This window comes from Polynucleobacter sp. es-MAR-4, assembly GCF_018882055.1.
In the GTDB taxonomy this organism is placed as follows: Bacteria; Pseudomonadota; Gammaproteobacteria; order Burkholderiales; family Burkholderiaceae; genus Polynucleobacter.
This window is the reverse complement of the sequence record NZ_JACVPF010000001.1, coordinates 689,831-802,810: the sequence shown is the minus strand read 5'-3', so window position 1 is coordinate 802,810 and position 112,980 is coordinate 689,831. Positions and strand designations below refer to the sequence as shown.

At 47.1% G+C, this 112,980-nt stretch carries 119 protein-coding genes, 2 tRNA genes, 1 other RNA gene and 1 pseudogene (2 of these 123 only partly in view); 74 read left to right on the top strand and 49 right to left on the bottom strand.

Annotated features, from left to right (window positions below; all coding sequences use genetic code 11):
• Positions 1-168 carry the 3' end of a mandelate racemase/muconate lactonizing enzyme family protein gene (locus ICN16_RS04060; RefSeq protein WP_216134384.1) on the top strand. Its footprint begins 966 nt before the window's first position, so only the last 168 of its 1,134 coding nucleotides appear in the window; its start codon lies beyond the left edge, outside the window; the stop codon is at positions 166-168.
• Between the two features lie 77 nt (positions 169-245).
• On the opposite strand, the gene ICN16_RS04055 is transcribed toward ICN16_RS04060, so the two are convergent.
• From ICN16_RS04055 to ICN16_RS04040, 4 genes are all read right to left on the bottom strand, one after another.
• The gene (locus tag ICN16_RS04055; RefSeq protein ID WP_216134382.1) at positions 246-2,258 is read right to left on the bottom strand and encodes a TRAP transporter permease; all 2,013 of its coding nucleotides are present in this window, start codon (positions 2,256-2,258) and stop codon (positions 246-248) included.
• Between the two features lie 106 nt (positions 2,259-2,364).
• The gene (locus ICN16_RS04050) at positions 2,365-3,315 is read right to left on the bottom strand and encodes a TAXI family TRAP transporter solute-binding subunit (RefSeq protein WP_216134379.1); all 951 of its coding nucleotides are present in this window, start codon (positions 3,313-3,315) and stop codon (positions 2,365-2,367) included.
• A 28-nt stretch (positions 3,316-3,343) separates the two neighbouring features.
• Positions 3,344-4,270, bottom strand: coding sequence for a dihydrodipicolinate synthase family protein (locus tag ICN16_RS04045; protein ID WP_216134377.1), 927 nt, complete (start codon positions 4,268-4,270; stop codon positions 3,344-3,346).
• Positions 4,271-4,282: 12 nt separating this feature from the next.
• A complete protein-coding gene (locus tag ICN16_RS04040) occupies positions 4,283-5,212 on the bottom strand; it encodes a 2-hydroxyacid dehydrogenase (RefSeq protein ID WP_216134375.1) in 930 nt (309 codons plus the stop codon).
• An 84-nt stretch (positions 5,213-5,296) separates the two neighbouring features.
• Here ICN16_RS04040 and ICN16_RS04035 point away from each other — a divergent pair, with 84 nt between their 5' ends.
• Together ICN16_RS04035 and ICN16_RS04030 are read left to right on the top strand one after the other, a co-directional pair.
• On the top strand, positions 5,297-6,238 hold the full coding sequence (locus ICN16_RS04035; protein ID WP_216134374.1) for a 3-hydroxyacyl-CoA dehydrogenase family protein: 942 nt from the start codon (positions 5,297-5,299) through the stop codon (positions 6,236-6,238).
• A gap of 39 nt (positions 6,239-6,277) precedes the next feature.
• Positions 6,278-6,958 carry a cytochrome b/b6 domain-containing protein gene (locus tag ICN16_RS04030; protein WP_216134372.1) on the top strand — a complete coding sequence of 227 codons (681 nt, stop codon included), beginning with the start codon at positions 6,278-6,280 and terminating at the stop codon, positions 6,956-6,958.
• On the opposite strand, the gene ICN16_RS04025 is transcribed toward ICN16_RS04030, so the two are convergent.
• Positions 6,959-7,411, bottom strand: coding sequence for a cytochrome c (locus ICN16_RS04025; protein ID WP_216134370.1), 453 nt, complete (start codon positions 7,409-7,411; stop codon positions 6,959-6,961).
• 88 nt (positions 7,412-7,499) lie between these two features.
• Entirely contained in the window at positions 7,500-8,162 is a 663-nt protein-coding gene (locus tag ICN16_RS04020; protein WP_216134367.1) for a site-2 protease family protein, read from the bottom strand.
• 28 nt (positions 8,163-8,190) lie between these two features.
• On the opposite strand from ICN16_RS04020, the gene ICN16_RS04015 reads away from it, so the two are divergent.
• The 4 genes from ICN16_RS04015 to crcB are packed head-to-tail and all read left to right on the top strand — an operon-like array spanning position 8,191 to position 9,716.
• A complete protein-coding gene (locus ICN16_RS04015; RefSeq protein ID WP_015421675.1) occupies positions 8,191-8,358 on the top strand; it encodes a hypothetical protein in 168 nt (55 codons plus the stop codon).
• A 44-nt stretch (positions 8,359-8,402) separates the two neighbouring features.
• On the top strand, positions 8,403-8,540 hold the full coding sequence (locus ICN16_RS04010) for a hypothetical protein (protein ID WP_174221123.1): 138 nt from the start codon (positions 8,403-8,405) through the stop codon (positions 8,538-8,540).
• A gap of 9 nt (positions 8,541-8,549) precedes the next feature.
• Positions 8,550-9,329 carry a 4,5-DOPA dioxygenase extradiol gene (gene ygiD / locus ICN16_RS04005; protein ID WP_216134364.1) on the top strand — a complete coding sequence of 260 codons (780 nt, stop codon included), beginning with the start codon at positions 8,550-8,552 and terminating at the stop codon, positions 9,327-9,329.
• A 9-nt stretch (positions 9,330-9,338) separates the two neighbouring features.
• The gene (gene crcB, locus ICN16_RS04000; RefSeq protein WP_216134361.1) at positions 9,339-9,716 is read left to right on the top strand and encodes a fluoride efflux transporter CrcB; all 378 of its coding nucleotides are present in this window, start codon (positions 9,339-9,341) and stop codon (positions 9,714-9,716) included.
• 15 nt (positions 9,717-9,731) lie between these two features.
• Here crcB and ICN16_RS03995 read toward each other — a convergent pair whose 3' ends face one another.
• Genes ICN16_RS03995 through ICN16_RS03980 form a run of 4 tightly spaced genes read right to left on the bottom strand, consistent with a single transcriptional unit; the run spans position 9,732 to position 12,743 of the window.
• Positions 9,732-10,709, bottom strand: coding sequence for a tripartite tricarboxylate transporter substrate binding protein (locus ICN16_RS03995; RefSeq protein WP_216134359.1), 978 nt, complete (start codon positions 10,707-10,709; stop codon positions 9,732-9,734).
• Positions 10,706-11,227 carry a chromate transporter gene (locus tag ICN16_RS03990; protein ID WP_216134357.1) on the bottom strand — a complete coding sequence of 174 codons (522 nt, stop codon included), beginning with the start codon at positions 11,225-11,227 and terminating at the stop codon, positions 10,706-10,708. Before ICN16_RS03990 ends, ICN16_RS03995 begins: the two co-directional genes overlap by 4 nt.
• Positions 11,224-11,763, bottom strand: a complete 540-nt coding sequence (locus ICN16_RS03985) for a chromate transporter (RefSeq protein ID WP_216134355.1) — start codon at positions 11,761-11,763, stop codon at positions 11,224-11,226. Before ICN16_RS03985 ends, ICN16_RS03990 begins: the two co-directional genes overlap by 4 nt.
• Positions 11,760-12,743 carry a D-2-hydroxyacid dehydrogenase family protein gene (locus ICN16_RS03980; protein WP_216134353.1) on the bottom strand — a complete coding sequence of 328 codons (984 nt, stop codon included), beginning with the start codon at positions 12,741-12,743 and terminating at the stop codon, positions 11,760-11,762. Before ICN16_RS03980 ends, ICN16_RS03985 begins: the two co-directional genes overlap by 4 nt.
• A gap of 74 nt (positions 12,744-12,817) precedes the next feature.
• On the opposite strand from ICN16_RS03980, the gene ICN16_RS03975 reads away from it, so the two are divergent.
• The gene (locus ICN16_RS03975) at positions 12,818-13,120 is read left to right on the top strand and encodes an antibiotic biosynthesis monooxygenase (RefSeq protein WP_216134351.1); all 303 of its coding nucleotides are present in this window, start codon (positions 12,818-12,820) and stop codon (positions 13,118-13,120) included.
• A 10-nt stretch (positions 13,121-13,130) separates the two neighbouring features.
• On the opposite strand, the gene ICN16_RS03970 is transcribed toward ICN16_RS03975, so the two are convergent.
• Positions 13,131-13,907, bottom strand: a complete 777-nt coding sequence (locus ICN16_RS03970; RefSeq protein ID WP_216134349.1) for a sulfurtransferase — start codon at positions 13,905-13,907, stop codon at positions 13,131-13,133.
• Positions 13,908-14,014: 107 nt separating this feature from the next.
• Here ICN16_RS03970 and ICN16_RS03965 point away from each other — a divergent pair, with 107 nt between their 5' ends.
• The gene (locus ICN16_RS03965; RefSeq protein WP_216134345.1) at positions 14,015-14,566 is read left to right on the top strand and encodes a carboxymuconolactone decarboxylase family protein; all 552 of its coding nucleotides are present in this window, start codon (positions 14,015-14,017) and stop codon (positions 14,564-14,566) included.
• Between the two features lie 3 nt (positions 14,567-14,569).
• On the top strand, positions 14,570-15,760 hold the full coding sequence (locus ICN16_RS03960; protein WP_216134343.1) for a class I SAM-dependent methyltransferase: 1,191 nt from the start codon (positions 14,570-14,572) through the stop codon (positions 15,758-15,760).
• A gap of 20 nt (positions 15,761-15,780) precedes the next feature.
• On the opposite strand, the gene ICN16_RS03955 is transcribed toward ICN16_RS03960, so the two are convergent.
• A complete protein-coding gene (locus ICN16_RS03955; RefSeq protein WP_216134341.1) occupies positions 15,781-16,203 on the bottom strand; it encodes a VOC family protein in 423 nt (140 codons plus the stop codon).
• Between the two features lie 113 nt (positions 16,204-16,316).
• Here ICN16_RS03955 and ICN16_RS03950 point away from each other — a divergent pair, with 113 nt between their 5' ends.
• Positions 16,317-18,068: an IlvD/Edd family dehydratase gene (locus ICN16_RS03950; RefSeq protein WP_216134338.1), complete on the top strand. Its 1,752-nt coding sequence runs from the start codon at positions 16,317-16,319 to the stop codon at positions 18,066-18,068.
• A gap of 92 nt (positions 18,069-18,160) precedes the next feature.
• Here ICN16_RS03950 and ssrA read toward each other — a convergent pair.
• The 4 genes from ssrA to ompA form a co-directional block, all read right to left on the bottom strand.
• Positions 18,161-18,519, bottom strand: a transfer-messenger RNA (tmRNA) gene (gene ssrA / locus ICN16_RS03945).
• 69 nt (positions 18,520-18,588) lie between these two features.
• Positions 18,589-19,266 (bottom strand): HAD family hydrolase, encoded by a 678-nt coding sequence (locus ICN16_RS03940; protein WP_216134336.1) that lies wholly within the window; start codon positions 19,264-19,266, stop codon positions 18,589-18,591.
• Complete coding sequence (ubiG, locus tag ICN16_RS03935; RefSeq protein ID WP_216134335.1) at positions 19,263-19,952, bottom strand: bifunctional 2-polyprenyl-6-hydroxyphenol methylase/3-demethylubiquinol 3-O-methyltransferase UbiG; 690 nt, start codon at positions 19,950-19,952, stop codon at positions 19,263-19,265. The genes ICN16_RS03940 and ubiG overlap by 4 nt, the downstream gene beginning before the upstream one ends.
• A 100-nt stretch (positions 19,953-20,052) precedes the next feature.
• Positions 20,053-20,622, bottom strand: a complete 570-nt coding sequence (ompA, locus tag ICN16_RS03930) for an outer membrane protein OmpA (protein WP_216134333.1) — start codon at positions 20,620-20,622, stop codon at positions 20,053-20,055.
• A 160-nt stretch (positions 20,623-20,782) separates the two neighbouring features.
• Here ompA and gyrA point away from each other — a divergent pair, with 160 nt between their 5' ends.
• From gyrA to cysM, 15 genes and pseudogenes are all read left to right on the top strand, one after another.
• Entirely contained in the window at positions 20,783-23,506 is a 2,724-nt protein-coding gene (gene gyrA, locus ICN16_RS03925; protein WP_216134331.1) for a DNA gyrase subunit A, read from the top strand.
• A 31-nt stretch (positions 23,507-23,537) separates the two neighbouring features.
• A complete protein-coding gene (gene serC / locus ICN16_RS03920) occupies positions 23,538-24,635 on the top strand; it encodes a 3-phosphoserine/phosphohydroxythreonine transaminase (protein ID WP_216134329.1) in 1,098 nt (365 codons plus the stop codon).
• Complete coding sequence (gene pheA / locus ICN16_RS03915; RefSeq protein WP_216134326.1) at positions 24,635-25,729, top strand: prephenate dehydratase; 1,095 nt, start codon at positions 24,635-24,637, stop codon at positions 25,727-25,729. Before serC ends, pheA begins: the two co-directional genes overlap by 1 nt.
• Positions 25,726-26,853, top strand: a complete 1,128-nt coding sequence (gene hisC, locus ICN16_RS03910; protein ID WP_216134324.1) for a histidinol-phosphate transaminase — start codon at positions 25,726-25,728, stop codon at positions 26,851-26,853. The genes pheA and hisC overlap by 4 nt, the downstream gene beginning before the upstream one ends.
• 33 nt (positions 26,854-26,886) lie before the next feature.
• Positions 26,887-27,768 (top strand): prephenate dehydrogenase/arogenate dehydrogenase family protein, encoded by an 882-nt coding sequence (locus ICN16_RS03905; RefSeq protein ID WP_216134321.1) that lies wholly within the window; start codon positions 26,887-26,889, stop codon positions 27,766-27,768.
• An 8-nt stretch (positions 27,769-27,776) separates the two neighbouring features.
• A complete protein-coding gene (gene aroA, locus ICN16_RS03900) occupies positions 27,777-29,096 on the top strand; it encodes a 3-phosphoshikimate 1-carboxyvinyltransferase (protein WP_216135646.1) in 1,320 nt (439 codons plus the stop codon).
• A gap of 12 nt (positions 29,097-29,108) precedes the next feature.
• Positions 29,109-29,771: a (d)CMP kinase gene (cmk, locus tag ICN16_RS03895; RefSeq protein ID WP_216134318.1), complete on the top strand. Its 663-nt coding sequence runs from the start codon at positions 29,109-29,111 to the stop codon at positions 29,769-29,771.
• A gap of 143 nt (positions 29,772-29,914) precedes the next feature.
• On the top strand, positions 29,915-31,588 hold the full coding sequence (gene rpsA, locus ICN16_RS03890) for a 30S ribosomal protein S1 (protein ID WP_215301598.1): 1,674 nt from the start codon (positions 29,915-29,917) through the stop codon (positions 31,586-31,588).
• Between the two features lie 52 nt (positions 31,589-31,640).
• A pseudogene (locus ICN16_RS03885) lies at positions 31,641-31,937 on the top strand (integration host factor subunit beta); the annotation flags it as partial.
• Positions 31,938-32,045: 108 nt separating this feature from the next.
• On the top strand, positions 32,046-33,257 hold the full coding sequence (lapB, locus tag ICN16_RS03880; RefSeq protein ID WP_216134315.1) for a lipopolysaccharide assembly protein LapB: 1,212 nt from the start codon (positions 32,046-32,048) through the stop codon (positions 33,255-33,257).
• 46 nt (positions 33,258-33,303) lie between these two features.
• Positions 33,304-34,668 carry a UDP-glucose/GDP-mannose dehydrogenase family protein gene (locus ICN16_RS03875; RefSeq protein ID WP_216134312.1) on the top strand — a complete coding sequence of 455 codons (1,365 nt, stop codon included), beginning with the start codon at positions 33,304-33,306 and terminating at the stop codon, positions 34,666-34,668.
• Between the two features lie 41 nt (positions 34,669-34,709).
• Entirely contained in the window at positions 34,710-35,639 is a 930-nt protein-coding gene (rfaE1, locus tag ICN16_RS03870; protein ID WP_216134309.1) for a D-glycero-beta-D-manno-heptose-7-phosphate kinase, read from the top strand.
• The gene (gene rfaD / locus ICN16_RS03865) at positions 35,636-36,655 is read left to right on the top strand and encodes an ADP-glyceromanno-heptose 6-epimerase (RefSeq protein WP_216134306.1); all 1,020 of its coding nucleotides are present in this window, start codon (positions 35,636-35,638) and stop codon (positions 36,653-36,655) included. Before rfaE1 ends, rfaD begins: the two co-directional genes overlap by 4 nt.
• Before the next feature lie 97 nt (positions 36,656-36,752).
• Positions 36,753-37,148: a helix-hairpin-helix domain-containing protein gene (locus ICN16_RS03860; protein WP_216134303.1), complete on the top strand. Its 396-nt coding sequence runs from the start codon at positions 36,753-36,755 to the stop codon at positions 37,146-37,148.
• A gap of 41 nt (positions 37,149-37,189) precedes the next feature.
• On the top strand, positions 37,190-38,101 hold the full coding sequence (gene cysM, locus ICN16_RS03855) for a cysteine synthase CysM (protein ID WP_216134300.1): 912 nt from the start codon (positions 37,190-37,192) through the stop codon (positions 38,099-38,101).
• A gap of 10 nt (positions 38,102-38,111) precedes the next feature.
• Here the strand turns inward: cysM and ICN16_RS03850 are convergent, their stop codons facing one another.
• The gene (locus tag ICN16_RS03850; protein ID WP_216134283.1) at positions 38,112-39,368 is read right to left on the bottom strand and encodes a lytic transglycosylase domain-containing protein; all 1,257 of its coding nucleotides are present in this window, start codon (positions 39,366-39,368) and stop codon (positions 38,112-38,114) included.
• Between the two features lie 83 nt (positions 39,369-39,451).
• On the opposite strand from ICN16_RS03850, the gene ICN16_RS03845 reads away from it, so the two are divergent.
• From ICN16_RS03845 to ICN16_RS03825, 5 genes are read left to right on the top strand one after another with little or no spacing between them, the layout of a single operon-like run.
• Entirely contained in the window at positions 39,452-40,372 is a 921-nt protein-coding gene (locus ICN16_RS03845) for a histone deacetylase family protein (protein WP_216134280.1), read from the top strand.
• Positions 40,373-40,420: 48 nt separating this feature from the next.
• Positions 40,421-42,073 carry an acyl-CoA synthetase gene (locus tag ICN16_RS03840; protein WP_216134278.1) on the top strand — a complete coding sequence of 551 codons (1,653 nt, stop codon included), beginning with the start codon at positions 40,421-40,423 and terminating at the stop codon, positions 42,071-42,073.
• A 58-nt stretch (positions 42,074-42,131) separates the two neighbouring features.
• A complete protein-coding gene (locus tag ICN16_RS03835; RefSeq protein WP_216134275.1) occupies positions 42,132-42,881 on the top strand; it encodes an electron transfer flavoprotein subunit beta/FixA family protein in 750 nt (249 codons plus the stop codon).
• Positions 42,882-43,817 (top strand): electron transfer flavoprotein subunit alpha/FixB family protein, encoded by a 936-nt coding sequence (locus tag ICN16_RS03830; RefSeq protein WP_216134272.1) that lies wholly within the window; start codon positions 42,882-42,884, stop codon positions 43,815-43,817.
• Positions 43,818-43,871: 54 nt separating this feature from the next.
• Complete coding sequence (locus ICN16_RS03825) at positions 43,872-45,659, top strand: acyl-CoA dehydrogenase (RefSeq protein ID WP_216134269.1); 1,788 nt, start codon at positions 43,872-43,874, stop codon at positions 45,657-45,659.
• 41 nt (positions 45,660-45,700) lie between these two features.
• Here ICN16_RS03825 and ICN16_RS03820 read toward each other — a convergent pair whose 3' ends face one another.
• Both ICN16_RS03820 and ICN16_RS03815 read right to left on the bottom strand, forming a co-directional pair.
• Positions 45,701-46,147, bottom strand: a complete 447-nt coding sequence (locus ICN16_RS03820) for a hypothetical protein (RefSeq protein WP_216134267.1) — start codon at positions 46,145-46,147, stop codon at positions 45,701-45,703.
• 36 nt (positions 46,148-46,183) lie between these two features.
• On the bottom strand, positions 46,184-46,708 hold the full coding sequence (locus tag ICN16_RS03815; RefSeq protein ID WP_216861864.1) for an META domain-containing protein: 525 nt from the start codon (positions 46,706-46,708) through the stop codon (positions 46,184-46,186).
• A gap of 253 nt (positions 46,709-46,961) precedes the next feature.
• Between ICN16_RS03815 and rpsP the strand changes: the two genes are divergently transcribed.
• The 6 genes from rpsP (at position 46,962) to ICN16_RS03785 (ending at position 50,936) form a co-directional block, all read left to right on the top strand.
• On the top strand, positions 46,962-47,207 hold the full coding sequence (gene rpsP / locus ICN16_RS03810; protein WP_011902362.1) for a 30S ribosomal protein S16: 246 nt from the start codon (positions 46,962-46,964) through the stop codon (positions 47,205-47,207).
• A gap of 93 nt (positions 47,208-47,300) precedes the next feature.
• Complete coding sequence (gene rimM, locus ICN16_RS03805; RefSeq protein ID WP_216134264.1) at positions 47,301-47,864, top strand: ribosome maturation factor RimM; 564 nt, start codon at positions 47,301-47,303, stop codon at positions 47,862-47,864.
• Between the two features lie 42 nt (positions 47,865-47,906).
• Complete coding sequence (gene trmD / locus ICN16_RS03800; RefSeq protein WP_216134245.1) at positions 47,907-48,653, top strand: tRNA (guanosine(37)-N1)-methyltransferase TrmD; 747 nt, start codon at positions 47,907-47,909, stop codon at positions 48,651-48,653.
• Positions 48,654-48,779: 126 nt separating this feature from the next.
• Positions 48,780-49,178, top strand: coding sequence for a 50S ribosomal protein L19 (gene rplS / locus ICN16_RS03795; protein WP_215375214.1), 399 nt, complete (start codon positions 48,780-48,782; stop codon positions 49,176-49,178).
• Positions 49,179-49,242: 64 nt separating this feature from the next.
• Positions 49,243-49,980: a CoA pyrophosphatase gene (locus ICN16_RS03790; protein WP_216134243.1), complete on the top strand. Its 738-nt coding sequence runs from the start codon at positions 49,243-49,245 to the stop codon at positions 49,978-49,980.
• Positions 49,977-50,936, top strand: a complete 960-nt coding sequence (locus ICN16_RS03785) for a CobD/CbiB family protein (RefSeq protein WP_216134241.1) — start codon at positions 49,977-49,979, stop codon at positions 50,934-50,936. The genes ICN16_RS03790 and ICN16_RS03785 overlap by 4 nt, the downstream gene beginning before the upstream one ends.
• On the opposite strand, the gene rsgA is transcribed toward ICN16_RS03785, so the two are convergent.
• Positions 50,881-51,894 carry a ribosome small subunit-dependent GTPase A gene (gene rsgA, locus ICN16_RS03780; protein ID WP_216134239.1) on the bottom strand — a complete coding sequence of 338 codons (1,014 nt, stop codon included), beginning with the start codon at positions 51,892-51,894 and terminating at the stop codon, positions 50,881-50,883. The two genes, ICN16_RS03785 and rsgA, sit on opposite strands and share 56 nt — an antisense overlap.
• A 21-nt stretch (positions 51,895-51,915) precedes the next feature.
• On the bottom strand, positions 51,916-53,166 hold the full coding sequence (locus tag ICN16_RS03775) for a M48 family metallopeptidase (RefSeq protein ID WP_216134237.1): 1,251 nt from the start codon (positions 53,164-53,166) through the stop codon (positions 51,916-51,918).
• 15 nt (positions 53,167-53,181) lie between these two features.
• Here ICN16_RS03775 and orn point away from each other — a divergent pair, with 15 nt between their 5' ends.
• A complete protein-coding gene (gene orn, locus ICN16_RS03770) occupies positions 53,182-53,769 on the top strand; it encodes an oligoribonuclease (RefSeq protein ID WP_216134235.1) in 588 nt (195 codons plus the stop codon).
• Positions 53,770-53,841: 72 nt separating this feature from the next.
• Here the strand turns inward: orn and mog are convergent, their stop codons facing one another.
• Positions 53,842-54,465, bottom strand: a complete 624-nt coding sequence (gene mog, locus ICN16_RS03765) for a molybdopterin adenylyltransferase (protein ID WP_216134233.1) — start codon at positions 54,463-54,465, stop codon at positions 53,842-53,844.
• Between the two features lie 26 nt (positions 54,466-54,491).
• Between mog and pmbA the strand changes: the two genes are divergently transcribed.
• Positions 54,492-55,838 carry a metalloprotease PmbA gene (pmbA, locus tag ICN16_RS03760; RefSeq protein WP_216134230.1) on the top strand — a complete coding sequence of 449 codons (1,347 nt, stop codon included), beginning with the start codon at positions 54,492-54,494 and terminating at the stop codon, positions 55,836-55,838.
• A gap of 54 nt (positions 55,839-55,892) precedes the next feature.
• Positions 55,893-56,975: a TRAP transporter substrate-binding protein gene (locus ICN16_RS03755; RefSeq protein ID WP_216134227.1), complete on the top strand. Its 1,083-nt coding sequence runs from the start codon at positions 55,893-55,895 to the stop codon at positions 56,973-56,975.
• Positions 56,976-57,030: 55 nt separating this feature from the next.
• Here the strand turns inward: ICN16_RS03755 and ICN16_RS03750 are convergent, their stop codons facing one another.
• The 5 genes from ICN16_RS03750 to fdxA are packed head-to-tail and all read right to left on the bottom strand — an operon-like array spanning position 57,031 to position 60,597.
• The gene (locus ICN16_RS03750) at positions 57,031-57,825 is read right to left on the bottom strand and encodes a DUF4239 domain-containing protein (RefSeq protein WP_216134224.1); all 795 of its coding nucleotides are present in this window, start codon (positions 57,823-57,825) and stop codon (positions 57,031-57,033) included.
• 57 nt (positions 57,826-57,882) lie between these two features.
• Entirely contained in the window at positions 57,883-58,380 is a 498-nt protein-coding gene (locus tag ICN16_RS03745; protein WP_216134221.1) for a dihydrofolate reductase, read from the bottom strand.
• A gap of 15 nt (positions 58,381-58,395) precedes the next feature.
• The gene (locus ICN16_RS03740) at positions 58,396-59,190 is read right to left on the bottom strand and encodes a thymidylate synthase (protein WP_216134218.1); all 795 of its coding nucleotides are present in this window, start codon (positions 59,188-59,190) and stop codon (positions 58,396-58,398) included.
• A 38-nt stretch (positions 59,191-59,228) separates the two neighbouring features.
• A complete protein-coding gene (locus ICN16_RS03735; RefSeq protein WP_216134205.1) occupies positions 59,229-60,272 on the bottom strand; it encodes an NAD(P)/FAD-dependent oxidoreductase in 1,044 nt (347 codons plus the stop codon).
• Position 60,273: 1 nt separating this feature from the next.
• Positions 60,274-60,597, bottom strand: a complete 324-nt coding sequence (gene fdxA, locus ICN16_RS03730; RefSeq protein ID WP_216134200.1) for a ferredoxin FdxA — start codon at positions 60,595-60,597, stop codon at positions 60,274-60,276.
• Positions 60,598-60,716: 119 nt separating this feature from the next.
• On the opposite strand from fdxA, the gene ICN16_RS03725 reads away from it, so the two are divergent.
• The gene (locus ICN16_RS03725) at positions 60,717-61,730 is read left to right on the top strand and encodes a D-glycerate dehydrogenase (protein ID WP_216134198.1); all 1,014 of its coding nucleotides are present in this window, start codon (positions 60,717-60,719) and stop codon (positions 61,728-61,730) included.
• 48 nt (positions 61,731-61,778) lie between these two features.
• Here ICN16_RS03725 and ICN16_RS03720 read toward each other — a convergent pair whose 3' ends face one another.
• From ICN16_RS03720 to ICN16_RS03700, 5 genes are all read right to left on the bottom strand, one after another.
• Positions 61,779-62,072 (bottom strand): hypothetical protein, encoded by a 294-nt coding sequence (locus tag ICN16_RS03720; protein ID WP_015421612.1) that lies wholly within the window; start codon positions 62,070-62,072, stop codon positions 61,779-61,781.
• Positions 62,073-62,083: 11 nt separating this feature from the next.
• Positions 62,084-63,415, bottom strand: a complete 1,332-nt coding sequence (glp, locus tag ICN16_RS03715; protein WP_216134195.1) for a gephyrin-like molybdotransferase Glp — start codon at positions 63,413-63,415, stop codon at positions 62,084-62,086.
• The gene (mobA, locus tag ICN16_RS03710) at positions 63,403-64,017 is read right to left on the bottom strand and encodes a molybdenum cofactor guanylyltransferase MobA (protein ID WP_216134188.1); all 615 of its coding nucleotides are present in this window, start codon (positions 64,015-64,017) and stop codon (positions 63,403-63,405) included. The genes glp and mobA overlap by 13 nt, the downstream gene beginning before the upstream one ends.
• Positions 64,017-65,129, bottom strand: coding sequence for a GTP 3',8-cyclase MoaA (moaA, locus tag ICN16_RS03705; RefSeq protein WP_216134185.1), 1,113 nt, complete (start codon positions 65,127-65,129; stop codon positions 64,017-64,019). Before moaA ends, mobA begins: the two co-directional genes overlap by 1 nt.
• Positions 65,130-65,211: 82 nt before the next feature.
• Entirely contained in the window at positions 65,212-67,872 is a 2,661-nt protein-coding gene (locus ICN16_RS03700; RefSeq protein ID WP_216134181.1) for an Rne/Rng family ribonuclease, read from the bottom strand.
• Between the two features lie 452 nt (positions 67,873-68,324).
• Between ICN16_RS03700 and ICN16_RS03695 the strand changes: the two genes are divergently transcribed.
• Genes ICN16_RS03695 through ICN16_RS03685 form a run of 3 tightly spaced genes read left to right on the top strand, consistent with a single transcriptional unit; the run spans position 68,325 to position 71,035 of the window.
• Positions 68,325-69,347 carry an RluA family pseudouridine synthase gene (locus ICN16_RS03695; protein WP_216134179.1) on the top strand — a complete coding sequence of 341 codons (1,023 nt, stop codon included), beginning with the start codon at positions 68,325-68,327 and terminating at the stop codon, positions 69,345-69,347.
• 19 nt (positions 69,348-69,366) lie between these two features.
• Positions 69,367-70,053, top strand: a complete 687-nt coding sequence (locus tag ICN16_RS03690; RefSeq protein ID WP_216134177.1) for an HAD-IIIA family hydrolase — start codon at positions 69,367-69,369, stop codon at positions 70,051-70,053.
• Between the two features lie 22 nt (positions 70,054-70,075).
• Positions 70,076-71,035 (top strand): S49 family peptidase, encoded by a 960-nt coding sequence (locus tag ICN16_RS03685; RefSeq protein WP_216134175.1) that lies wholly within the window; start codon positions 70,076-70,078, stop codon positions 71,033-71,035.
• A 31-nt stretch (positions 71,036-71,066) separates the two neighbouring features.
• Here ICN16_RS03685 and ICN16_RS03680 read toward each other — a convergent pair whose 3' ends face one another.
• Complete coding sequence (locus ICN16_RS03680) at positions 71,067-71,840, bottom strand: SAM-dependent methyltransferase (RefSeq protein ID WP_216134173.1); 774 nt, start codon at positions 71,838-71,840, stop codon at positions 71,067-71,069.
• Positions 71,841-71,865: 25 nt separating this feature from the next.
• On the bottom strand, positions 71,866-72,459 hold the full coding sequence (locus tag ICN16_RS03675) for a Maf family nucleotide pyrophosphatase (RefSeq protein ID WP_216134171.1): 594 nt from the start codon (positions 72,457-72,459) through the stop codon (positions 71,866-71,868).
• A 43-nt stretch (positions 72,460-72,502) separates the two neighbouring features.
• Between ICN16_RS03675 and ICN16_RS03670 the strand changes: the two genes are divergently transcribed.
• From ICN16_RS03670 to nagZ, 17 genes are all read left to right on the top strand, one after another.
• Complete coding sequence (locus ICN16_RS03670; RefSeq protein ID WP_216134169.1) at positions 72,503-73,081, top strand: YceD family protein; 579 nt, start codon at positions 72,503-72,505, stop codon at positions 73,079-73,081.
• 105 nt (positions 73,082-73,186) lie between these two features.
• Positions 73,187-73,366 carry a 50S ribosomal protein L32 gene (gene rpmF, locus ICN16_RS03665; protein WP_011902241.1) on the top strand — a complete coding sequence of 60 codons (180 nt, stop codon included), beginning with the start codon at positions 73,187-73,189 and terminating at the stop codon, positions 73,364-73,366.
• An 84-nt stretch (positions 73,367-73,450) separates the two neighbouring features.
• On the top strand, positions 73,451-74,461 hold the full coding sequence (gene plsX / locus ICN16_RS03660; RefSeq protein WP_216134167.1) for a phosphate acyltransferase PlsX: 1,011 nt from the start codon (positions 73,451-73,453) through the stop codon (positions 74,459-74,461).
• Positions 74,462-74,463: 2 nt separating this feature from the next.
• Positions 74,464-75,450: a beta-ketoacyl-ACP synthase III gene (locus ICN16_RS03655; protein ID WP_216134154.1), complete on the top strand. Its 987-nt coding sequence runs from the start codon at positions 74,464-74,466 to the stop codon at positions 75,448-75,450.
• A 42-nt stretch (positions 75,451-75,492) separates the two neighbouring features.
• Positions 75,493-76,428, top strand: coding sequence for an ACP S-malonyltransferase (fabD, locus tag ICN16_RS03650; RefSeq protein WP_216134152.1), 936 nt, complete (start codon positions 75,493-75,495; stop codon positions 76,426-76,428).
• A gap of 42 nt (positions 76,429-76,470) precedes the next feature.
• On the top strand, positions 76,471-77,214 hold the full coding sequence (gene fabG, locus ICN16_RS03645; RefSeq protein ID WP_015421598.1) for a 3-oxoacyl-ACP reductase FabG: 744 nt from the start codon (positions 76,471-76,473) through the stop codon (positions 77,212-77,214).
• A 103-nt stretch (positions 77,215-77,317) separates the two neighbouring features.
• Positions 77,318-77,557: an acyl carrier protein gene (gene acpP / locus ICN16_RS03640; RefSeq protein WP_015421596.1), complete on the top strand. Its 240-nt coding sequence runs from the start codon at positions 77,318-77,320 to the stop codon at positions 77,555-77,557.
• Positions 77,558-77,585: 28 nt separating this feature from the next.
• Positions 77,586-78,833: a beta-ketoacyl-ACP synthase II gene (fabF, locus tag ICN16_RS03635; RefSeq protein WP_015421595.1), complete on the top strand. Its 1,248-nt coding sequence runs from the start codon at positions 77,586-77,588 to the stop codon at positions 78,831-78,833.
• Between the two features lie 71 nt (positions 78,834-78,904).
• The gene (locus ICN16_RS03630) at positions 78,905-80,353 is read left to right on the top strand and encodes a DegQ family serine endoprotease (RefSeq protein WP_216134144.1); all 1,449 of its coding nucleotides are present in this window, start codon (positions 78,905-78,907) and stop codon (positions 80,351-80,353) included.
• Between the two features lie 144 nt (positions 80,354-80,497).
• Positions 80,498-82,303, top strand: a complete 1,806-nt coding sequence (gene lepA, locus ICN16_RS03625; RefSeq protein ID WP_216134142.1) for a translation elongation factor 4 — start codon at positions 80,498-80,500, stop codon at positions 82,301-82,303.
• Positions 82,303-83,109 carry a signal peptidase I gene (lepB, locus tag ICN16_RS03620; protein ID WP_216134138.1) on the top strand — a complete coding sequence of 269 codons (807 nt, stop codon included), beginning with the start codon at positions 82,303-82,305 and terminating at the stop codon, positions 83,107-83,109. The genes lepA and lepB overlap by 1 nt, the downstream gene beginning before the upstream one ends.
• A gap of 4 nt (positions 83,110-83,113) precedes the next feature.
• A complete protein-coding gene (gene rnc, locus ICN16_RS03615; protein WP_216134128.1) occupies positions 83,114-83,905 on the top strand; it encodes a ribonuclease III in 792 nt (263 codons plus the stop codon).
• Positions 83,906-83,907: 2 nt separating this feature from the next.
• Complete coding sequence (gene era, locus ICN16_RS03610; protein ID WP_216134125.1) at positions 83,908-84,843, top strand: GTPase Era; 936 nt, start codon at positions 83,908-83,910, stop codon at positions 84,841-84,843.
• 6 nt (positions 84,844-84,849) lie between these two features.
• Positions 84,850-85,584, top strand: coding sequence for a DNA repair protein RecO (gene recO / locus ICN16_RS03605; RefSeq protein ID WP_216134122.1), 735 nt, complete (start codon positions 84,850-84,852; stop codon positions 85,582-85,584).
• 12 nt (positions 85,585-85,596) lie between these two features.
• Complete coding sequence (gene pdxJ / locus ICN16_RS03600) at positions 85,597-86,352, top strand: pyridoxine 5'-phosphate synthase (protein WP_216134120.1); 756 nt, start codon at positions 85,597-85,599, stop codon at positions 86,350-86,352.
• Between the two features lie 16 nt (positions 86,353-86,368).
• Positions 86,369-86,761: a holo-ACP synthase gene (gene acpS, locus ICN16_RS03595; protein ID WP_216134118.1), complete on the top strand. Its 393-nt coding sequence runs from the start codon at positions 86,369-86,371 to the stop codon at positions 86,759-86,761.
• A gap of 45 nt (positions 86,762-86,806) precedes the next feature.
• Positions 86,807-87,883: a beta-N-acetylhexosaminidase gene (gene nagZ / locus ICN16_RS03590; RefSeq protein WP_216134116.1), complete on the top strand. Its 1,077-nt coding sequence runs from the start codon at positions 86,807-86,809 to the stop codon at positions 87,881-87,883.
• A gap of 5 nt (positions 87,884-87,888) precedes the next feature.
• Here nagZ and ICN16_RS03585 read toward each other — a convergent pair whose 3' ends face one another.
• The 3 genes from ICN16_RS03585 to earP all read right to left on the bottom strand — a co-directional run bounded on the left by ICN16_RS03585 (position 87,889) and on the right by earP (position 90,694).
• The gene (locus tag ICN16_RS03585; protein WP_216134114.1) at positions 87,889-88,890 is read right to left on the bottom strand and encodes a GNAT family N-acetyltransferase; all 1,002 of its coding nucleotides are present in this window, start codon (positions 88,888-88,890) and stop codon (positions 87,889-87,891) included.
• 76 nt (positions 88,891-88,966) lie between these two features.
• Positions 88,967-89,527, bottom strand: coding sequence for an elongation factor P (efp, locus tag ICN16_RS03580; protein ID WP_015421585.1), 561 nt, complete (start codon positions 89,525-89,527; stop codon positions 88,967-88,969).
• A gap of 87 nt (positions 89,528-89,614) precedes the next feature.
• Positions 89,615-90,694 carry an elongation factor P maturation arginine rhamnosyltransferase EarP gene (gene earP, locus ICN16_RS03575; RefSeq protein WP_216134111.1) on the bottom strand — a complete coding sequence of 360 codons (1,080 nt, stop codon included), beginning with the start codon at positions 90,692-90,694 and terminating at the stop codon, positions 89,615-89,617.
• Between earP and uvrC the strand changes: the two genes are divergently transcribed.
• The 5 genes from uvrC to ICN16_RS03550 all read left to right on the top strand — a co-directional run bounded on the left by uvrC (position 90,693) and on the right by ICN16_RS03550 (position 94,115).
• Positions 90,693-92,633, top strand: coding sequence for an excinuclease ABC subunit UvrC (uvrC, locus tag ICN16_RS03570; protein ID WP_216134109.1), 1,941 nt, complete (start codon positions 90,693-90,695; stop codon positions 92,631-92,633). The two genes, earP and uvrC, sit on opposite strands and share 2 nt — an antisense overlap.
• Positions 92,634-92,669: 36 nt before the next feature.
• Positions 92,670-93,245 (top strand): CDP-diacylglycerol--glycerol-3-phosphate 3-phosphatidyltransferase, encoded by a 576-nt coding sequence (gene pgsA, locus ICN16_RS03565; RefSeq protein WP_216134107.1) that lies wholly within the window; start codon positions 92,670-92,672, stop codon positions 93,243-93,245.
• A gap of 117 nt (positions 93,246-93,362) precedes the next feature.
• Positions 93,363-93,438: transfer RNA gene (locus ICN16_RS03560), tRNA-Gly, on the top strand.
• A 49-nt stretch (positions 93,439-93,487) separates the two neighbouring features.
• Positions 93,488-93,561, top strand: a tRNA-Cys gene (locus ICN16_RS03555).
• A 95-nt stretch (positions 93,562-93,656) separates the two neighbouring features.
• A complete protein-coding gene (locus ICN16_RS03550; protein WP_216134105.1) occupies positions 93,657-94,115 on the top strand; it encodes a hypothetical protein in 459 nt (152 codons plus the stop codon).
• 83 nt (positions 94,116-94,198) lie between these two features.
• Here the strand turns inward: ICN16_RS03550 and lexA are convergent, their stop codons facing one another.
• The gene (gene lexA, locus ICN16_RS03545) at positions 94,199-94,918 is read right to left on the bottom strand and encodes a transcriptional repressor LexA (RefSeq protein ID WP_216134096.1); all 720 of its coding nucleotides are present in this window, start codon (positions 94,916-94,918) and stop codon (positions 94,199-94,201) included.
• Between the two features lie 61 nt (positions 94,919-94,979).
• Between lexA and ICN16_RS03540 the strand changes: the two genes are divergently transcribed.
• The 6 genes from ICN16_RS03540 (at position 94,980) to dnaB (ending at position 99,133) form a co-directional block, all read left to right on the top strand.
• Positions 94,980-96,056 carry an asparaginase gene (locus ICN16_RS03540; RefSeq protein ID WP_216134094.1) on the top strand — a complete coding sequence of 359 codons (1,077 nt, stop codon included), beginning with the start codon at positions 94,980-94,982 and terminating at the stop codon, positions 96,054-96,056.
• Positions 96,057-96,189: 133 nt separating this feature from the next.
• Positions 96,190-96,564: a 30S ribosomal protein S6 gene (gene rpsF / locus ICN16_RS03535; RefSeq protein WP_015421573.1), complete on the top strand. Its 375-nt coding sequence runs from the start codon at positions 96,190-96,192 to the stop codon at positions 96,562-96,564.
• 59 nt (positions 96,565-96,623) lie between these two features.
• On the top strand, positions 96,624-96,917 hold the full coding sequence (gene priB, locus ICN16_RS03530) for a primosomal replication protein N (protein ID WP_216134092.1): 294 nt from the start codon (positions 96,624-96,626) through the stop codon (positions 96,915-96,917).
• A 13-nt stretch (positions 96,918-96,930) separates the two neighbouring features.
• The gene (gene rpsR / locus ICN16_RS03525) at positions 96,931-97,203 is read left to right on the top strand and encodes a 30S ribosomal protein S18 (protein ID WP_011902267.1); all 273 of its coding nucleotides are present in this window, start codon (positions 96,931-96,933) and stop codon (positions 97,201-97,203) included.
• A 13-nt stretch (positions 97,204-97,216) separates the two neighbouring features.
• Positions 97,217-97,669: a 50S ribosomal protein L9 gene (gene rplI / locus ICN16_RS03520; protein WP_015421571.1), complete on the top strand. Its 453-nt coding sequence runs from the start codon at positions 97,217-97,219 to the stop codon at positions 97,667-97,669.
• A gap of 24 nt (positions 97,670-97,693) precedes the next feature.
• On the top strand, positions 97,694-99,133 hold the full coding sequence (gene dnaB, locus ICN16_RS03515) for a replicative DNA helicase (protein WP_370625601.1): 1,440 nt from the start codon (positions 97,694-97,696) through the stop codon (positions 99,131-99,133).
• An 84-nt stretch (positions 99,134-99,217) separates the two neighbouring features.
• Here dnaB and ICN16_RS03510 read toward each other — a convergent pair whose 3' ends face one another.
• Positions 99,218-99,487 carry a hypothetical protein gene (locus ICN16_RS03510; protein WP_216134090.1) on the bottom strand — a complete coding sequence of 90 codons (270 nt, stop codon included), beginning with the start codon at positions 99,485-99,487 and terminating at the stop codon, positions 99,218-99,220.
• 139 nt (positions 99,488-99,626) lie between these two features.
• Between ICN16_RS03510 and ICN16_RS03505 the strand changes: the two genes are divergently transcribed.
• Positions 99,627-101,687, top strand: a complete 2,061-nt coding sequence (locus ICN16_RS03505) for an autotransporter domain-containing protein (protein WP_216134088.1) — start codon at positions 99,627-99,629, stop codon at positions 101,685-101,687.
• A gap of 9 nt (positions 101,688-101,696) precedes the next feature.
• On the opposite strand, the gene ICN16_RS03500 is transcribed toward ICN16_RS03505, so the two are convergent.
• The 10 genes from ICN16_RS03500 to ICN16_RS03455 form a co-directional block, all read right to left on the bottom strand.
• Positions 101,697-102,233 (bottom strand): C40 family peptidase, encoded by a 537-nt coding sequence (locus ICN16_RS03500; RefSeq protein WP_216134079.1) that lies wholly within the window; start codon positions 102,231-102,233, stop codon positions 101,697-101,699.
• Positions 102,214-103,887: a PhoH family protein gene (locus ICN16_RS03495; protein WP_216134077.1), complete on the bottom strand. Its 1,674-nt coding sequence runs from the start codon at positions 103,885-103,887 to the stop codon at positions 102,214-102,216. The genes ICN16_RS03500 and ICN16_RS03495 overlap by 20 nt, the downstream gene beginning before the upstream one ends.
• A 235-nt stretch (positions 103,888-104,122) precedes the next feature.
• Positions 104,123-104,590, bottom strand: a complete 468-nt coding sequence (locus tag ICN16_RS03490) for a peroxiredoxin (protein ID WP_216134075.1) — start codon at positions 104,588-104,590, stop codon at positions 104,123-104,125.
• Between the two features lie 32 nt (positions 104,591-104,622).
• Positions 104,623-105,540 carry a polysaccharide deacetylase family protein gene (locus ICN16_RS03485; RefSeq protein WP_216134073.1) on the bottom strand — a complete coding sequence of 306 codons (918 nt, stop codon included), beginning with the start codon at positions 105,538-105,540 and terminating at the stop codon, positions 104,623-104,625.
• Positions 105,541-105,552: 12 nt separating this feature from the next.
• Positions 105,553-106,599, bottom strand: a complete 1,047-nt coding sequence (locus ICN16_RS03480) for a bifunctional UDP-4-keto-pentose/UDP-xylose synthase (protein ID WP_216134071.1) — start codon at positions 106,597-106,599, stop codon at positions 105,553-105,555.
• Positions 106,600-106,644: 45 nt separating this feature from the next.
• Positions 106,645-107,514, bottom strand: a complete 870-nt coding sequence (locus ICN16_RS03475) for a formyltransferase (protein ID WP_216134069.1) — start codon at positions 107,512-107,514, stop codon at positions 106,645-106,647.
• Positions 107,515-108,486 (bottom strand): glycosyltransferase, encoded by a 972-nt coding sequence (locus ICN16_RS03470; RefSeq protein ID WP_216134067.1) that lies wholly within the window; start codon positions 108,484-108,486, stop codon positions 107,515-107,517. It lies immediately after the preceding gene.
• A 31-nt stretch (positions 108,487-108,517) separates the two neighbouring features.
• Complete coding sequence (locus tag ICN16_RS03465; RefSeq protein WP_216134065.1) at positions 108,518-109,690, bottom strand: DegT/DnrJ/EryC1/StrS aminotransferase family protein; 1,173 nt, start codon at positions 109,688-109,690, stop codon at positions 108,518-108,520.
• Positions 109,691-109,705: 15 nt separating this feature from the next.
• Complete coding sequence (locus tag ICN16_RS03460) at positions 109,706-111,400, bottom strand: glycosyltransferase family 39 protein (RefSeq protein WP_216134063.1); 1,695 nt, start codon at positions 111,398-111,400, stop codon at positions 109,706-109,708.
• Entirely contained in the window at positions 111,400-111,777 is a 378-nt protein-coding gene (locus ICN16_RS03455) for an MTH938/NDUFAF3 family protein (protein WP_216134061.1), read from the bottom strand. Before ICN16_RS03455 ends, ICN16_RS03460 begins: the two co-directional genes overlap by 1 nt.
• A 79-nt stretch (positions 111,778-111,856) precedes the next feature.
• On the opposite strand from ICN16_RS03455, the gene ICN16_RS03450 reads away from it, so the two are divergent.
• Positions 111,857-112,980 carry the 5' portion of an aminotransferase class I/II-fold pyridoxal phosphate-dependent enzyme gene (locus ICN16_RS03450; RefSeq protein WP_216134059.1) on the top strand. The gene runs 136 nt beyond the window's last position, so the window shows 1,124 of its 1,260 coding nt (coding positions 1-1,124); it begins with the start codon at positions 111,857-111,859; its stop codon lies beyond the right edge, outside the window.

The following is a 112,980-nucleotide window of genomic DNA, read 5'->3' as shown; positions in this document are numbered from 1 at the left end:
TTCTTCTTGGATGATCAGGTTTTAAACTTCCGCAGATTAATTAACAAGCAATTAACCTTTAAGAATGGCGATTTGATTTTGCATAAAACTCCAGGATTAGGTTTTGAGTTTGATGAAGCTGCTATCAAAAAGTATGCCGGTAAAACTGCCTGGACCAAGATTGTGTAATTGATTTAAATTCCCGGTAATAAAAAATCCCGCACATGAGGCGGGATTTTTTATTGTCTTGCACTACTTCGGCATGCTTAAGTAGATCGCGGATGCAGCTTGAAGTGGGTGATCGATTGGGTGATCAACACCAAGCCAAATCCTACAAATCCAATAATGTCAGCTTCGGTTGATGGGTAGGAAAGTGCTACACCAGCAACAACCATGATGACGCGTTCAAAGATCTTAGTCTTTTCGATAAACCAGCCTTGTAGTCCACCAGCTAAGCAGATGATTCCCACCACGGCGGTGAAGGAGATCCAAGCAATTTGCGACCAATCTGCCTGCTCTAAAGCAGTGGTGGAACCCATCAACAGCAAGCTCACGCCTGACTTGTCGAGAACAAACATGAACGGCACCAAGATTGCTGGAGCGACATACTTCCAAGTTTGTAATGTCGTCTTATAGGGATTGCCTTTACAAATCGCTGCTGCTGCGAAAGGTGAAAGCGCTGTAGGAGGAGATACTTCAGAAAGTACAGCGTAATAAAAGATGAACATGTGCGCTGCAAATTCTGGAACGCCAAGATTAATTAGGGCAGGTGCTGCGATCACTGCACAAATAATGTAGGACGCTGTAACTGGAACAGCGAGGCCTACAACCCAAACTACGAGACCTGTGAAGATCGCTGTGAGCAAGAGTGATCCGCCTGCGTACTGAATCACAATTGAGCTGAACTTCAAACCTAAGCCAGTGAGGGTAACGGTACCAACAATCAATCCAGCGCCAGCACAGGTCACAGCGATAGCTAGAACGCCAGTAGAGCCTGATGCCAATGCTTTAGTGAGGTTGGAGTTGTATAGACCAGAGAAAATCTTCTCTTTGCCTTTGAACCAATCCCAAGGGATGATGGCTGTGTCACGGCGTAGCATGCTTGAAGCTGCTGACACTACTGTCGCCCAGAATACTGACATAACCGGTGAAAAGCCAAACATCATGAAGACCACAATGGAAATCAATGAGAAAAAGTGGAACCAATATTTTTTGGTTAACTGCCAGGCTGATTCTGCGGCTTTGAACTGAATGCTCTTCATTCCATACTTGCGTACGTCAATTTCTACCATGACTAAGAGGCCAAGATAGAACAAGATGGTTGGAATGGTTGCCATCAGCAACACATCTAAATAAGAGATCTTTAAAAAGTCGGCAATCAAGAATGCTGCTGCGCCAAGTACTGGCGGAGAAATAATTGCGCCCAAGCCGCCAGCAGCCAGTAGGCCACCAGCCGCATTTTTTTCGTAACCTACTTTGTCTAGCATTGGAGCAGCTACGGAACCAACGGTAACGGTAGTGGCTACGCCAGAGCCGGATGGGCCGCCAAGCAAGAATGAGGAGAGAACAATGGTTCTGCCAACACCGGAGGATTTGCCGCCCATAGCAGCAAAAGAGAAGTCGATAAAGAACTTGCCTGCACCTGTAAATTGGAGGAATGCGCCAAAAATAGTGAACAGAATAATGAGGGTTGCTGAAACATCTACTGCAGTGCCATAAATGCCCTCAAGCGTCATGAACATATAACCAACTAGACGATCAAGGTCATAACCTTTGTGTGTCCAAGGGGCTGGCAAGTAGTTACCAAAGAGGGCATACGCCAAGAAGAGGGAGGTTACAACTACCAAGACCATGCCATTGGTTCTTCTGACGCTCTCCAGAATGAGAGCAATCAGGAAGACACCAAACATGACATCAGTTGAATTCGGGGCGGTATTGCGATCAAACAGATCATCTCCACCACTGAGGATGTAATAGGCAATAGCCACTGATCCTAGAGCAAACAAGATATCCCACCACATCAGGCGGTTTTTAAAGCGGGCTGCGATTGGGAAGCTCAGGAATACTAAAAATAGAACTAAGGCAACGTGGATGACGCGCAGTTGCTGGGTTGGAACAATCGAATAAGCAGCATATAGGTGAAAGAGTGACATGCCAACAGCCACCAGAGTGATGAACTTGGCTAAGAGGCCTTTGTAGTCATTGGAATCACCTTCTTCTTGCTTGATAAAGGCGTCTAATTTTTCTTGGGTTTCGTTATCGATTACAGCTTGTGTCATGTCTCTACCTATTTTTTTATATACAGCTTTTTTGTCTTGCTAATACGGAACTATCAAAAAATTCAGGAGTGCCTGAAGACACTCCTGAGCTCAAAATGAATTTGATTTAATTTACTTTGATATTTTTTTCTTTGTAGTACTTCAATGCACCTGGGTGATATGTGATTGGAGTAGAAGCTTGTTTTTGATTCTCAAGGGTTACGTTGATATATTCCTTGTGGGTACGAACCAACTCAAGTTTGTTATCAAAAACAGCTTTCACAATTTTGTAAGCTTCGTCATCAGGCATATTGGCATTAACTACCAAAATATTGGCGACACCAGCTACTTTATTGTTTTTGCCCATACCGCTATAGGTTTCTTTTGGGATATCAGCAGCAAAGTACAGATTGCCATATTTCTTATTCATGGCAGCTACTTCCGCAGCGTTATCAATCATGACAATTTTCATGCCAGGGCTGTTAGCAAGGTCGGTTACAGCAGCAGTTGGCAAACCACCAACCCAGAAGAAGGCATCAATTTTGCGGTCTTTTACTGCGTTAACAGATTCGGCTACGCTCAAACGCTCGCGCTTGACGTCCTTGTCTTTATCTAAGCCGGCTGCCTCGAGGAGGCGGAAAGCCATTACTTCAGTTGCACTGCCTGGCGCGCCAGTACTAACACGCTTGCCTTTGAGGTCCTTCATGGACTTGATGCCAGTGGAGTCCACTGTCACAACGTGCATGAGATTTGGATAGAGAACCATCAGAGTGCGTAAATCTACTTTCTTGTTAGCAAATTTACCTTCACCATCTTTAGCATCTTTGGCAGCATCAGCCATGGAGAAGCCAACGTAAGGTTTGCCTGTACCAATGAGGTTAAGGTTGTCTACAGATCCACCAGTCACTTCGGCAGTTGCGGACATGCCCGGTACTTTGCTAGAAAGTACTGAGGCTAAGCCACCACCCATAGGGTAGTAAACGCCGCCAGTACCGCCGGTTGCAATAGAAAGGTTTTGTGCTTGCGCTGCACCGAACAACATGGTGATAGTCACAGCAATGATTTTAATAAGCTTCATTTTTGTCTCCTGTTTTGCGTCTATTTAATTAAAGGCCTGGCATGCTGAAATTAATCTTTTGTAGCTCACTCAATAGCTTTGCTTGCTGGTCTGCGCTGAGCTGCATGAGTGGTGGGCGTACGCGCAACCACTCAGGATCTTTGCTGAAGTGTGCAACCGCAGTCTTCATACCGGCAATCATTTGATATTGAGCAAATACGGAGCGTACTTGATCTAAGGCGGCTTGACGTTGATCTGCGTCAGATTCTCTCCAATGGGCTGCTAATTCAGCGATAGCCCTAGGGTTAACGTTAGCAGTAGCTGAGATGCAGCCAACTCCGCCTGCGCGCAGGGCACGCATTAAGAAGACTTCGCTACCGGCATATACGCGGAATCCAGATGGTGCCAATAGCTTGATGACGGATTCTGTGTAAGCCCAGTCACCAGAGCTATCTTTCATGCCAACAACAGTTTTTGGATATTCCTTAGCTAAGCGCTCTAGCAAAGAAAGGCTCAGATTGATTTTGGTGACTGGTGGAATGTTGTAAATATAAATTTGCAATGCTGCATTGCCAACTTTTTGAATCACTTCCGAGAAGTAGGCAAAAAGGCCATCATCAGTAATATCTTTGTAGTAGAACGGTGGCAGCATCAATACACCGGCGCACTTGTGATCCAGGGCATGGCAAGTCATGCTAACTGTGGCGTCAATGGACGTGGCACCCGTACCAGGCATCATGTGCGCTGGGTTTAAGCCGCCTTCAACCAAGGTTGTTAAGGTGGCCATCTTTTGACGGGCGGACATGGAATTGGCTTCCGAGTTTGTACCGAAGATTGCTTGGCCAACACCATTAGCTCCGAGCCATTGGCATTGCTTTAGTAATTTTTGTGCATCGGGACTGCCGTCTGCTTTAAAGGGAGTGAGTACAGGCGAAAGCACCGCAGGTAGCGTGGAAGGGTGTAGTGAAATTGTCATACTTACTCCGTTTTAATTTTTTACTTCAGTCAGAAGTGGTTTTTTATTATAGAAAGCTTCTAAATTATCTATTGCTAGGTTTGTCATTAATTGTCGCGTTTCGGAAGTTGCGCTTCCAATATGCGGCGTTAGTAAGACATTATCAATATTTAGGAAGCCGACGTTTGGATTTGGCTCATTTTCAAATACATCAAGTGCTGCGCCAGCAATGGTTTTTTGCTGCAGTGCAACTAAAAGTGCCGCCTCATCTACTACATTGCCACGAGAAATATTAATGAGATAACCCCGGGGGCCCAGGGCTTGCAGGACTTCGCTATTAACCATTTTTTCTGTTTCTGGGTTAGCGGGGCAGGCAAGGAAAAGGACGTCAGAAGCCTTTGCTAAAGATTTGATATCGGGAAAGTACTGATAAGGGAGTTCTTTTTGACTTGGGCCGGTATAGGCCAATTTGACCTTAAAAGGCTCTAAGCGTTTTGCAAGATCTTGCCCAATGCGACCCATTCCTGCAATGCCAACACACTTGCCGGCTAAGGTAGTGGTGATGGTGAATGGTGCTTTAGCCCAAGCTGTGCTTTTGACAAACTCCTGCGCCTCGGGAATGCGGCGCAATAAACCAAATAGCATGCCAATCGCTAGCTCGCAAACTGCGTCATTCAGAACGCCTGGAGTATTGCTGGCTTTGATTCCATTAACCCTAAGATAGTCCAGGGGGAGGTTGTCGTAACCCACTCCGCAGGTAGCAACCATGCGAACGGTGGGTATTTGCTCTAACAACTTTTGTGGAAGCGTGGTGTTAGAGCGGGTCAAGATGGCCGTGAAGTTGCCATCAGGAACTGCACCCTGAGGATCTAGCAGTTTAGTTGTGCTGAGTCGCTTATCAATTTCCATTTGCATTATTTCTGGAAATTGCCCGACCTGCAGTACCGAATTGACTGGGATCATGTCTCACTTACTTTTTTATTGGAATAATGAAATCATTGTAAGAGGATTTGTAATCCTTATCTTGCCCCCGAAGGAGAAATGGAAATGTTGTTTACCCCGTCTGAAACAAAAGTCGTCGTTGTTGGTGGCGGCACCATGGGTGCTGATGTGGCGGCTGTATGCGCGCGAGGGGGTTGCGCTGTTCAGGTTCTGGAGCCCACTACGGAGCGTCGTGCACTTTTACCGGATTACTTTGCCAACACCATGATTGATCTGGGTTATGAGCATCGCTTGCACTTACTCTCAACGGCCGGCTCCCTCGAGGAGGTGGACTGGTCCGAGGTGGATTTGGTAATTGAGTGCGTGCCCGAGCGTTTGGATATTAAGCAGGAGCTCTTTGCTAAGTTGGAGCAGTACGCAAAGCCAGAAGCGGTCCTAGCAAGCAATAGCACGAGCTTTCCGATTAGCGATATTTCAAAAGGCTTAAAGACGTCTGCAAGAATGATTGGTTTGCATTTCTTTATGCCTGCTCACTTGGTGCCTTGTGTCGAGGTGGTTTATGGAGAGAAGACTTCCCCTATGGTGGGAGAAATCCTTTCTCGTTTGATGACGGCATGTGGCATGGTGCCAGTGACCGTGAAAAAAGATTTACCTGGTTTTTTAGCGAATCGCTTGCAGCACGCTTTGTCGCGGGAAGCCTTCGCTATGGTTGATGCTGGGATTGCTAGCTTAGAGGATATTGATAAGGCTGTTCGATTTGGTTTTGGTTTTCGTTATATCGCCGCAGGACCTGCAATGCAGAGAGATCATGCTGGTTTAGATGTGCATGGTGCTGGTGGTGCGACGATATACCCGACCCTGAACAATTCCCCTGATATTGCGAAGTGTCTAAGCGATCGCATTGCTAGTGGCAAGTTGGGCATGAAAACCGGTGAAGGTTTTTATTCCTGGACTGCAGAAACTATGAAAGCTGAGCGAGAGCGCTATCAGGAAGCCTTGCGTGAAGGTTTAAAGATCATTCAAAAGGATTTGCCTGAGATTAAATAAATCAGGGGGCAGGGCTTCGCATTGATTTATTCTCCTTAGATGAAAAAAATCATTCGTGTCTGGGATTTACCGATCCGCCTGTTTCACTGGCTCTTGGTCGTTTGCATTGTTCTGAGCTTCATTACTGTCAAGATTGGCGGTAATGCCATGGATTTCCATGCTCGAATTGGTTACTGCGTTCTAAGCTTAATTATTTTCAGGATCTGCTGGGGCTTGATTGGCTCCCACCATGCACGCTTTATTCATTTCGTACCAAGCCCTAAAGGCTTGCTGAACTATTTATCCGGAAAAGCTAAAGCTGGTCTTGGGCATAACCCCTTAGGTGCTTTATCTGTTCTGGGACTACTCTTTTCCGTTGGACTTCAAGCGGTAACTGGTTTGTTTGCAAATGACGATATTGCTTTTAAAGGACCATTTGCAAAATATGTTTCCAGTGGGACGGTTGAGTTTCTAACTTCAATTCACCGCCAGAACGAAAAGATTCTGATTGCTCTAATCGTCATCCACCTCTGTGCAATTTTCTATTATCAAAAATTCAAAGGTGAGAATTTAATTAAACCGATGTTGTTGGGTGATAAAGAAATTGACCCAAGTGAAGAGGCAAAATATCTGCCTGCTGACTTGGGTCAAGCCTCCAAGGACGGAGGTTTGCAACGCGGCCTTGCTTTATTGCTGCTGAGCCTGATTGCTATAACTCTGGGTTACTTCATTACTCGCTGATCACTTTTTCTTAAAGTCATCATGACAACCTTTGCAGGTGGCGCCAGCGGCACCAAAAGCCTTCTTGATTGCCTCTTGATCGCCTGACTGTGCAGCAGTATTGAGGTTGGCTACAGCCAGCTGCATTTTTTCTCCAGCCGCTTTAAATTTTGCGTTGTCTGACCAAACGCCTGGAAGTGCATTGCCGCCTTCGGTACCGGGGCCAAAAGCTTGCCATGGCAAAGTAGAGAGCATTGCAACAACGGCTGCATTTTTGGCTACTTCCTCTTTATTGAATGGCGCTTCACCTTTGACCACTGCGCCGATTTTTCCAAAAGAAGTGGCCATCACGTTAAATACGTTCTGACGATATTTAATGGCATCTTCTGGCTTCTTAAATTGCGCATAAGCAAAACCTGCACTTGCGAGCAGTGTTGGTAGAAGGGTGGCCAAGACAAGGTGTTTGAGTTTCATAAGGTGCTCCAATCATTTCAATAAAGATGAGGGTAAGAAAGCATGCATTAAGCATACTCCCGAATAATGCTTTTTGCCGATTGGACGCCTAGAAAAGCATCTGCAAAGGTAAAGTCATAAAGTAGATGATGGATTTGAAAAAAGCTATCAAAGGCTCCATCCAAAAACTACCGATTATTCCGGTGAACACCAACCCGAGAACGATGAAGAAACCCCAGGGCTCCAGCTTCCCAAAAGCAATAGATTGGCGCGCTGGCAATAGGCTAGATAAGATGCGACCCCCATCAAGGGGTGGCAGAGGGAATAGATTGAACACCAAGAGGACTAAATTCCAAGTAATGCCAGCTTGTGACATCGCTAATAAGAACCGTTCATCAACCCCAAATCCAATTAGGGCAATCAAGAGAACGGCCCAAATCAGTGCCTGAGCGAAGTTTGAGCCTGGCCCTGCTAAGGCCACCCAAATTGAGTCAATGCGTGGGTTGCGCAAGCGCCCAAAGTTCACCGGCACTGGCTTGGCATAACCAATTAAAAATGGTGAACTAGCCAAAATCAGCATAAGTGGGATCAGGATTGTCCCCACTGGATCTATATGTTTAATGGGGTTGAGGCTGACTCTACCTAGCATATAGGCAGTATTGTCACCAAAATGACGGGCCGCATAGCCGTGGGCTGCCTCATGGATAGTGATGGCAAAAATCAAGGGAATCGCGTTAATGGCAATAGCTTGGATAGAATAGTCAGTAATCATGGCAATATGATATCCATAGGAGCAAAAAGTGACTGACGATAAAAAACCTGAATCAAAAACCCCAGCTAAGCCCGTAGCAGCAAAGCCGGTAGCCCGTCCACCAGCCCCAAAAGGCCCATCTGGTCCTGGCGGTAGGCCTCAAGCAGGCTTTGGAGGCGGAAAAGCCATGATGCGCAAGGCCGGCCGCGGCCGATAGTGGATAATTGCAGCACCAATTAATGTGTTTAATGAGGATTTAGCATGAATGAATGGCATAAAGAGTCGAAAGACGAAGTCAACAAGAAAATCATCACTTTGATCGTGATGTTGGCGGCCGCTACTAGCTTGGCTATTTTGTTTGCATTGGTTGCAGCCCATACTGGTTACGTATTCGGTTAATCCGCATTAATGACTAGCCATCGCCAACCTGCAGTATTTGCTGGCCATGGCAGTCCGATGTATGCCATTGAGCCCAACCGCTATACAGCTGCTTGGGCCAGTCTTGGTAAATCACTCAAGCGCCCAGATGCAATCTTAGTCATCTCAGCACATTGGGTAACCCGTGGAGTCTGGGTTACTGCAATGCTCAAACCTAAAACGATTCATGACTTTGGTGGGTTTCCGCAAGCCTTGTTTGATATTCAATATCCGGCACCAGGCAGTCCTGCCCTCGCAGATCGCGTCAAAGAATTGCTGGATATTCCGGTTGTGCTTGAAGAGAATGAATGGGGCATTGATCATGGTGCCTGGTCTGTCCTTAAATATCTCTATCCCGATGCTGATGTTCCCGTGGTTCAGTTGAGCTTAGACGGCTCCTTATCTTCAGATGAACATTACGAGCTCGCTAAAAAATTACGCCCTTTACGTGACGAGAATATTTTGATTCTGGCTAGTGGCAATGTGGTGCATAACCTGCGAACCATTCATTGGGAGCAGGGTGCAGAACCTTACCTGTGGGCTAAAGAGTTCAATCATTTCTTTGTTTCGGAGATGAAGGCAAATCACCATGAAACTTTGATTCAATGGGAGCAATTTGGTGATGCCGCTCATTTATCCATTCCAACCCCCGAGCATTATTGGCCAGCTTTGTATGTGCTTGCCCAGCAGGAAGGCGGGGAGGATTCGCGAGTATTGGTGGATGGAATAGAAATGGGTTCCATCAGCATGCTTACTTTTTTAATTCAATAAATATTTATTATGTGGCTATCTATTCTTGCAATTTTCTGTGGCGCTGGTCTTGGAGCTTTACTGAGAGCGGGATTTAATCTTGCGACCGTCAGCCTTGCCGTCACGCTTCCTTTGGGAACCTTTATTTCTAATATGGTTGGCGGCTACTTGATTGGAATCGCTATAGCCTTTTTTGGTAACAACCCAAGCCTTTCCCCCGAGTGGAAGTTACTCATCGTTACGGGTTTCTTGGGTGGTCTCACGACTTTCTCTAGCTTTTCTGCTGATGTAGTGACTTTCATGCAGCGTGGAGAGCTTGCCTGGGCGTTTGGGACAGTAATGCTGAATGTAGTTGGCTCACTATCCTTAACGTTTTTGGGGATCTTGACTTACCAGGCGCTGAAGTAAGTCTCCCTAGAAGACCTACTCAGGCTTGATGTTCCCTGCCTTGACTACTGCACTCCATTTTGCCGCTTCCGATTTAATGAGAGCCGCAAAATCAGCCGGACTGCCGCCGCCAATTTCGTTGCCTTGAGCCAGCATTAACTCTCGTAGTTGCGGGTCTTTTAGTGCTTCGTTGGCCGCTTTATTTAATGTGTCAATAATTGCTTTAGGCGTTCCTGCGGGTGCAATAAACCCTTGCCAATTGAGCACCTCGACTTTAGGGTAACCAAGCTCAGCAAAGCTGGGAACATTTGGAAAGAGTGGGGACCGCTTTTTGCTTGTGATGGCAATGGGTCGCAATTTATCTGCTTTGATACTCGGCACTGCTGAGTACATCTGGTCGAACATCATATCGACATTGCCTGCCATTAAATCAGTTAGAGCGGCAGAACCACTCTTGTATGGCACATGAATCATTTGAATGCCGGCATTTTGCATAAATAACTCTGCTGAGAGCTGATGGCTCCCACCGATTCCTCCGGACGAGAATGTCAGCACCCCGGGTTTTGCTTTAGCCGCAGCAACAATATCTTGGATGGACTTGTATTGTGAATTTGGATTTACCACCAAAATGAGTGGGCCCTTTTCAATCAGAATAATGGGACTCAGATCCGTTTCCGGGTCATAGCGCAATGTGCCAAAGAGGGTTTTATTCACCGCTAGTGGCGCAAAGTTTCCCATGCCGATGGTGTAGCCATCGGCTGCTGCCCTTGCAACAAACTCAGTACCTATATTGCCGCCAGCGCCCGGTTTGTTGTCGATTACAAATGGTTGCTTGAGAATCACACTCATTTTCTGGGCGAGTTGTCTGCTACGAGAATCTGCACTTCCGCCAGCGCCATAAGGTACGACGACGGTAATGGGCTTATTAGGGTATTGGGTTTGCGCTCGAGGGGCTGAAACGCATAGCAACACTGCGCAAGAGGTGATGATTTTTAAGAAGGCAATTTTTTTCATATGATCCCCATGACTCCGAGTGCTGCGCCTAAGATGATTAAATATAAAGGATGCCAGCGGGTGAATACCGCAATCACAATCGTGGCAATTGTTAGGAGGTATGCAGCATATCCTTGGTTAATTTGCAAAGCAATTTGCCAGGCAGATGCTAGCACTAGACCTACTGCTAGTGCACCCGCAGCATATTGAATTGCTTTTTGCTTTTGTGGGTTTTGCATGCCCCTAATGTAGCGTTGTAAAAAGAAAATCATGATTGAAGAGGGCCAGGCAATTGCGAATGTGGCAACGACTGCGCCGATGACGCCGCTAACATGCCATCCAATGAGGGTCACTGTCATTAAGTTGGGGCCGGGCGCGGCTTGTGCAATGGCAAAGTAATCTGAAAATGTTTGTGAATTCAGCCACTGCTCTTGAGTTACTGAGAGCTTAAATAGTTCAGGTAGCAAGGCATTGATACCGCCAAATGCCACCAACGAGAATGCGGATAGCTTTAGAAAGAGGCTTAGTAGCAAGCTCATAACTTATCTGCTTTCTTCCAGGCCAAATAGAGCGCTACAGGCGAAGCCATCAGTACTACCCATCCCAGGCCCAAATGAAAATAGCTTGCTGCTAAAACAGTAAAGACCACCACAATAAGCATTGGCGGATAGCTGAATTCACTGCGCATCATCTTGAAGCCAGTGCTCGCAATTAGCCCCACGCCAACAGCTGAAACGCCACGGAGCATGCCCTGAACAATCGGCATATAGCTATAGTGCTCGTATAAGATACCAAGAAGAATCACTATCGCGATAGGGCCGAGCATCAGCCCTAGGGTTGCAGCAAGTGCGCCACGAACACCTGCAAATCGCGAGCCAACGCAGACAGCGAGATTCACAATATTGGGTCCGGGAACAATTTGACAGATGCCGAGCATGGCATTGAATTCTTCCGAGCTCAACCATTTTTCCCGCTCAACAATAGTGCGCCTTGCCCAAGGCAGCACTCCACCAAAGCCGGACATGCCGATTTTGCTAAAACCAATGAAGAGTTGTTTGGGGGTGAGTGTCTTCAAATCGACTCAGGTTCAAATGGGTGTGGCAAAGGACGTAGTTCTAGCCATGCCTCTAAGGTGTCGACAATCCCTTTTGAAAACTCTGCAAAAACAGGTTCAGCAACAAATCCCAAATGGGGTGTGGTCAGTAAATTGGGTGTGTTTCTCAAGGCGTCGTCTGCAGGAAGCGGCTCAGTATCGAAGACGTCAATTGCAGCCTGACCTGGTCTCCCAGCAGCAAGAGCATCTTGCAAAGCCTGCATATTGATCAGTGCGGAGCGAGAGGTATTCACCAGAAGCGCATCAGGCCGCATCATGGCTAACTCTGCTGCGCCAATCAAGCCCTTGGTATTGGCTCCAGCTACAAGGTGGAGACTGACAACCTTGGATGTTTTCAGTAGCTCTTCGAGGCTGACTGATTTTGCGTGCTCTACGGCGGCACGCTCCGCTGTCATATTAGGGCTCCAAGTGACCAATTCCATTCCAAAGGCTTTGCCCACGCGGGCAACGGAGCTGCCAATCGATCCCAAGCCAATGATTCCAAGCCGCTCACCAGCAAGTATGGGCAATACGGAGAGTTCGTCACGCCAGCTAGCAGAGCTTACTAATTTGTTTTGACGAAGTAATTGTTTTGAAGCACCCAAAATCAGGGCCCAAGTTAACTCAGTGGTGGTTTCTTTAGAGGGGCCTCCTGGTGTACAGGCAATTGGAATATTTCTCGATTTCAGAGCTGCGGCATCTAGGGTGCCATTGCGCTTGCCAGTAAACATCAATAGCTTGAGCTTTGGGAGGCGTGCGATGAGAGCTTCGTTAAAAGGGGTGCGGTCCCTCACAATCACAACTACATCAGCGTCTTTTACTGCCTCATATAAAGCCTCTCCAAGAAGGGGCTCGTGATAAGTGGTGATATGACATCCTTGATCCACTCTGTCCCAATTGGAAAAGCGACGGAGGGCTTGTTCATAGTCACCAAGAATGACAACGCTAGCTAAATTGGCCATGTCTCTAAAATTGTTATTTATTATTCTGCTTGAGTTTACTATCGATCCCTAAGAATTTAGATAAAGGAAATACCATGATTTTGGAGCACTGCGATATAGAAATTGACCCTAGCAAGTCTGCTGAGTTTGAGGAAGCTATTGTGCGCGGGGTGAATACAGTGATTGCTAAAGCTAAGGGGTTCCGAGGTTTTAAGGTTAACCACAGCATCGAGAGTCCAGCTCGCTACTTGTTATTGATCTACTGGGATAGCTTAGAAAATCATACGGTCGATTTTCGGGGGTCTGAAGCTTTTGCTGATTGGCGCGCTATTGTTGGGCCATTCTTCGCAAAACCCCCATTTGTTGAGCATATGACCTTGGTGGGCAAGTCAGATTAAAAGAAGTGACTTAAGTTTTGAGCTCCTTCTGCTTTTTTCGGATGGAGTTTTCCACGGGGATTTCATCTAAGCTGGGCTCCAGTGCCTCGCGCTCATCAAAGACAAAACAGCTGCCGGTGTAGTGGGCGGATCCAACTTCCTCGAAGTACTTCAGGATTCCCCCTTCTAGCTGGTAGCTGTGCTCCATTCCTATTTCTCGCATATAGAGACCAGACTTCTCACAGCGAATGCCACCGGTACAAAAACTGACTAAGGTTTTATCTATCAGTTGTTCTTTGTGGGCTGAAATAGCATCTGGAAACTCAGTGAATTTATTGATATTGAAATGTAAGGCATTTTCGAAGGTGCCATAGTCCACTTCAAAGGCATTGCGGGTATCCACCATGACCACGGGGCGTCCCAGGTCATCAGTTCCACGGTCAAGCCACTCCTGCAATTTCCTGGGGGTAATGAATTTTGCGCGACCCTCTTCTGGGCGAATCGCGGGGTGATTCATCCGAATAATCTCATTCTTTATTTTGACCAGCATTTTTTTAAATGGCTGTGAATCAGACCAACTATCTTTAGATTCGAGTGATTGAAAGCGGGGATCTAATCGGAGCCAATCTAGGAAGCCGCGCAGCTCAGGCTCATCGCCAGCCAAGAACATATTAATGCCTTCTCCAGTCAACAAGATCGTTCCCTTGAGATGTCGACTGTTGCATTCTTCTAGAATTTTGGCGCGCAACTCAATTAGCTTGTCTAGGCTGACAAATAGGTAGGCGGCTATGTTCAGAATGGGTTTCATGGCTAATCTTTTGTGGCGATATACGCATTATCGAATAAGAAAGCATTAGAGTGATAATCTAAGCTCTTTGCCTACCCAACTTTATAAAAATACCTTTTAAAGCGCCCATGTCTGAACGTTTAATTCCTTACCAGCCTATGGATTTAGCAGAGCCGGCTGATCTTGTGGCTGCAATTCGCCAGCGCCGAGGCGGCCAGTTCATCAATTTAGACCGCATGCTACTGCATAGCACCCCGATTGCTGAGGGTTGGAACCATTTTGTGGGTGAGATCCGCAATAATCTTTCATTGGATCCAAAGCTACGCGAACTTGCAATGTGTGGGGTAGCCGTTCTTAATGGTGCTGAATATGAATTCTTTCATCATGCCCCTCCTTTTATCAAGGCAGGTGGCACCGAAGAGCAGGTCCAGGCACTACGCTTAATTGGTCAAGCGAGTTTTCCAAGGGGTCTATTCTCTGCCGTTGAAAATGATGCGGCGGAATTGACGTTTCAGATGACACGCAATATTCAGGTCGATAGCGCTTTGATGAAACGCTTGCAGACAGCTCTTGGCAATACCAATACTGTTGAGCTTGTCACTGTGGTTGCGGCTTACAACATGGTTTCCCGTTTTTTAATTGCCTTGGATGTCAATCCAGAGGAGCATCCTCCTGAGTAATTCATGATCCAAGACGTTTCTATTCGCTGGGAAGAGGACGGTCAGCCTTGTTCGGCAGTTTGGCATTCCGAAAATGGCATAGCGCCACATAAAAAAGTAGTGACCGCTGATGACACCTTAACAGCGGATGATGCTTATCGTTTGGCATGCGAAGGAACGGCAATTTTATGGAAGGGCGACTTCCAAAACGCTCGTCAGCTTTTGCAGGCATTGATTCGGCGTATTGATAAACCTTCAAAAAAATCTAAAAGATCTAGCAAAAGAGTTGGTAAATCTGAAGAGATCCTCACTCAGAAAACAGCTAAAGATATTTTCAATCAGCATCGCCTCATTCAGTCGCAGAGAGCGAGAACGCTGGGGATGTTGTTAATTCCATGTAATGCTGATCACACCATTCCATTGCGCCGTGCGCCGGATCTATCGCAAGCATGCATGGAGGCATATGGAGCTGTCACTCATCCTTATGTTGTTTCCTTGCGCGAACTCTTAGGTGTGGTGAGTGCTCATGAGTGGCGTAAGAATGGATTGCCGATTTTGGCTGATGAAAACGGGGAGCCGGTCTATGTGCACCCTCATTACGGTGTCTTTTCCCCCGTTCGCGGTGAATATATTGAGCTAGTCTGCAATGCCCCATTGCCCAAGTCTTTGGATGTTGAATCAACTGCTTTTGATATTGGTGTTGGTACTGGCGTGCTCTCTATTATTTTGGCAATGCGCGATGTGCAAAAAATTGTCGCAACCGATCAAGATGATCGAGCAATCAAGTGCGCCAAAGAGAATATTGCCCTTTTAGGTTTAGGTTCTCAAATCGAGCTTGTCAAAGCCAATTTATTCCCATCGGGAAAGGCATCATTAATTGTCTGTAACCCGCCATGGGTGCCCGCAAGACCTAGCTCCAGTCTGGAGCATGCGGTGTATGACCCTGACAGTCAGATGCTCAAAGGTTTTTTGGCTGAACTAAAGAATCATTTGTTGCCTCAGGGCGAGGGCTGGTTAATTCTGTCTGATTTGGCGGAGCATCTTGATCTGAGAACTCGCCAAGAGCTGCTCTCTTGGATAGAGGATGCGGGCTTGCTTGTTCTGGGCCGCATTGATACAAAACCAAAACATCCAAAAGCGTTCGATGATTCTGATTTACTTTATTTCGCAAGAGCGGCTGAAGTCACTTCGCTCTGGCGATTAGGCATCAAGTAAGTGGAGTGAAAAATCAGCAGTTATTTGGCGAATAGCTGACTTGGATCTTCGAATGCTTTGAATTCCAAAGCATTGCCAGCAGGATCAAGAAAGAACATCGTAGCTTGCTCACCCACTTTCCCCTTAAAACGAATTTGGGGTTCGATGATGAATTTAATTCCACTGCGGCTTAATTTTTCAGCCAATGCATGCCAATCTGGCATTGTTAAAACAACCCCAAAATGTTTTACAGGAACTTGATGCCCGTCAACCTCATTTGAGGCTGCATGGCCGCATTCTTCAGGTGCTAGGTGGGCAACCAATTGGTGTCCAAAGAAGTCAAAGTCAATCCATTCATCGGAGCTACGACCCTCTGCGCAACCCAAGGTGCTGCCGTAAAAGTTGCGAGCTGCCTCTAAGTTATCTACTGGAAAGGCAAGATGGAATGGTTGAATGTTAGACATGGATACCCTTGTATTTGTTTTGGCGTTAGTTTTAATGCTTAAAAGATCAATTAAGGCAAAGTTTAGTATATTTGCGATATAAAAATATTGCGCTAAATAAGAGACATTCACCTATGACAAGCAACAACAATAAAGACAAAAATCAAGCTCCTGAAAGTGGGTTGCGAAAAGGCTTAACTAGCTATGGTGACAAAGGCTTTTCACTATTTTTGCGTAAGGCATTTATTAAGGGCGCTGGCTACACTAACAGCGCTTTAGATCGCCCTGTCATTGGCATCATTAATACGGGAAGCTCCTACAATCCATGTCACGGCAATATGCCGCAATTGATTGAGGCGGTCAAACGGGGCGTGATGTTGGCTGGTGGTTTACCGATGGATTTTCCAACGATCTCCATCCATGAAAGTTTTGCTGCCCCAACTAGTATGTATTTGCGTAATCTGATGTCGATGGATACCGAAGAAATGTTGCGTGCTCAACCGATGGATGCAGTAGTCATGATTGGTGGATGCGATAAAACGGTACCGGCGCAAATGATGGGCGCGGCCTCTGCAGGCTTGCCGGCTATTCAGTTGATTACCGGTTCAATGTTGACGGGGTCTCATCGTAGTGAGCGTGTGGGCGCCTGTACAGACTGTCGCCGCTACTGGGGTAAATTCCGTGCCGGTGAAATTGATGAGGCTGAAAAAGATGAGGTCAACGACCAATTGGTAGCGAGTGTAGGTACCTGCTCTGTGATGGGCACTGCCAGCACTATGGCCTGCATTTCTGAAGCATTGGGGATGACTGTGCCAGGTGGCGCTACTCCCCCAGCAGTCACTGCTGACCGTATTCGGGTTGCTGAAGAGACAGGTACGCGGGCTGTGCAAATGGCAAAAGATGGTCTAACAATTGACAAGGTGCTCACTGCAGATGCTTTTGAAAATGCGATGCGTGTGTTGTTGGCAATTGGCGGGTCGACCAACGGCATCGTTCACTTAGCTGCAATTGCTGGTCGGATGGGGCTGGAGATTGATTTAGATGCGCTCGATAAGATGGGAGATGAGACTCCTGTGCTAGTGGATTTAAAACCTTCGGGTGATCACTACATGGAAAATTTCCATGATGCTGGTGGCATGACAACACTGCTACGCGAGTTAAAGCCATTACTGAAGCTCAATGCAATGACGGTAACAGGCCGCACCTTGGGTGAAGAAATCGATGCAGCACCACCCAGCTTTAAGCAAGACGTGGTTCGTCGGTTCGATAATCCAATTTATCCACGCGGTAGTATTGCTGTCTTACACGGCAACCTAGCTCCTGGTGGTGCCATCATTAAGCAATCTGCTGCCAATGAAAAACTCATGGAGCATGAGGGCCGAGCTGTGGTCTTTGAAAATAGCGAGGACCTCGCAAATCGTATTGATAGTCCTGACCTGGATGTCACTGCAGATGATATCTTGGTGCTTAAAAATATTGGCCCTAAGGGAGCTCCCGGCATGCCCGAAGCGGGATATATTCCGATACCGATGAAGCTTGCACGCGCTGGCGTAAAAGACATTGTGCGAATTTCTGATGGTCGTATGAGTGGCACAGCATTTGGAACCATCGTCTTGCATGTGACTCCAGAAGCTGCAGTTGGCGGGCCACTAGCGTATGTCAAGAGTGGGGACCGCATTCGTTTGAGCGTGAAGAATCGTGAGATTAGTTTGCTGATCTCTAATGAAGAGCTGGTTACACGTGCAAAAGAAAATCCAGTTGTCGAGCCGACTGCAGAGCGCGGCTATCTAAAGCTATTCTTGGATACAGTCACGCAGGCTGACAAAGGCGTAGACTTTGATTTCTTGAGGGCGGTGAAGATAGTTGGCAAAACACCAAAGCGTTGATGAAGTTAACGTGAAGTAAAAAATAGAATCAAAGAAAAACGCCACCTTCGTAGGTGGCGTTTGACTGTTGAGTAAATCAATTTACTTCAAAATGGTGGAGTCGGCGGGAATCGAACCCGCGTCCGCAAATCCTCTACAACAAGTTCTACATACTTAGTCATATCATTTAATTTAGCTAGCTAGTCACAGACTGACATGTTCCACGCTGGCGATTCACTAAGTTTTCGAACCATTCCCCGTGACATGAAATGATCTTATCTCTTGTAAATGACCCTGATCTAGCTTGCGCTAGCTGACCCAAGAGAGAATCAGTTCAGGGGCAACCGCAATTAAGCGGCTAGTGCGAAACGTTCGTCGTTTGCAGTTATTACATTCCCATTGATTTACGAGATAACGGGTCCTCGGTATGCCCTTGATGCTTTGTAATCCACGTCGAAACCATGTCGACCCCGGAGTTCATGCATTGGAAACTTTATTTTAAGGCTCTTGACCCTAAATTGCTTGTTATCTTTACTTCACCCTACTGCGGGAAGATGATTTCTAGTAATTCTTTGGGGTGATGTACGAGATAATCCGCTCCCCAGGCCTCTGGGGGCTCTTCACAGCCGCAATAACCGTAGGCTGCTGCGATCGTTCTCATGCCCGCTGCTTTGCCTGCCACGATGTCTCTAATGTCGTCACCTACATATAGCGATCTACTCGGGTCGACATTGGCAACTCTAGCGGCGTGCAAGATGGGTTCAGGATGCGGTTTTGAGTAAGGGGTTGTATCGCCGGAAACAGTAGAAATTGCTCTTTGGCGTAAACCCATCAGCTCGGTTAAAGGATGTGTGAATCGCTCACTTTTATTGGTGACGATGCCCCAGGGAAGGTTGGCGCCATCCAATCGATCTAATAAATGGTCTATACCCTCAAAAAGTACGCTATTTACTAATAAAGCCTTTTCATAGTTTGCAAAAAATTCATCTCGAAGGGGGATGAAGTCTGGGTGATCAGTGCCGATGCCAAAGGCGCCACCAATTAGTCCACGGGCTCCAGCAGAGGCGCAGGGGCGCAAGACTTCATATGGCTTGGGGGCTAGATTACGGGCCACGAGAAGCTGATTGGCAGCTGCAACTAGATCAGGCGCGGTATCCGCTAATGTGCCATCGAGGTCAAAAAAGACACCCTTGTAAGGGCTTGCTAACCCGCTACTCATTTACGTACGGCAATCATGTAGTTCACATCAACATCATCACCTAAGCTATAGACTTGAGTGAGGGGGTTGTAGCTCATTCCCTTCACCCCAATCATTTCGAGTCCCGCTGCTCGAGTAAATGCGACCAATTCAGAGGGTTTAATGAATTTTGCGTATTCATGCGTGCCTTTTGGCAGCAGTCGGAGGATATATTCAGCGCCAATAATGGCAAATAAGTAGGACTTAGGGCTGCGATTGAGGGTGCTGAAAAAAAGCGTGCCGCCTGGTTTACAAAGCTTTGCGCACGCTCGAACTACTGAGGCCGGATCAGGGACGTGCTCCAGCATTTCCATACAAGTCACAACATCGTATTGACCTGGCTCTTCCTCAGCCAGCGCTTCAGCTGAAATTGAGCGGTATTTCAGGGAGGCGCCCACTTCTAGAGCGTGCAACTCAGCCACTTTCAGGGCTTTTTCAGATAAATCGATGCCGCAGGTATCAGCTCCTGATTGGGCAATCGATTCCGCCAAAATGCCGCCTCCACAGCCTACATCAAGCACTTTCTTGCCGCCAAGATCCACATAGGATTTAATCCAATTAAGGCGCAGTGGATTGATAGCATGTAATGGCTTGAATTCACTATGGGGGTCCCACCAGCGATGGGCTAGGGCGCTAAATTTAGCGATTTCAGATTGATCGACGTTCATAGAGATAAAGGCGCAGGAAGCGCGCTGGGATTAATGAATTACGAATATAGCGGAAATAAAAAAGCCCGGCAGAACCGGGCTTTTTTACAAGTAAAAAGAATTACTTAACTGCAGCTGTACCAACAACTTCGATGTCAGTGCGGCGGTTCTTAGCGCGGCCTTCAGCAGTTGCATTTGATGCAACTGGATTGCTCTTGCCTTTTGATTCTGTGTAAATACGGCTACCGTCAACACCTTTGCTTACCAAGTAAGCTTTAACGGACTGAGCACGACGTTGGCCGAGAGCCATGTTGTAAGCATCAGTACCAACGCTATCAGTGTTACCAACAGCAATAATTACTTCCAATTTGATCTTGCTTAAGTCTTTAGCGATCTTGTCTAAAGTAGCTTTACCTTCTGGCTTCAAGTCAGACTTGTTGAAGTCATAAAGTGTGTCAGCTTGCAAAGTGATCTTGCTTTGGCTTACACCAGAAGCTGATTTAGCTGTTAAGTAGCCATCGCAACCAGGAGCTGCAGTTGCAGGAGTCCAGTTGTTATCACGCCAGCACAATGTGCCGTCGCCGTTTTTCCAATTCAAGCCAGCGCTGTTTTCCCAGTTATCAGAAGCCATTGCTGCAGATGCAGAAACAGTAACAACAGAAGCTAACAACACTTTTAGGGTTTTGTTCATTTTTAGTCCTCAAAAATCTCTTTTTTAATTAAAGTCAAACTTAAATGTAATTCGCCCTACTTTGAAGCAAAAAACCGCAAAGCGACACATCTCAATTTCGTACAAACTGACAGAATATTAGCATAGGGGCTATCAGTCATCAAAATGATATTATTTCTAAATGGAACAAGCCGCTAAAGAAACACTACCAATATCCCTAGAAGACGAAATGCGGCGGTCCTATTTGGACTACGCAATGAGCGTCATTGTCGGCAGAGCCCTGCCAGACGTGCGTGACGGCCTCAAACCGGTTCATCGCCGGGTCTTATTCGCGATGTATGAATTAAACAACGATTGGAACCGTGCTTACAAAAAATCTGCCCGTATAGTTGGCGATGTGATCGGTAAATACCATCCACATGGCGATTCTGCGGTGTATGACACGATTGTTCGCATGGCTCAGGACTTCTCTCTGCGCTATATGCTGGTTGACGGACAAGGTAACTTTGGCTCCGTAGACGGCGATAACGCTGCTGCGATGCGATATACCGAGATCCGCCTTCGTAAGATCGCCCACGAGCTTTTGGCCGATTTGGACAAGGAAACCGTTGATTTCGGGCCAAATTACGACGGTAGCGAGAAAGAACCCTTAATTCTTCCTGCAAAAGTACCTAATCTGCTGATTAACGGCAGTTCAGGCATTGCGGTGGGTATGGCGACCAATATCCCCCCTCATAACCTAGATGAGGTGGTTACTGCCTGCTTACATGTCCTCCACAACCCAGAATGCACGATTGATGAGCTGATTGAGATCATCCCAGCACCAGATTTCCCGACCGCCGGCATTATTTATGGCGTTCAAGGGGTTCGTGAGGGCTATCGCACTGGTCGTGGCCGAGTGGTGATGCGTGCCAAAACTCACTTTGAAGATTTGGATAAGGGCGCGCGTCAAGCCATCATCGTTGATGAGTTGCCATACCAAGTAAATAAAAAGAACTTACTCGAGCGTATTGCTGAGTTGGTGAACGAGAAAAAAGTAGAGGGCATCTCCGATCTTCGTGACGAGTCCGATAAGTCAGGCATGCGCGTTGTGATTGAGCTTAAGCGTGGTGAGGTGCCTGAAGTCGTTCTCAATAATTTGTATAAGAGCACTCAACTGCAAGACAACTTCGGTATGAATATGGTCGCTCTGGTGGATAACCAGCCGCGCCTATTGAATCTGAAGCAAATGCTCGAGTACTTCTTGCAGCATCGTCGTGAAGTGGTTACTCGTCGTACGATTTTTGAATTACGCAAAGCACGTGAGCGTGGCCATGTCTTAGAAGGTTTGGCAGTTGCATTGGCAAACATTGATGAATTTATTGCCATCATTAAAGCTGCTGCAAACCCAGTTATTGCTAAGTCAGAATTGATGAGCAAGGCATGGGATTCTTCTATGGTGCGTGAGATGTTGGCGCGTGCAGAGACCGATACTCCTGGTGGCCGTAATGCTTATCGTCCTGAAGGTTTATTGCCTGAGTACGGCATGCAATCTACTGGCCTCTATCGTTTGTCTGATAGTCAAGCGCAAGAAATTTTGCAGATGCGTTTGCAACGCTTGACTGGCCTTGAGCAAGACAAGATTGTGAATGAGTACAAAGATGTGATGGCAGAGATTTCTGATTTGCTCGACTTACTTGCTAAGCCAGAGCGTGTCACTCAAGTCATCGAGTCCGAATTGAAAGAAGTGCAGGCCGAGTTTGGCATTGCTGGTGGTGATACTGGTCGCCGTTCATTCATTGAAATGAATGCAACCGAGTTGTTCACAGAAGATTTGATCACTCCGCAAGATATGGTGGTCACACTTTCTAACACTGGTTATATGAAGAGTCAGCCTCTGAGTGAATACCGTGCGCAAAAACGTGGTGGCCGTGGCAAACAAGCTGCCGCTACCAAAAATGAGGATTGGATTGAAACCCTCTTCGTTGCAAATACGCATGACATCATTTTGTGCTTCTCAGATCGTGGACGCATGTATTGGCTCAAAGTGTGGGAGGTTCCGCAAGGTAGCCGCAACTCACGTGGCAAGCCGATCGTCAATATGTTCCCGCTGATTGAGGGCGAGAAGATTACCGTGATTCTCCCAATTAAGGGATATCAAGATGATCATTACGTCTTTATGGCAACAAGCCTGGGTACAGTGAAGAAGACGCGTTTGTCTGACTTCTCTAATCCACGTAAGGCCGGAATTATTGCCGTTGATTTAAATGAAAACGACTTCCTAGTTGGTGCAGCCATTACTGATGGTCAGCATGATGTGATGCTGTTCTCTGATGCTGGTAAAGCGGTGCGCTTTGATGAGAATGATGTTCGTCCAATGGGTCGTACGGCGCGCGGTGTGCGCGGTATGAATTTGGGTGAGGGTCATCAAGTCATCGCCATGTTGGTTGCTCCGGCTGAAGCTGCTGAAGGTGCAGAAGCAGTTGTGGTTGATGCAAATGGCCTTGCTATTCCAAACAGTGTATTGACTGCAACAGAAAATGGTTTCGGTAAGCGCACTCCGATTGGCGAGTACACCCGTCATGGTCGCGGCACTAAAGGCATGATCGCTATTCAGACAACCGAGCGTAACGGTAAAGTAGTTGCTGCTGCTTTGGTATCTCCTGAAGATCAAATTATGTTGATCACTACTGGCGGTATCCTGGTGCGCACCCGTGTTTCAGAGATTCGTGAGATGGGGCGCGCAACACAAGGCGTCACTTTAATCAACGTTGATGAAGGCACACGTTTGTCTGGCTTGCAGCGTATTGCTGAAAGTGATTCCGACGATGAGAATGATTTGGATGATGGCGAAGACGGTGAAGGTGGAGATGTTTCCGCTGATCCAGCAGTTGACTCCAATTCTGATGAAGCTGGTGATGCCTAATTGGCATTCATACAAGGTTAATTAATTCATCATGACGTTTGACCGCCGCATTTTCAATTTCGCTGCGGGGCCTGCTACCGTACCTGAAGAGGTATTGCAGCAGGCTGCTGCAGAGATGTTGAATTGGCAGGGGCTTGGCACTAGTGTGATGGAAATTAGTCACCGCAGTAAAGAGTTCATGGCGGTTTATGAAGAGGTGTTGCACGATTTGCGCACCTTGATGAATATTCCTGACGCTTACGAGATCTTGTTGCTACAAGGCGGTGGCCTTGGTCAGAATGCGGCGATCCCCATGAATCTCATGGGTCTTGCCAAGAATGGTCCTAAAGCAGACTTCTTGGTAACTGGTATTTGGTCAGAAAAGTCTTTTAAAGAAGCTGATAAATATGGTGTTGCACATCTAGCAGCGTCTTCTGCTTCAGAAAAATTTAATACGATTCCAGCTCGTTCTACATGGCAGCTCTCAGATGATGCTGCCTATGTGCACTACTGTGCCAATGAAACCATTGGCGGCGTTGAGTTTCCAGATGTGCCGGATGTGAATGGCAAAACTTTAGTTGCAGATATCTCTAGCAATATTCTTTCTAAAGAGATGGATGTCAGCAAGTGCGGCGTCTGGTTTGGTGGGGCTCAGAAAAATATTGGCCCGTCTGGCGTAACGATTGTGATTGTTCGTAAAGATCTGATGGGCCACAGTATGAAGATCACCCCATCAATTTGGGATTGGTCAAAGCAAGCTGCGAATCAATCGATGCTGAATACGCCGCCGACATTCGCTATTTACATGGCTGGCCTCGGGTTTAAGTGGTTACTCAAACAGGGTGGTGTGAAGGCGATTGAAAAGCGCAATCAAGAAAAAGCGGATTTGCTCTACAACTTCTTGGATCAAAGTAGCTTGTATGAGAATCGCGTTACCAAAGAATATCGCTCTCGCATGAATGTCACCTTCTTCCTGAAGGATGAGCGTTTGAATGCTCAGTTCTTAGAGCAATCGAATGCAGCAGGCTTAGTCGCTCTGCGTGGTCACAAGGCTGCTGGCGGTATGCGTGCCAGTATTTACAACGCAATGCCGATAGAGGGCGTTAAGGCCTTAGTCGAATTTATGCGTGACTTTGAAAGGCGTGCCTAATGAATTCTAAAGATCAGAGCACCGAAGAACAGCGCCTTGCGCCAATCCGCGACAAGATCGATGCGTTAGACGCGCAGATTTTGGATTTGTTGTCGCAGCGTGCAAAAGCAGCTCAAGAGGTGGGTCATATCAAAGGTGGTTTTTCATCGCCGGTATTTAGACCAGAGCGTGAGCGTCAAGTCGTTGCGCGCTTACAAGAGCTCAGCAAGGGCCCACTCTTACCTGATGGAATTGCGGCAATTTGGCGTGAAGTAATGTCTGCTTGTCGTGCCTTAGAGGCTCGTCAGACGATTGCCTATCTCGGACCAGTTGGAACATTTTCAGAGCAGGCTGCTCAAACCTATTTTGGCCACTCGATTGCTGGCTTACCTTGCAATAGTCTTGACGAAGTATTCAAGGCGGTAGAGAAGGGTGCGGCGCAGTTTGGCGTTGTCCCAGTAGAAAATTCTAGTGAAGGCGCCATCTCCCGTACTTTGGATTTACTCTTGGATTCTTCAATGCGTATTAGTGGCGAAGTGGTGCTGCCTATTCGTCATCATCTCTTAACTAAGAGTGGCAATTTAGACGGCGTCACAACCGTTTGCGCGCATGCTCAAGCTTTGGCCCAATGCCAACAGTGGTTGAGTGTGCATGCTCCTCAGTTAAAGCGTCAGGCAGTCAGCAGCAATGCTGAGGCAGCTCGCATGGCCTCGATTGATCCTACCTTAGCAGCTATCGCTGGTGATCCTGCGCAAGAGGCTTATGGATTGCAGGCAGTTGCTGCGCAGATTCAAGATGACCCTCACAATCGCACGCGCTTTGTGGTGGTCGGCACTTATGAATGCCAACCAACTGGCAAGGATCAAACTTCTTTAGTGTTGTCAGTTGATAACCAGCCTGGTGCCGTGCATCGCCTGCTGGAGCCTTTGGCCAAGCATGGTGTATCCATGAATCGTTTTGAATCTCGTCCTGCTCGTAAAGGCACTTGGGAGTATCACTTCTATATCGATGTTGCTGGTCACGCTGAAGATGCAAAAGTGGCCAAAGCATTGGATGAATTGAAAACAACAGCTGCCTTTTATAAAAATCTTGGCTCATATCCCCATTCAGCATGACATCTAAATCCAATATTGGTTTAAAGCACATTCATGCGATAGCGCCCTATGTCGGTGGGCGACCTATCAGTGAAGTTGCGCGCGAATACGGTCTTGATGAAAGCAAGATTGTGAAGTTGGCATCCAATGAAAATCCATTGGGCATGCCAAAGTCAGCACAAGATGCGATGCTTAGGGCTGCGAGTGACTTGGGTCGCTACCCAGACTCCAATGGTTTTGAGCTAAAAAATGTTTTATCAGCGCGCTTGGGTGTACCAACGGATTGGATTACCTTAGGCAATGGCAGTAACGACATTTTGGAGTTGGCTGCACGAGCAGTCGCTCAAGCCGGTGATGAAGTCATTTTCTCTAAACATGCTTTTGCTGTTTATCCACTAGCAACACAAGCTGTTGGCGCCAAGGCAGTAGAAGTGGCCGCTACTAAAATGTATGGTCATGATTTGCCTGCGATGCTGCAAGCGGTAAAAGCTGCTGGCGATAAAGCCAAGTTGGTATTTGTGGCCAACCCAAATAATCCGACTGGTAGTTATTTAAGCGCCAAAGAGATTGAGGATTTCCTCATTGCGGTTCCAGCACATGTGGTGGTGGTTTTAGATGAAGCCTATAACGAATATCTCGCTGCTGATCAACGCTATGATGCGATTGCTTGGGTGAAACGTTTCCCTAATATGATTTTGTCGCGCAGCTTCTCTAAGGCATATGGTTTGGCAGGTTTACGCATTGGCTACGGGGTAGCTCAACCCGCTTTGACCGATTTGCTCAATCGCATTCGTCAGCCATTTAATGTGAATAGTCTTGCGCAAGCAGCAGCAATAGCCGCATTTCAGGATTCTGCTTTCCTGCAGCAAGGTTTCGAATTGAATCGCGCTGGTTTTGCTCAACTCACTCAAGCTTTTGATGCTCTTGGCTTAACTTATCTCCCATCGGCCGGCAACTTTGTGTTGGTCAAGGTGGGTGAGGATAATGACGCTGGCGCTCGCATTAACTTAGAGTTACTCAAGCGCGGCATTATTGTTCGCCCAGTTGGTAATTATGGTTTGCCACAATGGCTGCGTATTTCCATTGGCTTACCAGAAGAAAATGCCGCTTTTATCGCCGCGCTCAAAGATATTTTGGCGAAGTAGCCATTCAAGAAAATAGACAAACTGAATTAGTCAATGGCCATCATTAATCCATCCAGTAATTACGGCACCGTCACTATTGTTGGTGTTGGCTTGATTGGCGCCTCCTTGGGTTTAGCTCTTAAAAAAGCGGGTGTCGTTAATAAAGTCTTGGGTGTTGGACGCAGTACGCAGAATCTAGATCAAGCCCTCAAGATGGGGGCAATTGATGCTGTAGTCGATTTAGTGGAAGCAGCAAAACAATCTGATGTGATTGTGTTGTGTGTACCCGTGGCGCAGATGCGTGCTGCTTTTGAAGTGATTGAGCCACACCTTGAGTCTCGGACCATGTTGACAGATGCTGGCAGCACTAAAGGTGATGTGATTTTGGCTGCCAAGGAAGTCCTAGGTAAAAAAGCCTGTCAGTTTGTGCCGGCTCATCCAATAGCAGGTGGCGCACAGCATGGCGCGAGTGCAGCAAAAGCTGATCTCTTTGTAGGCAAGCAAACGATTCTTTGCCCGTTACAAGAAAATTCTCCTCAGGATACGGATTTAATCGAAGGCTTTTGGCAGTCGGTTGGCTCTGTCGTGAAAAAGATTTCTTGCGTCCAGCATGATGCGATCTACGCAGCTGTTTCTCATTTGCCACATATTCTGTCCTACGCCTTAATGGCTAGCGTTGTGAATTCTGAAGATGCTGATCAGAAGCTGAGTCATGTTGGTGCAGGTTTTAAGGATTTCACGCGTATTGCTGCCTCGAGTCCAGAGATGTGGCGCGATATTTGTTTGGGTAATCGCACGGCAGTGCTGAAAGAGCTCGATCAATATCTGCTTATCGTCAATCACATGCGTAAGTTGATTGCTGAAAATGATGGTGCTGGTTTAGAGAAGTTATTCAATAAGGCAAGTAAGGCGCGTCAAGATTTGGATGTACTTTGATGAGCAACTTGCCGGAAATCAACATTGGCCCATTCAAAAGAGCGCAAGGCTCGATTGTGTTGCCTGGATCAAAAAGCATTTCCAATCGAGTTTTGTTGTTGGCAGCGCTTTCTAAAGGTACGACAACTCTTAAAAATTTATTAGATGCTGACGATACTCAGGTAATGCGCAATGCTTTGCGTCAGCTGGGATTAACAGTAGTCGATCAAGAGAATCAAGTTTGCATAGTCGAGGGCTGCGGCGGTAAGTTTCCCGTCCAGGATGCAGACCTCTTCATGGGTAATGCGGGTACGGCTATGCGCCCACTGACTGCAGCGCTAGCTATGCAGGGTGGTAACTACCGTTTGTCTGGTGTGCCCCGTATGCATGAACGTCCTATTCGGGATCTAGTGGATGGATTGCGACAAGTAGGCGCAACGATTGATTACGAATTGCAAGAAGGCTATCCACCCATCAAGATTGTTGCAGCTGATATTGAAATCAAAGATGTCGTGAAGGTTCGTGGCGATGTTTCTAGCCAGTTCTTAACGGCCTTATTGATGGCATTGCCTTTGGTGGCAAAAGAGCCCGTCAAGATCGAAGTGATTGGTGAATTGATTTCTCGCCCTTATATCGATATCACACTCAAACTGATGGCGCGCTTTGGTATCAAAGTTGCTTGTCCGGATATGCAAACTTTTGTGATCCCTGCAAAAACTTCCGATGTTGTCTATCAAAGCCCTGGCACTTTATCGGTTGAGGGCGACGCATCTTCTGCTTCTTACTTCTTGGCGCTTGGTGCGATTGGTGGTGGACCAGTTCGTGTCTTAGGTGTTGGAAGCGAGAGCATTCAGGGTGATGTGGCTTTTGCTGATGCGCTAGCTTTAATGGGCGCCAAAATTTCTTCTGGTGAAGATTGGATTGAAGTTTCTGGTGTCAAGAATGCCAATGGCAAACTCAATGGCATCACGATTGATTGCACAGAAATTCCAGATGCAGCGATGACGCTTGCGATTGCTGCATTGTTTGCTGAGGGTCCGACCCGCTTAAATAATATTGCTAGTTGGCGCGTAAAAGAAACTGATCGTATTGCAGCGATGGCGAAAGAACTGAAGAAGGTCGGAGCTATCGTTGAGGAGGGCGCAGACTACATCGTGGTTCAGGCGCCCGCATCACTGGCTGATTGGAGGTCTCCTGCAGAAGGCATTGATACTTATGATGACCATCGCATGGCGATGTGTTTCTCATTAGCCGCTTTTGGCCCTAATGCGCTGCAGATCAATGATCCCAATTGCGTTGCAAAAACCTTCCCAACTTACTTTGCAGAATTTGCAAAGATTGTTTCTTAGAAATCACTTTTGATGAATTTGCCCCCAGTTATTGCCATTGATGGGCCTACCGCCTCTGGCAAAGGGACGGTTGCCTCTTTGGTAGCGGAAAAATTAGGCTTTCATTACCTAGATAGCGGTGCGCTTTATCGCCTCGTGGCTCTGGGAAGTCAAAAGGCATCGATTGATGTCAAAAATGGCCCAGAACTGGGTATTTTGGCCAAAAAACTGGTGATTTCATTCAAAAATGGCCAAATTCTGCTCAATTCTGAAGATGTGACAGAAGCCATTCGCACCGAAAGTATTGGTTTGCGCGCCTCTGCGATTGCGGTGCATCCAGAGGTTAGACAGGCTTTAGTTGGTGTTCAGCATGGTTTTAGGCTCACTCCCGGCTTAGTTGCTGATGGTCGTGACATGGCGAGCGTGATATTCCCAGACGCAGTTTTGAAGGTTTTTCTGACGGCAACGGCTGAGGCTAGAGCCGAACGTCGGTATAAGCAATTGATAGCTAAGGGAATTTCTGCTAAACTCGATGACTTGCTGCAAGATTTGCAAGAGCGCGATGCCAGAGACAGTAGTCGAGGTGCCGCACCTTTGTTAGTTGCAGACGGCGCTAAAGTGCTTGAAACATCAGAATTATCGATAGATCAAGCGGTTAAGACGGTTTTGGATTGGTATCAATCAAAAATAGCTTAGTTTTTGGTGGGTAGTAAACAGCAGTAGAAGTTGTTTTGGCGTCTTAAGAAACTCTACAACGCGATTTTCTAATTTAGCGTGTTTCTTGGGGCTTTTTTAACCTAACCCGTCAGGCCTTCTGGCGGCACAAAGTGAATATATAAATGTCTGAATCATTTGCAGAACTATTTGAAGAATCATTAACCCGATCGAATATGAAGACCGGCCAAGTTATTTCGGCTGAAGTACTTCGCATCGACCATAACTTCGTCGTTGTTAACGCTGGATTGAAATCTGAAGCGTTTATTCCTGTTGAAGAATTCCATAACGACGCTGGCGAGATTGAAGTAGCTCCTGGCGATTTCGTTTCTGTTGCTATTGACGCTCTTGAGAACGGCTATGGCGACACAATCCTTTCCCGTGACAAAGCTAAGCGCTTGGCATCATGGATGAACTTGGAAAAAGCTCTCGAGCAAGCTGAGATCGTTACCGGTACTGTTACTGGTAAGGTTAAAGGTGGCTTGACAGTTATGGTTAACGGTATCCGTGCATTCTTGCCTGGATCACTCGTTGATACACGCCCAATCAAGGACACCAGCCCTTACGAAGGTAAGACGATGGAGTTCAAGGTTATCAAGCTTGACCGCAAGCGTAACAACGTAGTGTTGTCACGTCGTGCAGTTGTTGAAGCTAGCCAAGGTGAAGAGCGCGCTAAGTTGATGTCTAACCTCAAAGAAGGTAGCGTTGTTCAAGGTATCGTTAAGAACATCACTGACTACGGCGCATTCGTGGACCTCGGTGGTATCGATGGCCTCTTGCACATTACCGATTTGGCATGGCGTCGTGTGCGTCACCCAAGCGAGATGTTGACTGTAGGTCAAGAAGTTACCGCTAAGATTTTGAAGTTCGATCAAGAGAAGAACCGTGTTTCACTCGGCGTGAAACAACTTGGTGATGATCCATGGGTTGGTATCGCTCGTCGTTACCCACCAAACACCCGTTTATTCGGTAAGGTAACTAACCTGACTGACTACGGCGCGTTCGTTGAAATCGAATCTGGTATCGAAGGTTTGGTACACGTTTCTGAAATGGACTGGACTAACAAGAACGTTGCTCCAAGCAAAGCTACTGCATTAGGAACCGAAGTTGAAGTAATGGTTCTGGATATTGATGAAGACAAGCGTCGTATTAGCTTGGGCATCAAGCAGTGCAAAGCAAATCCATGGGAAGAGTTCTCACGTGGCCAACAAAAAGGCGACAAGTTGACTGGCGCAATCAAGTCTATTACTGACTTTGGTGTGTTCATTGGTTTGCCTGGCGGTATCGACGGTTTAGTTCACCTCTCAGACCTCTCATGGAATGAGCCAGGAGAAGAAGCTGTTAAGAAATACAAAAAAGGCGATGAAGTTGAAGCTACTGTATTGGCCATTGATGTTGAGAAAGAGCGCATCTCTCTCGGTATCAAGCAATTGTCTGGTGACCCATTCAATAACTACACATCCGTAAGCGACAAGGGTAGCCTTGTAACTGGTACTGTGAAGGCTGTTGATGCTAAGGGTGCAACTATTCACTTGGCTGATGAAGTTGAAGCTTACTTACGTGCTTCTGAGATCTCAACAGATCGCGTTGAAGATGCACGCAATGTATTGAAAGAAGGTGACACTGTTACTGCAATGATCATTAATATTGATCGCAAGTCCCGTGCAATCAATCTTTCAATCAAAGCTAAAGACAGCTCTGACCAACAAGACGCTATGAGCAAGCTCCAAGGTGATGCGCAGTCCGGCACAACCAACTTGGGTGCTTTGTTGAAAGCGAAGTTGGACAATCAAGGCTAAATCAATATCGCCGCTTTCCATTAGGAGAGCGGCGGTTTTTTATTGATAGATCATGTCAGATCAAGAGCAACAAGCAATTACTCGCTCCGAACTCGTGGAGAGCTTGGCGGAACAGTTTCCCCAGCTGCTACCAAGAGATGTGGAGTTAGCGGTAAAAACATTGTTAGACACGATGACTCACGCTTTAGCCGAAGGCAAGCGGATTGAGTTACGCGGTGTTGGGAGCTTTGTTTTGCATCACCGTCCTGCGCGAACTGGCCGCAACCCTAAATCTGGTGAGAAAGTATTGATCCCAGAAAAACGAGTGCCTCATTTCAAGCCTGGCAAAGAATTGCGTGAGCGCGTTGATTACAAGCCCCTGAAGCAAGTGAGCCCTAAAGAGGGTTCTGGTGCCTAGTCACATAGCGCATATCCAGTGGTCCATTCGGACCATTTTTTTATTGATGTTCTGCACAGCATGATTCAGATCGCAACCTCTTGGCTACTCTTGTTACCAGTGATGTTTGGTATTGGTTGGCTAGCTTCGCGCTGGGATTTGCGTCTTGAGAATCGCATGGATGAGCGCGAGCGCATGCGTCAGCAGCGCTCTACATTCAAAGGCTTAAGCCTTTTATTAAATGAGCAGCCAGACCAGGCAATCGAAACCTTGGTCAAGATCGCTCAACTCGATCCCGAAACAATTGAACTTCATTTTGCTTTGGGGAATTTATTCCGTCGCCGTGGTGAGACTGAGCGTGCAATTCGAGTTCACCAGCATCTGGCCAATCGCGATGACTTAAAGCCGCGCGATCGAGATCATGCTGCTTATGAATTGGGCCGTGATTTCCTTCGCGCAGGTTTATTAGACCGCGCCGAAGCTTCATTAAATCGCGTAGGGGAAGGTAAGTTTGCCGCCCCTGCGAAAGAGAGCTTGCTTGAGATGTATCAAATTGAGCGAGACTGGAAGAAGGCCATCATTGCCGCTAGCGAACTCGAAGGCTTGCAAGGAAAATCGCATCATACGGAGATTGCACAATTTCATTGTGAGTTGGGTCAAGAGGCTTTACGCCGTAAGGATTTGCCGGAGGTCGCGCAATCCATTCAATTGGCGTTACAGGCAGTTCCGCATCATGCTCGTGCACTGATTTTGCAAGGCGATTATTTGATTGCGATGGATCGTCCAGCTCAAGCAATTGAGGTGTGGGCAGTGATTGCGAAGACGCATCCTGCTTATATGCATTTACTAGCAGATCGTTGGATGGCGGCTCATGCCGCATTAAACAAAGCAGATGAAGGCTTAAGTGCGCTTTGTGAATTGCTAAAGACTCAAGCTTCTGGTGAGCTGCTGGATATTGTCCAAAAGCATATGACTCAGATTCGTGGAGCGCAAGCTGCTGAAGTCATGCTGGTTGAGGTGATGCAGCATTCGCCTAGCTTGAGCGCGCTTTCAAAGTTGGCAGAGACTCGTCTGGCATTAGCCGAGAGTAATGGCACACCAGAGAGAGTTTCCGATTTGCAGGCAACACTGAATTTATTAAAACAAAGAACCACAAGCTTGGCCCGCTATACCTGCGGTAATTGTGGTTTCCGTGCGCGTCGTTTCTATTGGCAGTGCCCGGGTTGCAATCATTGGGAGGCTTACTCCCCAAGACGCAGTGAGGGAGCTGTTCCTAGCGGCCCTTCAATGTAATCTGAATCGTAATGACTAATTTAGTACTGAATTACTTGGAGATATTTTGAAAGTCACCATCATTGGAAGCGGTTACGTCGGTCTAGTCACTGGGGCTTGCTTGGCAGAGCAGGGCAATAACGTCTTTTGTGTAGACGTCGACCCTAAAAAGATTGAGATTCTCAATTCTGGCGGCGTACCTATTTATGAGCCAGGCTTAAAAGAGATGATTGAGCGCAATCGTGCTGCTGGCCGCTTGCAGTTCTCCACTGATATTGCTGCTTCTGTTGCCCATGGCGATATTCAGTTTATTGCTGTTGGCACTCCTCCTGATGAGGATGGCTCAGCCGATCTGCAGTACGTTGTGGCAGCTGCTCGCAATATTGGTCGCCATATGACCACCCCTAAAGTAATCGTGGATAAATCGACTGTGCCAGTGGGTACTGCTGACAAGGTCCAAGCTGCTATTACCGAAGAGCTTCAAAAGAGAGCTCTCTCACCAGAGTTGTGCTCCGTAGTTTCTAACCCGGAGTTCCTCAAAGAGGGAGCCGCAGTGGAAGACTTTATGCGCCCCGATCGGATTGTGATTGGTACGCAAAATACCCCAGCAGGTCTGCGCGCTAAAGAGCAGATGCGCAAACTATATGCCCCCTTTAATCGTCACCATGAGCGTACCTACTACATGGATGTCAAAAGTGCTGAGCTGACTAAATACGCCGCGAATGCGATGTTGGCCACCCGCATTTCTTTTATGAACGAGTTGGCCAATTTGGCAGACTTAGTAGGTGCTGATATTGAAGCGGTGCGCCAAGGCATTGGTTCGGACTCTCGCATTGGTTACGGCTTTTTGTATTCCGGCACTGGCTATGGTGGTTCTTGCTTTCCGAAAGACGTCTCCGCCTTATCTAAGACTGCAATTGAGCATGGCCGTGATCTCAAGATCCTCGATGCCGTAGAGGCAGTAAACGAAGCACAAAAATATATCCTGGTTGAGAAGATTGAAAAACGTTTCGGTAAGGATCTATCTGGCAAGAAGTTCGCCTTATGGGGTTTAGCCTTCAAACCAAACACGGACGATATGCGCGAAGCGCCTAGTCGCGTCATCATCCAGGAGTTGGTCAAGCGTGGTGCACAGATCGTAGCCCACGACCCAGTAGCTATGCCAGAAACTAAGCATTGCCTCGATATGGACTTTAAAGGCAACCCAGAAGGCCTCAAGCAAGTCACTTTGGTAGATGATCCGATGACAGCCACCCAAGGAGCTGATGCCCTGGTAATCGTGACAGAGTGGAAAGCTTTCCGTAGCCCTGATTTTGATCTCCTCAAAGCCAATTTGAAGAACCCCATTATCTTTGATGGCCGTAACCTATATGAGCCTCAAGCTATGCAAGAATTAGGCATTGAGTACCAAGGTATTGGTCGTCATAATTAATCATTAGTAAAAAAGAATCTATTAGAGAGATTAGTTACATCGTGGAAAAAGCTAACCGAGAACAATTTTCTAAAGCCCGTTTATTGGTAGTGGGCGATGTCATGCTGGATCGCTATTGGTTTGGTGATACAAATCGGATTTCTCCTGAGGCGCCAGTTCCGGTGGTCCAGGTAGGCAAGATTGATGAGCGTTTAGGTGGCGCTGCTAACGTAGCTCGTAACGTTGCAGCTCTTGGCGCTAAGACGACGATTTTGGGTGTGATTGGCGATGATGAGCCAGGACGTCGCGTCACTGACTTACTGAAATCGAGTGGTGTTGATAGTCAATTAGAAGTTGATGGCAAAGTACCAACAACTGTGAAGCTACGTGTCATCGCAAGACAACAGCAATTGATTCGTTTGGATTTTGAAGAGGCTCCTAGTGAGTCAGCCCTCGCACATAAGTTGGAGCGTTACGAGAAGCTTGTGGGCGATGCTGATGTGGTGATTTTGTCTGACTACGGCAAAGGCGCATTAGGCCAAGTTGCTTTAATGATTGAGCAGGCTCGCGCTCAAAAGAAAATGATCTTGGTTGACCCTAAGGGGGATGACTATGCTAAATATCGTGGTGCCACGGTACTTACTCCAAATCGTAGCGAATTGCGTCAGGTAGTTGGTCAATGGACTGGCGAAGAAGATCTCACTAAAAGAGCGCAAGACCTCAGGAAATCTTTAAATCTTGAGGCTTTGCTACTCACCCGCTCTGAAGAGGGTATGAGTTTATTCACTGAAGCTGGCGTCAGCCATGTGAAGGCGCAGGCACGTGAAGTATTTGATGTGTCTGGTGCAGGTGATACTGTTATTGGCACACTCGCCGTAGCATTAGCGGCAGGTTGGCCACTTGAAAGGGCGATGGCCTTGGCTAATCGGGCTGGTGGTATTGTGGTTGGCAAGCTAGGAACCGCCACCGTTACTTCAGAGGAATTGCAATGACAATTATCGTAACTGGCGCTGCTGGATTTATTGGCGCCAATATTGTTCAAGCGCTTAATGCGCGTGGCGAAAAAAATATTATTGCGGTTGATGATTTACGTCCCGCCGATAAGTATCGCAATCTTGCAGACTTAGACATCATCGACTATCTCGATAAAGATGAGTTTCTAGAGGCATTTAGAAGTGGTCGTTTTGGTAAGGTCAAGGCAGTGTTTCATGAGGGTGCTTGCTCCGATACGATGGAAACTGACGGCATCTTCATGATGGCTAATAATTTCCGTTACACCATGGACTTGCTTGATATCTGTACAGAGCAAAAAGTGCAATTGCTCTATGCCTCTTCGGCAGCAACTTATGGTGGCTCTGATGTGTTTGTAGAGAGTCGCGAGCATGAGAAGCCGTTAAATATTTATGGCTACTCCAAGTTTTTATTTGATCAAGTGATGCGTAAGCGTTTTGCTGAAAAATCTAACACTGCACAGGTAGTTGGATTCAGATACTTCAATGTCTACGGACCACGTGAATCCCACAAAGGTCGTATGGCCTCAGTAGCCTTTCATCAATACCATCAGTACAAGGCCAATGGCAAAGTTAAACTCTTTGGCGAATATGGCGGCTATGGTGCTGGCGAGCAAAGTCGTGACTTTGTCTCAGTGGAAGACGTGGTTAAAGTAAATCTTTATTTCTTGGATCATCCAGAAATCAGCGGCATCTTCAATCTTGGTAGTGGCCGCGCGCAACCATTTAATGATGTTGCTCACGCGGTAGCTAATGCCATGCGCAAAATCGACAATGCCAATCCTGCTAGCCTAGAAGAGTTGGTAAAAGAAAAGGCGATTGAATACATTCCCTTCCCAGATGCGCTCAAAGGCAAGTACCAGTGCTTTACGCAAGCGGATTTAACCAAGCTACGCGCCGCTGGATACTCAGAACCTTTCCTGAATGTGGAGCAGGGTGTCAGTCGTTATATTGCCTGGCTATCAGCCAATGCAGATTTCTTAGCAAGCCCGCTATAAGTAGTTAAAAAAAGTAAACCGACTGAATCTTCATTCGTTGTAACTGATCCACTTGCACTTCGTGTGAGTGGATTTTTTATTAACTGATGGAGATTAAATGAATCAATTATTAAAGTCCTTAGTATTTTCAGTATTTGTAGCCGTTTCAGGATTGGCCGCTGCCTCACCGGTAAACGTCAATACCGCAACTCAGTCTGAGTTAGAGAGTATTAAAGGTATCGGGCCATCTAAAGCGAAAACTATTATTGCTGAACGTTTGGATGGGGGTCATTTTCAGGATGCTAATGATTTGCAAAAACGCGTGCGTGGCATTGGTATGAAATCGGTTGAAAAGATGGTGGATAACGGCTTGACCATTGAGGCACCAAGTTCCTTTCGCGAGCCCCACGGTAGGACCAACAAAGAGGGCTCCAAGGCTAGCAGACGTGGCTCGCGCGGTCAAAGTAGCTCTCGCCATAATCCGGATCGTGCGGAACCAGGTCGCCGAAATTAAACCCTTTTACGTCTAGCCTAGCTTATGGCTAAAATGGTTTCATGAGCACACCTTCTTACTTAACTATTTCACAGACCGTGGGTAATACACCCTTGGTTCGTTTACAACGTATTCCTGGCGCTGAAAACGATTCCAAAAATAATCTGATCTTAGGGAAGTTGGAAGGTAACAATCCGGCGGGGTCGGTTAAGGATCGGCCTGCGCTGTCGATGATCTTGCGCGCACAAGAGCGTGGCGAAATTAAACCGGGTGACACTCTCATTGAGGCTACCAGCGGCAATACCGGCATTGCTTTGGCGATGACTGCTGCAATGTTGGGCTATAAGATGGTTTTGGTGATGCCCGAGAACCAGAGTATTGAGCGTCGACAGAGCATGGCTGCTTATGGTGCCGAGTTAATTCTGACGGCAGCCTCTGGTGGTATGGAGTTTGCTCGTGACTATGCATTGCAATTACAGAAAGAGGGCCGCGGCAGATTGCTTGATCAATTCGCTAATCCGGATAACCCACGCGCTCATATCGAGACCACTGGCCCAGAAATCTGGCGTGATACCGATGGTCAGATTACCCACTTTATTTCAGCAATGGGGACTACCGGAACAATTACCGGAGTTTCTACATACCTGAAGTCCATGAACCCTGATATTCAGATTATTGGTGCGCAGCCAGAAGAGGGCTCGCAGATTCCCGGAATTCGTAAATGGGCTCCAGAATATCTGCCGAAGATTTATCAAGGCGATAAGGTTGATCGCATTGAGTATGTGAGCCAAGCGGATGCTGAAGAGATGGCTCGCCGCCTTGCGGCTGAAGAGGGTATCTTCTGCGGCATTTCAGCTGGCGGTGCTTTAGTGGTTGCCTTGCGAATTGCTCGCCAGGTGGAAAACGCTACGATTGTCTTTATCGTGTGTGACCGTGGTGATCGCTACCTTTCGACTGGCGTTTTCCCAGCGTAAGCGATTTCGTCTACTTCTGCTTTTTCTTGCTAGCAGTCTTCTTGGGTTTGACTGCTTCGCCTGACTTTACTTCTGGCTTTGCTTTACTTGTGACGGCGGGTACCACGCTTTGATTCTTATATCCCAAGGCTTCTGCAAACTCGGCAACACTTTGTGCGTAAAAGTAGCTGCGGTTGTACTGCACGATTGTCAGGAAATTATTTAAACCCACTACATAACGAACCTGATCATTGCCATCCTTGTCGGGGTAGGGGAGATCGACAATGAGCGCTTTGCTTTGTGGCTCAACACCACCTGCCTGAAGATCCCCTTGCTCTTTAGTCAAAATGCCTTTTGTGATCAGATCTTGGACGGAATATTTCAATTGAGGTTCGCCATCAGCTAATGCTCTCGCCTCACTGACCGCTCCTTCCTGTACGGGGAAGTAAATCGGCATGCCAGACTGCCAGCCATGCTTCTTCATAAAATTAGCCACACTGGCAATAGCATCTTTAGGGCTTTGCTTGAGATCAATACGCCCGTCTCCATCACCATCTACTGCGAAGCTGCGAATACTGCTTGGCATGAACTGTGGCAGACCAATCGCACCAGCATAGGAGCTGTTTTGATTTAGACATGCATTAAATCGTACTGGGTTCAAGCCCTGGCTGCTATTTTTTGCAGGAAGGGTTCCGCCGCCCTCAGTCCAGCACATAAGAATGAGTTCTTGAAGCTGGTCTTTAAATAGCTGTTCTCGACGGGCTTTATTGGGTGTGTCCGGATAACTAAAGGCTAAGGTGGAGAGCACATCTTTTACTCTAAAGTTGCCCGTTTGACGGCCATAGATAGTTTCAATCCCAATAATGGAGACGATGACTTCAGCCGGGACGCCTGATTCTTGCTCAACCTTAGTTAGGAATGCCTGGTTTTGCTCCCAAAAGGCCTTACCAGCCTTAAGGCGAACTGGCTCAATAAAGCGCTTTCGATAGGCTACCCAATTCTTTTTAAAGGTGCCCGATGGGGGTAACACCAATTTGCGTATGGATGGAATAGTTTTAGCATCTGAGAACCCTGATTCAAGGCTTGCCTGAGGGATTCCTTGGGTCTGGGCAATTTGGGCAATTAACTGGTTGAGGTTTTGGCTAAAACGGGCTTCTGTCGCCGCATCCTCAGACTGGTTTACGATAGTCTCTGTAGGGCTAACTTGCTGAGTAGGGGTGCTAGAGCAGGCGCTAAGCAGTAGCGCTATGAATATTGTTGCAGTAAGGTGGGAGACGCGAAAATTCATAGACAGGTAAGTGAGTTTTTGAGGGCTTGGCAGGTTTTATTACATTATAAAAACTACAGTTTTGCTATTGAGGATTACTAGTAATGACAACAGGATACATAACTCATCCAGATTTTCTAAAACATGAGATGGGTAGCCACCATCCCGAGTGCCCAGAGCGCATTCAGGCAATTAATGATCAACTCATTCGCAGTGGCATAGATCGCTTTCTGCACCATCTTGATGCGCCGCTGGCAACTGAAGATCAACTAGAGTTAGTGCACAGCCCAGATCATATTGCTTTTGTTAAAGAGCGTTCACCGGCTAGTGGTTACTTCATGCTTGATGGTGACACCATTATGAACCCTCATACCTGGAGCGCTGCGCTGCGTGCAGCAGGCGCTGCCATTGCTGGTGTTGATGCGGTTATGAAGGGTGAAGTTGAAAATGTATTTTGTGCAGTTCGCCCCCCAGGCCACCATGCAGAGCCAACTCGCTCCATGGGATTTTGTGTCTTTGATAACGTTGCTGTAGCGGCACGATATGCGATGGAGACCTATGGCATCGAACGTGTGGCCATTATTGATTTTGATGTGCATCATGGCAACGGGACTGAAGCAGCTTTTTTTAATGACCCCAATGTACTGATGTGCAGTTTCTTCCAACACCCGTTTTACCCGTACAGTGGTTTAGATGGGGCAAATAATATGGTGAATGTCCCGCTTCCTGCGTCGACTCGTGGGGATGTGGTGCGCTCGATAGTGGAAGAGCAGTGGTTACCCCGCTTAAGAGACTTTGAACCAGAGCTCATTATTATTTCCGCAGGCTTTGATGCTCATCGTGAGGATGATCTAGGGCAGATGGGTTTGGTAGAGGATGACTACGCCTGGATTACTAAGCAGCTTAAAGGGATTGCAAATCAATATGCTCAGGGTCGTATCGTTAGTTGCCTAGAGGGTGGTTACAACCTCTCCGCCTTGGGGCGTAGCGTGGTGGCGCATGTCAAAGCGCTTGCGGATATTTAAGCGCCATTAGATTTCTAGAATTTAAGAAGACCAATATTCAAGGAACGCATGTCTAATATTTTTGAGCAGGGTTTGGAACGTAACCCAGCAAACTTTACTCCGATCACTCCACTGTTATTTCTTGAGCGATCAGCTGAAGTGTATCCAGATCGTTTGGCAATTATTCATGGCAAATTACGTCAGACTTGGAGTCAGACTTATGAGCGTTGCCGTCGCCTAGCAAGCGCTCTGCAAAAGCATGGAATTGGCTTGGGTGATACCGTTGCCGTGATGTTGCCCAATACGCCGTCAATGGTAGAGGCACATTTTGGAATTCCGATGGCTGGAGCGGTATTAAATGCCTTGAATACCCGCCTGGATCCAGAGTCAGTCGCCTTTATGCTTAATCACGGTGAGGCAAAAGTTGTGATCGTAGATCCAGAATTTTCTGGAGTAATGAAAAAAGCTCTCGAGATTGCTAAGAAAGAAAGTGGTCGTGAATTTTTAGTGATTGATGTCGAGGAAAAAGAGTTTGATGTTCCTGGCGAAAAGCTCGGCAAACTCACTTACGAAAAATTTCTGTCTGAGGGTGATCCTCAATTTGCATGGCAAGTCCCTGCGGATGAGTGGCAAGCAATTTGCTTGAATTACACCTCGGGGACAACCGGTAATCCAAAGGGCGTGGTCTATCACCATCGTGGTGCGGCAATCAATGCCGTATCGAATATTTTGGATTGGGATATCAACAAGCATCCCACCTATCTTTGGACGCTTCCGATGTTCCATTGCAATGGTTGGTGCTTCCCATGGACGATAGCAGCCCGTGCGGGTATTAATGTCTGCCTACGTCGTGTTGATGCACAACATATTTTTGCCGCCATTAAGGAGCATGGTGTTACGCATTACTGCGCCGCCCCGATTGTGCACAACCTATTAGTGAATGCCCCTGATGAATTAAAAGAAGGTGTGCCTGCTGGCGTGAAGGGTCTAATCGCTGGTGCCGCACCTCCTGCCTCCATCATCGAGGGCATGGAAAAGCTCGGCTTTGATTTAACCCACGTATATGGGTTAACCGAAGTCTATGGTCCCGCAGCAGTTTGTGTGAAGCAGGATGAGTGGAATGAGCTTGATATTGGAGAGAGGGCTCGCCTGAATGCTCGTCAAGGTGTTCGCTATCACATGCAGCAAGCAATCGCCGTTCTTAATCCGGAAACCCTCGAACCCGTTCCCGCTGACGGCGAGACGATGGGGGAGATTATGTTCAAGGGCAATATCGCCATGAAGGGTTATCTGAAGAATGAGAAGGCAACCAAAGAGGCTTTTGAGGGCGGCTGGTTCCATTCGGGAGATTTGGCGGTAATGAATCCCGATGGTTACGTGAAGATGAAAGATCGCAGTAAGGACATCATCATCTCTGGTGGGGAAAATATTTCCTCTGTAGAGGTTGAGGATGTTCTCTATCGTCACCCGGCAGTCATTGCTGCTGCAGTAGTTGCCAAGCCCGACGATAAGTGGGGTGAGACACCTTGCGCCTTCTTAGAAATTAAGCCTGGCATGGAAGTGACGCCCGCTGACATCATTGCTCATTGCAAACAGCATCTGGCTGGTTTTAAGGTGCCAAGAGCCATTGTGTTTTGTGAGCTACCCAAGACCTCTACCGGGAAGATCCAGAAGTTTGAATTGCGCAAGCAGGCCGGATCCGCTTCAGCAATCGACGTCTAGCCTTACTTGGTGCTAGACGGATAAAATAGAAAAGTTACTCAAAAATAGAGAATTCAGCATGAAAATCTTAGTAGCAGTAAAGCGTGTCGTTGATTACAACGTCAAAATTCGGGTGAAATCAGATAACTCTGGTGTCGATCTAGCAAACGTCAAAATGAGCATGAATCCTTTTGATGAGATTGCAGTTGAAGAGGCTGTTCGATTAAAAGAGGCTGGAGTTGCTACTGAGGTACTTGTAGTTTCTGCTGGCCCTACTCAATGTCAAGAAACTCTCCGTACTGCTTTAGCGATTGGCGCTGATCGCGCTATCTTAGTTGAGACTGATGCTGAGTTACAGCCATTGGCAGTGGCGAAAATTCTTAAGGCGCTATCTGAAAAAGAGCAGGCACAGATCGTCATTCTGGGTAAACAAGCAATTGATGACGATAGCAATCAGACAGGTCAGATGCTGGCTAGCTTAATGGATATTCCGCAAGCAACTTTTGCCTCCAAAGTCGTTGTTGCCGACGGCAAAGCAAATGTGACTCGTGAAGTTGATGGTGGTTTAGAAACGATTGCAATTACTTTGCCGGCAGTCATTACAACTGACTTGCGTTTGAATGAGCCGCGCTATGTGACTTTGCCAAACATCATGAAAGCCAAGAAGAAGACCTTGGAAATTGTGAAGCCTGAGGAGCTGGGAGTTGACATTGCTCCACGCCTTAAAACCCTCAAAGTGGAAGAGCCGCCAAAGCGCTCTGCTGGTGTGATGGTGGCTGATGTAGCAGCTTTGGTAGATAAACTTAAAAATGAAGCGAAGGTGATTTAAATGGCCGCACTCGTTATTGCTGAACACGACAATCAATCTTTGAGGGCAGCTACGCTTAATGCGGTAGCGGCCGCCTTGCAGTGCTCCCCTGAGGTGGATGTATTGGTTGCTGGTAGTGGTGCCGATACCGCTGCTTCCGCTGCCGCTCAAATCGCTGGAGTGCGCAAAGTGATTCAAGTGGATGCTACATCTTTGGCTGACCAACTCGCTGAACCTTTAGCTGCGCAGATTCTCTCCATTGCTAATGACTATAGCCATATCCTGGCGCCCGCAACTGCCAACGGCAAGAACGTATTGCCACGCGTTGCTGCTAAGTTGGATGTAGCGCAGTTATCGGATATCACCAAAGTTATCTCGCCTGATACCTTTGAGCGTCCGATTTATGCAGGTAATGCTATTGCTACTGTCCAGTCTAGCGATCCAGTCAAGGTCATTACGGTTCGTACTACCGGGTTTGATCCGGTCGCTGCAAGTGGTGGATCTGCCGTAGTAGAAAAAGCATCAGCTGCTGACAGCAAATCTCAATCCTCTTTTGTTGGTCGTGAGTTGACGAAGTCGGATCGTCCCGAGCTTACTGCTGCCAAGATCATCGTATCCGGTGGTCGTGGTTTAGGTTCCGGAGAGAAATATCAAGAGATTGTTGTACCTTTAGCGGACAAGCTGGGTGCAGCTCTTGGGGCATCACGTGCCGCAGTGGACGCGGGCTATGTTCCAAATGACTACCAAGTGGGTCAGACCGGCAAGATTGTTGCTCCGCAGCTGTATATCGCAGTAGGCATCTCTGGTGCAATTCAGCATCTAGCCGGTATGAAAGACTCTAAAGTAATCGTAGCGATTAATAAGGATCCTGAAGCACCAATCTTTAGTGTTGCAGATTACGGCTTAGTTGCGGATTTAAATACTGCCGTTCCTGAATTGACTAACTTACTCGGTTAAGGCGACTCAGGATATCTTTTTAACCATCTTTACCCCCGATCCATAGGAATACTTATGCCGTATGTAGCCCCAGTTAAAGACATGCTGTTTGTGATGAACGAACTAGCGGGGCTATCTGAGGTTGTTTCCTATCCCTCCTATGTTGAGGCAGGTGCTGATGTCGATTTAGCCCCAGCGATTCTGGAAGAGTCTGCCAAATTTAATCAAGACGTTGTAGCACCTCTCAATTGGCCAGGAGATCAACACCCTAGTTCATTAAAGGACGGGGTCGTCACTACTTCTCCTGGTTTCAAAGAGGCTTTTGAACAATTTGCTGCAGCAGGTTGGCAGGGTGTTGTTCACCCTGCAGAGTTTGGCGGTCAAGGCTTGCCTAAGCTGATTGCCACCGCCTGCTTTGAGATGGTGCATTCAGCTAGTTTGTCGTTCGCCTTATGTCCGATGTTGACTGATGGTGCGATTGAGGCTTTATTGACTGCAGCAAGCCCTGAGTTACAAGAGCGCTATGTACCTAAGATGATCTCTGGGGAGTGGACTGGATCCATGTGCCTCACTGAGCCTCAAGCAGGCTCCGATTTATCGATGGTTCGTTCTCGTGCCGTGCCTGATGCTGACGGCACATACAAAATTTTCGGTACCAAGATCTACATCACCTATGGTGAACACGATATGGCAAAGAATATTGTCCATCTCGTATTAGCTAGAACACCAGATGCACCAGAAGGCGTGAAGGGCATCTCTTTATTTGTGGTGCCGAAGTTCTTGGTGAATGCGAATGGTTCGCTAGGCGAGCGTAATGATGTTCATTGTGTCTCGATAGAGCACAAGCTTGGCATCAAGGCCAGTCCAACAGCAGTCTTGCAGTTCGGCGATCATGGCGGTGCAATCGGCTACTTAGTTGGCGAAGAAAATCGTGGCCTGGAATACATGTTTGTCATGATGAACGCCGCTCGCTTTGCAGTTGGTATGCAAGGTATTGCAGTCGCAGAGCGCGCATATCAAAAGGCAGTGCAGTACGCCAAGGACCGAGTTCAGAGTCGCGATCTAGCTGGCTCCCCAGGTCCTGTGGCAATTATTCATCAGCCCGATGTGAAGCGGATGCTGATGACTATGCGTGGCTACATTGAGGCATCTAGAGCCTTGGCGTATTACGCCGCAGCTGCATACGATGCGCAGCATGCATCCCCAGATGAAGTGGCTCGCAAGCAGAATCAAGCGATATATGAATTCCTGGTTCCAATTGTGAAGGGTTTCTCCACCGAGATGTCAATTGAGGTTGCCAGTTTAGGTGTGCAGGTGCATGGCGGCATGGGTTTCATTGAGGAGACTGGCGCAGCACAACACTATCGTGATGCTCGTATTCTGACGATCTATGAAGGCACTACAGCTATTCAGGCAAATGATCTGATCGGTAGAAAAACAGTGCGTGATGGTGGCGCAACTGCAAAGCTGTTCTCTGAAAAAATCCAGCAAACTGAAAAAGATCTCGCAAGCAGCGGCACCGCAGATGCAAAGGCTGTTTTAAAGCAATTAACTGCAGCACGAGAAGTATTTGAATCCTCGGTGGCTTACATTGTGTCGAATGCAAAAACAGATATCAAAGCAGTGTATGCAGGTAGCTTTGCTTATTTACGTTTATGTGGCTTGGTATTGGGCGCATGGCAGATGGCACGTGCTTTATTGGCTGCGCAAGAGTTACGGGCGGGCGATCCCAATTTCTATGATGCCAAGATTGCCACGGCACGCTTTTTTGCAGAAAATCTATTGCCGCAATCTCAAGCTCTCGCAACATCGATTCTTGAGAGTGGGCAATCTACTAATGCGCTGACAGCGGAGCAGTTTTAAGGCTTAAATAACTTTCATTGCCAGTCAAAAAGCTATCCGCGTTACTGGGATAGCTTTCTTGCTTCCTGAAGCTGGGAGATGAAGAATTGCTCAAATGCAATTGCTAAGAAGGTCATCATCACACCGGCACCAAATACCAAAGAAAAAATCACAGTCAGCACAACTGGCCAGCCCGACCTAGTTGCTCTACTGGGCTCTAGGTTCGGGTTAAATTGTGCGTCCCACTTTTCATCTGCACGTAAGCCATAAGCGATTGTCGTTAGCCAGCTTGCCTCAAAAGTAATAAAACCAAAAGTGATTAACACCCAGCCCGGCGCAGAGTGGAAGTGTGTATCTTTTAGGATCAACCAACCAGCAATTCCGCCAATAAATGAAAATAGTTGTGCCCAACCCCAAAAGGATTTCAATCCTTGCAAATAAAAACAGTTAAAGCCGGTACCGGGAAAAAATAATCCGAGTGAGCAGAATAGGAGTTTGTATTTTTTCATGCTGACTTTCAGTAATGGGTCTATATCAATATTGATTTATTTTGCAGAATTATTTTTTTGCATGAAGCTTAAAACTTCACGATCCGCGCCAATCATCAAGAGCTGATCGCCGTTGCGCACAATGGAGCGGTAATCATTCAATTCATAGAGAAAGTCATTCTCTAGCTCCATGCGTTGTGGTGTACAGGCCATCTTTGTGGCGGCTATTTGATCCAGCGTAAATCCTCTGGCATCTTCAGTAATGCGAGCGGTAAAGCGATTGCAGCCTGTAGATCCACTCACACGCTCAGCATTGGCATCAAAGATGATTTGGATTGGGTTGCTATTGTCGCCCTGAGGGATTTGTCGGGCACGAACCTCACCTTTGGCATTGGGTGCGAGATTCCAGCGGACTAGCTCCCATTTGGTATTTCGGAATTCACTGCTTGGAGGGCTGGTTTTAGCGTTGCAGGACGGAATGACATTGGCGCAGGCAGTCAAAAAACCTAAGCCGAGGCAAGAAAGAATGAGAAAAAAGCGCTTTATAGGACCTCTGGAGGGGCTAAAAATGGCAGTTTTCATGGTGATATTTTTGTAAGTTATTGTTTTTAATAATTATTTTTTAATTAACTATCATCTATTCTACTGTTGAAGCTAAAAGAGTGCCCACTTAAATAGGTGGATCAAGTAGGGGTTTTCGTCTAGAATATGAGGTTTTCCGCTATACCGTGCATTTGTTTTATTAATTTGCTCAGTTAGTTGGAGCCCAAGATTTTGTAGTAATTTCATTGGGTTGTAATCAACCTGTTTTCATTTTAGATTTTAAGGAATAAGTATGGTCGTCATTCGACTGGCACGCGGCGGTTCAAAGAAGCGCCCTTTTTATAGCATCGTGGCTACAGACAAGCGCAATCGTCGCGACTCGAACTTTATCGAGCGTATTGGTTACTTCAATCCACAGGCAGCAGCGACTGAGCAAGCAATGCGTATTGCTCAAGATCGTTTGACCTATTGGACTGGTGTTGGCGCGCAGATTTCTCCAACAGTAGTTCGTTTGATCAAAAATAATCCTGCTGTCTAAAGACTTTATATCCAAAGGCTTTCTCTTAGTGACAAAGTCTTTGGTAGCAGAATTGACTTGTAGTGTTATTTGGGGAGTTGAGGTGGCTTCAATATGAATACACCTTCCCTAGATGATTTGATTGAGCTCGGTGCAGTTCAAGACGCTCAAGGCTTACAGGGTCAGATTAAGGTTCGCCCTCATTCTTCCGATCCCGTAGCACTCTTATCTAGCAAAGAACTTTGGTTATCTCTCATTCCTCGACGGAGTGCTGGAGTTGCTCCATCTCATGAGCAGGCTTCATTAAAGCCATACAAGGTGAAGCAAGCCAAGATGCATAGTGGCAATGTAGTGATTGCCTTGGACGGTATTACAGATCGTGATCAAGCTGAAGCCTTAAAAGGTGCTCGCATCTTAGTTGCGCGTGAAGTGTTTCCAAAGGCGGAGAGCGATAGTTATTACTGGGTTGATCTCATTGGCTGCAAAGCAATCAATCTCGAAGGTGAGAGCCTAGGTGAGGTGATTGACGTCAACGATAACGGCGCCCATGGAATCATCGCTCTTGGTGATTCAGAAACCAAAACAGTAAAACAGCTAGTGCCTTTCGTAAAAGAGGTGGTACAAAACGTAGATCTGCCAAACAAGCTCATTACTCTGGATTGGCAGCCCGACTGGTAATCTGCACTAAATGCAATTAGTCATTGATCTTCCATTTCCAATATGCGATTTGATGTAGTCACCTTATTTCCTGAAATGTTCTCTGCATTAACGCAGTGGGGCATCACTGGGCGCGCCTGTGAACAAGGTCTTGCCAGCGTCAATCTCTGGAATCCAAGGGATTATTGTCTCGATCCTCGCAAAACTGTTGATGATCGCGCCTATGGTGGCGGTCCAGGTATGGTCATGATGGTCAAACCATTGGAAGATGCGATATCTGCTGTTAAAGCAGCCCATCAAGCTCAAAATGTCGCTTCTGGGCCAATTTGCCTCTTGGCACCCCAAGGCGAGGTCTTTTCCCAGAAGATAGCGGCAGATATTCTTAATTACGGCAATTTAACCTTTATTTGCGGTCGATATGAGGCTGTAGACCAGCGTTTTATCGATCGCAACGTTGATTTACAGCTTTCTATGGGGGATTTTGTGGTTTCTGGCGGAGAATTACCCGCTATGACCATGATGGATGCTGTCATGCGCCTCATTCCTGGCGCCTTGGGTGATGTCGAATCTACTATCCAGGACAGCTTTATTAATGGTCTTTTGGACTATCCGCACTACACCCGCCCTGAAATATATGAAAATTTATCTGTCCCGGACGTGCTTTTAGGCGGACATCACGCTAAAATAGCGGATTGGCGTCGGCAGAAGTCTTTGGAGCTGACGCTAAGGCTTAGACCTGATTTAATTAAATCAGCAAGAGCTAATGGGTTGCTAAGTAAAGAAGATGAGCAATTTCTTCGAACGCTGTAAGTAATTATGGTTTTGAATGAAGTGTTTGTGTTTTGATTTAGTGAAATGGTTTTAACTGCATCCTCTGTCTGGTCCGTTGATGAAAGTCTCGGGATTAAACGCTGACAAGATGTTTAAGGATTAATAATGAATTTGATCGAAAAAATTGAGCAAGAAGAAATTGCTCGCTTAAGTGCTAACAAAGTACTTCCTACTTTCGCTCCTGGCGACACAGTAGTTGTTGGCGTAAACGTAGTTGAAGGTACACGTAAGCGTACCCAGGCCTTTGAAGGCGTTGTGATTGCTAAGCGCAATCGCGGACTGAATTCAAGCTTTATCGTTCGCAAGATTTCATCTGGCGAAGGTGTAGAGCGTACATTCCAAACTTACTCACCATTGATCGCTAGCATTGAAGTGAAGCGTCGCGGTGATGTACGTCGTGCCAAGTTGTACTACTTGCGCGATCGTTCAGGTAAGTCTGCACGTATTAAAGAAAAACTTCCTGCACGCAAAGTTAAAGCAGTTGCTGAGACTGTAGCGGAATAAGGTTTGCTTTAATCCAAAGAGAAGGCGGCCTAGGTCGCCTTTTTTATTGCCCTAAAATAAGCTAATGACTCAGAATCAGAAACCCCAAGAGCAAAAATTGAGTGCAGCCACTCCATTGAGCTTTGATGCGCAGGCGATTCCGATTCATGAGGTATGCGCAGATCAACCCAGGGTAGCTGACCATCATTTGCATCCAGTGAATCTGAAAAATCGTTTTCAGATTCCACCTGCTTGGCAGCCAGAGATCACCGATGAAAATCGACAGGTCATTGCGGCAGGCATTATTCAAAATCGCCAAGCTGCTGGAAAAATAACCCAGGCAGCGGTGCTCATCCCTTTGCTGTTGAAGGCTGATGGACTGTCGGTGCTGCTAACCCAAAGGACCGATCATTTACACGACCATGCTGGTCAAATTAGCTTTCCAGGTGGACGGATGGATCCGGGTGATTCCAGCCCTAATGACACCGCTTTACGAGAAAGTGAAGAGGAAATCGGCTTGGATAGGCAGGGGGTGGAAATCATTGGCCATTTGCCTCAGTATTTAACGGTTTCGGGCTATAGTGTGACGCCAGTTGTGGGATTGGTAAAACCTCAGGCAGAATATGCCTTAGATGCTTTTGAAGTTGCAGATGTTTTTGAAGTGCCTTTACATTTTTTAATGGACCCTGCAAATCATCAAGTGCGAGTCTGGGAGAGTGATCAGGGTAGTCGTCGGTTTTATTCAATGCCCTATGAAAATCGTTTTATCTGGGGTGCTACTGCTGGTATGTTGCGTAACCTTTATCATTTATTAAAAGTATGACTTTCTTTTCTATTCTCTTTGCCCTCATTGCTGAGCAATATCGCCCAGTAACTTCGACCCATTGGATCGCGCGCATGAGCGCTCGCTGGTTAGATTGGGTCGCCGGTGAATTCGGTGGCAAGACCGAAGAAGGCGCGAGCCCAGTAGGTGCTCGTATGGCATGCTTGGTCGCATTTATTCTGCCAACGTTTTTAGTATTTGTTCTCTACGTTGTCTTCATGGTGACCTTTCCAATTTTAGGTTTCATATGGAATGTATTAATCGCCTACTTATTTTTTGGTTTTCGCCAATTTAGCCACTCCTTCACGCTAGTACATGAAGCAATTGCTAATCATGATTTGCCAGCAGCACGCGCAGCCTTGGGTGAGTGGTATGGCCCTGAATTAGATGCCTCCAATCTCACAGAGACTGAAGTCATTTCACTTGCACTAGAGCGTGCCATTATTGGTTCGCATCACCATGTTTTTGGTGTGCTGTTCTGGTTCCTAATGCCAATGGGCCCAGCAGGCGTGGTCTTGTACCGCTTAGCTGATACAGCTGCTCAGCGCTGGTCAGAAAAAGGTGACTTCAATTTAAGTGAAGCGGCGCGTCATTTCTTCTACGTTTTAGATTGGGTGCCTGCTCGCATCACAGCGATGGGCTTTGCGATTGTCGGTAACTTTGAGGGCGCAGTCTATGCATGGCGTCATTTGACTGGCAAATGGTCCGACTCTTTATCAGCAGTGATCTTGGCATCTGGTAGTGGTGCTCTGGGTGTTCGTTTGGGTGAGCCTATGAGCGAGCCTGATAGCGATGAAGCTTTGCGTATGGCTGAAGCTGGTGAGCCCGTTGTTTACGAAGTAGGCCTTGAGCCGAATGAGCGCACGATGCGCTCTGCAATTGGTTTGGTGTGGCGCTTAGTTATCGCTTGGATGGCTTTATTGCTAATGCTGACCATCGCTCTTTGGCTTGGCTAATTCCCTGAATCTGCGTATCGGCCGTTTTTGAGTCGGACCGCAATTGCCTAAATAGCGCCAGTCTTTCTGGCGCTATTTCATTTCTGTCCACAGCTTCTCGTATTGCACAGTCCGGCTCAGATTGGTGAGCGCAGTTATGAAAGCGACACTTGCCCAGCAGATCATGAAACTCCCTAAAGGCATGTTCTAACTCGCTGACAGACATATGCGCCAAGCCAAACTCCTGAAAGCCAGGGGAGTCAATTAGGGCGCCCAATTTGCCGCTAGCATCACGCCCCCAAGCCTCGGGTAGCTCAAAGTAGCGACAGGCAGTTGTAGTGTGTTTACCGGTATCCAAGCGAACTGAGTACTCTTGAGTAATCGCTGCTGCATTCGGAACCCAGGCATTCAGTAGGCTGGATTTGCCCATACCAGATTGACCAACAAACACAGATACCTTGCCGCAAATAGCGGGGCGCAATGCTTCGATGGAGGCCTCATCAAACTTAGCGGATACCTCTGTTACGGGGTAGCCCATGCATGCATAGGGTGCAATGATCTTGCGCGCGTGCTCTAAGTTATCTTTGAGGTCGCATTTGTTGAGGAGAATGTGCAAACCAATTTGGTTTGTCTCTGCAGCAACAACTGCTCTTCCCAAAAGGTCAGGGGAGAAAGCGGGTTGCGTAGCCAGCACGACTAATATTTGATCGACATTTGAGGCGATGAGCTTGCTTTTAAAGGCATCAGATCGATAGAGTAAATTTTCTCGTGGTTCGATGCGAATAATGCGTGCTTGATCTACTGAGGTCATCTCCAGGAGCATGCGATCACCTACTGCACCAATGTGTTGCTTGGCTGGCGTACTTACCTGAATTAATTCACCGAGAGGGGATTCATTTCCACGCTCATCCTTGACCAATCGCTGCGCTAAATAATGCCTTCCATAGGAGGCTGTGAGTAGCGCATGAAATTGTTCCATCAACTAAATATTCCGGGTTACTCAGTTGAAACGTTTGAGATTGGCAATGCGTAATGGAGCAGGGGGGTGCGAACTATAAAAAGCGGTATAGATCGGATCTGGCGTTAAGGTCGATGCGTTGCCTTGATAGAGCTTGACTAAGGCGGAGATCAAATCTGCTGCAGAGGATTTATCTGCAGCAAAACCATCTGCTTCATATTCATGTTTACGTGATGCCAAGCTCGATAGCGGAGTCAGGAAGAAGCTAAAGACGGGCGATACCAACATGAAGAGTGCTAAGGCTAGGCCGCCGTTATAGCCATTGGGGTTGGGCATCACACCAAGATCGCTATAGAACCAAGGCTGAGTGCTGATCCAGCCTAGGAGTGCGAATGTCACAAAGCTCAAAGCAAAGGAAACTAGCAAGCGCTTGCGAATATGGTTGCACTTGTAGTGGCCAAGTTCATGAGCTAGTACGGCTTCCACTTCACCAGGGTTTAGCTTTTCAATCAAGGTATCAAAAAATACGATGCGCTTAGCTTTACCCATGCCGGCAAAAAATGCATTACCGTGCGCACTGCGTTTGCTGCCATCCATCACAAACAGGCCCTGACTGGCAAAATCACAACGTGTTAGCAGAGCTTCGATTTGGGTCTTTAGTGCACCTTCTTCTAGTGCTTCAAACTTATTAAAGATAGGCGCGATAAAGGTTGGAAATATCCACTGCATCAATAGGCTGAAAACAGTAAGAACGCCCCACGCCCATAGCCACCAAAAGTCACCTGCTTGAGCCATCAAGCTGAGAATGACCCAGAGCAGTGGAACGCCAATTGCGCCACCAACACCTAAACCCTTGAACATGTCGCTAAAAAAGAGCTTGGCATTCATGCGATTGAATCCAAAGCGCTCTTCTAGGTAAAACTGTTTGTACCAAGAGAAGGGTAGGTCAATAACTCCGGAGATCAGGACGATGGATATCAAGAGAGCCATTTGCTGTGCAATGCCCTCTCCCAATAATTGCAGAAGAGAGAAGTTCAAGATCTGTAAGCCGCCCAAGAGCGTGAAGCCCATCAAAACAATTGCACTGAAGCCATTCTCTAAAATACCGAGGCGTAGTTTGGCAATCGTATAGTCGGCAGCTTTTTGGTGTTCGGCCAGAGAGATCTGTGAGGCGAACTCAGCGGGCACCACATCACGGTTGAGTGCAACGTGACGAATTTGGCGTTGGGATAACCAGTGGCGTAGACCAAAGCTGGCGATGAAGGCGATTAGAAAAACAATTGTGAATGTCATGAGATGATTATAGATATGAGTGAAAAAACAAGTACCCCTGCACCAAAGGCGGCGCCAGCCAATGAACACCTGATTTGGGTGGATATGGAGATGTCGGGTCTAGACCCTGAAAAAGAGCGCATTTTGGAAATTGCTGTCATCGTGACCGATGCACACCTCAATACCATTGCTACTGCCCCAGTTTGGGTGGTTCATCAGGATGACGCCTTATTAGATGCGATGGATGCTTGGAATAAGGGCACTCATGGACGCTCCGGCCTGATTGAGAAGGTTAGGGCCTCAACTACAGACGAAGCTACTGCTGAAGCTGAATGCATCGCTTTTTTAAAGAAATACATCAAACCTGGAATTGCGCCAATGTGTGGCAATACGATTGGTCAGGATCGTCGTTTTATGGCGAAGTACATGCCAAAACTAGAGGCGTTCTTTCATTATCGAAATATCGACGTTTCTACCCTCAAGGAGCTTTGTAAGCGTTGGCACCCTGAGTTAGTAAAGGGCTTCACTAAAAAGCAGGCTCATACCGCCTTGGCAGACATTGAAGAGTCCATCGAGGAGCTTAAGTACTATCGAGAAAAATTTATCGTGCCCTTACCGGAATAATTCAGCATCTATTAGCGTGCAATATAAAAAGGGTCCATTACTGGACCCTTTTTATCTACCCTTTAGGATGCCTTACTTCTTGATGGCGCTTTTGGGTCTATAGACTTTAATAACGGATTCATGGGTTTGGATAATGGGGCCGCCAAAAAGTTCAATGCAGTAAGGCACTGAGGCAAAAATACCCTGCACGATGGATTTACCCTCAGCATCTTTGAGGCCTTCAAGGGTTTCTTTGATGGATTTAGGTTGACCTGGCAAATTAATGACAAGGGCGGTGTGCCCTTCGATTTCTCGTAAAACGGCAGTTTGACGCGACAAAATAGCAGTTGGTACAAAGCGTAGGCTAATTTGACGCATTTGCTCGCCAAATCCGGGCATTTCCCGGGTTCCCGCATCGATTGTGGCCTCAGGGGTTACATCTCTTCGGGAGGGGCCTGTGCCGCCTGTGGTGAGGACTAAATCGCAACCTAATTCATCTGCCAGTTCTACGATGGTTTCGGTGATTACTTCCCGCTCATCCGCGATCAGGCGCTCATGAAAGACATAGGGTGTGCTGAGGGCGCTTTCCAGCCATGTTCGGAGGGCAGGAACCCCTTCATCGGTGTATACGCCTTTACTCGCTCGATCGGAGATCGAGATTAAGCCAATTTTGATTTCGTCAGGGGTGGATCTTTTCCAAGCTTCGGTATGCTTCATGTTTCTATTCTAGCTATTATTAGGGCATGTTTACATACTCATCAAATCAGTTTCAAGAAATCATTGATTTCATGCTCACGGAAGCCAAAAGACGGGGCGCCTCAGATGCGGTGGCAGAGGTTTCTGAGGGACAAGGTCTTTCGGTTACTGTTCGCAAGGGCGAGGTGGAGACCATTGAGCAAAGCCTGGATAAGCAGGTTGGTGTCACGGTCTTTTTGGGTCATCGCCGCGGTAATGCCAGTACAAGCGACTTCTCCAAAGGTTCCCTGAAGGCAACGGTTGAAGCTGCGTACCATATTGCCCAACATACAGCCGAAGATCTTTGTGCTGGCCCAGCTGAAAAAGAGCTCCTCGAAAAACATCCCCTCGATCTCGATCTATTTCACCCGTGGAATTTAGATTCGGCAACAGCGATTGATATTGCACGCACTGCTGAGGGTGCCGCCTTTGCGGTTAGCAAGCAAATTCAAAATAGCGATGGTGCATCGGTATCCGCACATCACGCGCATTTCATGATGGGGACTAGTCACGGATTTATGGGTGGCTATCCATTCTCTCGCCACTACATTTCGTGCGCGCCGATTGCAAATGAGGGCGGCAAAAAGTCACTCATGCAAAGAGATGACTGGTATTCAAGCTCACGCATCCCTGAAGAGTTGGCCAATCCAGCTGCGATTGGGAAATACGCGGCAGAGCGTGCACTCTCACGTCTTAAGGCGAGGTCATTAACTACTCGACGCTGCCCAGTGATCTTTGAAGCGCCCTTAGCGGCTGGCCTACTTGGTGGATTGGTACAGGCTGTTTCTGGTGGTGCTCTTTATCGTCGCTCCAGTTTTTTATTGGATAGCCTAGGCAAACAAGTCTTGCCAAAGCACGTTAGCCTTTTTGAAAACCCTCACCTGAAGTCGATGACAGGAAGCGCACCGTTTGATGAAGAGGGTGTGAAAACTAAAGCTAGAACTGTGGTGGATAAGGGTGTGTTGCAGGGCTATTTCTTATCTACTTACTCCGCCAGAAAACTGGGTATGAAAACCACCGGCAATGCTGGTGGCTCCCATCATCTCAGCTTACAAAGTCGCAAGACGCCTAAAGGTGGATTGCCTGCGCTCTTAAAAGAAATGGGGACTGGCCTACTGGTGACCGAGCTCATGGGGCAAGGCGTCAACTACGTTACCGGAGATTACTCTCGTGGCGCTTTTGGTTATTGGGTAGAGAACGGCGAGATTCAGTATCCGGTGGAAGGAATTACGATTGCTAGCAACTTGCGCGATATGCTGATGGATATTCAGATGATTGGTAGCGATTCATTGATCCGCGGAACCAAGGAGACTGGCTCCATCTTGATTGGGTCAATGACTGTTGGTGGTAAATAAAACATCAATTAAAGAATATAAATAAAAAAGTAAATTATTTTGGAGGAGAAAAAGATGCAAAGACGTTCCTTTTTAAAGAAGGCCACCATTGGCGCAGGCGCGGCAGCACTAGCGGCCCCATCTATTGCACAGAGTTTGCCAACGCTCAATTGGCGTTTGGTCTCGAGTTTTCCTAAATCCTTAGATACCTTATTTGGAACGCCGGAAGTATTTGCCAATGCCTTGCGTAAAGCAACAGACGGTAAATTCAATGTCAAAGTATTTGCAGCTGGCGAAGTAGTGCCTGCCTTACAAGTATTGGATGCGGTACAGAATGGCACCGTGGAGTGTGGGCACACGGCTAGTTATTACTATTTAGGTAAGAACAGTGCATTTATTTTTGATACTGCTGCCCCCTTTGGTATGACAGCGCGTCAGCAAGCAGCTTGGATGCTGCATGGTAATGGCATGAAGTTAATGCGTGAGCTTTACGCTAGTTACAACATTGTGAACTTCTTGGGCGGGCAAACTGGTACTCAAATGGGTGGTTGGTTCCGCAAAGAAATTAAATCTCCAGAAGATCTCAAAGGGCTTAAATTCCGTATCGCCGGCTTTGCTGGACAAGTGCTTGCAAAGCTAGGGGTAGTGCCTCAACAGCTCCCTGCGGGCGAAATTTATTCAGCTCTAGAAAAAGGCACGATTGATGCTGCAGAATTTGTTGGTCCTTACGATGATGAGAAATTGGGTTTAGCTAAGGTAGCAAAGAATTACTACTACCCCGCATTCTGGGAGGGCGCGGCTGGCCTTTCATTCTTAGTCAACAAGAAACAGTGGGATTCATTGCCACCTGCATACCAGGCTGCATGGCAGGCAGCATGTTTTGAGGCTCACACTGATATGTGTGCGAAGTACGATGCTTTGAACCCGCCCGCATTGCAGCGCTTGGTTCAAGGTGGGGCAGTATTGCGAAAATTCAATACCTCAGTAATGGATGCCTGCTTTAAAGCTAGCCAGGAAACCTATGCTGAAGAATCAGCTAAGAATCCTCAGTTCAAGAAAATCTTTGAAGACTATCGTGCCTTCAGGAACATGGAGGCACAGTGGTTCGGTGTCGCTGAGCAGGCATTTGCACAGTACAGCTTCACCAAGAAGCTTTGAGATGCCAAGAAATAAGGGGGCGTTTCGCCCCCTTATCTGTATTTGTGGAGTCACCCTAAAACTTCCAGTTGAAATCCAATAAATTCTGTAGCGGAGCAGAAGAAATTGCCATTGGCCCTAGGAATGGGTGGATGTATAGAATCAAAAAGTACACGGCACCAGCAATGGTGAGGCCTAAAAAAATGGTCATCACAATGTGCGTACGCTTTGATTGCATCTTAAATAAGCAGGAAAAAAATAGAAATACAAAAGAGCTGCTGATGAGCCCAAACCATGCCGGATACGCTAGAGCGAACTGAGCGTTATAAATTCGACTGCGTCGTAGTTCTGCGTATTCTATGGCGAGCTGAAGTAATTTTTGATGTGCATTAATTTGGCCGGGATTCTGAGGTTGGTATTTAATGAGATCAAGCTCTAGTTCTAATAATTGTTTAAATGCCTTCACACTGAATTTATCTTGACTTAAAAGAGGCCACTCCTCATCTATGACAGTTTTTGTGTAAGCTCTCAGAGCTTGCTTTCCAGATTGATCAAACTCTGGTGGGAATGCTGAGTAAAGTCGATACATATTATTGAGGTGGTTGGCTTCCTTCGCCACTGAATCGCTTACATTGTTATAGCTTTGCCAAACCAGCACGGTAATAAAGGCAAATAAGATGCTGTATATGACACCCATCGCGTTATAGATATAACCAGCGTAGGGACCATCATCACCAAATAAATATTTCGGCGAAATTTTTTGAAAGAAATAAAATACGACGAAGCAAAGCGTTAAGACAATTGCAATGAGTTCCACCCGTAGCATGACATCCGAAGACTCAAGCATCATTCTTAAAACGGGAAAACTCATGGCTTAGCTCCTTGGATCGAATATTCGATGCTTTAGGTGGATGTGACGCTGGGCGGACTACTTTCGCTCAAGTGCAAGGAAATTAAAGTGAATATCACCTTCGGATGAGGGCGTTCTTTCAACCTCTTTCCATTGCTCAGGATTGGGAACCTCAAAGAAGGTATCTCCGCCATCAACATCGATCTCTATTTCGGTGATGAAGAGGCGATCAGCCTTGGGGAAAGCTTGTGTAAATAACTGCTCTCCACCAATCACAAATACCCTCGGAAACTCACTCAAATTACTCAGTGCTGCATCCAGTGAGTTCACTACTTCTGCGCCAGTTAGTTGTAAGTCAGGATTCCGACTGACTACGATGTTACGGCGCCCCGGCAATGGGCGGCCAATAGATTCCCAAGTCTTGCGCCCCATGATGACGGGGTGACCCATAGTCACTTTTTTGAAGAACTGCAGGTCAGCGGAGATCTTCCAAGGCATTTGATTATCACGACCAATCACGTGGTTGCGCGAGCGGGCAACAATCATCGAGATGGCGGGGTGCTTAGATGCAGTCATGGGTAATTTAATTTCTTAAACAGCTACAGGAGCTTTAATGGCGGGGTGGGATTCATAGCCAGCAATTTCAAAATCTTCGAATTCATAGTCAAAAATAGAATCTGGCTTGCGCAAAATATTGAGCTTAGGTAGCGGGAAGAAATCTCTCGAAAGCTGCAGATCCACTTGCTCTAAATGGTTGCTATAGAGATGGCAGTCGCCACCAGTCCATACAAAATCGCCCACCTCTAAGTCGCACTGCTGCGCCATCATGTGGGTGAGAAGGGCGTAGCTAGCAATATTAAAAGGTACGCCTAAGAAAATATCGGCACTGCGTTGATAGAGTTGGCAGGAAAGCTTGCCATCAGCAACATAGAACTGAAAGAAGGCATGGCACGGTGCTAAAGCCATACGAGGAATATCAGCTACGTTCCACGCAGAAACAATAATGCGACGAGAATCAGGATTCTTTTTAAGGGTCTCTACGACTTCGGCAATCTGATCGATATGCTGACCATTCGGCGCAGGCCATGAGCGCCATTGATAGCCATAAATCGGACCTAGGTCACCGTCAGGTGCTGCCCATTCATTCCAAATAGAAACACCGCGTTCTTTAAGCCAGTTGTTATCAGTGCTGCCCTTAAGAAACCAGAGTAATTCCAGGATGATGGATTTGAGATGCAGCTTCTTGGTAGTGACCATCGGAAAACCTTCGGCCAAATTAAAGCGCATCTGGTGTCCGAAGATGGAGATCGTTCCTGTTCCGGTTCTATCGGATTTTTGGACGCCTTTTTCGAGGACTTCCTTCATGAGATTGTGATATTGACGCATAGGTTTATTCGGCTAAATGATTCAGTGATATTAAGAGCTTACTCGAATGTCGGCGGGCTTACCCCAAGGGCTTTATGAAGCTTTGGGGAGGTGGTGGTGTACTGGAGTTGAATCTGCTTTTCAGGGGCTAGATAGGCTGCTGCAGCAAAGGCTGCCAAGGCTGCCTCATGAAAGCCCGACAAAATTAGCTTTTTCTTACCGGGATAGATATTGATATCTCCAACGGCGTAAATACCGGGGGTGCTAGTCTGAAAGCAGGCCGTATCCACAGCAATTTGCTTACGATCGATATCGAGACCCCAGTCAGCAATAGGGCCTAGTTTGGGGGAGAGACCGTAAAACAATAAGAGTGCATCTAAGTCAATGTTTTGAACTTCACCATCAATATTGGTGACGGCAATTTCTGTGAGTTTGTCGTCAGAGGTTTCAAGACCGGTAATTTGTCCAATGATGAGTTGCATCTTGCCGGTGGCGCAAAGCGCGCGCATCTTGGCGACTGATTGAGGTGCCGCCTTGAATTCATCTCTGCGGTGAATTAATGTCACATTGGCTGCTTGATCGGAAAAATGCAATGCCCAGTCCAAAGCAGAATCTCCACCACCACAAATCACCACACGCTTACCTACAAATTGCTCAGGATTTCTGACTCGATAGAAGACTTGTTTATCTACAAATGCCTCAATGCCATCCAGATTGAGCGTACGCGGTTGAAATGCGCCGACACCAGCAGCAATAAAAACAGCTTTTGTTAAAAACTGCTGATCTTGAGAAGTCTTTATTAGAAAGCGTCCATCAGCCTGCTTCTCAAGTGTAGAGACCTCTTGATTTAAGTGAAACTGAGGTGCGAATGGCTCGATTTGTTTTAGTAGATTACTCACCAGCTCACGCCCAGTGCAAACGGGGATTGCTGGAATATCGTAGATTGGTTTATCTGGATAGAGCTCGATACATTGACCGCCTACTTCGGGTAGGGAGTCAATGACATGCGCTTTAATTTCTAGAAGCCCAAGTTCGAAGACTTGGAAGAGCCCCACCGGACCGGCGCCAATAATGACTGCATCGGTTTCAATGGGGGAGTGCAATTTACTTTACCAGTTGGTCAAGTTTATTTTTAACGTCTTTCCACTCTTCTGCCTCAGGGAGGGCAGCTTTGGATTTAGTAATCGATGTCCATGAGGGTGACAACTCAGCATTTAACTTGATGAATGCCTGCTGATCTCCTGGAACATCATCTTCTGCATAAATTGCACTCACTGGACACTCAGGTACGCATACTGCGCAATCGATACATTCATCTGGATCGATCACTAAAAAGTTAGGGCCTTCACGAAAACAATCGACTGGGCAGACATCAACGCAATCGGTGTATTTGCAACGGATACAGGCTTCGGTAACGACATAAGTCATGATGTTTTACGGGTGAGGAGCCTAGATCAATAGGCCGACAAGTTATAAAAACTCAATTTTAGCCGAATCGAGCTATTTTTCAGTCAAAAGCCTCAATTTACTTGAGGTAAAGTCACGCTATGAACACTCCAGCAAGCAACTCAACAAACACTTCCAAACCAAAGATTTTGGTCGCAAGGGCGATTTTCCCTGAAGCGCTAGCCAAATTAGAGGAATCCTATGAGGTCCGCTCCAACCAGTCAGACAAAATATTTACCCCGGACGAGCTTCAAAAGGCGCTTTCAGAGGTTGAGGGGGCTTTGGTTGCAGGTAGCGAGCGTATTGATGCTGCAGCCCTATCTCAGTCAAAAAATTTGAAGGTGGTGGCCAATATTTCCGTTGGCTATAACAACTTTGATGTTCCAGCGATTACTGCTGCTGGCGTGATGGCTACCAATACCCCTGATGTCCTTACGGATACAACAGCAGATTTTGGCTTTGCCTTGTTAATGGCAACTGCAAGGCGGATTACCGAATCTGAACATTGGGTGCGAGCCGGTAAGTGGGATCAATGGTCAATTGTGAATAACCCATTGGGCATGGATTTACATCACAGCACCGTTGGCATTATTGGTATGGGTCGCATTGGACGAGGAATTGCGAAACGCGCTTTGGGTTTTGGTATGAAAGTGATTTATCACAACCGCAGTCATCTCTCCGATGCTGATGAAAAAGCTTGTGGTGCCAGTTATGTTTCAAAAGAAGAATTACTCCGCACTGCTGATCATGTGGTGTTGGTGCTGCCTTACACCGCGCAAAATCACCATACGATTGGTGCCGCAGAAATTGCGATGATGAAACCCTCTGCAACCCTGATCAATATTGCCCGTGGCGGTATTGTGGATGATGTGGCTCTAGCGCATGCACTGCAAAGTGGAAAGATTTTTGCAGCAGGCTTAGATGTTTTTGAGGGTGAGCCTTCGGTGCATCCGGAGTTACTCAAGTGCAGCAATATTGTGCTAGCTCCGCACATTGCGAGCGCTACAGAAAAAACACGTAGAGCGATGGTGGATCTTGCAATAGAAAATTTACGAGCAGCCCTTGATGGAAAAAAACCACCAAGCTTAATTAATTCTGAAGTATTGAGCGCTTAAGTAAGAGAAGGTCAAATAAGCTGTAAAAAAACGAAGGCGACTGAGAAATTAGTCGGCTTCGATTTCTTCTGGAAGTTCGCGGAGAGCCAGTTCAATCCCACCAAATTTCCCTGCTACCCAGTTGTAGACCTTGCAAGCAATCCACAGTAAAGCAAAGCCCAGCAATGCATTCAGAATCAATGCGGACAGTACGGTAAATCCGGGAATGGCGCCGTCACGAATGAAGGCCACAAATAGGGCTAACAACACAATCGGTACAGAGAAGCAGAGGTAGACCAAAACCAGGGTTTTAGCAGTGTGCATTGGATCTACGAAGGCGATTTCTTTTTTGGTGAGTTTCATGAGGTGCAATCTTAAAGCAGTCCGTCGAAAAGCGCCACATCTACCCAGTCACCAGCGGCGACATTGCCTTGGTCGTGGGACAGAATGACAAAGCAATTAGCCTCGCTCATTGACCGTAAAATTCCTGCGCCTTGGCTGCCAGTCAGTTTGACTGTGGGCTTGCCGTCTGGGCCACGCACCAAGATGGCGCGTTGATATTCCGTCCGGCCTGGTCGCTTCCGAATGGGGGCCTCGGCAATCGCCTGCATCAGCGGCGGCTCAGTCTGGCTTGCGCCATTGAGTTGCAATAATGCAGAGCGAACAAACTGATAGAAGGTCACCATTACTGCTACTGGGTTACCGGGTAAACCAAAGAAGAGGGTCTTGTGCTTGGATCCTTGAACTGGCTTTAAAACTCCAAAGGCCATAGGGCGTCCTGGACGCATGGCAATCTTCCAGAATCCTACATCACCCAATTCCTGCATGATTTGTTTGGTGAAGTCTGCTTCGCCTGCGGAGACGCCTCCGGAAGAGATGAGTACATCCGCTTTGCTTGCTGCCTCTATAAATGCGGCCTTGAGTGATGCCGGGTCATCTCGCACAATTCCGCAATCAATGATTTCTAGATCAAGGCGCTTGAGTAGTCCGATCAGGCTATAGCGATTGCTATCGTAAATATTGCCAGCCTCTAAGGCCTCTCCCAGTGGGCGTAATTCATCGCCTGAAGACAAAATAGCGACTCGCAATTTGCGATGAACGTGTAATTCAGAAATACCGAGGGAAGCTGCTAGGCCGAGATCAGAAGGGCGCAATAAACGTCCTGCAGTAATTGCTGGCTTACCTCGCTGTAAGTCTTCTCCACGCAAGCGTCGGTTTTCACCGGGTTTCACTTGGTTTGCTTTGAATGACACGATCGAGCTATCACTAGGACTTTGGGTTTCTGTAAATTCTTGGGGAATCACGGTATCGCAGTCGTTTGGCATCAAAGCGCCAGTCATGATTTTGAGGCATTCCCCGGAATGAACGCTACCTTCATAAGGCTTGCCAGCATAAGCTGTACCTACAACTTTAAGGGTAACGAGGTCTTCACTGTTACCTAAGCAATCACCATGAAATGCAAAGCCATCCATTGCTGAGTTATCTGCGACTGGAACATCGATTGGCGAGAGTAGATCTTTTGCCAAAATACGATTGATTGCTTTGTCCAATGTAACGCATTGGATGGCATCAGAATCAACCTTCTCATGGGATTCAGCGATCAAGTCTTTCACTAGATCAGAGACCGCTATACGAGCTTGGTCAACATGTAGTGAGCCGCTGATATAAATCGGATCGCTCGGAGGAAGATGTTTTAAGTCGGACATGGTGACAATTTTTCTAAGGCCGTCAACTCATCGGGTGTGTTGACGTTAGCAAATGCTTGCGGGTTATCAAAAACCACAGTGCCAGATCGCAACTCTTTAAACCAGCGATCAATCTTTAAATCGCCTTTACTTAAAAAGGAGTCTAGGGAGTCTTTCAAGCTACTTTTCATTAAGCAGAAAACGGGTTGAGCCCATATCTTTCCATCAGCCTCTTTTGAGGATGCAAAGACGAGTTCTAAATTATTTTCTTCCAGTTCAATTGCCATATTTTTGGCGAGATCGCTTGGCAATAAAGGGGAGTCGCAAGGCGAGGTCAGTAGGTAGGGTGTTTTGCAATGCTTAAGGCCGACCGAGAATCCAGCTAATGGGCCAGAGAAATCAGGGGTTTCATCCATGAGAACTGGATATCCATAGTGCGAATACTTCGTAATGCTGCGGTTGGCATTAATCAGAATAGTGCTGACTTGAGGTTTGAGTCGACTAATGGCAGATTCAATCAGGGGTTTACCGTGAAACGGGATTAAACCCTTATCAATACCACCCATTCTTTGGGCTCGACCCCCCGCCAAAATGAGTCCAGTCATGTTTTCTGAAGTAATCATTAGCCGCCGATGTAAGACATCTCTACTTTTCGAGAGGAATTTGATCCGGCGGTATTTGAGCCTCGAATCTCTGAATAGTGGTCATTGCGAGCAGACCATGTAGACATAATGGCATTAGCAATTTCTAAATCACTTCTATCGGAACGCAATAGCGTTTTGAAATCAAAACCTTCATTTGCAAATAAGCAAAGATAGAGTTGACCATCTGTAGAGATACGCGCGCGCGTGCACTCATGGCAGAAAGTTTGCGTGACGCTAGAGATGAAGCCAATTTCGCCGGAGCCATCAACATAGCGCCAGCGCTGAGCTACTTCACCAGGATAGTTGGCTTCGATAGGTTCTATCGGAAAGATGGCGTTAATGCGATTGGCAACTTCTTGTGAGGGTAGTACTTGAGACATGTCCCAGCCGTTAGAGCTCCCTACATCCATGAATTCAATAAAGCGCAGGGTCACACCGCTTCCTTTGAAGTGTTTCGCCATGCCAATAATCTCTTGGTCGTTAGTACCCTTCTTAACCACCATATTGACTTTGAGATTAGTAAAGCCGGCTTCTTGTGCTGCGGCAATACCGTCGAGTACATCGGTGACTGGAAAATCGACATCATTCATTTTTTTGAAGATGTCATCATTCAGGCCATCAAGACTAATAGTCAGCCGATGTAAGCCTGCCGCTTTTAATGCGGCCGCTTTTTTGCGCAAAATACTGCCATTGGTGGTGAGTGTTAAATCCAGTGGCTTACCTGCCACGGTACGAATCTTGGAGAGCATCTCAACAAGCACCTCCAGATTTTTGCGTAGCAAGGGTTCCCCACCAGTCAGACGAATTTTTTCTACACCAAGCGTAGCGAAGATGGTTGTTAAGCGAGTGATTTCCTCGAAGCTCAACAAGTCGCTATGGGAGAGGTAGGGGTAGTCTTTGTCGAAGATTTCTTTCGGCATGCAGTACGTGCAGCGGAAATTGCAGCGATCAGTTACGGAGATTCGCAAATCACGTAGGGGACGTCCCCGCGTATCTTTGGTTGAAGTATTAGCGGCAATAAGCTGTCCAGGAATGGACGGCGTAAGGCCTTTGCCTTCATCTAAACGTATGGGGATTACTTTTTCAACCATGTCTAATTATGGCTGTGAAACGGTGTTTCTGCCAAACTGCCAAATATCCTTGTGGGATAAATAGCAGTCTGGAGAAATTGGATTAAACCGTTTTTTCTTGGCCGCCGGTTTCAACTAAAACCATTGGACCGTTTTGCAGGCTAACAGGTGCCTTAGGTGCGCGACCCAAGGACACAACTTCTGGCTCAGCCTGAATTTGAGATTGCGCTTGCGCATGCTTGCTGGAGTCTGTTGCAACCCAGACCATGCCAGCAGACTGAACTACGCTATGCAACGGCGTCTCTTCGAGTGCCTGGAAGGCAACCTTTGGGAGCTCGGGCACTGGCTTAGCAATTACCTCAATCGCAGAAGCACTTACTGTTGCAAGCGCTACCTGTGGGGCAGGTGCAGCAGCAGCGTTATCGGAACGATTGCTTTGACGTGGCGCACGTTGCTCTCTTGGCTCTCTAGGAGTACGTGGCGCACGCTCTTTCACTTCATTCGAAGCTGCTGGCGCAACTGTATTTCCAAAGCTTTGAGCAAGGTTCTGAATCGGCATGGAAGCAGATGCTCCAGCCATTCCTACTGGTGGGCCTGAGAATGAGGTTGCTATTGCAACAACAGAAGCAATCGCTGCATCACCGCTGGATTCAGTGCGCTCACCACGTTGACCACGACCACGACCGCGACGGTTACGACCACGACCACGACGCTCTTCACCATCCGCACTTGGTGCTGTATCAGTGCCGGGAGCAGCCTCAGTCGCTGGAGTTACCGCAGCTGGGTTTTCTGTCTTTGGATTTTGATTGTTCTGGTTGCGATTGCCGTTATTACCGTTGCGGTTGCGACCATCTTGACGACCTCTGCCTGAACCAGCTTCGCGTGGAGCATTTGTACCTTCGGCACTTGCTGCACCTTCAGCTGAGCGCTCGCCACGATCATTTCGTTCGCCACGACGACCGCGATTGCGGTTGTTGCCGTTACGATTGTTTTGATTGCGGCCACGTGGCGCACTTGGAGCGGGCTTTACTTCTGGTGCAGGTGATGAAGAGAATAAGCTCTTAATGAATCCGAAGAATCCACCGGAGCTAGCAGTTTCAGTATTCGCTTTTTCAGTACGCGCAGGACGCGGCTGACTTACTGGTGCTGGTGCATTTGGTGTAATGCCTTTTACAGCAGCTTCAGGACGAACTTTAACGTCAGCATCTTTGCGACTTACTGCAGTATCGGTCTCGAGCTCAGCAGCAGCTTCTTCAGCCATCACATAACTCGCTTTTTGATCATCAAGACGTGGATCATCATGACGCAAACGCTCAAGCTTGTAATGCGGGGTTTCTAAATGCTTATTTGGAATCATCAAGACGTTAACTTTGAAACGTGTCTCAATCTTGATAACTTCAGCGCGCTTCTCATTGAGCAAGAATGCAGCCACTTCGACTGGAACTTGTGAATGAATGGCGGCAGTATTTTCTTTCATTGCCTCTTCTTGGATGATGCGCAAGACTTGCAATGCAGAAGATTCGGTATCGCGGATATGGCCTGTGCCGTTACAACGCGGGCAGGTTACGTGGCTGCCTTCAGAGAGGGCAGGGCGTAAACGCTGGCGTGACATTTCCATTAAACCAAACTTGGAGATCTTACCCATTTGAACGCGAGCACGGTCATGGCGTAGAGCATCGCGTAAGCGATTCTCAACATCCTTTTGAGCCTTGCTCGATTCCATATCAATGAAGTCGATCACGATCAAGCCACCCAAGTCACGTAAACGTGCTTGACGGGCGATTTCATCGGCAGCCTCTAAGTTGGTGCGGGTTGCGGTCTCTTCAATATCGGAGCCGCGGGTTGCGCGTGCAGAGTTAACGTCAACTGAAACCAAGGCTTCAGTGTGGTCAATCACAATCGCGCCGCCTGAAGGCAATGGCACGGTGCGTGAGTAAGCAGTTTCAATTTGATGCTCAATTTGGAAGCGTGAGAACAATGGAACATCGTCTTGGTAGCGCTTCACTCTCGGAAGGTTATCTGGCATTACTACAGACATAAAGGCTGCAGCTTGCTCGTAGATGTCATCCGTATCGATGAGAATCTCGCCGATATCTGGTTGGAAGTAATCGCGGATTGCACGAATGACTAGACTTGACTCGAGGTAGATCAATAGCGGTGCTGAATTGCCTTTAGCGGCTTCATCAATCGCTGTCCACAATTGCATGAGGTAACTTAAGTCCCATTGCAGTTCTGTGGCGTCACGGCCAATACCAGCTGTGCGAGCAATGATGCTCATGCCATCCGGTACGTGTAATTGAGACATAGCTTCGCGGAGTTCTTGACGGTCTTCGCCTTCAATACGACGAGAAACGCCGCCTCCACGTGGGTTATTAGGCATTAATACCAAATAACGACCTGCTAAAGAGATGAAAGAGGTGAGAGCGGCGCCTTTTTGGCCGCGCTCTTCTTTTTCTACTTGAACAATGATTTCTTGGCCTTCGCGTAAAGCATCTTTAATAGAGGCATTGCGAACATCGATACCCTCCTTAAAGTAGGTGCGGGCAACTTCTTTAAATGGCAGGAAGCCATGGCGCTCTTCGCCGTAATTTACAAAGCAAGCTTCGAGCGAAGGCTCAATGCGGGTAATAACACCTTTGTAAATGTTGCCTTTGCGTTGTTCACGACCGGCAGCTTCGATATCGATATCGATGAGTTTTTGACCATCGACGATGGCAACTCGCAACTCTTCTTGTTGAGTTGCATTAAATAACATGCGTTTCATAACACTCTCCTATTGGGAGTGTGTCGCTGCGCGCTGCGTTAGGGACAAGTTAGATACCGCTTGGGCATAGCCCATTGGCGGCTTTGGAGTGTGGATCAAGCAAATCCAGGCACTTACTGCCTAGTACACCAAGTTCAATGTTGTTAAACCGGTGCCACACTTGACGATCGCCGCAGAGACCTCCTTTAGGTCATCAATGCAGGCGCGCGCCTGAAAACTGTCTTCTAATCGCGGGTCGCGGCATACGGCACACCAACCCTGCGCCTCATTACAACGGGGGAGGGGCAACCCCGGGAGTCTATTAAGGGCGACTCCAAGCTCCAAACCTGAATCAGGTTAATCTCGGGCCAATAAATTGGCTAGAGCGTTGATTATACGGCACAAGTTGAAGGACAATGGGGTATTGTTGAGTCCCTTGTCGACCCCTGTCGAGGTGACAAGAGAGATAAATCATGAAATCCGAACCCATTTCCAAGCCTTTACAGGCAAAAACCGCCGCTCCAGCTGCCGTTCATCTCCAGACCATTGGTCCAGAAGAGGCTGGCCAGCGTCTGGATAACTACCTGTTGCGTTGGGCTAAAGGGGTTCCCAAAAGTCACGTTTATCGAATTATTCGTTCTGGCGAAGTTCGAGTAAACAAGAAACGAGCTGAGCCGACTACACGCTTGGTTGAGGGCGACGTGGTCAGGGTCCCCCCAGTTCGGATTGCGGAACCCGCTCAAATGGCAGCAGTGAATACCGCCCAAACCAAGTCTCGGGCGCAGGGTTATTCCGACAAAATGCCGATTTTGTTTGAAGATGACGCCTTATTAATAGTGAATAAGCCTGCAGGTCTAGCAGTTCATGGAGGTTCAGGCATTGCTCTAGGCGTTATTGAGACTTTACGAATCACACGCCCGGAGCTCAAATTCTTGGAATTGGTCCATCGCTTAGATCGTGATACTTCTGGCGTATTGCTCTTGGCTAAAAAGCGCAGTGCTTTGGTGGAGTTACATCGTCAGATCCGCGAAGGGCAAACAGATAAGCGTTATTACTTGTTGGCCCATGGGGAGATTGCTCAAGGCGCGGGGACGATGCAGTTGAAGTTTGCGCTACATAAATACCTATTGGCTAATGGCGAGCGTCGCGTTCGGGTTGACCCAGATGGTTTGCCAAGCCATACCGCCTTGCGTGTCACTAAATTGATGAAGCGTGGAGAGGTAGCTATCACCCTGGCTGAAGCCCAGTTAAAAACAGGACGCACCCATCAAATCCGGGTACATCTCCAAAAATTGGGTCACTCGATTTTGGGTGACGATAAATATGGCTTTGAGGATCAGGACAAGATCGTGAAATCTAAGCGCCTATATTTGCATGCCCATTTAGCTGGATTTACTCATCCACGTACTGGCGAGAAAATGCGCATTGAATCACCGCTGCCCGCTGAATTTACGGCAATGATGAAAACTTTTGAAGTGCCTGCAGAAAAAAGCTAAGTGGTTCACACTGCTGAGAATGATTAAAGAAGAAAAACCCGATAGACGTTACGACCTGATTGTGTGGGATTGGGATGGAACCATCATGGACTCCACGCCGACGATCGTAAATTGCATTCAGCAGGCTTGCCGTGATTTAGGCTTTAAAGAGCCGGATGACACTTTGGCAAGCTCGGTTATTGGCTTGGGGATTCAGGACTCGCTCAGAAGGGCAGTGCCATGGATTGAGCCGGCACATTTCCCAAAACTGACTGAGCGCTTTCGTTATCACTACCTTGCTAAAGATCACGAGCTAGATTTATTTCCAGGTATTCGTGAGTTACTACACAGCTTGCGTGAGGATGGTTACCTATTGGGTGTTGCCACAGGTAAATCTCGCGTTGGATTGGATCGATCTTTAAAACATCATCAGCTTGAGCAGATGTTCCATGAGACACGCACTGCGGACGAATCCTTTTCCAAACCTCATCCTGGGATGCTCTTAGAGCTTTCGGATGTCATGCAAGTACCCATGCGTCGTATGCTCATGATTGGGGACACCACCCATGATTTAGATATGGCGGCAAATGCTGGTGTTGATGCGGTGGCGGTAACGTATGGCGCACATCCTCCGAGCACTTTAAAAGAAGCGCCATCACTGATTCATGTCGATGATGTTTCACAGCTAAGTCAATGGCTTAGCGACAATCTCACTGTTAAAAACTAGCCAGTAACTAAGGATTAAAAAGATGGATCACAATCAATCCGAGAACGCCACTCAAAATTGGGAGCGTCAAGCCCTTGAGCATTTATTGCTAGAGAATTTAAAAGAGACTCGCAAGGCGCGTCGCTGGAAAGCGGTATTTCGTATCCTCACTCTGATCGTCTTTATTGGCATAGTGTTGGCAGTATTTGATTTTCATCTGCCAGGGCGCGGCATGGGCATGGAGAAGCACACTGCCTTAGTCACAATAGAGGGGGAAATTTCTTCAAGCTCAATGGCCAATGCTTTGGATATTAATTCATCGTTAAACGCAGCATTTGAAAATGAAAATAGTGCTGGTGTGGTCTTGCGCATCAATAGTCCTGGTGGCTCCCCAGTTCAGGCTGGGATGATGAATGATGAAATCCATCGTCTACGTAAACTCTATCCAAGCAAGCCGTTTTATGTTGTTGTGGAAGATATCTGCGCTTCAGGTGGTTACTACGTTGCTGTTGCTGGTGATCAGATTTTGGTTGATAAGGCTAGCTTAGTGGGATCTATTGGCGTGATCATGGAGGGCTTTGGTTTCACTGGCTTGATGGACAAGTTAGGTGTAACTCGTCGCATGATTACTGCTGGCTCGAATAAGGGAATGATGGATCCGTTCTCCAAAGAAAATCCACAACAAGTGGAAATGATTAAAACCATGATCGATGAGATTCACCAGCAATTTATAGCAGTGGTGAAGGCAGGTCGTGGCGATCGCCTAAAAGAAACTCCAGAGATGTTCTCAGGCCGTGTTTGGAATGGCGAACAAGCAATCAAAATTGGTTTGGTGGATGGCTATGGAACGGTGGAGACTGTAGCGCGCGATATCTTTAAAGCACCAGATATTTTGGACTACACCATGAGAGAGAATTTTGCTGAACGTGTTGCTAAACGTTTTGGTGCAGAGGTTGGCGCTGCAGCCGGCAAGACTTTAATTAAGACTCCCGATCTAAAGTAAAAAAACGATAGATCAACAAGTTAGTAAAAACCTAGGCCAGCAATAGAAATACTGCTGGCCTGTTTTGTAGTGAGGCGCAGGCAGTTTCATTTGGGAAGCGCTTACGCCAGTCTGCAATCGAGAGTGTGGTGATGGTTTCGCTTGGGAGGCTGAGGTCCATACCAAGACACAGGAGTGATTGTGGTGATAGTGCATTAAGGCAGGCCATTAGCATTGCAGTATTGCGATATGGCGTCTCAATCCAAATTTGCGTCTGCTGTAATTTTCTAGATTCGGCTTCCAGCTGCTTAAGTCGTGCGATGCGGTCTTGCGCATCATGTGGAACATAACCCTGAAACGCAAAGCGCTGGCCATTTAAACCACTGGCCATCAGACCTAATAAAATAGAGCTTGGACCAACCATTGGTTTTACTTTAGCGCCTAGCTTATGCGCTGCTAGCACGAGCTCCGCACCGGGATCTGCAACACCAGGAACGCCTGCCTCTGACATGAGGCCCATATCTTTCCCTGCAATGAGTGGTTTGAGTAAATCCATTGGTTTAACGGCATCGCCATACTTGGCATTACGAGCAACACCGCGCCACTCACTCATTTGCATTTCTTGAATAGTGCAGGCTAAAGGTGAAACGCTATCGACCGCTTTTAAAAAAGCACGAGCTGTTTTTGCATCCTCAACAATCCAATGAACCAGCCTGGCAGTTCGAGCAATAGTTTCACTTGGCAATACCCAAGGTAACTGTTCAGCACGAGAATCATCGCCCAAAGTATTGGGAATTAGAAAGAGGGTGCCTAAGGTTGAGCTCATTTATTTAGTTTCGTTTTTTGTTTTTTCATTTCTTGGCTGGAATAACAAAGCCAGCTTCGCGCAAGAGGCCGCTCAGCACTATCAATGGCAGGCCAATTAATGCAGTGGGATCATTGCTCTTAATGGATTCCAAGAGTGAGATTCCTAAGCCTTCAGATTTGGCGCTACCAGCGCAGTCGTAGGGCTCTTCGGCATGGAGGTATGCCTCTAGAACATCATCCGATAGCATGCGAAAGGTAACTTCAGTAGGAACATTGACAGTTGTTTCTGCATCACCTTTCATGAGGCACAGAGCAGATTGAAAAATCACTGTCGCACCGCGCATGAGTTGTAGTTGCGCCATTGCGCGCTCAAAGTTCCCTGGCTTACCAATAGCTGCACCATGGAGGTCTGCCACTTGATCAGAGCCAATAACCCAGGCTTCGGGATGATCTTTTGCAACTGCCGCGGCCTTAGCTTTTGCTAGGCGCAAGGCTAACTCTAAGGTGCTTTCGCCGGGAAGAGGAGTTTCATCAACCTTTGGTGAGATGACATCAAAAGGGATGCGTAGGCGCTCTAAGAGCTCTCGACGATAGATCGAGGTGGATGCCAAAATTAGTTTTTTTGCAGAATTACTCATTGCTACTTGCACTTTCGCTGAAGCCTTCATTTAGACTGATGTCATGAATCGTAATCAAGTTTTACCTCAAGTTGAGCTATCCACCGATCCTAAAGCTTTGAGCCGGATCGATTTTTGCGCCCCCCAATCCTATCAAGGCGCTGGTTTTTTGGAGATTGCGGCCTTGCCAAGATTGGCTCAAGAGGCCTCCAGTATTGAGCCGGGGGATGGCTTTCATTGGCAAATTAAGACCCATTTTGCAGATTCTCCGGGTTCTGAGCCCCGGCAAATTCTAGAATTGGCGGTAAAAGGACGAATTCACGTGGTCTGTCAGAGCTGTTTGAAGGATTGCGGCCTAGATTTGGCTCAGGAGAGTCAATTCGTCATGGTGGCCACGGAGGAGGAGGCGGATGCGTTTCCTATAGAGGACGACCAGCAAGAGCCTTTGGTGGCAAGTCAGCACTTTGATCTGTTGGGCTTGATTGAGGATGAAATTCTCTTGTCTATGCCATTGATTCCAAAGCACCCTGAGGGGGCTTGCCAACCGCATGCCTCCTCATTTGGAGAGGCGGGGGAGGCTCCGGATGCCTCTGAAAACCCCCAAAATCCCTTTAACATATTGAAAAATATGAAGAAAAATTGATTGGACCACTCGCATTGGGAGTGGCTTTTCAAATCTGTTTTATCAATTAATCAAGCATTTAGCTCAATTTACATGCTAGAATGTCGCCTTGCTTAGGAGTTCAATATGGCCGTCCAACAGAATAAAAAATCCCCATCCAAACGTGGCATGCACCGTGCGCACGACTTTTTGACCGCACCTGCTACGGCTGTTGAAGCCACAACTGGTGAGGCTCATTTGCGCCACCACATTTCACCAAACGGCTACTACCGTGGTCGTAAAGTTGTTAAAACCAAAAACGACTAATTCTTTAGTCTAAAAGATAGAAGCGGCTCCAATAAAAGCCGCTTTTTTCTTTGAAAAAAACCACTTGCAGCAATACGTAATTTTATGAGCGTCACTCTTGCTATCGATGCCATGGGCGGAGATCACGGAGCAGTTGTTACAGTTCCCGCTTGTTGCGATTTCCTCGAAAAACATGCTGATGTGAAGATTGCCTTAGTTGGCAATCCGGAAGTTCTCAAGCAAGCCTTGAGTAAATTTCCAAAAGCGCCAATGGAGCGCATTCAAATTATTCCCGCCAGTGAAGTTGTCTTGATGGATGACCCCATTGAGGTGGCACTACGTCGTAAAAAAGATTCCTCCATGCGCGTTGCTATTGAGCAAGTTAAGGAAGGCGTAGCTGACGCAATTATTTCCTCTGGTAACACGGGTGCCTTAATGGCTATATCTCGATACATTCTCAAAACCCTTGAGGGTGTTGATCGCCCTGCGATTGCTACTGCGATCCCCAATGAAAAGGGCCGCGGTACCACCATGCTGGATCTCGGTGCGAATGCGGATTGCGAGCCTATGCATTTGGTGCAGTTTGCGCAAATGGCTAACGTAATGGTTCAAGTGGTGGATGGTACGCAAAACCCTTCAATCGGTCTTCTCAATATTGGTGAAGAAGTGATTAAGGGAAATGAAGTGGTGAAGCAGACGAGTGAGTTGCTGCGTCAAACAAATTTAAACTTTTACGGCAACGTCGAAGGCAATGATATTTTTAAGGGCACTACGGATATCGTGGTGTGCGATGGTTTTGTTGGTAACGTTGTTCTCAAAGCAAGCGAAGGCTTGGCGAAGATGATGAGCGGCTTAATCAAAGAAGAATTTAATCGATCGTGGCTTACCAAGTTAATGGCGGTCTGTGCCATGGTGCCATTGTTGCGTGTACGCAAGCGCGTGGATCATCGTCGTTATAACGGTGCTGTACTCTTAGGTTTGCGTGGTTGCGTGATTAAGAGTCATGGCTCAGCAGATCGCTTTGCATTTGGTTTTGCGCTTGACCGCGCATATGAGGCAGCAAAAAATCGCATGGTAGAGCGTATTGCTCAAGCTTTTGTGGCGGAGACAAAATAATCATGAGTACCTATTCACGGATAGCGGGAACTGGAAGCTATCTTCCAGAGCAGCGTTTAACTAATCAGGATCTCGTTGAGCGTTTAGCGAAGATTGGTCTTGAGACTAGTGATGAATGGATTGTGACTCGTAGCGGAATTTCTGCTCGTCACTTTGCTGCAGATAATCAACTCACCAGTGATTTAGCAGTCAAAGCTGCTGAAGCAGCATTGGAAGCTGCTGGCTGTACTTCAGAAGATCTTGATCTCATTATTTTGGCAACATCTACACCAGATCATTTGGGTGGCTTTCCAAGTACTGCTTGCGTAGTGCAAGATAAGTTAGGCGCCCACACCAATTGCGCGGCATTTGATGTCCAGGCAGTATGTGCCGGCTTTACTTATGCTCTCGCCATTGCAGATGCCTTTATTCGCACAGGCACTTACAAAAAAGTTTTAGTTCTCGGCGCAGAAACCTTCTCCCGTATTTTGGATTTCCAAGATCGCACGACTTCTGTTTTATTTGGTGATGGTGCTGGGGCAGTGGTTCTCGAAGCCTCGAAAGAGCCCGGGATTTTGGCAACAGCCTTACATGCTGACGGTAGTCAACGCGACATCCTCTGCGTTCCGGGTCGTGCAAAGCAGGGTGGTGTAGAAGGCTCCGCTTACTTAACTATGGATGGTCCTGCGGTATTTAAGTTGGCAGTCAAAGTGCTTGAGCAAGTTGCGCATGAGGCTTTAGAAAAAGCCAATCTCAAACCAGAACAAATTGATTGGTTGGTGCCACACCAAGCCAATATTCGTATCATGGAGAGCACGGCTCGTAAGATGGGTATGGCGATGGATAAAGTGATTGTGACTGTGCATGAGCACGGCAACACTTCTGCTGCATCTATTCCTCTTGCTTTGGATGCTGGCGTGCGATCCGGTCAAATTCAACGCGGTCAGCACCTCTTATTAGAGGGTGTGGGCGGCGGCTTTGCTTGGGGTGCAGTAGCAATTAAGTACTAAAGCAAAAAATACATTAATAACCATTCTTCAGCGATTATTCCTATGACATTTGCATTTGTATTTCCTGGCCAAGGTTCCCAATCAGTTGGGATGCTCAACACCATTGCTGATCGCCCTGAAGTTCGCGCGACTTTGCAAGAAGCCTCAGAAGCTTTGGGTGAAGATGTTGCAAAACTAATTGCTGAAGGTCCTGCCGAAGCGTTGTCACTAACCACCAACACGCAGCCTGTGATGTTGACTGCGGCAATTGCGTTTTATCGCGCTTGGTTAGCTTCTGGGGGCGCCGTTCCTCAAATGATGGCTGGCCATAGCTTGGGTGAATACTCTGCTTTAGTTGCTGCAGGCGTAATCTCTTTCAAGGATGCCGTGCCTTTGGTGCGCTTTCGTGCAGAAGCCATGCAGACAGCTGTACCAGTTGGCACAGGTGGCATGGCTGCGATCTTGGGTTTGGACGATGCGATTGTGAAGACGGTTTGTGCTGAAGCGGCTGCAGCCTCTGGTGGAGTAGTAGAGGCAGTGAACTTCAATGCTCCCGGACAAGTAGTAATAGCCGGTGGTAGCGATGCGGTGACTAAGGCCTGCGAGTTGCTCAAGGCAGCTGGCGCGAAACGCGCTTTGCCATTGCCAGTCTCTGCACCATTCCATTCATCGCTGCTACAGCCCGCCTCTGAAAAACTCAAAGGTTACTTAGCTGATATTGAATTTAAGGTTCCCACTATTTCTGTAGTTAATAACGTTGATGTGAATGTCCTCAATGATCCAGCGGCGATTAAAGATGCTTTAGTGCGTCAAGCCGCTAAGCCTGTGCGTTGGCAAGAGACTATCAATGCCATGGCACAGCAGGGCATTACCCAGGTGGTGGAATGTGGTCCTGGGAAGGTCTTGGCCGGGTTAACTAAGCGTATTAATGAGAATGTTGTTGGCATTCCTATTTTTGATGAAGCTAGCCTCACCGAAGCCTTGGCTACAGTAAAGTAAAAATTCAAATAAGAAACAATCAAGAAACAACGGAAGACAAATATGAATCTCGACTTAAGCGGACAAATTGCATTGGTAACCGGCGCATCTCGCGGTATTGGTCAAGCCATTGCGGATGAGTTGGTGAAATGTGGTGCCAAGGTAATTGGTACCGCTACTTCTGAAGATGGTGCCAAGGCTATCAATGCCCGTTTACAGGCGAGCGGTGGTCGTGGTGAAGTATTGAATGTGACTGACCCAAAGGCTTGTGAGGACATCATTGATTTGATCGTCAAGGATTTTGGCGGCATCAATATTTTGGTGAATAACGCAGGCATCACTCGCGATAACCTCGCTATGCGTATGAAGACAGATGAGTGGACTGATGTCATCGACACTAATTTAAGTGCAGTTTTTCGCTTGTCACAGGCGGTAATGCGCCCAATGATGAAGGCGCGTGCTGGTCGCATTATCAATATCACCTCGATTGTTGGTCATATGGGTAATCCTGGGCAGGCCAATTACGCCGCTGCTAAATCTGGTGTTTCAGGGATGACTCGCGCCTTGGCTCGTGAAATCGGTAGTCGCAATATCACCGTGAACTGTGTGGCACCTGGCTTTATTGATACCGATATGACGCGTGCTTTGAGCGAAGAGCAGCAAAATAGCCTAAAAGCGAATATTCCTTTGGCTCGCCTAGGCAGCCCGGAGGATGTAGCTCAGGCGGTGGCGTTTTTGGCCTCTCCAGCCGCTGGATACATCACTGGGAACACCTTGCATGTCAATGGCGGCCTCTATTTAGCCTAAAAATACAGCAGAAATTTGATCATTTTTTGGCGGATTTACTAATTTAGCCCGCCAAGCTGATAAAATCCTTTTCATCGTTTTTTTACAACCCTTGGGGGAATTAATGGATAACATCGAACAACGCGTTAAGAAGATCGTCGCTGAGCAATTGGGCGTCGCAGAAGCAGATATCAAAAATGAATCTTCTTTTGTGAACGACTTAGGCGCAGACTCTCTTGACACTGTTGAATTAGTAATGGCTTTGGAAGACGAATTCGGAATTGAAATTCCGGATGAGGAAGCTGAAAAAATCACTACTGTTCAGCTCGCTATCGATTTTGCTCAGTCAAAAGCTCAGGGTTAATTCCCTAGCTTAGTTAAAAGCTATTACTGTGTCAGCATCAAATGGCCGTCGCCGGGTTGTTGTTACCGGCTTGGGCCTAATTTCACCAGTTGGTAACTCGGTTGATGTAGCTTGGTCTAATTTGCTCGCGGGTAAATCAGGCATCGCTACCATCACTAAGTTTGACCACACTCCGCTCAGCGTGCACTTCGCTGGCGAGGTGAAAGATTTCAATGTCGAAGAATATGTTTCTGCCAAAGAGGCACGCCACATGGATACCTTTATCCATTACGGCATTGCTGCTGGCACGCAAGCGATTCGCGATAGCGGTTTACAGGTAACGGAAGAGAACGCTGAGCGCGTTGGTGTCATGGTTGGTTCAGGCATCGGTGGTTTGCCGATGATTGAAGAGACTGGCGCTGAATTATTAGCTCGCGGACCTCGCCGCATCTCCCCATTCTTTGTGCCAGGCTCAATCATCAATATGATCTCTGGTCACCTCAGCATCTTGTTTGGCCTCAAAGGTCCAAACGTTGCTGCAGTGACGGCTTGCACTACTGGCTTACACAGTATTGGATTGGCCGCACGCTTAATCCAGTATGGCGATGCTGATGTGATGGTTGCGGGTGGCGCTGAATCTACGATTTCCGCATTAGGTGTTGGCGGCTTTGCTTCAGCTCGTGCGCTATCTACTCGTAATGATGACCCTGCAACAGCTTCACGCCCATGGGATAGAGATCGTGATGGTTTTGTTCTAGGCGAGGGCGCTGGTGTTGTGGTGCTTGAAGAGTATGAGCACGCAAAAGCGCGTGGCGCAAAAATCTACTGCGAACTCTTGGGCTTCGGTATGAGTGGCGATGCGTATCACATGACTGCCCCCAATATGGATGGCCCACGTCGTTGCATGGTGAATGCAATGCGCGATGCGGGTTTGAATGCCGATCAGATTCAATACATTAATGCGCACGGTACTTCGACACCTTTGGGTGATAAGAACGAAACCGGCGCCATCAAGGCTGCTCTTGGCGATCATGCTAAGAAGACGCTGATTAACTCTACTAAGTCGATGACTGGCCACCTTTTGGGCGGTGCGGGCGGCTTGGAATCTGTATTTACTATTCTGGCTCTACATAACCAGAAGTCTCCACCAACAATCAACATCTTCAATCAAGATCCAGAGTGCGATTTGGACTACTGCGCCAATACTGCTCGTGACGTGAAGATCGACCATGCCGTCAAAAACAACTTTGGCTTTGGGGGTACTAACGGTACCTTGATTTTTGGCAAACTGACCTAATATTCTTACTGGGTTATTTCTTTTCTTCGTTTCTTCAATTATTGGTTTTTACCAAGCAGGTCTATAGCATTATGAAAAAGTACCTTATTGCGCTCTTGGCTATCTTCAGCTTGGGGCAATTCGCATTTATTCCTCAGGCCTCTGCTCAGAGCCCACGTGTTTCTATTCCAGATTTTGCTGATCTGGTTGAGCGCGCCAGTCCGGCTGTAGTGAATATTCGTACTACTGAAAAAGTGATGCAGCAACAAGCTCAGGGTGGCTTTCCCGGGATGCCTGAGGAGCAAGCAGAGTTCTTCCGCCGCTTCTTTGGTGTACCTATTCCAGGCTTGCCTAGCGGGCCTAAGCAAGCCCAACCAAATTCCGGTAAGCCGCAAGAAGCAGATCGCGGTGTAGGTTCCGGCTTCATTATTGAATCCAATGGTTTGATTTTGACGAATGCCCACGTAGTTGAGGGTGCGAATACCATTTACGTTACCTTGACTGACAAGCGTGAGTACAAGGCAAAGTTGCTAGGTATGGATAAGCGTACTGATGTGGCAGTCGTCAAAATCGATGCGCGTGATTTGCCTAAGCTGCCACTGGGTGACTCTTCTCGTGTGAGGGTAGGTGAGTGGGTATTGGCTATTGGCTCGCCATTTGGCTTGGAAAATACCGTGACTGCAGGCATCGTGTCCGCCAAGAGTCGTGACACTGGTGATTATTTGCCCTTCATTCAGACGGACGTAGCGGTTAACCCCGGTAACTCTGGTGGCCCCTTGTTAAATACAGCAGGACAGGTGATTGGCATTAACTCACAAATTTTTAGTCGCTCTGGTGGATACATGGGTATCTCATTTGCGATTCCGATTGATGAGGCGATGCGGGTTGCAGATCAACTGCGTACCAATGGAAAAATGACTCGTGGCCGTATTGGCGTTGCTTTAGGCGAGATGACGAAAGAAATTGCGGAAAGCTTGGGCTTGGGTAAACCCCGTGGAGCCTATGTGCGTAACGTTGAGCCGGGCGGCCCAGCAGCTGCAGGTGGGATTGAGTCTGGGGATGTGATCCTCAGCTTCAATGGTCGTGATATTGGTAAATCTACAGATCTTCCTAGGGTAGTTGGCGAAACTAAGCCAGGCTCTAGCGCCTCAGTACAGGTTTGGCGCAAAGGGACTACCAAGGATTTAATGGTGACTGTTGCGGACACCGAGGCAGGGCAGGCCGCCGTGAAGAAGTCCGATAACTCGGGCTCATCGGGCGGGAATGCGAATTCTCTTGGGGTCATAGTTTCTGAGCTCTCAGACAGCAAGAAGAAGGAGCTCAATATCCGTGGTGGCGTAGAGGTTACCGGCCTAGGAGAGGGTCCTTTGGTACGTGCAGGGGTACGTCCTGGGGATGTGATTATCCGGATTGCAGATGCCGACATTACCGGGGTAAAGCAGTTTGAGAGCCTGGTGAAGGGTTTGGACTCCACTAAGGCTGTCCCAGTTTTTGTGCGGCGGGCCGATAGCACCATGATTATTCCGGTAAGGCCAAAATAAGCCAAAACCTGGGGTTTTGGATGAAATAAACGGGTTTGGCGCTATTTTGGCGCCACCCATTACAATCACTTTAAGACGGCTTTTTGCAGCGCATCATCGTGGTGCGTTCTGACAAGGCGTTTTTTGAAGACCACATAAGACGCTATGGATTTAATCCGCAATTTTTCTATCATCGCCCACATTGATCACGGCAAATCAACGCTTGCTGATCGCATCATTCAACTCTGTGGCGGTCTCTCCGATCGTGAAATGGAAGCTCAGGTTCTAGATTCGATGGATATCGAACGTGAGCGTGGCATCACTATTAAGGCGCAAACAGCCGCGCTGACTTATAAATCTAAAGACGGTAAAACCTACAACATCAATTTAATTGATACGCCAGGGCACGTCGACTTCTCCTATGAAGTGAGTCGCTCTCTATCAGCATGCGAAGGCGCGCTTTTGGTAGTGGATGCCAGTCAAGGCGTTGAGGCGCAAACGGTTGCTAACTGCTACATGGCGCTGGAACTGGGTGTGGAAGTAGTCCCAGTTCTCAATAAAATTGATTTGCCGCAGGCTGATCCCGAGCGCGCTAAAAAAGAAATTGAAGATGTCATTGGTATCGATGCATCGGAAGCGGTGACCTGTTCGGCCAAGACGGGATTAGGTGTGGAGGATGTCATTGAAGAAATGATTGCTCGCGTACCTCCACCAAAAGGTAATGCAGCAGATCCTCTACAAGCTTTAATCATCGACTCTTGGTTTGATAATTATGTTGGTGTGGTGATGCTGGTGCGCGTTGTCAATGGCACCCTTAAGCCAAAAGAAAAAATAACCCTGATGTCCAATGGTTCAAGCCACTTAGTCGAGCACGTTGGCGTATTTAGTCCAAAGTCTGTGGATCGCCCAGAGCTGTCAGCTGGTCAGGTGGGTTTTGTAATTGCCGGTATTAAAGAGTTAAAAGCTGCCAAGGTGGGCGATACAGTTACCCATACTCCTGGGCAGCAAGGTCGAGTTCCTGCGAGCGAGCCTCTGCCTGGTTTTAAAGAGGTGAAGCCCCAGGTCTTTGCTGGCCTATACCCAGTAGAGTCGAGTGAATACGACCAACTGCGCGAATCTTTAGAGAAGCTCCAGTTAAATGATGCTTCACTCTTGTATGAGCCTGAGGTTTCTCAAGCGCTAGGTTTTGGATTCCGTTGCGGCTTCTTGGGGCTGCTGCACATGGAGATTGTGCAAGAACGCTTAGAGCGTCAGTACGGTATGAATCTCATTACTACCGCACCAACGGTGGTGTATCAGGTAGAGCAGTCTGATGGCACGATCCTGTCGGTAGACAACCCATCCAAGATGCCAGAGGCCAGCAAGATCAATACGATTCTTGAGCCAATCGTGACAGTTAATCTGTATATGCCACAAGAGTATGTGGGCGCGATCATTACCCTGTGCGTTGGCAAGCGCGGCATTCAGATGGATATGAATTACCTTGGCCGTCAAGTGAAGCTCACGTATGAGTTGCCAATGGCTGAGATCGTTTTAGACTTCTTTGACAAAATGAAATCCATTTCTCGTGGCTATGCCTCCATGGATTACGAGTTCAAAGAATATCGTCCGGCCGATGTGGTTAAGGTCGACATTCTGATTAATAGCGAGCGAGTAGATGCGCTGTCGGTGATTGTTCACCGTAGTAATAGCCAACATCGTGGGCGCGAAGTGGTTGCTAAGATGCGTGGCATTATTCCGCGTCAAATGTTTGATGTGGCTATTCAGGCGGCAATTGGTAGCAACATCGTTGCCCGTGAAAACGTAAAGGCCTTACGCAAAAACGTATTGGCTAAGTGTTACGGTGGCGATATTTCTCGTAAACGCAAATTGTTAGAGAAGCAAAAAGAAGGTAAGAAGCGCATGAAGCAGGTAGGCAACGTGGAGATTCCACAGGAAGCCTTCTTAGCTATTTTGCAGGTAGACGATTAATGAATTTTGCTCTCATCCTATTTGTATTGGTGGTGGTCTCAGGCATTGCCTGGATTGCTGACCGCTATTACTTCGCTCCGCAAAGACGCATTGCTGGAATCGATCGCATGCCATTGTGGTTGGAATACACGGCTGGTTTCTTCCCAGTCATTTGTGCAGTATTTGTCTTACGCTCATTTCTTGTAGAGCCATTCAAAATTCCATCGGGCTCCATGATCCCGACACTGCAGATTGGTGACTTCATTCTGGTGAATAAATTTACTTACGGCATTCGTTTACCAGTAATCAATCAGAAGGTGGTTGATCTAGGCACTCCGCAACGTGGAGATGTCGTGGTATTTCGTTATCCTCGTGATGAATCAATTGACTACATCAAGCGTGTTGTAGCTTTGCCTGGTGACACCATTACCTATCAAGATAAGCGTTTAACGGTGAATGGTCAGCCGCTTCAATATAGCGGTGGTGAACCTTATTTGGACCCAGAAAACATGCGTTACGCCAAACGATTTGCAGAATCCTTCCCTGCAGATTTGGGTGGCAATAAGCATGAGATTCTGAATGATCCTGATCGACCTGCCGGCATGTTCCCTGCAGAACGTTTCCCTGGATTTGAAAACTGCCAATATATCAATGCTGGTCTCACTTGTAAGGTGCCGGCTGGACACTACTTCGCCATGGGTGATAACCGCGATAACAGTGCTGATTCTCGTTACTGGGGATTTGTGCCGGATAAAAATATTGTCGGTAAGGCATTCTTTGTTTGGTTGAACCTCGGAAATCTTGGCCGTATTGGCGGCTTCGAATAAAGCTATGAATGCCCGCGCTGCCATCGAGACTGCACCGCTACAAGCGCAAATAGGCTATACCTTTAAAAAACTAGAGCTGCTGAACCAAGCTCTCACTCATCGCAGTCACAGCAAGAAGAATAACGAGCGCTTAGAGTTTTTAGGTGACTCCATTCTGAATTGTGTCGTCGCTGAAATGCTCTATGAGCGTTATTCGGATTTAGATGAGGGCGATCTTTCCCGCGTGCGAGCTAACTTAGTCAAGCAACAAGCGCTCTATGAAATCGCTCAGACATTATCGCTATCGGACTATCTTCGCTTAGGTGAGGGGGAGTTAAAGAGTGGTGGCTTCCGTCGTCCATCTATTTTGGCTGACACACTTGAGGCAGTGACTGGTGCCATATTTTTAGACGGTGGATTTGATGCTGCTAAGACCTGTTTGCGGAAACTCTATTCCATCATTCTGGCTAATGTGGATCCGAAGACTTTAGGTAAAGACGACAAAACTTTATTGCAAGAGTGTTTGCAAAGTTATCAATTGCCATTGCCAACTTATAACGTGACTGGTACCAGTGGCGCAGCCCATAATCAGCAATTCGAGGTGGAGTGCTTAATACCCAACCTCAAGGTATCCGTTAAGGGTGAGGGCGCATCTAGACGCGCAGCAGAGCAGGCGGCTGCGAAGATAGCTTTAATTGCTGCATTAAAAGCTTTGCCACAAGAGTTGGGTAAACCTAAAAAGACTCGGTCAGCGAAAAAGAAAGCAGCAAAAAAAGTAGCAACCGAAGAACAGTTAAATCTTAAGCTGAAGGGCTAATCGTGTTTAGATGCGGCACTATCGCCATTGTTGGCCGTCCCAATATGGGCAAATCAACCCTCTTGAATGCATTGGTTGGTCAGAAAATCAGTATCACCTCCCGTAAAGCGCAAACCACGCGCCACCGCATTTTGGGAATCCAGAATCGCGAAGAGGCGCAGTTCATCTTTATCGATACACCAGGCTTTCAGACACGCTTAATGAATACCCTGAACAAGGCATTGAACCGCACGGTAACTACCGCCTTGCAAGATGTGAATGTGGCTTGCTTTGTAGTTGAGGCTGGTTACTTTGGTGAGGACGACAAGAAGGTCTTGAAATTACTTCCGGATGACTTGCCTGTTGTCTTAGTGTTGAACAAATTGGATTTATTTAATAGTCGCTTTCAAACTCCTTCTGAGCGAGATCAAGCTTTGCTCAACTTCATTAAAGAAATGGCTCGCCCTTGGTGTGAATTAGGCGGTCACGAAGATCAGAAGTCCGAGTTTGCTGAAATCGTGCCAATGAGCGCCAAGAGCCCTGGTGATGTTGAAAGATTATTGGATGTGCTTGAGGGATATTTGCCCGAGGCGCCGGCAGTCTATGACGGCGAAACTATCACTGATCGAAGCGAGCGATTCTTGGCTGCTGAGATCCTGCGTGAGAAGGTCTTCCGCTTTACTGGTGAGGAGTTGCCCTACACCAGCACGGTAGTCATTGATCAGTTCAAGATGGATGGCAAGATGCGTCGTATAGCAGCCACTATTTTGGTGGATCGCGATAGTCACAAAGCAATGATTATTGGCGCTAAGGGTGAGCGACTCAAGAAGATCTCTACTGATGCCCGTATCGATATGGAAAAGCTCTTTGATGGCAAGGTCTTCCTGGAGACCTGGGTTAAGGTCAAGCGTGGCTGGGCCGATGATCGCGCTGAATTACGGGCGCAAGGTCTAGAGTAATTATTCATGGCCTCTATTCGTGTTGCTGACGAACCCGCTTTTGTATTGCACAGCATTCCGTATAAGGAAACCAGCTTAATTCTGGACGTCTTTACTCGGCAACATGGTCGTATGGCTCTGATTGCTAAGGGTGCTAAGCGCCCACACTCCGTATTGCGCCCAGTCTTGCAGCGCTTTCAACCTCTATTGGTTTCTTGGAGCGGGAAGTCGGAGCTCAGAACTTTAACGAAGTCAGAGTGGGTTGGTGGTACGCCGTCTTTGGTAGGGGATGCCTTACTTTGTGGCTTCTATCTCAATGAGTTATTGGTCAAGTTCCTGGCTCGTGAGGATGACTATGAAAAACTCTACGACCATTACACCGATACGATCTCCGCTCTATCTAATCTCGAATTTGAATCCAAGGGTTTGGAAGAAATTCTGCGTCCTTTTGAATTAACACTCCTACAAGAAACTGGTTATGCAGCAGCGCTAGATCGTTGCGTCGAAACCAATAGCACCCCCATTTCAAATGAGCAATATGTTTATCAGCCAGAGCGTGGCGTGAGGCCTGCTCAAGGAGATGATCCAGGCCACTGGCCAGTGTTGAGTGGCAAGTCTCTCTTGGCAATTGCAGCAGGAGACTTTTCTGATCAAGAGACGCTTTCCGAGAGCAAGCAGTTGATGCGCTTCTTATTGGGCTTACACCTTCAGGATCAGGTGCTTACTACCCGTCAGATTTTGATTGATCTGAAGAAAATCTAGTAATCTATCCAAATGAATACCCAATCAAAGCTTGAGCTTGGCATCAATATCGATCACGTTGCTACTTTACGGAATGCGCGAGGTACGGTTTACCCTGATCCTTTAAAAGCCGCACGATTGGCCGAAGAGGCTGGCGCCGATTTAATCACTCTGCACTTACGTGAAGATCGTCGCCATATTAAAGATGCAGATTTGATGGCCTTACGTCCTTTGATTCAGACACGTATGAATTTGGAGTGCGCCGTTACGCCTGAAATGATTAATATTGCTTGTAGGGTTCAACCGCATGATGTTTGTCTGGTGCCTGAAAAGCGTGAAGAGGTCACTACGGAGGGTGGTTTAGATGTAGTAGGTCACTTTGAAGCAGTCAAAGCTGCAGCTACACAATTAAAAGCTACCGGTATTCGCGTATCCCTCTTTATTGACCCTGAAGAGAAGCAAATTCAGGCTTCTAAAGATGTTGGTGCAACAGTGGTTGAGTTGCACACTGGTCGCTATGCCGATCTTTCTGGAGATCAACAGATACAGGAGCTCGAGCGCATCAGAAAAGCAGCTCAATTTGGAAAAAGCATTGGTTTACGAGTTAATGCTGGTCATGGCTTGCACGAGGGTAATGTGATGCCCATAGCTGCGATCATTGAACTCTCTGAGCTCAATATTGGGCACGCCATTGTTGCCGAGGCGCTCTTTAAAGGCTGGCAAAAAGCGATCACTGATATGAAAGCTCTGATGGATCAGAGTAGGGCTAACGCTTCCAAATCAGAATGAGCTTGGTAATATAAAAATGATCATCGGTATTGGCACAGACATCTTGCAAATCGAGCGGCTTCAAGCTGCCTACGATCGTACCAATGGTCGTCTAGCTGAAAAAATCCTTGGGTCGGATGAGATGTTGGTTTTCAAGCATCGCTTGGCTAGAAATCACAAGAGGGGTATTGCTTTCTTGGCAACACGTTTTGCTGCAAAAGAGGCGTTCTCCAAGGCAATTGGTCTTGGCATGAGAATGCCGATGACTTGGAGATCCCTCCAGACATTAAATGAGCCAAGCGGCAAGCCGGTAACCTCTTATCTTGGTGCGCTAGCGGTATTTATGACAGAGAAAAACTGGGAAGCTCAAGTCACTGTAAGTGATGAGCAAGATATGGCAATTGCCCATGTCATCGTGGTTCAAAAATAAGACAGCCAGCAAAAGTAAACAAAACCAAAAAATTACGAGGAATACATGAGTAAGTCGACTATGAAACCAGGCCCAATTACTTTGGATGTTGTTGGCCTTGAGTTAAATGCAGAGGATCGTCGTCGCATCCTGCACCCACTTACTGGTGGTGTAATTTTATTTGGCAGAAACTTTGCCAATCGCAAACAGCTTACCAAACTCACTGCAGATATTAAAAAGCTACGGTCTGACGTATTGATCTCCATTGATCATGAGGGTGGACGTGTTCAGCGCTGCAGAACTGATGGCTTTACCCATTTGCCTGCCATGCGCAAGCTTGGTGAACTCTGGGGATCCAAAAATAAATCAAAACATACTGCAGAATCCGCTGCTATTGCGATGGCGGCAGCTACTGCCTGTGGATATGTTTTAGCTGCCGAGTTAAGGGCTTGTGGTGTGGACTTCAGTTTTACCCCAGTTTTGGATCTCGATTTTGGTCGTAGTGGTGTGATTGGAGATCGGGCTTTTAGTCGTGATCCACAAATTACCTTTGCATTGGCGAAGAGTCTGAATGAAGGTTTACGTCTTGCAGGTATGGCGAACTGCGGAAAGCATTTCCCTGGACATGGCTGGGCAGAAGCGGATTCTCACGTGGCTATTCCAGTGGATGAGCGTCCTTTGAAGCAAATTCTGAATGACGATGCTAAACCCTATGAGTGGTTGGATCTGAGTTTGACTGCAGTAATGCCTGCCCATGTGATCTATCCAAAAGTAGATAAGAACCCTGCTGGATTTTCTAAGGTTTGGTTGCATTCCATTTTGCGTCAAGAGTTAGGCTTTGAAGGCGTGATCTTTAGTGATGATCTTTCGATGGAGGGTGCGAGTGTTGCCGGATCGGTAGTGAAGGGTGCGGACATGGCGCTTGAGGCGGGATGTGATGCGGTCTTGATTTGTAACCGTCCAGACTTGGCTGATCAATTGCTCTCTCAACTCAAGGTATCTAAAGGAAAACAAGCGGAATCCGCCATTCGATTAAATCGCTTGATGCCAACTGCCACAGCTCCAGTATGGGATGAGTTGCAGTCTGAAGCCCAATATCAACATGCCAAAGGTTTACTCCAGCAACTGAATTTGATTGGGTAGAGTTTCTATTTCCTTGAAACTCTTTCCCATTCTGCGAGAACAAATTTTTTAATGCTGTAACCTTGCTCTCTGGCGCAGACAATAGTCTCTACATCGACCGGCTGATATATCTTTTGCAGTCTTAGCATGTCACCTTTGGTTGAAAAATTTGGCATCCAGGATCCCCAGAAAAATCCAATACTCTCTAGTCCAAGGTAAGCATGGGCTGCCGCTTCTTGTTCAATTGGTATATCCAAATAAATAGATGCCAGATTGAGGGCTTCTAATTTAGTGAGCTCATGTTTGACTGCAGCAACTAAATCGCTACCAATGCGATCGATTGCAATATTGGCTGTTTGAATATTGGAATTGATAACGGTATGAAAAGTCGTTGTTCCGCTAGCCGCTATATTCGAGCTCACAATATTGCGTTGAATATTTAAATCCTGCACCAATGATTTTGCATGCTCAGCATGTTGGGCTGGCATAAAAATGGTGTGAGGGCGATCATTTAGCTGCAAATAAAAAGCTAGCAGTGACATCCGAGTATCAGGATGATTTTCTAGGCCTTTCATAGAGATGGTTGCTGGGGTATCGCCAATAAACAAACCCGTTTCTTTGGCGTTAAGGGTAATCATTTCATGTTGGCTATATGGGTGGTTTGTTACGCACTCAGTCCAAAACCCCGGCAAAGAAAGTTCTTGGGCAATCTCAATTCGCTCCTTTGCCATGATTTCGGCAATATGCTGACCTCTAAAATTTGGATCAACCATCATCTTTCCGGCTTCAGGCGAAACATTATGGGCGCCATCAAATGTAAGTGCGCAATGCCCAATGATTTGACCGCTACCGAGTTTTGCTACCACTGAGTGCATCAACTTATTCTCGATAATTTCTTCTAATTGATTGATGTCATACATCACCTTGTTTGGATAGCTTTCACCATAACAGCGGCGCACGCAGTCAATCAGCTGAGGAAGATCGGCTGGCTTTAATCTGGTGATTTCTGGGGGGTTGGTATTAGTCATAGTTTGGATATTATGACTTGTACCTGAGAAAGAAAAAAGCCCGGCGAACCGGGCTTTTTGCTATCGAGTGAGCTAATTAGTTAGCGCGGCTACGATATTCGCCAGTGCGAGTATCGATTTCGATCTTGTCACCAGTGTTGCAGAACAATGGCACTTGCAATTCATAGCCAGTAGCCAATTTTGCAGTCTTCAATACTTTGCCTGAGCTGGTATCGCCTTTTACTGCAGGCTCTGTGTAAATGATTTCACGAACCAAAGAGTTTGGCATTGCCACTGATAGTGCTTTACCTTCGTAGAACACGACTTCGCAAGGCATGCTTTCTTCGAGGTAATGCAATGCATCGCCCATGAATTCAGCTTCAACTTCGTATTGGTTGTAGTCACCATCCATAAATACATACATTGGATCTGCGAAGTAAGAATATGTGCAATCTTTCTTGTCCAAGATCACTACATCAAACTTGTCATCTGCTTTGAATACGCCTTCGTTAGGTGCACCAGTCAACAAGTTCTTAAATTTCATTTTCACAACAGAGGAGTTGCGGCCTGAGCGGCTGTATTCTGCTTTTAAAACGACCATGGCATCAGTGCCGATCATTACTACGTTACCAACGCGGAGTTCTTGTGCTGTTTTCATCTTGCTATTCCTGGGTGCAGAGCTGATTTTCTGCGGTTTTTATCAAAAACAAGATTGTAACCGCCCGCAGGCGGATTTCGCTCAAGATCAGGCTACAAAGCCCATTAGGCGGGCAGCTAGGCCACCATCGGCTTGTTTTTTAAGTAAATCAGCTTGCCAGGCCTCGGAATGGGTGCTCCATTCATCTATTGATTGATACCACTCGCTAGGCATTGCCCAAGTCATTGCGGCTATTACAGCGTGTTTAAGCTCTTGTGATGCGTCTTCAAGATAGAGATCTAAAAATGCGGCCAACTTGGTTTCATGAGCGCGATCTTCCTGGGGATAAATATGCCAAATGAAGGGCTTTCCGGCTAACTGAGCTCGGACAAATGAATCTTCGCCTCGAACGATATTGAAGTCGCATTGTGAAAGCACCCAATCGTATTCATCTTGAGAAACAAAAGGAATCGAGATCAACTGAATGGAGTCGGGCAAAGTAAGCGGTTGAGTAGGGTGGGTCGAACTGAATTGCAATTGCTCGCGTTGTCCATGTGTCAGCACAATGTCAAAATTTTCATCCAGGGCTGCCAGATCTTCTAACCATTTCAGGAGTGGTGCGCCTGGGTAGCAAAAGATGCTAATGCGTTTTGTATTGGGTCGTAGGAGTGCCCAGCTTGCTTTGAGGCTATCCGGAATCAATTGCTCGCTCAGCAATGGGTCATTGGGGATTGGGTCAATTAGGATACCGCCCGCATTATCTTGGAAGCCTGGGAAGAAAAAGTATTTCGGGATACCGTGCGCTTGCGGGGATGCTTTCTGATGAAAGTCCACAATCCAGGGCTCTGCACTTAAGTACTCTAGATTAATGATGATGGGTTTTTTGGGGGCAATCAGCAGGCCCGCAAGGTAGCGCTCGGGAAGATCGCATCCAAATGCCTCAATGACTACATCAGGGGGTTCAACTGGGTGACGGCTATTGCTATGACTTGCTTCCCAAGGCTGGATATCAATACGACCCTTGATTTCAGGGTCAACTCCAGAAGCGAGTAAATTAAGGGTTGGCAGATCGTCACAGAAAATGCGCACGTCTTGGCCATGAAGACTTGTTAAGCTTCTTGCTAGGCGCCAGCAAACACCGGCATCACCATAGTTGTCTACGATTTGACAGAAAATATCCCAACGCATGAGCAATTCGCTTTTTGAAACCCTTCAGCAGGATGTTAAACGGCTACCCGGATTGCCGGGGGTGTATCGCTTCTTTGATGAGGCGGGACATATTCTGTATGTCGGTAAAGCGCGCAACCTCAAAAAGCGTGTATCTAGTTACTTTCAGCGAACCCAGCTTTCACCACGTATAGAGCTGATGGTGGGAAAAATTGCCCGCTACGAAACAACAGTAACACGCTCAGAAACCGAAGCCTTAATTCTAGAGAACAATCTCATTAAGGAGCTGGCTCCTCCATTCAACATTCTCTTCCGGGATGATAAGTCCTATCCCTATGTCATGTTGACAGGACACCAATTTCCTCGCTTGGCCTCGTATCGTGGAAAAACAGACAAGCGCAACAACTACTTTGGACCATTTCCGAATTCATGGGCAGTCCGCAATAGCGTGCAGATTCTGCAGAAAGTCTTTCGCCTGAGAACGTGTGAGGACTCTGTATTTAAAAACCGCAGTCGTCCTTGCTTGTTACATCAAATTCATCGCTGTAGCGCACCTTGTGTTGGTCGTTTGAGTGTTGAGCAATATGGGCAGGACGTAGCCCAAGCAACCCGTTTTTTAGAGGGCGATCATAGTCGCGTGCTTTCTGAGCTTGAAAAGAAAATGCACGCTTATAGCGATGCCATGGAATTTGAAATGGCTGCAGTGTTGAGAGATCGCATTGCAGATCTTTCCAGCGTATTGCAACAGCAATCGATGGACACTGTTGCTGATGGCGAAGGTGATGTTGATGTGATAGCTGTTGCTCAAATGGAAGGCGTGGTCTGCGTCAATTTAGCAATGATTCGTGGTGGCCGCCATTTAGGTGATCGCGCCTATTTTCCTAAAGGCTTACGCTCAAGCTCAGGAGAGCTTCCACCGCCCGCAGAAATTTTAGAAGCTTTTATTGCTCAGCATTATCTGGAGGAGAAGTCTGGGGATAGTGAAGCAACTACCAATTTAATTCCGCCTGTGCTGATTCTGAATCATCCCTTAAGAAAGCTAGTTGATGATATTGCGGCACCAGAAGAAAGTGCTGAAGATGTCTCTGAGCAATCATCCCCAGAAGGTTTGCATGATTTACTCAATGCACAAGCGGGTAAGCGCATCACCTTCCTTCATCAGCCACAAGGGCAGAGGCGGCATTGGTTGGCTATGGCTGAAGGCAATGCCAAGATTGCGATAGCGAAGCGTTTGGTAGAGACGGGCGGTCAACTGGCAAGGGCTAGGGCGTTAGCTGACGTTCTGGCATTGGAATTGGAAAGTCTTGAGCAACTGCGTATTGAATGTTTTGATATTAGCCATACCTCTGGTGAGGCCACCCAAGCTTCTTGTGTGGTGTATTCCAAAAATGCGATGCAGCCTAGTGAATACCGCCGTTTCAATATTAATGACATTACCCCGGGCGATGACTACGCTGCAATGCGTCAGGTCTTACAACGCCGTTATGCAAACTTTCAAGAGCTCCCTGTCGATAAGATGCCGCAAGTCATTTTGATCGACGGTGGTAAAGGCCAGGTTGAGATGGCTAGACAAGTTCTTTCTGAATTCGGTATGGATATTAGTCTCATTGTTGGCGTTGCCAAGGGTGAAGGGCGCAAGGTGGGTTTGGAGACTTTGATTTTTGCGGATGGACGAAAGTCGCTTGAGCTCGGCATTGATAGTGCAGCCTTGTTATTGGTAGCGCAAATCCGTGATGAGGCGCATCGCTTCGCCATTACGGGTATGCGAGCGAAGCGCGCAAAAGCCAGAACGGTTTCCCAGTTGGAGGAGATTGAGGGGATTGGTGCAAAACGCCGTCAAAAATTACTCGCCCGGTTTGGTGGTTTACGTGGCGTTTCGAATGCCACTATCGAAGAGCTTTCCAGTGTTGAGGGTATTTCCACTGCATTGGCCGAGCAAATTTACAAGCAGCTCCATTGATTCCCCAGTGCGCTCACATTGGTTTATGCTTGAGCCATGCCTTTTAATCTGCCTATCGCTCTGACCTGGTTGCGCGTTGCCGCAATTCCGCTCGTGGTTGCAGTGTTCTATTTGCCCAGTAACTGGCTTACTCCCTTTGAGCAGAATCTGACGGCCACTATTATTTTTGTGTTTGCGGCGGTAACTGACTGGTTAGATGGTTTCTTAGCTCGCAAGATGAAGCAGGAGTCGGCATTTGGTCAGTTCTTGGATCCGGTAGCCGACAAGCTGATTGTTGCTGCTTCATTACTGGTTCTCCTCAATATGGATCGAGTCCAAGTGTGGGTGGCCCTCATCATTATTGGCCGTGAAATTACCATCTCGGCATTAAGAGAGTGGATGGCGCTATTAGGTGCTGGAAAAAGCGTTGCAGTGCATATGGTTGGTAAGTTAAAAACTACTGCGCAACTGGTTGCGATCCCATTTTTATTGCTTAACGACACTTTATTTGGGTGGCTGAATTGCGCTCAAGTAGGTACTTGGTTAATCTGGATTGCGTCCTTTTTGACGCTTTGGTCCATGTTCTATTACATGAAAAAGGCCTTACCTCAGCTGGTAGATAAATCTAAATAAAGACTGCAAAGCCTGATGGAGTATGGCTTGGACTAATCTTTATTCGCCATGGTTTCTGGATCCAAACAACAAATAATGCCTTCTTGCAAATTGTTTGTTAAACTACTGCCCTGTTATGCGGGAATAGCTCAGCTGGTAGAGCGATACCTTGCCAAGGTATAGGTCGGGAGTTCGAACCTCCTTTCCCGCTCCAAGTTCGATGGGAAGCCCTAAAAAGCTTCCCATTTTTGATTCAAGCATATGGCGCGTTGGCCGAGTGGTTAGGCAGGAGCCTGCAAAGCTTCGTACGGGGGTTCGATTCCCTCACGCGCCTCCAGTAATTTGGATTGACGAATCAATCATATCGCCTAAAATACTTACAAATGCTGTAAGCGCTCTTGCGTTAATCACTTTGGGCTATCAAGAAAAACGATGAAATTTCAAACTCTAAAACTTAGCGCGCTTAGCTTTCTCTTCTCTGCTCTGCTGGTCGCTTGTGCGTCTTCTGGAGATTCTCCAACAGGTACGCCTAGTGAAGTTCAGGAAATTCAGTCTCAGCTTTTAGGCGATATGCCATTACCTCAGGGCGCTCGTCTTGCTGGTTCTGACTCAATCATTATCGGTCGTGGTAACGAGTGGGTTGGTCGGGCAGTAGTTAATGCGCTTCAGGGTGCAACTGATGTGTATGCATTTTTTCAGTCTGAATATCCTAAGGGTGGCTGGACTACAGTCACAGCCGTAAAAGCAAAGACCAGTATTTTGGTGTTTACAAAGGGCGATAGAACTGCAACGATTGAAGTGACTGAAGGTTCGCTTGGTGGACCTAAGTCTGTCATTACAATTACTTCCTCACCAAAGAATGCAAATGTATTAGCCCCATCTAGAAAATAAAAATTGAATTAATACCCGACAAGTATGTGTCTGGTAATTAAAAAAGGCCTCGTATAGAGGCCTTTTGCTTTATGGGGCGAGGCTTAAAGCCCGCCAGCCCTGATCAGGCCAACAGCCTGTCCCTCTACAGCGAAGTTCGGCTGACGTCTATCTACCAAAATATTTTTGAAGTCTGGATTCTCGGCCTGCAATTCAATCACCATGCCATCCGCAGTCTTCTTTTGGTTCCAACGTTTCACTGTCACTTCATCATCTAAGCGTGCAACTACGATATCGCCGTTACGAACTTCTGAAGTTTTTCTAACGGCTAGATAGTCGCCATCTAAAATGCCAGCATCGCGCATGCTCATGCCAACAACCTTCAGTAAGTAATCGGCACCTTTACTAAACAAGCTTGGATCAATTGGAACTTGTTTTTCAATATGCTCAATCGCTGTGATTGGGGAGCCTGCGGCAACACGACCAATGAGTGGTAGTGTCAGTTGCTGAAGTGCGCCAGAAGGCAAAGACATCTGGCGATATTTGTTTGGATTGTGTGTCTGATTAAAACGCTGTGGAATTCGAATGCCTCGCGAGGTTCCTGGTGTTAGTTCGATGTAACCTTTTTTTGCTAAAGCGCGCAAGTGCTCTTCAGCAGCATTAGCAGAAGCAAAGCCCAGTTGCGCAGCGATTTCGGCGCGCGTTGGAGGTGAGCCGCTTTCATCAATGGCTTTGGTGATTAATTCCAAAATCTCACTCTGACGTGAGGTGAGTTTGGGGAGGGCAGTCAGCTCCTCTGGAAAATCGACTGTATTTATGTCCATACTGGGATTGTATACAGCACTATTTGAATATTCAAGCTATTTGGAGGCGGATAATGGTGAAATGAGCTCAATTTCGAACGTTTCTGAAAATACACCCCATCTTTTGGTTTTAGGTATGGGTGGCACGATTGCGGGTCTTGCCCCAAACCCCGCAGAAAACCCTCTTCAATACCAAGCTGGCCAGGTAGGGGTTGATGCATTGGTAGCGCATGTTCAGTCAGTGGTGCCTGAGGGTGTTAAGTTGGTATCGCGCCAGCTAGTAAACATCGATAGTAGTAATTTGACTGAAGCCCATCTGACTATGCTGGGGCTAGCTGTAAGTGAGGCTCTTCTAGATGAAAGGGTCAAGGGGCTTGTGGTGACCCATGGCACCGACACGATCGAGGAGACGGGCGTATTTTTGCAGGCTACTTGTGGAAAATTAGCCCAAACTCAGCGCAAGCGAGTAGTTTTGACGGGGGCAATGCTAGCAAGTAATGTGCCCGGAGCTGATGGCCCCTCAAATCTTTTGGATGCATTGCGCTGGGCTTCTACTTCCATTGATAACTGTCCTGGTGGCATCTATGCGGTCATGGATGGGCGAGGATGTATGGCGATCGATTTGGCTAAGCGCCACGCTACAGCTCTGAATGCCCCTTTGCAAGATGCCCCGTCTAGCTCGGTTGGACTAATCAATCCCTCTTGGTTATCAGGCGTCAAGGCTGTTCAGGCGGCGTGGACTGAGGATTTACCAATTCCACAAGAGCGTGAGTGGCCTTGGGTTGAGATCTTGACCAGTCATGCAGGCGCACGTCCTGAAACCATCACACAGTGGCTCAATAGTGCTGTTGAAGGCTTTGTTATTGCCGGGACAGGGCATGGTGACTTTCATGATGACTGGGTAGCGCCTTTGGAGCGGGCAATGACCCAAGGGATTGCCTTGGTGAGAACGACTAGAACAGGTGCTGGGGCTACTTTGAGAAATATTCCTAGGTTAGATCCAGCTGGATGTTGTGCTTCAGGGCCCTTAACAGCACCGAGAGCCAGAATTGCGCTCCAATTGGCTCTAAATGCGGCAAAACAGGCAAAAATAGCCGGTAAACCCCTGACTTGGCAGGATTTTTTTGCTAGAATAGCGGACTTACCTGAAATTCGGTAAGGACTTAAAAGCAGTAAATTTCTGTAGTTAGTTTTACCTACAATTTGTTACTACCTTGTCACACTGGCGCTAACTTTAAAACCATCGGAAGTTAGCAAGACGCCCAGGTGACTTTATCCTTAAGGAGTGTTAGATGCGTCATTATGAAATCGTCTTTATCGTCCACCCGGACCAAAGCGAGCAAGTGCCTGCGATGATCGATCGCTACAAAGCGACATTAGCTGCTGCTGGCGGCAAAATTCATCGTATGGAAGATTGGGGTCGTCGTCAGATGGCTTACATGATCGACAAACTTGCTAAAGCCCATTACGTTTGTATGAATATTGAGTGCGACCAGAAAACTCTGGACGAGCTCGAGCACGCATTCAAATTTAACGATGCTGTTTTGCGTCACCTCATCATCAAGACTAAGAAAGCTGAAACAGAGCCTTCCATCATGATGAAAGAAGTGCAACGTGAAGAAGCGCGCAAATCAGCTCAATCCGACGCTCCTGTAGCAGCGGCTTAAGTTAGAAATTTGAAGAGGAATACACAGACTAGAAAACGTATCAGAGTGACGGAGCGGCGTTGAATCATTTCACCCTAACTGCATTCTTGGTAGCTAAAGACGCGATTCGATTTACACCTGCAGGAATACCGGTGATGCATTGCCAGCTAGAACATAGCGGCGAAGTAAGCGAGGTAGGAGTAGCAAGGAAAATTCAGATGAGTGTTGAAGCCATAGCAATTGGCCCGATTCAAAAGGGCTTAGAGCAAATGGATTTAGGAGCCGAGGCAGTATTTGAGGGATTCTTAGCACCCAAGACTCTACGTAATCAAAGACTTGTTTTCCATATCACCCATATTCAATTGAAAAATTAAAGAGGAAATCATCATGGCGTTTGGAAAGAAACCCGATTTCAAAAAGAAACCAGCTCAGAACCCATTGTTCAAGCGTAAGCGTTATTGCCGTTTCACTGTTGCTGGCGTAGAACAGATTGATTACAAAGATGTAGATACATTGAAGGACTTCATTGGCGAAAACGCTAAGATCACTCCTGCACGTTTGACAGGCACTAAAGCTAAATATCAGCGTCAGTTAGACACTGCTATCAAGCGTGCTCGTTACTTGGCTTTGTTGCCATTCTCCGATCAACACAAGAAATAATTGGGAGCCCTCAATGCAAATCATTCTTTTAGAAAAAGTAATTAACCTGGGCAACCTCGGTGACATCGTTCGTGTTAAAGACGGTTACGCTCGTAATTTCCTAATCCCACAACGTAAAGCTCGTCGTGCAACTGAAACAGCAATCGCTGACTTTGCAGTGCGTCGTGCTGAGTTGGAAAAATTGGCTGCTGAGAAATTAGCTGCTGCTGAAGCGGTTGGCGCAAAGCTCAAAGACTTGGTTCTCGAAATCGGTCAAAAAGCAGGTGTTGACGGTCGTTTGTTTGGTTCTGTAACCAATCATGACATCGCTGATGCTTTGAAAGCTAAAGGCTTTGTAATCGAAAAAGCTTCTGTACGTATGCCTACTGGCCCGTTGAAGATGGTTGGTGATCACCCTGTAGCGGTAGCTGTTCATACCGATGTAGTGGCTGACATCACTATCCGCGTAGTTGGCGAGCAAGCGTAAGTTTTAGATCTGTAAGCTAGCCTCATGGCTGAATCCCGCTCACGCTCCCTTATGTCAAATCCTGGCATGATGGGTTCTGGGGATGCAGCCTTGCAGGCTTTAAAAGTACCGCCGCATTCTGTAGAAGCCGAGCAATCTTTGCTCGGCGGTCTACTGATCGATAACACTGCCTGGGATCGTCTGGGTGGCGTGTTAACTGATAAAGATTTCTATCGCCCTGAACATGCTTTGATCTATAAGGTCATTCAGCGTTTAGTTGGCGACAATCATCCTGCTGACGTCATTACTGTTCATGAGGCCGTTAAGTCCGAACAGGGTGGTGATTTGGTTGGAATTGATTACCTCAATTCATTAGCGCAAAGCACACCAAGTGCAGCGAACATCAAGGGCTATGCCGACATTGTTCGTGACCGCAGCATTCTGCGTCGCTTGATTGAAGTATCTGACAACATTGTGAATTCTGCATTTGTTCCAGAGGGCCGTTCAGTGAGAACGCTCTTGGACGAAGCGGAGTCACGCATTTTGCAAATTGGTGAAGAGGGCAGTCGCAAGGCGGATTACCTCGAGATTGAACCCTTACTTAAAACTGTTGTCGCTCGTATTGATGAGCTCTACAACCGTCAAGGTGGGAGCGACATTACTGGTATTGCAACTGGATTTATTGATCTAGATAAACAAACTAGCGGTCTGCAAAAAGGCGACTTAGTGATTGTTGCTGGAAGACCGTCCATGGGTAAAACAGCATTTGCATTAAACATTGCGGAGAACGTCGCATTGGCCGAAGGCTTGCCAGTCGTTGTTTTCTCAATGGAGATGTCGGGTGAGCAGTTAGCTGCTCGCTTGCTAGGCTCAGTAGGGCGCGTTGACCAAGGTCGTATGCGTACAGGTAAGCTGCAGGATGATGAATGGCCACGCGTTACCGATGCAATTGCCCGCTTAAGTAATACCCAAATTTTGATTGATGAGACTGGTGCTCTTTCAAGTTTAGAGTTGCGTGCACGTGCGCGTCGTATCGCTCGTAACTTTGGCGGAACACTTGGCCTCGTTGTAATTGATTACTTGCAGTTGATGAGTGGCTCTGGCTCCGAGAACCGTGCCACTGAGATTTCTGAGATCTCACGTTCCCTTAAATCGCTCGCAAAAGAATTGCAGTGCCCTGTAGTGGCTCTGTCACAGTTAAATCGTGGTCTTGAGCAACGCCCTAACAAGCGTCCAATCATGTCTGATTTGCGTGAGTCAGGTGCGATCGAGCAAGATGCCGACTTAATTATGTTCATCTATCGTGATGAGGTCTATCACCCAGATACAACCCAAGATAAAGGCGTTGCTGAAATCATCATTGGTAAGCAGCGTAACGGCCCAATCGGAACAATTCGTCTGAGCTGGCAGGGTCCATATACCAAGTTTGATAACTTGGCGATGGGATCGGTTGGATATTCTTCAGGCGGGTATGAGCCGTTCTAATTCAAAGCCAATCAAGTAAGAGTTGCAGTTAATACGAATAAAAAAGCCTCGCATTGCGAGGCTTTTAGTTTGAAGAAAGGTGAATTACTTGCCGCCTTCACACTTCTTAATCGATGCAGCTTTAGCGGCCCCATACAGTGGCTTACCATCCTTGCTTACTGCCTTAGCTTCGCAGCTATTATCAGCAGCAGCGCTACCCATACATTTCTTGATGGAGGCATCTTTAGCAGCGCCATACAGTGGCTTACCATCCTTGCTGACTGCCTTAGCTTCGCAAGCAGCTTGATCTGCAAAAGCGATAGATGGGATTGCAAAACTGAATGCAATGCTTAAAGCAATGATGATTTTTTTCATGTGAATCTCTCCTCGGGTTGGTAATTCATTATTTCTAATAAATATTCGAAAGCATATTAGCTGTTGGGTTAATAGATCTTAACTATAGAGCTAATTATCATTTGGCCATTATCCAAATCTAGCGCTAAAAATTGATTTTATGAAATATCTCGTATTTAAATCCCCTATATTGCTCATGAAATTATTGGGCTGCTTTTTTATATTTTTTTCTAGCACTAGTTTTGCTGCATCAGTAGGAGGTTGTAATAACTACACTCCTGATGCAGGAACTTCAAGTGCTCGAGTGACGGTGACATGTAGTTCATCAGTAAGCCCAGATGCCACTTCAGGTGTTATATCTACGCAGGGATCAACAACGCTTGGGAATTATGTAACAGTCAATATCCTCAATGGAACATCCTTGATTATTGATGGCTCTACAGTTGGGGTTGGAAGCAATGCAAATATTAGTAACCGTGGCAATTTAAATACCAGCTCTTTTTATTATGGATACGGCATGTCTTCCGGTGCAAATGGTCGATCCCAAGCTGGTGGAAACACTTTGGTGAATGAATCTAATGGCACTATATACACTGGTGGTGGATATGCTGCTGGTATGTATGTAAGCGCTACTAATGCTTCATCAGTCGCCAATGCCTTGACTAATGATGGTCGTATTCAGACTGATGGTGTTGGCGCCGCAGGTATGCGTTTGGTTTCTGGGTCCACATCAGGCTCTGTAGTCAATTCCATCGTTAATACTGGCCTCATTACGACTAATGGTTCAGCGGCTCATGGCATTCAAGTTTCAGGAGTTGGGTCGGTTACCATTCAAAATACTGGAACAATCACAGCTAATGGGGCGAATGCATTTGGTATTTATAGTGCCGGAAACATTATTTCTCTTACCAACTCTCAGGGTGGCTCAAACCCTCTAACGTTTTCTGGTGTGCTGCCTACGAATTACAACGCAGTGATTGCAAGTCCAACTGCTTACGGTAAGTTAGATGCTAGCAATGGAGTCGTAACTGGTGTGATGAATTTTGCGGTTGCTAGCACCTCTACTGTAGCTGCAACTACCTACGTTACTGTGCTCTCAGGAATCAAGATAAATAATTTAGGCAATTCATATGGAACTGTCACTATAGGTGGAACTCAGTATCAATGGGCTTTAGTGCATCGTATTAATGGCCCTGCAGATAAGACGGATTTAGTGTTGAGCCCTGTTGTGCAGCCCAGCCTAGCTGCACTTGAGGAGACTCTTGCAACCCAGTCCTATTTAATTGCGCCGATTGCATACGACACTCAAGTTGCTCTATCTAGTATGGGTACAGCACTGCAGGGTCTTTTTTCTATGCAATCCGCTGGTGTGATCAATGGCATGAGCTATGACTGTTCATTATTCGGGGCAAATAATGTTTGCGTTTCTGCCGGCGGAAGGTTTACGAATGTTAGTGCCTATCCTTACAACAATAGTAGTGCTCTAGTTATTGGTGCCTATCGGGTATCAAACAACATTCGGATTGGTGGGTACCTAGATCAAAATCTTTCGCAGAGCACCCCTGGCGGTATTGCCCAATTAAGTAACGGCAGTCCAATGGTTGGAGTATTTGGCGTATGGTCGCAAAATCCGGATGGTACTGGTGTAGAGACAAAGGTTTCTGCGGGGTACGCAAACAAGGGTGCAACCCTAACTCGTCCGGTAGTTGGCGTATCTGAGGCTGGTACAGGCTCCACTTCCCTGACATCACAAGGTGTACTTGGATTATTTAAATACGGATTTGGCATAAACAATAAGACAGTTCTATCGCCGTATGCTGGAATGCGCTACGTAGTTGGTGGAATGAATGGGTATGCAGAGAGTCAGTCAAATACAGTTTCCAGTCCACTGACGTATAACGCTATTGATAATTACACGACAACTGTTCTTGCTGGAATTTCTGGAACACATAAGCTTAACGAAAAAACAAGCTTTCTTATTAGCGCTGGTATCGAAAAAGATACCAATGCAAATATTAGTAATTTAGTGACCACTGGTAATGGTGAATTCAATATCGCAATGAATAATAACTATCGCAGCACAAGGCCAACCGCAAGTTTGGGTGTTTTTCATGATCTGAGTATGAATGAGCGTATTGGAATTTCTGCGATTTATCGCCAAGAAGCTTATCAAGCATTGACCTCAGCCACAGTCATGGCTACGTATACAGTGGGCCTGTAATTAGCCCTATTAATTTGCTGTAGTGAGTCTTCTGGCTTCGGTAAACCTAGCGGCCCAGTAGGGCGTAGTGATGTACTCCAGGCGTACAGTTCCTCCAGCGCTTGGGGCATGCACAAATCTTCCTTGTCCTACATAAATGCCCGCATGTGAATACTTGGCGCCGGTTGTGTTGAAGAAGACGAGATCTCCTGGTGCAGGCGGACCATTGTCTACGCTTTGACCTCGATTGCTCATTTCTTGAATGGTTCTGGGTAGTTTGATGTTGGCAGATTTGTTGTAAACATAAACAATGAGCCCGCTGCAATCAAATCCTGCTTTTGGATTATTGCCACCATAACGATAGGGCACCCCCACTAAGCCAACTGCAGCAATAGAGATGTCTTCGGTGCCAACGCTAGTGTCCTGTTTGAACTGAGTCACGCGTGAAGCGCCAGATTTTCCGCTGAATGTACTGCACCCCCCTAGGGTGAGTAGGCTGATAATAAAAATGCCGCACCCGATTAAGGTGCGGCATGAGGGGGATTGCTTAGAGTGCGTCAGCAGCATGATCCGCAAGACGTGAACGCTCACCGCGAGCCAAAGTCACATGTCCGCCATGACGCCAGCCTTTGAAGCGATCAACCACATAAGTTAGACCTGAAGAGCCTTCAGTTAAGTAAGGGGTATCGATCTGGGCAATATTACCCAAGCAAACAATCTTGGTTCCTGGGCCCGCACGAGTAACTAAGGTCTTCATTTGCTTCGGAGTTAAGTTTTGTGCTTCATCAATGATCACAAACTTACTAACAAAAGTTCTGCCGCGCATGAAGTTCATGCTTTTCACTTTAATGCGTGAACGAATTAATTCTTGTGTAGCTGCGCGTCCCCATTCACCGGCGCCATCTTCATTGCGTTGTAACACCTCTAGATTGTCATCAAACGCACCCATCCAAGGCTGCATTTTTTCTTCTTCAGTGCCTGGTAAGAAGCCGATGTCTTCTCCCACGGGTACAGTTGCGCGAGTAATGATAATTTCGTTATAGCGCTTGCTGTCTAAAACCTGCTCAAGCCCAGCAGCTAAAGCCAGCAAGGTTTTTCCGGTACCAGCTTGACCCAGTAAGGTAATAAAATCCACATCCGGGTTCATCAGCAGATTCATTGCAAAGTTTTGTTCGCGGTTACGTGCTGTCACGCTCCATACATTGTTTTTCTGATGAGAAAAATCTCTCAAGGTTTGGAGGAGGGCAGTTTTGCCGTTGATTTCTTTTACTTGTGCATAAAAGGGTGTCGAGCCATCGGGATTTTCCTGATAAACAAACTCATTTACCAGCATGCTTGGGACAGAAGGGCCGGTGACGCGATAAAACATCGTGCCAGATTTACCGTCAGCCCAACTCTCCATATCTTTGCCATGTTTTGGCCAGAAGTCTGCTGGTAATGTCATGACGCCGGAATACATTAAGTCGCGATCTTCTAAGACCTGGTCATTGAAATAATCTTCAGCAGGCAGACCTAAGGCGCGAGCCTTAATGCGCATATTGATATCTTTGGATACCAAGACCACTTCTTGACCTTTTCGGGTCTTTTGGAGTTCGCTCACTACCGCAAGGATGAGGTTATCTCCTTTGCCTTCAGGCAAACCTTCTGGCAATGCCTGGGTAGTTAACTTGGTCTGGAAAAAGAGGCGACCAGAAACATCCTGATTGCCTAATTTATTTAGAGGAATACCTTCATCTAATGTGCCGCTGGTGCCGGCAACCAATTGATCCAATGAGCGGCTGACTGTGCGGGCGTTGCGCGCAACTTCAGTCATCCCTTTTTTATGGTTATCCAGCTCCTCAAGAGTGGTCATTGGCAGGAAGAGGTCATGCTCAGAGAAGCGGAACAGGGAGCTCGGATCATGCATTAATACATTGGTATCAAGCACAAATAAGCTTGGGGGTCCCGTACGAATAATGCGTTTTGGTTTTTCTGGGATGCTTGCTGCCTTCTTATCGCCGCGATCATTGCGAACTGAAACTGGACTGCGATCACTTTTAATCCTCTCAAGCGCGACCTCAGCAGCAGATAAATCTTCTTCTACATCTGTTGCCCAATCTGGCGCATGGCTCTCCATCACAACAGTTTTTGCTGGTGCAGGACGCTTCTTTAAATTTGGAGTGTCTTTACTGCTAATTTTTACTTGGCCAGCAATTTGAGTTGGGATTGGGGGCAATGGCATGCAGACTCTCCTAAAAGAAAAAACCGTCAAGCGGATTGCATTGACGGTTTATAACGAAACTGGGTGCAAAACGATCTGTAAAACGGCGGGGGTTGTTTACCAAGCCTGTTGTTAAGAATCCAGGCTGATGAGTCAAACGGATTATTAGACTTTCCCGTCGTTTACGGTGCATATGAACAACTTTACCCCAAATTTTGGGCTTTGCAAGTACCCCAGATTAAATTAATTTAAAAAATTATTTAGTTGCCTGGGCTGCCTGTAATACCTCTGTCACATGACCTGGAACTTTAAGGCCGCGCCACTCTTTAACAAGCTTGCCTGAGGAGTCGAAGAGGAAGGTGCTGCGCTCTACGCCGCGAACCTGCTTGCCATACATATTCTTCAGCTTCATTACGCCAAAGAGCTGGCAGAGAGTTTCTTCGGTATCAGCAACGAGCTCAAATGGCAGCTCAAGTTTGCTACGAAAATTGTCGTGAGACTTTAGGCTATCCCGAGATACACCAACGATCAGGGTATTGGCTTTAGTGAAGGCATCAATATTGTCACGGAATTCACCAGACTCTGCGGTGCAGCCAGGAGTCATATCTTTTGGATAAAAGTAGATGACCAGTTTTTTGCCTTTGGCTGAATCCGGCGTAAAAGTTAACCCCGATGTTGCTGGGATCGCGCACTGGGGCATTGGCTTGCCAATTTCTACTGTCATGATGATCTCTCTTGTTTGATCTTATGTATTACTTACACTGCTTGCAAAATCAGTTCGCCACTTCGGTTCGGAATTTCTCCCCAAGTGACCGGCTGCACGGCTATTTTATCGAGTTGTTTGGTAGCTTCCCAGGATTTATGAAGTTCACCCATGGTGACTAAGTCGTGACCTTGGTTTAGCCACCCGGCCAGTAGTTGTTCAAAAGCGGGTAGAAGCTTTTGGCCCTCTAGCTCAGCATGTAGAGTGAATACCTGATCATTTGGATTGCTTTGGGTAATCTCGAGTAGCTTCTTAACAGCACCAAACTCATCTGCGCCATCAATCCCAATCAACTCATCAAAGGTGGGAAGGGTAGTGGGGTACTGGACATGTTTTGCTCTACCAGACGGAAGCTCAAAACGATAGGGCATTAAATTTGGCTCAGCTCTGCCATCCGAAGAATATTGAATACCCCATTGATCGAGCTGCTCAAACGCAGCCTCATTCATTTGCCAACCAGCGGCGCCATAAGTGACTGGTGTATGTCCAAAGATCTCCACAAAACGATCCCAGCTTTTTTGCATCTGTGCTTTAGTCCACTCGGCGTCACGATTACGCACTGCGTCTTGCCAAGCCACATGATCCCAGGTATGAATGCCAGTCTCGTGACCGGCAGCATCAATCGCGCGCATCTCAGCAGCAGCTTGTTTGCCAATATCTGGGCCGGGAATCAAAACGCCGTACAGCAAGGTTTTGATGCCGTAATGCTCAACAACGGATGTACGACTTACTTTTTTTAGAAAGCCTGGCTTAAAGACTCGTTTGAGAGCCCAACCAGTATGGTCTGGGCCCAAGCTGAACAAGAAGGTGGCCTTGAGTCCAAAGCGTTCAAGTGCACGCGCTAGATTAGGGACGCCTTCTTTGGTGCCGCGTAAGGTATCAACGTCTACCTTGAGAGCAATCTTTGCCATGAACCTCTGTGCTTATTCTTTGTCAACCAAGTGGCGTGCTTTTTCCACATCTTCGCGATAGGCTTCGAAAATATTCTTCAGTGCATCACTCATATTGGTAGTGGGTTTCCAGCCCAATTCGCTCATCGTGTTGTCAATTGCTGGAACACGGTTCTGAACGTCTTGGTAGCCTTCACCGTAGTAGGCGCCAGAAGTGGTTTCTACGATCTTTACTTCATTTGCTGTCTTTGCATACTCAGGAATGCTGCGAGCAATCTCCAGCATCTGATTAGCCAGCTCACGAATAGAGTGATTATTTTTTGGATTGCCGATGTTGTAGATCTTTCCGTTAGCAACACCATCTTTGTTATCGATGATGCGCATTAAGGCATCAATGCCATCGTCAACATAAGTAAATGCACGTTTTTGTGCGCCACCATCAACCACATTGATGGACTCGCCGCGAACGATATGACCTAGGAACTGAGTTACTACGCGGGAGGAGCCTTCTTTTGGTGTGTAGATGCTATCTAGACCAGGGCCAATCCAGTTAAATGGACGGAAGAGGGTAAAGCGTAAACCTTCCATGCCATACCCCCAAATCACACGATCCATCAACTGCTTGGAGCAAGCGTAGATCCAGCGTGGTTTGTTGATGGGCCCGTAAACCATATTCGATTTGGCAGGGTCAAATTCACTGTCTTCACACATGCCATAGACTTCGGATGTGGATGGAAATACCAAATGCTTCTTGTATTTAACAGCTGAACGTACGATCGGAAGATTGGCTTCGAAATCAAGCTCAAATACTTTGAGTGGTTGCTGCACATAAGTTGCTGGCGTAGCAATCGCAACCAAAGGCAGAATGACATCGCATTTACGAATGTGATACTCAACCCATTCTTTATTGATGGTGATGTCACCCTCAAAGAAGTGCATACGGGGATGGTTTACTAAATCACCAAGGCGATCGTTTTGCATATCCATGCCATAGACATCCCAATCGGTTGTCTCAAGGATGCGCTTTGAAAGGTGGTGACCAATAAAGCCGTTTACGCCAAGAATGAGTACTTTTTTCATCTTTACTGCCTCGTTTTTAATCTAAAGAGTGCTGCTTTTAATTTGTTAGCTATTTGCTGGGTACCAATCCAGTATTGCTACTGCCTTTTGGTCGCCACAAACGCCGAATACCTGATTATCAACCACTTGGATGCCAGGAGTCTGAAGATCTAGCTGCCCCGGAAATGGCGCTTCCAGGCTGGTGCTGGCTACGATCCTGCGCTGACCTTGCCAGTCGGTAAAAGCCCCGGGATAAGGGGGCGCAACAGCTCTGACGAGGTTATGAACCTGCTGGGCCGTCTGATGCCACAGAATTTGCCCATCCGCAGGCTTTCGGCCTCCAAAATAGCTTCCCTCGGCTAGATTGTTAGGTTTTCTGGGGATATTGCCCCGAACAAGCTCTGGCAGAACTTGGTTCATGATGGCCACTGCTGCTTGACTGACTTTGCCAAAGACTTCTGTGGCAGTTTCATTAGGGCCAATCGAGACTGCGGACTGTCCCACAATGTCGCCTGCATCTGGCTTTGCTTCCATGATGTGCAATGTGGCGCCAGTTTCAGTTTCTCCATGAAGGATGGCCCAATTGACTGGCGCCCGCCCACGGTACTTTGGCAGTAATGAGCCATGCATATTTAAAGCGCCAATCTTGGCGCAGGCCAAGAGTTGTGCCGGGATCATATGGCGATAGTAGAAAGAGAAAAGGTAATCAGGCGATAACTTTTGAATCTGGGGCACGAGATCTAGCAACTGATTTGCATTTGGTGTGATGTATCGAATCTGCCGCTCCTCGCAGAGCTTGGCAACACTCCCAAACCAGACATTCTCATTGGGATCATCTTGATGGGTTACTACCAAATCAACTTGTATTCCCGCATTGAGCAATGCCTTGAGGCAATTGACGCCAACATCGTGATAAGCAAAGACGACTGCGTGCAATTATTTTTTCTCTAAAACGGTTTGCACAACATAGCGCGGACGCTCACGAACCTGTTGGTAGATGCGGCCAATATATTCACCGAGTAGACCAAGGCCAAATAGCATGACGCCAATCAGGAAGAAGGTGAGGGCGAATAATGTAAATACACCTTCAACCTCAGCACCTAGAACAAAGCGACGAACTAAAAGGTATATAAACAGGCTGCCCGCAGCCATTGCCAACAGCATTCCAAGGATCGAGAAAATCTGCAAGGGCATAACCGAGAAACCGGTTACTAAATCGAAGTTCAAACGAATGAGTTGATACAAGCTGTACTTAGATTCACCGGCAAAGCGCTCTTCATGTTTAACAGTGATTTCCGTAGGGTTTGAGGCGAAGGTGTAAGCCAGCGCTGGAATAAAGGTATTGCTTTCATCGCACTGTCGAACGAGGTCAACGATGCGACGGCTATAGCCGCGCAGCATGCAGCCTTGGTCGGTCATCGTGATACGAGTAATTTTCTCGCGCAAATGGTTCATCGCACGGGAGGCAAATTTTCTAAAGAAGCTATCGCGACGATCGGCGCGGATAGTGCCAACGTAGTCATGACCTTTGAGTAATTCATTTACCAAGGCATCAATTTCTTCGGGGGGATTCTGCAGATCAGCATCTAAGGTAATGATGTATTCACCACGGGAGTACTCAAACCCTGCCATGATCGCCATGTGCTGACCAAAGTTGCTATGAAATAACACGGCACGAGTGACATCAGGGCGCAGTTCAACTTGTTTGGCTAGGATGCCGGCAGAGCGATCTTTGCTTCCATCGTTTACAAATACCACTTCATAAGCGATATTGCGCTTGCTAGCCATCGCATCTAACGCAGGGTATAAGCGGTCAAAGAGTGCTTGAAGACCATCTTCCTCGTTATAAACGGGGATAACAACGCTGAGGGCGGGATTGCAGGCTTGGGTAGCTAAATTTGCAGTCATCCTGCAATTTTGCCTGATTCCTCTCTAAGCGCTAATTTTTACGATGTTTCTTCAGAATTTCAGTCAAAGCACTAGCTATACGGCCAATATCTTCATCTGCCATGCCTGGAAAGAGAGGGAGGGTCAAAATGGAGCGGCCAATGCGCTCTGCTACTGGGGTGCTTGCAGTTTTGTAGCCTAATTTTTGATAAAGCGTAAATCCAGTAATGGTGGGGTAGTGAACACCTGTGCCAATGCCCAAATCTTTTAACTCAGTCATCACCTGTGCTCGATCTACATTCAATTGCTCGAGCGGCAGAACAACTTGGAACATATGCCAGTTGCTATCGGTAAAGTTTTCTACTGGTAACTCTAGGTTGAGTTTATCTAAACCAGCAGATTTCAATTCGCTGCGAATAGCATCAAAGTACTGTCTTGCTAGAGCGCTTCTGCGTGCCTGAAAAGTAGGTAGTTGCTTCAGCTGATGCAATCCAATGACAGCGTTCACATCCGTCAAATTATCTTTACCACCAAGGACATCTACATCCATGCCATCCATACCTTGGCGTGTGAGACCTTGAAGTCGAAACTTTTCTGCGAGCTTTGCTTCGCCCTCATTGTTGAGTACAAGGCAGCCGCCTTCAACGGTCGATAAATTTTTATTTGCCTGAAAACTAAAGCTCACAAGATCGCCAATGCTGCCAATCTTTTGACCTTTCCACTGCGATCCAAATGCTTGCGCTGCATCTTCAATCACACGCAGCTTGTATTGCTTGGCCAAGTCATAGAGTTGATCCATATTGACAGGCAGACCAGCTAAATAGACGGGCATGATGGCGCGCGTCTTCGGCGTAATCGCTGCGGCCAGCTTGTTTAAATCAATATTGCGAGTGATGGGATCAATATCTACAAACACGGGCGTTGCACCAACACTCAGAATGACATTGGATGTAGCCACCCAAGAGATTGGGGTGGTAATGACTTCATCACCTGACCCAATACCGGCAACCTGCAGAGCGATTTTCATAGTGGCAGTGCCGTTGGCAAAACAACGTACAGGGCGACCGCCAAAATAGTCACTCAAGGTCGCTTCAAATTCGGCTAATTTAGGTCCTGAAGTCACCCAGCCAGAACGCAATACTTCGGCTACAGCATCAATCGTTTCTTGATTGAAGTGTGGGCGCGTAAAAGGAATAAAAGGCAGGGAATTTTGAGTAACTGACATAGGAGCCTTGAGAATTTATTGTGCTGAGCTGCTTTGTGATTCTGGGTGCTTAACAATGACGCGCCGAGAATCTCTACCAACTTCTTGCATGGGAACATTGAGTTTCTGCAATTCGATGTGTTGCTCTGGAACCATCAGGGCGTATGCGGTTTGATCTTCTTTCCAGCGCTCGATAAAAGCATCAAAGGTGGAGAGCCACAACTCTGGCTCTTGCTTCACGCCAAACTCAAGCTCGTCTGGAGACTCCACCATGATCATGGTTCTACCTAAATAGAAGGGCACCGTGTGATCTAGGATTCTGACTGAATAGAAGTTCACCTTCTCTGGAATTCCCGGTTTAACTTGCTGAACTAAATCGATGCCCGAGACTGCTCGACCTAGGGTCTCGTGGCCAGTGCCTGCAATGATTGCGCAGAGAAAAAATCCAGAGGCAAAACTAATAATGCTGCTCAAACCGTTGCGCTTGCTTTGCATAAATGCCAAGAGGCTAAATGAAATTAAAGCAATGAGTGCAGCAATAATCCAGTAAGTGTATTGAGCATACGATTCAATTTCATCTGGTCTGGCTTGTTTGCCAACCTCGCCTAAAAAGAAAAAGCCTACGCCGCCAAAAATTGCAAAGAAGAGAGCTTGTAATTTCCAAGGAGATCCCAGTGAATTACTAAAACCCAGATTGCGATCTAAGCGATGACCAACTAGTATTGCCAGTGCCGGAAAGACTGGGATGATGTAGCCAGGTAATTTGGATTGGGAGATGCTAAAGAAACCCATGATTACTGCAAACCAACAAGTCAGCAGCCAGCCGCTGGAGAACTCGCGATTGCGCTCTCGCCAAGCCTGAACTAGTGCTCCAGGTGTTTGTGCTATCCAAGGTAAGAAGCCAAGCAATAGCAGTGGGATGAAGTAATAAATTGGCCCTGTTCGGCTGTGTGCCGTTTGCGTGAATCGTTGCAGGTGCTCATGAATAAAGAAGAACTCCAGAAATTCTGGATTACGTTGTGCTACCAGAACAAACCAGGGCGCAGTAATGGCTAAAAATAAAATTGTGCCGCTAATGATGTGCAGGCGCTTCCAGATTTTCCAGTCCCATGCGCTAATGGAATAAACAACAAAGACCATGCCGGGGATGGCGACTCCGATGACACCTTTGGATAGAGTGGCCAAGGCCATGAATGCCCAGCAAGCCCACATCCACTTTCTAGTGTCGCTCGAGTTGCGAGAAGTTTGTGCCAATAGAAGGCTGCAGAGTGCAGCCACTAAAAATGCAGATAAACCCATATCAAGTGAGTTAATGTGCCCACCAATTACCCACATTGGACTGGATGCCAATGCGATAGCCGCCAACCAGCCTGCTCGTGCGCTGTAGATGCGTGCACCAGTAAATCCAATAAATACTATTGTCAGAAATCCAGTGAGCGCAGTCCACAAGCGTGCTTGCCAATCACCAATGCCAAAAAGATTGAAGGCGGTAGCAGTGGCCCAAATTTGCAATGGGGGTTTCTCAAAATACTTGTAACCGTTGTAGCGAGGGGTGACCCAATCTCCAGTGACAAGCATCTCACGCGCAATCTCAGCATAACGTCCTTCGTCGGATGGAATGAGGTGGCGGTAGTTGAGGGTGCCAAACCACAGCAGGGCATAGATCAGCACCAGAATCAAAATGCTGACTGGGTTGAGGGCGCTGGACTGCCGAATTTGGCCAAACTGCATTAGACGGATTCCACGATCAGGGCGAGCAGAACCTGGCGACCTTCGCCGACAAGAATGTTGTAAGTGCGGCAAGCGGCTTGAGAATCCATTACCTCAAAGCCAATCTTGGCCTCAATGAGGGTTTTTAAAAGCTCAGGCTTTGGGAAGCGCTGGCGTTTGCCGGTACCGATAATGATTAATTCAGGCTTAAGGGACGCCATTTGAGTGAAATCTGCTGGGCTCAGGCCCTCAAAAGACTGGACGGCCCATTCCAAGATTTCGCCATCTGAGCTCAGTAAAACCGCGTGACTATAGGGGATCTTATTGATCTCGATGTAGCCATCGCCGTAACCGGTGATCGTATTGGCTCCTGAATGGGGGTCAGATTGAAGCTTCACATGGACTCTCTGTCATAATTATGAGGATTATAGCTAGCTGTTTTTTCCTAGATTTCAAGAACTTACCCTTTAATTTATTGTGAAACCGATCCTAAAGTCTGAAAAACTCAATCACGTCTGTTACGACATTCGTGGACCCGTGCTGGAGCTCGCTCAGCGCATGGAGGAAGAGGGTCACAAAATCATCAAATTAAACATCGGCAATGTGGGTGTTTTTGGCTTTGATCCTCCGGAAGAGATTCAGTTGGACATGATTCGCAATTTGGGTAATGCCTCAGCGTACTCCGATTCCAAAGGAATTTTTGCTGCTCGCAAGGCCATCATGCAGTATTGCCAAGAAAAAGGCATCCAGGGCGTTACTTTGGATGATATTTACACTGGCAACGGCGTTTCTGAATTAATCGTATTAGCAATGAATGCATTGCTCAACAATGGCGATGAAGTTTTGGTGCCAGCTCCTGACTATCCATTGTGGACAGCTGCTGTGAGCTTATCTGGTGGAACCCCAGTGCACTACCTGTGTGACGAGTCCAAAGAGTGGGCTCCCGACCTAGCAGACTTACGTAAAAAGATTACGCCGCGTACTAAAGCGATTGTGGTGATTAACCCCAACAATCCAACAGGCGCAATCTACTCGAAAGAAGTGTTGGCTGAGTTAACTTCTATTGCGCGCGAGCATGGCCTGATTCTGTTTGCCGATGAGATTTACGACAAGATGTTGTATGACCATGAGAAACATATTTCTTTGGCATCTTTGTCTACCGATGTGGTCACTATTACCTTTAATGGTCTATCCAAGAACTATCGCTCTTGCGGCTACCGTGCTGGCTGGATGGTAGTTTCCGGTGATAAAGAGATGATTCGAGATTACATCGAAGGTCTCAATATGTTGTCTTCAATGCGCCTGTGCGCCAATGTGCCGGGGCAGTACGCCATTCAGACTGCGTTGGGCGGCTATCAAAGTATTAATGATCTTGTAAATGAGGGTGGACGTTTAGCTAAGCAACGTGATCTCGCTTGGAAACTCATTACAGAGATTCCCGGGGTGACTTGTGTCAAGCCAAAGTCTGCTTTGTATCTATTTCCAAAACTCGATCCCGAGATGTACCCGATTGAGGATGATCAGCAATTTGTTGCCGATCTTTTGAAAGAAGAGAAAGTGTTGTTGGTCCAAGGCTCTGGTTTTAACTGGGGTAAGCCAGA

Bases quoted from the DNA above. Each gene is read 5' to 3' on its own strand.
- ICN16_RS04055 (WP_216134382.1), bottom strand. From the start codon at position 2,258: ATGACACAAGCTGTAATCGATAACGAAACCCAAGAAAAATTAGACGCC.
- ICN16_RS04050 (WP_216134379.1), bottom strand. From the start codon at position 3,315: ATGAAGCTTATTAAAATCATTGCTGTGACTATCACCATGTTGTTCGGT.
- ICN16_RS04045 (WP_216134377.1), bottom strand. From the start codon at position 4,270: ATGACAATTTCACTACACCCTTCCACGCTACCTGCGGTGCTTTCGCCT.
- ICN16_RS04040 (WP_216134375.1), bottom strand. From the start codon at position 5,212: ATGATCCCAGTCAATTCGGTACTGCAGGTCGGGCAATTTCCAGAAATA.
- ICN16_RS04035 (WP_216134374.1), top strand. From the start codon at position 5,297: ATGTTGTTTACCCCGTCTGAAACAAAAGTCGTCGTTGTTGGTGGCGGC.
- ICN16_RS04030 (WP_216134372.1), top strand. From the start codon at position 6,278: ATGAAAAAAATCATTCGTGTCTGGGATTTACCGATCCGCCTGTTTCAC.
- ICN16_RS04025 (WP_216134370.1), bottom strand. From the start codon at position 7,411: ATGAAACTCAAACACCTTGTCTTGGCCACCCTTCTACCAACACTGCTC.
- ICN16_RS04020 (WP_216134367.1), bottom strand. From the start codon at position 8,162: ATGATTACTGACTATTCTATCCAAGCTATTGCCATTAACGCGATTCCC.
- ICN16_RS04010 (WP_174221123.1), top strand. From the start codon at position 8,403: ATGAATGAATGGCATAAAGAGTCGAAAGACGAAGTCAACAAGAAAATC.
- ygiD (WP_216134364.1), top strand. From the start codon at position 8,550: ATGACTAGCCATCGCCAACCTGCAGTATTTGCTGGCCATGGCAGTCCG.
- crcB (WP_216134361.1), top strand. From the start codon at position 9,339: ATGTGGCTATCTATTCTTGCAATTTTCTGTGGCGCTGGTCTTGGAGCT.
- ICN16_RS03995 (WP_216134359.1), bottom strand. From the start codon at position 10,709: ATGAAAAAAATTGCCTTCTTAAAAATCATCACCTCTTGCGCAGTGTTG.
- ICN16_RS03990 (WP_216134357.1), bottom strand. From the start codon at position 11,227: ATGAGCTTGCTACTAAGCCTCTTTCTAAAGCTATCCGCATTCTCGTTG.
- ICN16_RS03980 (WP_216134353.1), bottom strand. From the start codon at position 12,743: ATGGCCAATTTAGCTAGCGTTGTCATTCTTGGTGACTATGAACAAGCC.
- ICN16_RS03975 (WP_216134351.1), top strand. From the start codon at position 12,818: ATGATTTTGGAGCACTGCGATATAGAAATTGACCCTAGCAAGTCTGCT.
- ICN16_RS03970 (WP_216134349.1), bottom strand. From the start codon at position 13,907: ATGAAACCCATTCTGAACATAGCCGCCTACCTATTTGTCAGCCTAGAC.
- ICN16_RS03965 (WP_216134345.1), top strand. From the start codon at position 14,015: ATGTCTGAACGTTTAATTCCTTACCAGCCTATGGATTTAGCAGAGCCG.
- ICN16_RS03960 (WP_216134343.1), top strand. From the start codon at position 14,570: ATGATCCAAGACGTTTCTATTCGCTGGGAAGAGGACGGTCAGCCTTGT.
- ICN16_RS03955 (WP_216134341.1), bottom strand. From the start codon at position 16,203: ATGTCTAACATTCAACCATTCCATCTTGCCTTTCCAGTAGATAACTTA.
- ICN16_RS03950 (WP_216134338.1), top strand. From the start codon at position 16,317: ATGACAAGCAACAACAATAAAGACAAAAATCAAGCTCCTGAAAGTGGG.
- ICN16_RS03940 (WP_216134336.1), bottom strand. From the start codon at position 19,266: ATGAGTAGCGGGTTAGCAAGCCCTTACAAGGGTGTCTTTTTTGACCTC.
- ubiG (WP_216134335.1), bottom strand. From the start codon at position 19,952: ATGAACGTCGATCAATCTGAAATCGCTAAATTTAGCGCCCTAGCCCAT.
- ompA (WP_216134333.1), bottom strand. From the start codon at position 20,622: ATGAACAAAACCCTAAAAGTGTTGTTAGCTTCTGTTGTTACTGTTTCT.
- gyrA (WP_216134331.1), top strand. From the start codon at position 20,783: ATGGAACAAGCCGCTAAAGAAACACTACCAATATCCCTAGAAGACGAA.
- serC (WP_216134329.1), top strand. From the start codon at position 23,538: ATGACGTTTGACCGCCGCATTTTCAATTTCGCTGCGGGGCCTGCTACC.
- pheA (WP_216134326.1), top strand. From the start codon at position 24,635: ATGAATTCTAAAGATCAGAGCACCGAAGAACAGCGCCTTGCGCCAATC.
- hisC (WP_216134324.1), top strand. From the start codon at position 25,726: ATGACATCTAAATCCAATATTGGTTTAAAGCACATTCATGCGATAGCG.
- ICN16_RS03905 (WP_216134321.1), top strand. From the start codon at position 26,887: ATGGCCATCATTAATCCATCCAGTAATTACGGCACCGTCACTATTGTT.
- cmk (WP_216134318.1), top strand. From the start codon at position 29,109: ATGAATTTGCCCCCAGTTATTGCCATTGATGGGCCTACCGCCTCTGGC.
- rpsA (WP_215301598.1), top strand. From the start codon at position 29,915: ATGTCTGAATCATTTGCAGAACTATTTGAAGAATCATTAACCCGATCG.
- lapB (WP_216134315.1), top strand. From the start codon at position 32,046: ATGATTCAGATCGCAACCTCTTGGCTACTCTTGTTACCAGTGATGTTT.
- rfaD (WP_216134306.1), top strand. From the start codon at position 35,636: ATGACAATTATCGTAACTGGCGCTGCTGGATTTATTGGCGCCAATATT.
- ICN16_RS03860 (WP_216134303.1), top strand. From the start codon at position 36,753: ATGAATCAATTATTAAAGTCCTTAGTATTTTCAGTATTTGTAGCCGTT.
- cysM (WP_216134300.1), top strand. From the start codon at position 37,190: ATGAGCACACCTTCTTACTTAACTATTTCACAGACCGTGGGTAATACA.
- ICN16_RS03850 (WP_216134283.1), bottom strand. From the start codon at position 39,368: ATGAATTTTCGCGTCTCCCACCTTACTGCAACAATATTCATAGCGCTA.
- ICN16_RS03845 (WP_216134280.1), top strand. From the start codon at position 39,452: ATGACAACAGGATACATAACTCATCCAGATTTTCTAAAACATGAGATG.
- ICN16_RS03840 (WP_216134278.1), top strand. From the start codon at position 40,421: ATGTCTAATATTTTTGAGCAGGGTTTGGAACGTAACCCAGCAAACTTT.
- ICN16_RS03835 (WP_216134275.1), top strand. From the start codon at position 42,132: ATGAAAATCTTAGTAGCAGTAAAGCGTGTCGTTGATTACAACGTCAAA.
- ICN16_RS03830 (WP_216134272.1), top strand. From the start codon at position 42,882: ATGGCCGCACTCGTTATTGCTGAACACGACAATCAATCTTTGAGGGCA.
- ICN16_RS03825 (WP_216134269.1), top strand. From the start codon at position 43,872: ATGCCGTATGTAGCCCCAGTTAAAGACATGCTGTTTGTGATGAACGAA.
- ICN16_RS03820 (WP_216134267.1), bottom strand. From the start codon at position 46,147: ATGAAAAAATACAAACTCCTATTCTGCTCACTCGGATTATTTTTTCCC.
- ICN16_RS03815 (WP_216861864.1), bottom strand. From the start codon at position 46,708: ATGAAAACTGCCATTTTTAGCCCCTCCAGAGGTCCTATAAAGCGCTTT.
- rpsP (WP_011902362.1), top strand. From the start codon at position 46,962: ATGGTCGTCATTCGACTGGCACGCGGCGGTTCAAAGAAGCGCCCTTTT.
- rimM (WP_216134264.1), top strand. From the start codon at position 47,301: ATGAATACACCTTCCCTAGATGATTTGATTGAGCTCGGTGCAGTTCAA.
- trmD (WP_216134245.1), top strand. From the start codon at position 47,907: ATGCGATTTGATGTAGTCACCTTATTTCCTGAAATGTTCTCTGCATTA.
- rplS (WP_215375214.1), top strand. From the start codon at position 48,780: ATGAATTTGATCGAAAAAATTGAGCAAGAAGAAATTGCTCGCTTAAGT.
- ICN16_RS03790 (WP_216134243.1), top strand. From the start codon at position 49,243: ATGACTCAGAATCAGAAACCCCAAGAGCAAAAATTGAGTGCAGCCACT.
- ICN16_RS03785 (WP_216134241.1), top strand. From the start codon at position 49,977: ATGACTTTCTTTTCTATTCTCTTTGCCCTCATTGCTGAGCAATATCGC.
- rsgA (WP_216134239.1), bottom strand. From the start codon at position 51,894: ATGGAACAATTTCATGCGCTACTCACAGCCTCCTATGGAAGGCATTAT.
- ICN16_RS03775 (WP_216134237.1), bottom strand. From the start codon at position 53,166: ATGACATTCACAATTGTTTTTCTAATCGCCTTCATCGCCAGCTTTGGT.
- orn (WP_216134235.1), top strand. From the start codon at position 53,182: ATGAGTGAAAAAACAAGTACCCCTGCACCAAAGGCGGCGCCAGCCAAT.
- mog (WP_216134233.1), bottom strand. From the start codon at position 54,465: ATGAAGCATACCGAAGCTTGGAAAAGATCCACCCCTGACGAAATCAAA.
- pmbA (WP_216134230.1), top strand. From the start codon at position 54,492: ATGTTTACATACTCATCAAATCAGTTTCAAGAAATCATTGATTTCATG.
- ICN16_RS03755 (WP_216134227.1), top strand. From the start codon at position 55,893: ATGCAAAGACGTTCCTTTTTAAAGAAGGCCACCATTGGCGCAGGCGCG.
- ICN16_RS03750 (WP_216134224.1), bottom strand. From the start codon at position 57,825: ATGAGTTTTCCCGTTTTAAGAATGATGCTTGAGTCTTCGGATGTCATG.
- ICN16_RS03745 (WP_216134221.1), bottom strand. From the start codon at position 58,380: ATGACTGCATCTAAGCACCCCGCCATCTCGATGATTGTTGCCCGCTCG.
- ICN16_RS03740 (WP_216134218.1), bottom strand. From the start codon at position 59,190: ATGCGTCAATATCACAATCTCATGAAGGAAGTCCTCGAAAAAGGCGTC.
- fdxA (WP_216134200.1), bottom strand. From the start codon at position 60,597: ATGACTTATGTCGTTACCGAAGCCTGTATCCGTTGCAAATACACCGAT.
- ICN16_RS03725 (WP_216134198.1), top strand. From the start codon at position 60,717: ATGAACACTCCAGCAAGCAACTCAACAAACACTTCCAAACCAAAGATT.
- ICN16_RS03720 (WP_015421612.1), bottom strand. From the start codon at position 62,072: ATGAAACTCACCAAAAAAGAAATCGCCTTCGTAGATCCAATGCACACT.
- glp (WP_216134195.1), bottom strand. From the start codon at position 63,415: ATGTCCGACTTAAAACATCTTCCTCCGAGCGATCCGATTTATATCAGC.
- mobA (WP_216134188.1), bottom strand. From the start codon at position 64,017: ATGATTACTTCAGAAAACATGACTGGACTCATTTTGGCGGGGGGTCGA.
- moaA (WP_216134185.1), bottom strand. From the start codon at position 65,129: ATGGTTGAAAAAGTAATCCCCATACGTTTAGATGAAGGCAAAGGCCTT.
- ICN16_RS03700 (WP_216134181.1), bottom strand. From the start codon at position 67,872: ATGAAACGCATGTTATTTAATGCAACTCAACAAGAAGAGTTGCGAGTT.
- ICN16_RS03695 (WP_216134179.1), top strand. From the start codon at position 68,325: ATGAAATCCGAACCCATTTCCAAGCCTTTACAGGCAAAAACCGCCGCT.
- ICN16_RS03690 (WP_216134177.1), top strand. From the start codon at position 69,367: ATGATTAAAGAAGAAAAACCCGATAGACGTTACGACCTGATTGTGTGG.
- ICN16_RS03685 (WP_216134175.1), top strand. From the start codon at position 70,076: ATGGATCACAATCAATCCGAGAACGCCACTCAAAATTGGGAGCGTCAA.
- ICN16_RS03680 (WP_216134173.1), bottom strand. From the start codon at position 71,840: ATGAGCTCAACCTTAGGCACCCTCTTTCTAATTCCCAATACTTTGGGC.
- ICN16_RS03675 (WP_216134171.1), bottom strand. From the start codon at position 72,459: ATGAGTAATTCTGCAAAAAAACTAATTTTGGCATCCACCTCGATCTAT.
- ICN16_RS03670 (WP_216134169.1), top strand. From the start codon at position 72,503: ATGAATCGTAATCAAGTTTTACCTCAAGTTGAGCTATCCACCGATCCT.
- rpmF (WP_011902241.1), top strand. From the start codon at position 73,187: ATGGCCGTCCAACAGAATAAAAAATCCCCATCCAAACGTGGCATGCAC.
- plsX (WP_216134167.1), top strand. From the start codon at position 73,451: ATGAGCGTCACTCTTGCTATCGATGCCATGGGCGGAGATCACGGAGCA.
- ICN16_RS03655 (WP_216134154.1), top strand. From the start codon at position 74,464: ATGAGTACCTATTCACGGATAGCGGGAACTGGAAGCTATCTTCCAGAG.
- fabD (WP_216134152.1), top strand. From the start codon at position 75,493: ATGACATTTGCATTTGTATTTCCTGGCCAAGGTTCCCAATCAGTTGGG.
- fabG (WP_015421598.1), top strand. From the start codon at position 76,471: ATGAATCTCGACTTAAGCGGACAAATTGCATTGGTAACCGGCGCATCT.
- acpP (WP_015421596.1), top strand. From the start codon at position 77,318: ATGGATAACATCGAACAACGCGTTAAGAAGATCGTCGCTGAGCAATTG.
- ICN16_RS03630 (WP_216134144.1), top strand. From the start codon at position 78,905: ATGAAAAAGTACCTTATTGCGCTCTTGGCTATCTTCAGCTTGGGGCAA.
- lepA (WP_216134142.1), top strand. From the start codon at position 80,498: ATGGATTTAATCCGCAATTTTTCTATCATCGCCCACATTGATCACGGC.
- lepB (WP_216134138.1), top strand. From the start codon at position 82,303: ATGAATTTTGCTCTCATCCTATTTGTATTGGTGGTGGTCTCAGGCATT.
- rnc (WP_216134128.1), top strand. From the start codon at position 83,114: ATGAATGCCCGCGCTGCCATCGAGACTGCACCGCTACAAGCGCAAATA.
- recO (WP_216134122.1), top strand. From the start codon at position 84,850: ATGGCCTCTATTCGTGTTGCTGACGAACCCGCTTTTGTATTGCACAGC.
- pdxJ (WP_216134120.1), top strand. From the start codon at position 85,597: ATGAATACCCAATCAAAGCTTGAGCTTGGCATCAATATCGATCACGTT.
- acpS (WP_216134118.1), top strand. From the start codon at position 86,369: ATGATCATCGGTATTGGCACAGACATCTTGCAAATCGAGCGGCTTCAA.
- nagZ (WP_216134116.1), top strand. From the start codon at position 86,807: ATGAGTAAGTCGACTATGAAACCAGGCCCAATTACTTTGGATGTTGTT.
- ICN16_RS03585 (WP_216134114.1), bottom strand. From the start codon at position 88,890: ATGACTAATACCAACCCCCCAGAAATCACCAGATTAAAGCCAGCCGAT.
- efp (WP_015421585.1), bottom strand. From the start codon at position 89,527: ATGAAAACAGCACAAGAACTCCGCGTTGGTAACGTAGTAATGATCGGC.
- uvrC (WP_216134109.1), top strand. From the start codon at position 90,693: ATGAGCAATTCGCTTTTTGAAACCCTTCAGCAGGATGTTAAACGGCTA.
- earP (WP_216134111.1), bottom strand. From the start codon at position 90,694: ATGCGTTGGGATATTTTCTGTCAAATCGTAGACAACTATGGTGATGCC.
- pgsA (WP_216134107.1), top strand. From the start codon at position 92,670: ATGCCTTTTAATCTGCCTATCGCTCTGACCTGGTTGCGCGTTGCCGCA.
- ICN16_RS03550 (WP_216134105.1), top strand. From the start codon at position 93,657: ATGAAATTTCAAACTCTAAAACTTAGCGCGCTTAGCTTTCTCTTCTCT.
- lexA (WP_216134096.1), bottom strand. From the start codon at position 94,918: ATGGACATAAATACAGTCGATTTTCCAGAGGAGCTGACTGCCCTCCCC.
- ICN16_RS03540 (WP_216134094.1), top strand. From the start codon at position 94,980: ATGAGCTCAATTTCGAACGTTTCTGAAAATACACCCCATCTTTTGGTT.
- rpsF (WP_015421573.1), top strand. From the start codon at position 96,190: ATGCGTCATTATGAAATCGTCTTTATCGTCCACCCGGACCAAAGCGAG.
- rpsR (WP_011902267.1), top strand. From the start codon at position 96,931: ATGGCGTTTGGAAAGAAACCCGATTTCAAAAAGAAACCAGCTCAGAAC.
- rplI (WP_015421571.1), top strand. From the start codon at position 97,217: ATGCAAATCATTCTTTTAGAAAAAGTAATTAACCTGGGCAACCTCGGT.
- dnaB (WP_370625601.1), top strand. From the start codon at position 97,694: ATGGCTGAATCCCGCTCACGCTCCCTTATGTCAAATCCTGGCATGATG.
- ICN16_RS03510 (WP_216134090.1), bottom strand. From the start codon at position 99,487: ATGAAAAAAATCATCATTGCTTTAAGCATTGCATTCAGTTTTGCAATC.
- ICN16_RS03505 (WP_216134088.1), top strand. From the start codon at position 99,627: ATGAAATATCTCGTATTTAAATCCCCTATATTGCTCATGAAATTATTG.
- ICN16_RS03500 (WP_216134079.1), bottom strand. From the start codon at position 102,233: ATGCTGCTGACGCACTCTAAGCAATCCCCCTCATGCCGCACCTTAATC.
- ICN16_RS03495 (WP_216134077.1), bottom strand. From the start codon at position 103,887: ATGCCATTGCCCCCAATCCCAACTCAAATTGCTGGCCAAGTAAAAATT.
- ICN16_RS03490 (WP_216134075.1), bottom strand. From the start codon at position 104,590: ATGACAGTAGAAATTGGCAAGCCAATGCCCCAGTGCGCGATCCCAGCA.
- ICN16_RS03485 (WP_216134073.1), bottom strand. From the start codon at position 105,540: ATGGCAAAGATTGCTCTCAAGGTAGACGTTGATACCTTACGCGGCACC.
- ICN16_RS03480 (WP_216134071.1), bottom strand. From the start codon at position 106,599: ATGAAAAAAGTACTCATTCTTGGCGTAAACGGCTTTATTGGTCACCAC.
- ICN16_RS03470 (WP_216134067.1), bottom strand. From the start codon at position 108,486: ATGACTGCAAATTTAGCTACCCAAGCCTGCAATCCCGCCCTCAGCGTT.
- ICN16_RS03465 (WP_216134065.1), bottom strand. From the start codon at position 109,690: ATGTCAGTTACTCAAAATTCCCTGCCTTTTATTCCTTTTACGCGCCCA.
- ICN16_RS03460 (WP_216134063.1), bottom strand. From the start codon at position 111,400: ATGCAGTTTGGCCAAATTCGGCAGTCCAGCGCCCTCAACCCAGTCAGC.